Here is a 111,984-nt window from a genome sequence, read left to right on the forward strand (position 1 = left end):
CGGTCAGGGTGGCTCCGGCGCCGGCCGAGAGGCGGCGCTCGACGGTGTCCACGTCGCCGACCGCGCGCAGCCGTTCGGTCGACAGCAACACGTCGTCGTGCTCGGGGACGGTCCCGGCCACCAGCGAGGTCCGTCCGCCCTGCACCGTCACGTGCGCCCCCGAGTCGCGGCACACCCGTAGCGCCTCGGCGACCTCCTCAGCCGTCCCCGGCCGCACCAGCGCGCTGGCGCGCCCGCGGTAGCGCCCGGTGTGATCGACGCTGTGGCCGGCCAGCACGTCAGGGTCGGTGACGACGTGAGACGAACCAACCACACCCGCCAAACTGCGCAGCATGCTCGCGGTTATAGCACCTAGAACTCTTTGTGGTTCACGTCGGTTATCAGCCCACCGTCCATGACGAATTCGCTCCCCGTCGAGTAAGACGACTCGTCGCTGGCCAGGAACAGCACGAACGTTGCGACCTCGCGGACTTCACCCGGACGGCCGAGCGGGATGGTGACCATGTCTTCGGGCAGGTGCGCGGTCATCGGAGTGCGGATGAAGCCGGGGTGGATCGAATTCACCCGGATGTTCAACGGCGCCAACTCCAACGCCGCCGACTTGGCCAGCCCGCGCACGCCCCACTTGGACGCGACGTACGGGTGGACCATCGGCGCGCCGCGCAGCCCCTCGATCGACGAGACGTTGATGATGGAGCCGCCCCCGGCCGCGGTCATCGGCTCGACCGCCGCCCGCATGCCCAGGAAGGTGCCGGTCAGGTTGACGTCGATCACCTTCTGCCACTTGTCCAGCTTGAAGTCCTTCAACGGCCCGAGCGCGACCGTGCCCGCGTTGTTGACCAGCACGTTCAGCTTGCCGAATTCGCCGACGGCGGTCGCGACCGCGGCGTCCCACTGGTCGGGCTGGGTGACGTCGAGGTGGACGTAGCGCACGGAGTCGCCGAGCTCGTCGGCCAGCGCTTTGCCCTGGTCGTCCAGGATGTCGCCGATAACCACCTTGGCGCCTTCCTCGACCAGCAGCCGCGCATCTTCGGCGCCCATGCCGCCGGCGGCGCCACTGATCAGCGCTACCTTGCCGTCAACCCGTCCCATTTACAGTCCTTTCGAATTTACTGAACTACCAAGTCTTTTGGCGCATAAAGGCCCTTGCCGGTCACCAGCGGCAGATCCAGCGTCGTCCGGATCCCCGGCGGCGCGGCGATCACCGCGGGGATCGCGTTGACGATGCGGCCGGCGGCCCCCGCGATCGCGGCGTGATTGTGGTCGCCCTTGCGGCTGCTGGGAATGATGTCCACGGCGTAGGAAGGTTCGCCGGTGATCTCGACGCGATACGAGCCGTCGCCGGAGGCCGGTTGGGGCAGGTCGGGGCGCAGGTCGGGCCGCAGCCGGGTGACGTGCTCGATGACGATCGCGGGGTGGCCCTTGACCATGCCGCGGATCTCGAACTGCAGCACCGCCAGCGTGCCCTTGGCAACATGCCCCACAGCGATGTCGAAGTCCTCGGGTGCCGGCTCACGTTGGTAGGACTCGGTGATCTCGTCGATCTCGATGCCGAGGCCGGCCGCGAGCTGTCGGATCACCGTGCCCCACGCGATGCTCAGAACGCCCGGTTGCAGCAGCATCGGGATGTAGTCCAGGGGCTGGGCGAAGCCCATGTAGCTCATCACCTCGACGCCGTTGTACGACGCATAATCGTGAATCTCCATGCAGCGCACCTGTTCGATGCGCTGACAGGTTCCGGCGAGCGCGAACGGGATCAGGTCGTTGGCGAATCCCGGATCCACGCCGCTGATGAAGATGCTCGAATTCCCTTGTTGGGCAGCATCTTCCACCCGGGCGATGTATTTGTCGGGCATGACCCCCCACGGGTACTGCAGCAAGCCCGGTGACGATCCGACGACGTTGATGCCGGCGGCGAGGATGCGCATGACGTCCGCCATCGCGTCGGGCAGCCGGGTGTCGCCCATGGCGCAATAGACGACGCACTCGGGCTTGGCGGCCAGGATGGTGTCGAGGTCCGAAACGGCGGCGACGCCCGTCACGGTGTCGGCGTCCAGCCCGACGCCGCACAGTTGCCCGGCGTCCTTGCCCACCTTCTCCGGCGTGGACACGCACACGCCCGTCAGCTCGAACGCGGGGTTGGTGATCAGCTCGGCCAGGGCCAAACCCCCGACGTTTCCGGTACCGACGTGTGCGACGCGGATGGCCATGAGAGTCTCCGTCCCTCGAACGCTCGAAACGTTTCTAGACAGTAGTCCACAACTTCTGCGACGCCTACGGCGCCGGGGCACAATGGAAACGCTCATGGCGCAACGCGAGGACGTTCAATTCCGGTCCGGTGCCGACCGGATCAGCGCGTGGCTCTACCGGCCGGAGGGCGGTGGCGCCGCGCCGCTGCTGGTGATGGCGCACGGCCTGGGTGCGGTGCGGACCATGCGGCTGGACGCCTATGCCGAACGATTCAGCGCAGCCGGCTACGCCTGCCTGGTGTTCGACTACCGCAACTTCGGCGACAGCGAAGGCCGGCCGCGACAACTGCTCGACATCGGGATGCAGCTCGCGGACTGGGCGGCCGCGGTCGCCCACGCCCACACTCTTGATGGCGTCGATCACGATCGAATCGGCGTGTGGGGCACCTCTTTTGGCGGCGGACACGTGATCGCGACGGCGGCCAGGGTGCCGGGCATCAAGGCCGCCGTGGCCCAGTGCCCGTTTACTGACGGCATCGCATCCGCGCGCACGCTGAGCCCGGTGATTTTCGGCCGCCTCGGCGTACTGGCCACGCGGGACCTCATCGCGGCCGGGCTCGGCAGGTCGCCGGTGATGGTTCCCGCCGCTGGCAGGCCGGGCGAAGTCGCCCTGATGAACGCGCCCGACGTCTACCCCGGCTACATGAGGCTGGTCCCCGAGGGCCAGACCGTGCCCAACGAGGTCGCCGCCCGGTTCGCGTTGAAGGTCGCCGCCTACCGACCCGGCCGGCTGGCCGCGAAGGTCGCCTGCCCGATCCTGTTCTGCGTCTGCGAGGCCGACTCGGTGGCTCCCCCGGTGCCGACGCTGCGCTACGCGGCGAAGGCACCGCGCGGGGAGGTCCGGATGTATCCCGAGGGGCATTTCGAGATCTATGTCGGCGACGCCTTCGAGCGCGTCGTCGCGGATCAGCTCGCCTTTCTCGACAGGCACCTCAAACGTGTGAACGCTTAGAACTTGCGCAAAACGCCAAACTTACTGGCGGGACAGATCTACCCTCGGTCAATACCTAATACCCACGGTCGCGGATAACTCCTCTTGGGCCGGGATGGCGTCGGTGGGGAAAGGACGGGGAGATGTCGGATTTAATTACTGTCCCTGAGACCTTGGCTTCCACGGCCGCCGATGTGCACAACATCGGTTCGGCGATCAACGCGGCCGGGACGAATGCCGCGGCACGGACGACCGGTTTGCTGGCGGCGGCGGAGGACGAGGTTTCGGCGGCGATCGCGAACCTATTCGGTGCGTACGGCGCGGAATACCAGGCGCTCCTCGCGCAGGCCGCGGGCTTTCACAGCCAATTCACCCAGGCATTGACGGCGGCGGCGGCCGCCTACGCGCAAGCCGAGGTCGCCAACGCGGCGCTCGTCTCCGGAGTCTCGTCTACCGGCACCCCGCTGTCGGTCGTGCAGCTGGCCTCCCCCGGCGACCCACTGTTCGCGTTGATCATGGGCGGCACCAACAACCCACAACCGGACCCGAAATATGTGACGAGCGTCTTCAACGCGTACATAAAGCCTCTCTACCCATCGGTCTCATCGCCGCCGCTACCCGTCTTCACGCCCGAGCAGTTCTGGCCGGTGACGCCGAACCTCGGAAACATGACGTTCGGCCAGTCCGTGGCCAAGGGCGTCACGTTGCTGAACAACGCGATCAATTCGACACTCTTCAACCAGCCGAACAACAGCGCCGTGGTATTCGGCTACTCGCAGAGCGCGACGATCGCGACGAACGAAATACGGAACCTCATGGCCGCGGGGTCCCCATATCAGGGCCAATTGAACTTCGTGCTGATCGGCGATCCCAACAACCCCGTCGGCGGCATCCTCGAACGCTTCCCCGGCTTCTACATCCCACTCCTGGATGTGGCGTTCAACGGCGCGACACCGCAATCCCCGTACCCGACTTCGATTTACACCTACCAATACGACGGCATCGCCGACGCCCCGCAATACCCACTGAATCTTGTCTCAGACCTCAACGCGTTCATGGGCTATTTCTTCGTCCACGGCCAGTATCCCCTCTTGACGGCCACTCAGGTGGGCACCGCCGTTCCGTTGCCGACGAACGGCGGAAACACCAACTACTACATGTTCATGACCCAGAACCTGCCGCTGCTGGAGCCGATCCGCGCTATCCCGTATGCCGGCCCCCCGATCGCCGACATCTTCCAGCCCGATCTGCGGGTGCTCGTCGACTTGGGCTACGGCGACTACGGCCCCGGCGCCAACTATGCGAACATCCCGACCCCGGCCGGACTGTTCGACCTACCGAATCCGTTCACGGTCATCCCCGACCTCGCCCTGGGCGCGGTCCAGGGTCCCTATGGCGCCGCCGTTGAGATCGGGGTGGAGGCCGGATTGCTGTCGCCGTCGTACTTCCCGAACACCTACCCGTGGGTCCCGTCCATCAACCCGGGCCTGAACGTCTCGTTCGGCCAGTCCAGCACGACGCTACTATCCGTGCTGAGCGGGGCGACCGGCAACGTGCTGCACCTCATCCCGCCGCCCAACTTCGGCTGACGCGCCGGCTTACGGGCCCAGCGGCGAATGCTGCCGGATCGACTCGTCGCGGATCAAACCCCGCAGCAGCGCGGTGCTGAACTCCGCGGCGATCTCCTTGGCGGTGCGCCGCCCGCTCGGCCGCAGCCAGCGGTAGCTGCCCAGCGTCATCCCGATGTAGCCCAGCGCCACCACGTGCGAGTCGCATTCGTAGAACTCGCCGCTGGCGATCCCGCGGTCGATGAGCCCGTGCACGTGCTCGTAGACCTGGGCCTCCTTCTCGCGGACCTCGGCGACCTGCTCGGAGGTGAACCACTCGGTGATGTACGGCTGCTCCTGGAAGTACACGGCGGCGCGCTCGGGATTGGCCGCGATCCCGGTCAGCAGCCGCACGGTGTACTGGTAGAGCGCCTCGCGGGCCGTCCACGACGGATCGTCGTGCACCGCGGCCAGCGTGCCCTCGGCGGCCTGGCGATAGATGTCGAACAGGATCAGCGACTTGCTGGCGTAGTAGTGGTAGACGGTCGCCTTGTTCAGCCCGATCACGTCAGCGACGTCGTCCATCCGGGTGCCGTGATAGCCGCGCGCGGCGAACAGCTTGGTGGCGACGGCCAGCAACTCCTCGCGGCGGGTCAGCCCGTTCTCGGATGGCATCTGTCTCTGAGTGCTCTCTATCGTTCACTGCTATCAATCAACTGGTTGGACAGTTTAAGGGCACCGCCGCCTGTCGCACCGGCGGCTCTGCGACTACGATGGTGTGTCGAACTGGTCGCGAGTCGAGAGGTGGGGACATGGATCCGAGTCCGGACTATGACATGAGCGACGAGATCGAGTTCTTCTTCAAGTACGTGCCGTGGGGTCTGCGCGGCGTAGTCGACGGCAACGGATACCCGCCGCCGGCCTACCCGCCCGTCTAGAGCGCCTTTAGTTCTTCGGCGACCTCGGTCACCGACTTCTTCGCGTCCCCGAACAGCATCGTCGTGCCGTCGGCGTAGAACAGCGGGTTGTCGATGCCCGCGAATCCGGAGTTCATCGACCGCTTCAACACGATCACCGACTTCGCCTTGTCCACGTTGAGGATCGGCATGCCATAGATCGGGCTGGACGCCTCGTTGCGCGCCGCCGGGTTGGTGACGTCGTTGGCGCCGATGACGATCGCGACGTCGGTGCGCGCGAACTCGTCGTTGATGTCGTCCATGTCCTTCATGGCGTCGTAGTCCACCTCGGCCTCGGCCAGCAGCACGTTCATGTGCCCGGGCATGCGGCCGGCGACCGGGTGGATCGCGTACTTCACCGCGACACCCTTGTCCTCCAGCAGCGAGGCCATGTCCTTGACGGCGTGCTGGGCCTGCGCCACGGCCAGGCCGTAGCCGGGCACCACGATCACCTGGTTGGCGTAGGCCATCTGGATGGCGGCGTCGGCGGCCGACGTCGCCTTGACGTGCTTGTCGCCGCCGCCGTCGCCACTGGGGGCCACGCCGCCGCCGCCGAAACCGCCCGCGACGATCGCGGGAATGGAGCGGTTCATGGCCTTGGCCATCAGGTTGGTCAGGATCGAGCCGGACGCGCCGACGATCATGCCGGCGACGATCATCGCGGTGTTGTTCAGCGCCAGACCGGCCGCGGCGGCCGACAGCCCGGTCATCGCGTTGAGCAGGGAGATGACCACCGGCATGTCGGCGCCGCCGATGGGCAGCACGACCATCAGGCCGAGCACCCCGGCCGCGGCCAGCAGGCCGATCATCCACCAGAGCGGCGCGCCGCCGGTGCCGGGATGCGCGTGCAGGCCGATCACCACGGCCGCGGCGACCGCGGCGACCAGCAGCAGCAGGTTGATCGGCTGCTGGGCCTTGCCGAAGCCGATCGGCGAGCCGGAGATGATTTCCTGCAGCTTGCCGAACGCGATGATGGATCCCCAGAACGAGATCGAGCCGATGATCGCGGCGAACAGCGACGCGACCACGATGTGCACGGTCGGCGACTCGCCGTGCTGAAAGGCCGAAAAGCCTTTGGTCTCAATGAATTCCGAGAGCGCGATGAGCGCGACGGTGCCGCCGCCGACGCCGTTGAAGAACGCCACCAGCTGCGGCATGGCGGTCATCTTGGTGTAGCGGGCCGGCGGGACGCCGAGCGCGACGCCCACCACCAGGCCGAGGATGATCAGCACCCATTGGTCGGTGTGCCGGATCTTGATGAGCGTCGCCGTCACGGCCAGCGCCATGCCCACCGCGGCGATCAGGTTGCCGCGCACCGCGGTCTTGGGCCCGGTCAGGCCCATCAGCCCGTAGATGAACAGCGAGAACGAGATGATGTAGAGGACGGTCACCAGGTAGTTCATTTGGCGACCACTGCGCCTTCGTCGGCCTTCTGGGCCGACGGCTTCTTCTTGCCCTTGAACATGCCCAGCATCCGGTCGGTGACGATGAAGCCGCCGATCACGTTGAGCGTTCCGAACACCACCGCGACGAACAGGATGATCTGCACCGCGAGCGACGGGTGCTCCACCTCCCCGAACACCACCAGCGCGCCGAGCACCACGATGCCGTGGATGGCGTTGGTGCCCGACATCAGCGGCGTGTGCAGCGTGTTGGGCACCTTGGAGATCACCGCGAACCCGACGAATCCGGACAGCACCAGGATCGCCAGGTTGGCCAACAGCTCGTCGTACATCTAATCCTCCCCGCCGGGCTGGCGCGTCACACACGAGTCCGCGATGACCTCGTCGTCGAAGTCCGGCGCCAACTTCCCGTCCTTGATCAGCAGGTCCAGCAGCGCCGTGATGTTCTTGCTGTACAGCTCGCTCGCGTGCTCCGGCATGGTCGCGGGCAGGTTCAGCGGCGACGCGATGGTGACGTCGTGCTTGACCACGGTGCGGCCCGGCTCGGTCAGCTCGCAGTTGCCGCCGGTCTCACCGGCGAGGTCGACGATCACGCTGCCGGGTTTCATCGCCTCCACCGCGGCCGCGGTTACCAGCCGCGGCGCCGGGCGACCCGGCACCAGCGCGGTGGTGATCACCACGTCGAATCCGGCGATCGCATCTTCCAGCGCCTTCTGCTGCTGGGCGCGCTCCTCGTCGGTCAGCTCGCGGGCGTAGCCGCCCTCACCGGCCGCGTCGATCCCGACGTCGAGCCACTGCGCCCCCACCGACCGCACCTGGTCGGCCACCTCCGGACGCACGTCGTAGCCGGTGGTGCGCGCGCCGAGCCGCTTGGCCGTCGCCAGCGCCTGCAGGCCGGCCACCCCGACGCCGAGCACCAGCACGGTGGCCGGCTTCACGGTTCCCGCCGCGGTGGTCAGCATGGGGAAGAACCGGGTCGATTCCGAGGCCGCCAGCAGGACGGCCTTGTAGCCGGCCACGTTGGCCTGCGACGACAGGGCGTCCATCACCTGGGCGCGCGAGATGCGCGGGATCGCCTCGAGCGCGAACGCCTGCACCCCGGCCTGCTTGAGCGCTCCGATCGCGTTGTCGGCGTTGCGCGGCGCCAGGAAGCCGATCAGGGTCTGGCCGCTGTGCAGCCGGGCAACCTCCTCGGCCGTCGGCGGCGCGACCTTGACGACGACGTCGGCCGCCCAGGCGTCCCCGATGCTGGCCCCCGCCTCGGTGTAGAGCGCGTCGGGCAGGAGCGCGCGTTCGCCCGCACCGGACTCGACCACCACCGCCAAACCGCTACTGACCAGCGACGCGACCGCCTTCGGTACCAGCGCGACGCGCCGCTCGTCGGTCCCCGACTCGGCGACCACCCCCACCGTCGTCTGCGCATCTGTCATGGCGCGTACATCTACTTCCCTTATGTCTTCGGCTTGCCGCAGCACACCCTATCCGCAGTCACCACAGCGGAATATCTTGCCCGTGCTCCGACGCCGGGCGGGGCCCGAAGTACCGGCGCTCGGACTCCCGGATCGGCACGTCGTTGATGCTGGCCTCGCGACGCGCCATCAGACCGGACGGGCTGAACTCCCACAGCTCGTTGCCGTAGCTGCGGTACCACTGGCCGGTGTGGTCGTGACACTCGTACTGGAACCGCACGGCGATGCGGTTGTCATGGAAGTCCCACAGGCTCTTGCGCAGCGAGTAGTCGAGTTCGCGCTGCCACTTGCGGGTCAAAAACGCCACGATCTCGGCCCGGCCGACGACGTGCTCGTCGCGGTTTCGCCACTGCGAGTCGGGCGTGTACGCCAGGCTCACCTTCTGCGGGTCGCGGGTGTTCCAGGCGTCCTCGGCCGCCTGGACCTTCTGCAGTGCCGTCTCGAGGGTGAACGGCGGGAACGGGGGGCGTGATTCGGTCATGGCGTCCATCGTGCGCCCTCGCGAGCGCTGACAGTTCCTCGAGACTGACGCCACGCACACCCGCGGCGGGACCCGCAACCAGAGCCGCCGGAACTCTGCTCGCGCCGCCTGGCGACACGTGTCCTATCGTGACGGTCATGGACTTCGCGATGTCGGCCAAAGCCAGCGATTACCACAAGCGATTGTCCGACTTCATGATCGAGTACGTCTTCCCGGCCGAGGCCGAATACGACAAATACCGTCACGAGGCCGGCCCGAATGACCACACGGTTCCGCCGGTCATCGAGGAACTCAAGCTCAAGGCCAAACAGCAGGGCCTGTGGAACCTGTTCCTGCCGGCCGAGTCCGGGTTGACCAACGTGGAGTACGCGCCGCTGGCCGAGCTGACCGGCTGGAGCCTCGAGATCGCACCCGAGTCGCTCAACTGCGCGGCGCCCGACACCGGCAACATGGAGACCCTGCACCTGTTCGCCACCGAGGAGCAGCGCAAGCGGTGGCTGGAACCCTTGCTGGCCGGGGAGATCCGCAGCGCCTTCTCGATGACCGAGCCCGCGGTCGCCAGCAGCGACGCCCGCAACATCGAAACGTCCATCGAGCGCGACGGCGGCGACTACGTCATCAACGGCCGCAAGTGGTGGACGTCCGGGGCGGCCGACCCGCGCTGCAAGATCCTCATCGTGATGGGCCGGACCAACCCGGATGCGGCCAGCCACCAGCAGCAGTCGATGGTGCTGGTGCCCATCGATACGCCCGGTGTGACCGTCGTTCGCTCCACGACGGTCTTCGGTTATCAGGACCAGCCCGGGCACTGCGAGATCAGCTACGACAACGTCCGGGTGCCGGTCACCAACCTGCTCGGCGAAGAGGGCGCCGGCTTCGCGATAGCCCAGGCTCGGCTGGGGCCGGGCCGCATCCACCACTGCATGCGCGCGCTGGGCGGCGCCGAACGCGCCCTGGCGCTGATGGCCGACCGCGCGCGCAACCGGGTGGCGTTCGGCCGCCCGCTGGCCGAGCAGGGCGTGGTGCGGGAGGCAATTGCCAAGTCCCGCAACGAGATCGACCAGGCGCGACTGCTGTGCGAGAAGGCGGCCTGGACCATCGATCAGCACGGCAACAAGGCCGCCCACCTGCTGGTCTCACAGATCAAGGCGGTCGCGCCGCAGGTGGCCTGCAACGTGATCGACCGCGCCATCCAGGTGCACGGGGCCGCCGGCGTCAGCGACGACACAGTGCTGGCCCGGATGTATGCCTGGCATCGCGCGATGCGGATCTTCGACGGACCCGATGAGGTGCACATGCGGACCATCGCGCGCACCGAGCTCGGCGGGGAGCAATCCGCGCTCGCCGCGGCGGTTACCCGGCATGGCTGAGGCGGCGGTCCGAGAACTGCCGGGCGCGTGGAATTTCCGTGACGTCGCCGACGGCGTGAGCGGCCTGCGTCCCGGCCGGGTGTTCCGCTCCAGCGAGCTGAGCCGCCTCGACGACGAAGGCCGGGCGACGCTGCGCCGGCTGGGCATCACCGACGTCGCCGACCTGCGCGCGACCCGCGAGGTCGCCCGGCGCGGCCCGGGCCAGGTCCCCGACAGCGTCGAGGTCCACCTGCTGCCGTTCCCCGACCTGGCCGACTCAGAGGCCGAAGCGGCGGCGCCGCACGAGGAGGCGTTCCAGCGGCTGTTGAGGGGCGAAGCCGACGGCTCGGAAGAGTCGGTGAACGAGACCGCCGTCCGATTCATGACCGACGAGTACCGGCAATTCCCGACGCGCAATGGGGCGCAGCGCGCGGTGCGCCGCGTCGTCACGCTGCTGGCCGCCGGTCGCCCGGTGCTGACCCACTGCTTCGCGGGCAAGGACCGGACCGGCTTCGTGATCGCCACCGTGCTGGAAGCGATCGGGGTCGACCAAGACACCATCGTCGCCGACTTTTTGCGCAGCAATGACGCCGTGCCCGAGCTTCGGTCGCGGATCTTCGAGATGATCCAGCAGCGCGGGGATACCGAACTGACCCCGGAGGTGGTGACCTTCACCGAGGCCCGGCTGTCCGACGGTGTCCTCGGGGTGCGTCCGGAATACCTGGCCGCCGCCCGCCAAACCATCGACGCCGAATTCGGTTCGCTCGGCGGCTATCTGAGCGACGCGGGCATCACCGACGCCGATCTGGATCGACTGCGCGGCGCGCTGCTCGCCTGATCCCGGCGCCGGCGGCGCAAATCCCGGACAGGATCGCGAGATCGCCCTAGGCTGACGGGGTCCGCTGCAGCGGTCGAGTCGCGCCTTTGTCGGGGAAAGGATTCGGGCCGATGACGTATGTGATTGCCGAGCCGCAGATGATGGCGTCGGTCGCAGCGGAAATCGAGGGAATCGGGTCGGCCTTCAGCGCCGCCACCGCCGCCGCGGCGGCGCCGACGTCGGGTGTGGCGGCGGCGGCGGGCGACGAGGTGTCGGCGGCCATCGCCGATGTGTTCGGCACATTCGGCCAGGACTATCAGGCACTCGTCGCGCGGTTCGAGGCGTTTCACAACCAGTTCCAGCAGACGCTGGCCTCCGCCGGGTTCGCCTATGCCGAGACCGAGGCGGCCGTCGCCGCGACCCTCGGCCTCGCAGCGCCCGGCGCGCCAATCCCCGCGGCCACGCAACCCCCATTCATACCAACGGATTTGACGGTCTTCATCGGCGGCACCGGGACCCCCATACCGTCGTCGTCATTCGTTACCCGTGCCAACAACCTCTATGTCCGCTTGGCGAACGCCATGCAGGCGTTGGTCACGCCCGAGCAGTTGTACCCACTGACTGGCGTCAAAAGCATGACCCTGGATGCGTCGGTCCAAGAGGGTGTGACCATTCTCGACAACCAGCTGTACAACTCAATCCATAACCAAGGGCAAACGGTAACCGTCTTCGGCATTTCCCAGAGCGCCATCATCTCCTCGCTGGAAATGCAGAACCTCGCCAACGGCACGTCCCTCTTCGGCGCGAACCCTCCGAACGTCAACCAGCTCAACTTCGTGCTGACCGGGAACGAAGTGAACCCCAACGGCGGCCTGCTTTCGCGTTTCCCGAATCTCTCTCTGCCCGCCCTGGGCCTGAATTTCTATCCCGCGATGAACGCGAACACGCCCTACCACGTAGCCAACTACACGCTGGAATACGACGGGTTCGCCGACTTCCCGCGGTACCCGATCAACATCATTTCCGACCTGAATGCGGTAGCGGGCATCGTCTACGTGCACACCACCTATCTCGATCTCACGCCCACCCAGATCAATAACGCGATTCCATTGCCGACGTCTCCGGGCTACACCGGCAATACGCAGTACTTCATGATTCCCACCGCGGAGCTGCCGCTGCTGAGACCGTTGGATGCCATACCGGTGATCGGCAAGCCGCTGGTCGATTTGATCCAACCCGACATGAAGGTATTGGTGAATTTGGGCTACGGTCCCGATCCCACCCTCGGGTATTCGACCAGCCCCGCGGACCTGCCGACGCCGTTCGGCTTGTTCCCGGATGCCAACCCCGCCACCGTGTTCAACGCGTTGGCGACCGGAACCCAGCAGGGAATCCACGACTTCTCGCTCGACCTGCAGCAGATCGCGTCGCAGCCGCCCCCCGTCGTGCCGCAGCTCGCCCTGCCAAGTTCGCCGCCGGGCCCGACGACGACGCCGGCGAACTTCCCGTCACCGCAACAGGTCTTCAACACCATCAACAAGATCGTGACGACCGACTACGCCGTCGCGCTTCCGACGGCCGATATCGGCTACTCCCTCGTCACCGAGGTGCCCTTCTACGACACCGAGCTTTTCCTGAGTCAGCTCGGTCAGGGCAACTTCGTCAACGCGATCGGTTATCCGATCGCGGCCGACGTCGGGTTGGGGACGGTGGCGGGCGGGGTCGAATTGCTGACCATCGTTTCGGCGCTCGCTAGCAACGTCAAGGACATCCAGAGCCTCATTCCTTAACGCGCACAATGGGTCCTGCCCCACTTCGGGAACGAATGCTTTAGAAGCAAAAACACCGGTGCAAAACGCCAACAAGAACAGGCTGTCGCTCCTAAGCTAGCTGGGTGCCGGTTCCAGCGATGCGCCTGGTCATCGGGTTGGCCGCGTCGTCGGGACCCTTGTGTCCGGAAGGGAAGAGGCGATGACGAGCTTGATCACACAGCCCCAGATCTTGTCGAGTGCCGCAGCGGATGCTTCGGCAATCGGTTCGGCGATCGACGAAGCCAAGGCGGCCGCCGCCGGTCCCACCACGAGTCTGGCCGCCGCGGCCCAGGACGAGGTGTCGGCCATCACCGCCCAGTTCTTCGGCTCGTTCGGTCAGGAATATCAGGCGCTGCTGCAGCAGGCGTCGGCGTTCCACGGGCAGTTCGTCGCGGCGTTGGCCGGCGCGGGAAACGCTTACGCGCAGACCGAAGCGCAGATCGCCGCATCGCTCGGCCTCACTGGGGCGTCGACCGGGCCGGCGGTCGGAACGTTCACGCCTACGGATCCGACGATCAACGTAGTTGCGAACTTGATCATGACGGGCAGCGGCACAGCGACACCCTCGACGACCTATCTGAATAATGTCTTTAGCCGGTACTTGAACGGCGCCTTCGGCCCCCTCATTCATTTCAGCGGTCCTCTCCAAGCCGTGTCGACGGCCGAGGGGCTGTATCCGTATACCGGCGTGAAGGACCTGACGCTGGACATATCGCTGGCCCGCGGCGTCACCGAGCTGGACAACGCGATCAAACTGGCGATCGCGCCCGGCAGCGGTAACGCCGTGTCCGTTCTGGGCTACTCGCAGAGCTCGATTATCGCCTCGCTGGAAATGCCGAAACTTCTCGCCGAGGGCTTTACGAATGGGACGCTCGGCAATCCGAACCAGGTGTACTTCACACTGCTCGGTGACCCCGCCAACCCGAACGGCGGCCTGCTTGCGCGATTCCCGGGGCTAAGCCTTCCCAGCCTGGGAATCACGTTCGGGACCTCGACGCCCGCCAACGATTTCCCGACGACCATTTACTCGCTCGAATACGACGGCTTCGCGGACTTCCCGCGCTATCCGATCGACATCTTCTCCGACCTCAACGCGCTTGCGGGCATCGTCTTCGTGCACGGCACCTACCCAACCTTGACGAACGCTCAGCTAGCGTCGGCCTTCCTGTTGCCCGGGTCAGCCGCTCTCGATCCCACCAACGGCATGACCGATTACTACATGATTCCGACCAACAACCTCCCGCTATTGACGCCGCTACGGGCCCTCCCCCTTATTGGCAATCCGCTCGCCGACCTGATCCAGCCGGACCTGAAGCTCCTCGTCAACTGGGGATACGGCGATCCCAACTTCGGCTACTCGACCAGCCCGTCAAATGTACAGACCCCGTTCGGGTTCCTGCCGCCGTTGAGCGCAACCACGGAACTGGCGGCCCTCCTGCCCGGCGCCACCGCACAGGGCGTCGGCGCCTTCGCCAACGACCTGTCGCACCTGGCGGCTTCGGCCGCATCGACGGGCGGCGCGGGGCTGCCGCCGCTGACCCTGCCTTCGACGGCGTCGATGCCGACGACGATCACCGGCGTCATCCAGGCCATCCAGTCGGCAAACAGCAACATCGCCGGCACCATCGCGGGCGATGTCTCGACCGCTTATGCGACGCTGCTTCCGACGGCAGACATCGCTACGGCACTTGCGGTGTCGGTGCCTTCCTACGACTTCAATTTGTTCCTGGACGGGATCAACGAAGCGATCACTGTCGACCCCGTTCAGGGCCTCATGGACGCCTTCGGCCGACCGATCGCCGCCGATGTGGGTCTGTTTACCCTCGCGGGCGGCTTCGAGTTCCTGAGCATCGTGAATGCCGCCGACACAATCTTCACCGGAACGCCGATCCCCGGCCCCTTCTGATCGGCTAGGGCTCCAGTACCACCTTGCCGAGCACGCCCCCGTCGGCCAGGCACTGTAGCGCGGCCTGCCCCTCCGACAGCGGATAGCGTTGCGGCGGAGGGGGTTTCAGCCCGAGGAAAACCAATTGGCTCAGTCCCCAGGCGAACAGGGCGGCCGAACCGGGGACCCGGTTGAGGTACTCGCCCCACGCGACGCCGACCACGCTGACGTTGCGCAGCAGCAACCGGTTCACCTTCACCGTCGGAATGCCGCCCGCGGCGAAACCGATCACCAGCAGCTTGCCGTCGATCGCCAGGACCCGGATCGCGTCGTCGAAGGCCGGGCCGCCGATCGGGTCGACGACGATGTCGACGCCGCGGCCCTGGGTGTAGTCACGTATCCGGTCCGCCCAGCCGTCGGCCAGCGGCACGACCAGGTCGGCGCCCAGCGATCCGACATAGTCGGTCGCGGCCTCGCGGTGCACCACGGCCAGCACCTTTTTCGCGCCCATCGCCCGCGCCACCTGGATGGCCGCCGTGCCCACCCCACCGGCGGCACCCAACACCAGGACGGTGTCGCCCGGCCGCATGGCGGCGCGGCGGGACAGCGCGAAGTACATGGTGTTGTAGTTCACCAGCAGCGAAACCGCTTCGGCGTCATCGAGTTCCGCGGGGCTGCGCATCACGTTGGGCACCGGGACGGCCACCTGTTCCGCGTAGGAACCCAGGATGCCGAAGGCCGAGACCCGCTCGCCCGGCCGGAAGCCGGAGCCTTCCGGCGCGGAACGCACCACTCCGGCGGCTTCCATGCCGGGGACGAACGGCGGGGGCAGCTTCAGCTGGTACTCGCCCTTGGTCAGCAGCAGGTCCGGAAAGCACACCCCGGCGGCGCGAACGTCGATGACGACGTGGTTGCCGTCGGCGCTGACGTCGTCGATATCGGTGAAGACCATGCCGTCCGGGCCGGACAGCTCTTGCACCACACAGGCTTTCATGGCCTTAGAGCTTGAATCCGGCCTTTTGCGCTGCCGAGAGGTCGGTGATCTCGGCCCAGTGCGCGGCGACGTCCTGCACCGACGGCGGCTGATCGAAAGTGACGCCCTCGTTCTGGAACAGCGCGGTGCGCTGCACCTTGCCGCCACCGACGATGAAAACCGACCCGTTGTCGGCGCATTCCTCGGTGCACAGGTAAGCCATCACCGGCGCAACGAAATCCGGCGTGAGCTTCTCGAACACCTCGGGCGGCAGGATGTCCTGAGTCATCCTGGTGGCCGCGATCGGGGCGAGCGCGTTGGCGTGGATGTTGTACTTGGCCCCTTCCTGCGCCAGCGTGTTGATCAGGCCGACCAGGCCGAGCTTGGCCGCCCCATAGTTGGTCTGGCCGAAGTTGCCGAACAGCCCGCTGGTGGAGGTGGCGACGACGACGCGGCCGTAGCTCTGCTCGCGGAAGTGCGGCCAGGCGGCGCGAATGACGTTGTAGCCGCCGTACAGATGTACCTTGAGCACGGCATCCCAATTTTCGAATGTCATCTTGTGGAACGTGCCGTCGCGCAGGATCCCGGCGTTGCTCACGACACCGTGGATGGCGCCGAATTCGTCGAGCGCGGTCTTGATGATGTTCTCGGCGCCCTCGGGCTCGGCGACGCTGTCGTAGTTGGCTGCCGCCCGGCCCCCCGCGTCCTTGATCTCCTTGACCACCTCGTCGGCCATGTTGTGGCCGGCGCCGGTGCCGTCACGTGCCCCGCCGAGGTCATTGACGATGACGCTGGCGCCCTCCTTGGCGAGGGTCAGGGCGTATTCACGCCCCAATCCGCCACCGGCTCCGGTGACGACGATGACGCGATCCTGCACTCCGGGCATAAGGTTCCTCTCTGGTGTGAAACATTGGATCTAGCAAGCGATTTGGCGCGGCGGCGCCGTCAGAAGATCCTGCGAGCCATCTTGAAGGCCCGCTCGGTGTACGGCGGGTAGATGAAGCTGGACAGGTCCGGCCGGGTCGGCTTGGTCAACACCGACTTGCGGTGGCTGAACTCCTCGAAGCCGTACCGGCCGTGGTAGGCGCCCATGCCCGAGGCGCCGACGCCGCCGAACGGCAGCTTGGCCGTCGACACCTGGAACGCCAGGTGGTTGACCAGCATGCCGCCGGCGGGCACCTCCTTGATCACCCGCTCGCGGATGTCCTTCGCCTTGGTGAACAGGTACGCGGACAACGGCTTTGGCCGCGAGTTGACGAAACGTATTGCCTCGTCCAGGGATTGGACCGTGATCACCGGCAGGATCGGCCCGAAGATCTCGTTCTGCATCAGCGGGCCGTCCGGGTCGGGATCGACGACGACCGTCGGCTGGATCCGCAGGGTCGACGCGTCGCAGGCTCCCCCGACGGTGACCTTGCCGTCGCCGTCCGAGAGGTAACCGCTGATCCGGTCGAATTGGCGCTGGTTGACGATGCGAATTCCCTGCTGCTCCTTGGAGCGCATCTTGGTGATGGCCGCACCGATCTTGTCGACGAGTTCGTCGCGGATCTTCGCGTCGGCCAACACGTAGTCGGGTGCGACGCATGTCTGCCCGCCGTTCAGCAGCTTGATCCACGCGATCCGCTTGGCCGCGACGTCCAAGTCGGCGTCGGCGGCCACGATCACGGGGCTCTTGCCGCCGAGCTCGAGCGTGCACGGGGTCAGGTGGGGCGCCGCGCCCTCGTAGACCTTGCGGCCGATCTCGGTGCCGCCGGTGAACATCAAGCGGTCCAGGCCCTGCGCGATGAGTTCCTGGCTCACCGCACCGTCACCCTCCACGACCGCGATCGCGTCGTTGTCGAGATAGCGCGGCACCAGCTCGGCCATCAACCGCGACGACGCGGCCGCGATTTCCGACGGCTTCAGGATGACGGCGTTGCCGGCGGCGATCGCCCCGACGGCCGGACCCAGCGTCAGGTAGAAGGGGTAGTTCCAGGCGCCGATGATCAGCACGGTGCCGTAGGGCTCGTACTCGATCCAGCCGCGCCCGGGCCGCTGCGGCAGCTCCAGCCGTTGGTAGCGGCGGCGCGTCCACTTCCGCAGGTGCTTGGCCGCGTACTTCGCTTCACCGGCGGTCGTCCCGATGTCGGCGATGAACGACTCGAATTTGTTGCGGTCCAGGTCCGCGGCGAGGGCGGCGCTGATCGCCTCCTCGTTCTCCTCCATCAGCTTTTGCAGTTGCAGCAATTGCTGCCTGCGCCACTCGACGTCGCGGGTGCGCCCAGAGGCGAATGTCTTGCGGAGCCGGGCCACCGTGGCGGGGATGTCGACTGTCTGAGCGGGCGCGCCGTTCGTGGATTCCTTCGATTCCGACGCTTTCTGTGCAACCGATTCGGTGGTCATCATTGTCCTTCCCGAGCAGAGTCGCCCGCTGCAGTGCGGGTGGCCGCTCATCGGTGATAACCGCGATCCTAACCATCCGGTTGGGGGAGCAGTTAGGAAGGATCCGCCCTAGCTCAAGGTTTGCTTGCCGTCACGAAGCTGTTGGTGAACGGCCGCTCCTCCGACTGCGGCGCGCGGCCCAGCCGCAGCCCCTCGTCGCGCGCGCTCACCGCGCGGGTCGTCCAGCCGTGTGCGGCGAACCAGTCGGCGGGCTCGGGACGTCCCTCGTCGTCGAACCAGAGGTCGAAGGGGTTGAACGAGATGTCCTGGCCGCGCGCCGCGCGCCTGTCCCGCAACTCCTGCCACCTTTGCTCGGCCTCGCGCCGCTTCTCCCGGTCGACGCCGAAGATTTCGACCGCCACCCGGCTGCCCGGTCCGCTCAGCTCGTCGATGGAGGCGAACATGGCTTCCTGCGCGGTCGCCGGCAAAAACGGCAGCAACCCCTCGGCGAGCCAGGCCGTCGGACGGGTCGCGTCGAACCCGGCGTCGCGAAGCGCCGGGGGCCAATCGTGGCGCAGGTCGACGGGCACCGGCCGCCGGTCGACGACCGGGGCGGCCCCGTGCGCGGCGAGCGTCTCGGCCTTGTACTCGAGCACCTTGGGCAGGTCGATCTCGTAGACGACGGTGCCGTCCGGCCAGTCGAGCCGGTAGGCCCGCGAGTCCAGACCGGCCGCGAGGATCACCACTTGGCGGATCCCGGCCGTCACCGCTTCGGCGAAGTACTCGTCGAAGAAGTGGGTGCGCACCGCCTGGTAATTGATCATGTGCCGGGAGTCGACCGTGAAATCCGCGGCCTCGTCGTCGGGATCCGCCGTCCACCAGGCGGCGACCTGCTCCCGAACCCCCTCGAGTTCGGGAGTAGACACCAGCACCTCGGCGAACCGGTCGGAGATCAGCGGCTCGGCGCTTGCGGTCTCGGCGGCACGGGCCAGCGCGACCATCACCGCGGTCGCCCCGACGCTGGTGGCGATGTCCCAGGAGTCGTCCGCCGTGCGCGGCATTTACATCCTTTCGGCGATCACGAAGTCGGAGAACGCGTCCTTGTCGTCGGTCATCGGGACGTTCTCGATCAGGCGGCCCAGCCGGCGCATCGCGTCGATCGAGTGCTCGGCCGTCGCGCGCCAGCCGTGTTCGTTGAGCCACTCCGCGACGTCCGCGCGGTGGTCGTCGCGGTACATCAACTCCCCGACGTCGACGGTCTCCTCCAGGCCGATCTCGTCGGCCACCTTCCTGAACCGTTCGCGCATCTGCTGCCGCCGCTCGTCGGCGTGGTTGGGCGCGGTTTCGGCCGAAACCCGGCTGCCGGCCGGGCTCAGCTCACCGATCAGGGTGAAGAGCCGGTCCTGGGCCTCGGCGGGCAGGTACATCAGCAGCCCCTCCGCCAGCCACGCCGTGCGCTGCGTCGGGTCGAAGCCGGCGGCACGCAGCGCGGCCGGCCAGTCCTGACGCAGGTCGATGGCCACCTCGCGGCGATCCGCGGCGGGGGTCACGCCGTTTTCGGCCAGGGTGGTGGATTTGTAGGCCAGGACCTCGGGCTGGTCGAGCTCGTACACCGTGGTGCCGGCTGGCCAGTCCAGCCGGTAGGCGCGCGAGTCCAGCCCCGACGCCAGGATGACGATCTGGCGAATCCCGGCGGCGACGGCGTCGGCGAAGAAGGTGTCGAAGAAGTGCGTCCGCACCGCTTGGTAGCCCCGCATGTGGTGCAGGTGGGCGGCGGAATCCTCATCGAGGGCCTCGACCTTGGCGGCGATCTCCGGGTCGAGCATGGCCTCCCACAAGACGCCGGCGCCGGCGCCTTCGACCAGCAGCCGGGCGTACGGGTCGCGGATCAGTGGGTCGGGCCGTTCGGTTTCGACGGCGCGGGCGGCGGCCACCATGACCGCGGTGCTGCCGACGCTGGTCTTGATGTCCCAGGTGTCGTCGTGAGTGCGCAGTGAGCTCATCGCGTTGCTTGCTCCTTCATCAGCTGTTCGATCCGCCAAGACGCGCGCGCAGCAGCGTGCTGCGGACGGCCTCGTCGTCCAGGTCGTCGGGAACGGGGCGGCCCAATCGGGCCATCTCGTCGCGGTTGTTCACGGCGTCCACCTGCCAGCCGTGGTCGGTCAGCCAGGCGACGGGGTCGGTGCGGTCGGGCTCGTGGAAGGTCAGCGCCTGGACGTTGACGTCCAGGCCGAGCCGCTCCCGCATCCGCAGCCAGCGCTGCGAATTGCTTCGCGAGTTCATGCCGAACGCCTCGATGGCGACCTGGCTGCCCGGCGCGCTGAGCGCGGTGAACATCTCGAACAGCCGGTCCTGGGCGTCGCTCGGCAGGTAGGGCAGCAAGCCCTCGGCGAGCCACGCGGTGGGCCGGGTGCGGTCGAACCCGGCGGCGGTCAGGGCCGCGGGCCAGTCGTCGCGCAGATCCACCGGAACGGGACGCCGGGTCGCGGTCGGCACCGCGCCGTGCTCCTCCAGCGTCCGGGTCTTGTACTCGAGGACCTTGGGCTGGTCGATCTCGTACACCGCGGTGCCCGGTGGCCAGTTCAACCGGAAGGCCCGCGAGTCCAGCCCGGCGGCCAGGATCACGACCTGCCGAATCCCGGCGTTGGCGGCCTCGCCGAAGTATTCGTCGAAGAAGTGGGTGCGCACCGCCTGGTAGTCGATGCCGAGCCGGTGCGCGCGTTGCCCCTGCGGATCGCCGTCGAGCCAGGCCAGCTCGGCGTCGGCCAGCCGCGCCCAGGCGTCACCCGCGGACGACACCAAGAGGCGGGCGAACTCGTCACGGATCAGCGGGTCGGGTCCGGCCGTTTCCGCAGCGCGCGCCGCGGCCACCCCGAGCGCGGTGGCGCCGACGAGTTCGGTGATGGCCCAGCTGTCACCGGCGGTCCGAAGGGAAGGCGGTAGGGAGGCGTCCACATCAGTCATGGCGAGACCATGCTACCGAATAAGTTAGTTAGCCTATGCGCTTTGTGCGCAACTTCACTGCGCCCGGCCGGTCAGGCCTCCGGCCGCCAGAGCGCGCCTTCCAAGAGCCGGCGCAGCACGTCGCTGATCGCGAGGATCTCTTCATAGCTGCGGATATAGCCGGCGTAAAACCCGACGCCGCAGAGCACGACTATTAGTGTCTCGACCAATGCGGACGCATCGATATCGGGGGCGACCTCTCGGCGCTCGATTGCATCGTTGACCGCCGACGCCAGAAATTCGCGGCTAATTTTGACCGAATCAATTTCAGCTCCGCTTAATTCCGGATGCCGTTGCGACTCGAGCACCGCGGCAATCAGAAATGCCGAGACGGCGGGATTGTCGGAGTTTGCCCGCACCGCGGCGGTGATGAACGCCGTGAGCCGACCCGTCAGCGTGGCCTCGCTCTCCGCCTGGCGTATGCCCGCCCCGATGACGAGGGCGTTCGTCTGCTTGAGCACCTCGCGGTACAGGAGCCGCTTGGTAGAAAAGTAATGGTTGATCGCCGGTCGGGTCAGGTCGGCGCGGGTCGCGATCGCCTGGAACGTCGCGCCGTCGTAGCCCCGCTCCGCAAATACCAGGCGAGCCGCCTGCATGATCCGCTGTCGCGTCTCGTCCGCCTTTGCGGCGGGGGGACGTCCCGGCCGGCGACTCGCCGTTTGCGGCATTTCTAGAGTGTGCCACCGCCACGGTGGGGCATTAGCGCATTTGGCGGAATGGTGCCGAATTTTCCGGCCTGGTAGTCCTCTAGCGCCTCGACCAATTCGGCGCGGGTGTTCATCACGAAAGGCCCGTAGTGGAATACCGGCTCACGAATCGGCTGACCGCCCAGCAGCAGCACATCGATCGCCTGTCGGTCGGCCCCCACGGTGATCCGGTCGCCCGGCCCGAGCACCGCCAGTTGCCCCGAACGGATCGGGTGGCGCACCGGACCGACGTATCCGTCGCCGGACAGCACGTAGACCAGCGCGTTGAAATCGCGCCGCCACGGAATGTTGAGCCGGGCGCCGCTTTGGACCGTCGCGTGCGCCAGCGTGATCGGAGTGTGGGTGATCCCGGGGCCGCGCTGACCGCCGATCTCACCGGCGATGATGCGGACCAGGGCCCCGCCGTCGTCCGACGCCACCAACCCGGCGTCGCCGCCCTCGATGGCCTGATACCGGGGTGCGGCGAACTTGTCCCTCTTCGGCAGGTTCACCCACAGCTGGACGCCGTGGAAGAACCCGCCGCTTTCGACCAGTTCGGCTGGCGGCGTCTCGATGTGCAGGATTCCCGAACCCGCCGTCATCCACTGGGTCGCGCCGTCGGTGATCAGCCCGCCTCCGCCGTGCGAATCCTGGTGCGCGAACTTGCCGTCGATCATGTACGTGACGGTTTCGAACCCGCGGTGCGGATGCCAATCGGTGCCCCTGGGTTCACCCGGCTGGTACTCCACCGCGCCCATCTGGTCCATGTGCACGAAGGGATCCAGGTCGGCGGTGCTGACCCCGGCGAACGCGCGGACCACCGGGAAGCCCTCGCCCTCGTAGCCGCGTGGTCCGGTGGTGATCGACCGGACGGGCCGTTCGGTGTCGGCGGGACCTGGTGCGCCGACGCGCGGCAGCGTCAGGGTGTCGGCGGTTATAGCCGGCATATCTACCTCCTCGATAACGGATACCGGCTATAACCGGACTCTGGTCCGGTTATTCCCCGGCGTGCGGCCGGTGGGGCTGCATAAGATGACGTGATGCCCGGGGTCAGGCGCGCGCTGTGAGCGAACCGGCGGAGGCCCCGGCCGGGGCCGCGGGTGGCCGCTTCGGGGCATCGATCCGCAAGTCGGGCTACGTGCAGAAGTGGCTGCTGCTGGGCGTCACGATCGGCGTCATCGCCGGCCTGGGCGCCGTCGTCTTCTACTTCGCGCTGAAGTACACCGCCGAGTTTCTGCTCGGCTACCTGGCCGGTTACCACATCCCGACGCCGGTCGGGGAGGGTGGCGCCCACGGGTCGACGGGCTTCAGCCGGGCGTGGGCCATCCCGCTGGTGACGACGGGCGGCGCGCTGTTGTCCGCGTTGATCGTGGCGAAGCTGGCCCCGGAGGCCACCGGCCACGGCACGGACGAGGCCATCCAGGCCGTCCACGGCGATCCCCGCGCCATCCGCTTTCGTGCCGTGCTGGTGAAGATGGTGGCCAGCGCGCTGACCATCGGCTCGGGCGGCTCGGCCGGCCGCGAGGGCCCGACCGCGCAAATCTCGGCGGGCTTCTCCTCGCTGCTCGCCCGGCGGCTGAACCTGTCCGACGAGGACGGCCGGACGGCGGTGGCGCTGGGCATCGGCGCCGGCATCGGCGCAATCTTCGCGGCACCCCTGGGTGGGGCGGTGCTGGCCGCGTCGATCCCCTACCGCGACGACTTCGACTACCGCTACCTGCTCCCCGGCTTCATCACCTCGGGCACGGCCTACGCGGTGCTCGGGGCATTCCTGGGCTTCGATCCGCTGTTCGGCTACATCGATGCCGAGTACCGCTTCGAGAAGGCGTGGCCGCTGCTGTGGTTCGTCGTGATCGGTCTGGTCGCGGCGGCGGTCGGCTACCTGTACGCCCGCACCTTCCATGCCACCGTGCGGCTGACCCAGCGGCTGCCCGGCGGCGCGGTGCTCAAGCCGGCGCTGGGCGGTCTGCTCGTCGGGCTGCTGGGACTGCTGCTCCCGCAGATCCTGAGCAGTGGCTACGGCTGGGCCCAACTGGCGGCGGACCGCACGTCGCTGTTGGCGATCCCGCTGTGGGTCGTCGTCGTCCTGCCGATCGCCAAGATCGTGGCCACGTCGCTGTCGATCGGTACCGGCGGATCCGGCGGCCTGTTCGGACCGGGGATCGTGATCGGCGCCTTCGTGGGGGCCGCGGTGTGGCGGCTGGGCGAGCTGTCCGGGCTGCCCGGGGTGCCGCACCAACCCGGCATCTTCGTGGTGGTCGGGATGATGGCGTGCTTCGGCAGCGTCGCGCGCGCACCGCTGGCGATCATGATCATGGTCGCCGAGATGACCGGCTCGTTTTCGGTGGTGCCGGGCGCGATCCTCGCCGTCGGGATTGCGGCCCTGGTGCTGTCGCGCAGCAACGTCACCATCTACGAGGCGCAGCGGCTGAACCGGGAAACCGGCGAGGCCGAGCGCGCGCGCCCGCCCTCGACGGTCGCCGAAGGCGAATCAGCTACGGATAGCTAGGACTCGCGCCGCGCGCTGCTCGCTGCGTCCTTTTCGGTGCTCGCGCCCTCGTGGGCCAGCGCGCCGCCCGCGCTTTCCAGATGCGCCCGGACAAACCATTGGAACTTCTCTAGTTGTCCCGCCTGCCCGATCAGCAAATCCTGGGTCACCGGGTCGAGTTCGTCCGTCTCGTCGATCGATTGGCGGATGTCCTCGACGACGCCGTTGTAGACCAGGTCCAGCGCGGCCAGATGCGCCTGGACCGTGTCGCGGCCGACGGAATAGTCGTCCCACGAGCGATCCCTGATGATCGCGCCCGGCGTGCCCTGCGGCGAAGCCCCAAGCGCCGCAATGCGTTCGGCGACGTCGTCGGCGAAGTTTCGCACCGCGTCCACCTGGGGATCGATCATCTCATGCACGCCAATGAAGTTCGGGCCCACCACGTTCCAGTGGATGTGCTTCAACGTGAGATGCAGATCGTTGTAGGTGCTCAGTTGCTTTTGCAGCAGTTCGGTGAGTCGGGCCGCCTGTTTGTCGGTCAATCCCGGAATTGTGAACTGTGTCATTACTTTTCCCTAGCTTCCTTCCCCGCGGTTGGCACACGGTACTGCCCTGCTGGGTACCCGATGGCCCGCCCGGAAAACACCGTGGGTCAGAGCGTGTGAATTTGCTGCACCGGCAGCCTGGCGCCGCGCCGCGGCTCGTACGCCAGCCCGCTGGCCTCCAGCAACCGGACCACTCGGTGGCGGTGTGGGCGCATCGGCTCGAGCAGCTCGAGCATCACGGCGTCGTCGACGGGGCGGCCCAGCAGCGTCCAGCCGATCATCTTGGGAATGTGATAGTCACCCACCGAGACGGCATCGGCGTCACCGAACGCGCGCTGCGCGGTTTCGGCCGCGGTCCACTCACCCACTCCCGGCAGGGAGGTCAAAGCCCGGCGGACCTCCTCCGCCGGCCGCGACACCAGCCGCTCCAGCGAGGCCGCCCGCCGCGCACAACCCACCACCGTCTGCGCCCGCCGCGGGTCGACGTTGGCGCGATGGAACTCCCACGACGGGATGTGCCGCCACGCCTCGGCCGACGGCGGCACCCGCATCCCGGCCGGCGCCGGCCCGGGCGCGGGGGTCCCGTGTTTGGACACCAGGACACGCCAGGACCGGAACGCGTCGGCGCCCGGCACCCGCTGCTCGATGATCGCCGGGATCAGGGCCTCCAGCACCCGTGCGGTGCGGCCCAGTCGCAGGTGCGGCACGCGTTGGTGGGCGGCGGCCACGATCGGGTCGCGCGGCTCGAAGTCAGACGCGTCGTCGTCGGCGCCCAGCATCGCGGGCAGCATCTCAATGAACTCCTGAGCACCGCCGCCCCAGGCCTCGCAATGGGCCGCGTTGGCGGCGGCGCGGCTGATCCGCGCCGTGACGGGCCCGCTGGCCAGCAGGCTGGTCCGCCAGATGGTGCCGTCGCCGGGCACCCGGAAGCACGGATCGCGCGGACCGCGGCGCAGCGGCGCCAGGGTGTGCCCGAAGCTGGCCGCTCCGGGGAAGGTGACCGTCCGCGCGCTCTTCACCCGTTCACTCTGCAATCTGGGGTCACCGCGAGCTCCAAGGACCATGCTGTTTGACCGGCAACGATGTCCCACGACAATATTGCGATGTGATGACGCCATTCGATGGCCCGCACACGGAGCTCGCCTGGATGTTCTTGCAGAGCCTGACCGAGGGTGCCGACCTGGACGAGGGCTTTTCGCTGCTGAGCGACGACTTCACCTATTGGAGCCTTTACACCCGGATATCGTTCGACAAGGCGACATTGCGGCAATCGGTCGAGTGGCGCAAGCGGACCTTGGATCTCACCGTCGAGCTGCGCAGTTGCTTCGCCGACGGTGACACGGTGGTGGTGGAGGCCCAGGCGTTCGGCACCAACACCGACGGAGTCGAATACGACAGCCCCTTCGCCTGCATCTTCGAGATACGCGACGGGCTGATCGTTTCGATGCGCGAATACAGCGACACGCGCGCGCAGGAGCGCGCGCTGCCCAGATCACCCAGTGGGGGCTACTGAGATCTCGGCCTTGTTCGGGTAGAAGGCGACGTGCCCCGCGATCGCCGCGACGGCGGGGTAGGGCTGCTCGTACGTCCAGATCGCGTCGGCGACGGTCTCGCCCGCGGAGGTGGTCACGCTGTAGTAGCTGGCGTCACCCTTGAACGGGCAGTGGGTGCTGGTGTCCGTGCGGGTGAGCCGGTCGGAGACCACGTCGCCTATCGGAATGTATTGCACCGCAGGCAAACTCGCTTCGCGCAGCTCCAGCGCCGCGGTGGTGTCGGCGACGAGTTCGCCGTTGACGCGCACCTGCACCCGGCCTTTCGTCGGCTCGATGGTGATCGGATGCCCGGCGCTCGGTTCTTTGATTTCCGGGTGGGTCATGGGTTCCTCCTCAGACGCTGATGCACGTTGCAACACCAGGCCGGGCCCAAGACTTCCCGCCTGCTCTGCTTAGGTCGAACGTCCCGGGGTATGCGCTCGCTATGCGACTCGGAGTGCTCGACGTGGGCTCGAATTCGGCGCAGCTGCAGGTGGTCGACGCGATGGCGGGCAGTCCGCCGCTCCCGGTCCGCGCCGTCAAGAAGCACACCCACCTCGGTGAGGAGCTGGGCGAGGACGGCGCGATCTCGAAATCGGGAATCGCCCATGTGACTTCGGCCGTGGAGCAAGCGATTTCCGCGGCGCGCGACTTCGATGTCGAATGGCTGTACCCGTTCGCGACGGCTGCGATTCGCGATGCTTCTAATCGGGACGCGGTGCTGGACCACATCGAAGATCAGTGCGGGATTCGGTTGCAGGTGCTTTCCGGGGAGCAAGAGGCTCGCCTGACCTATGGCGCCGTCCGCCGCTGGTACGGATGGCAGGCCGGGCGGATGCTCATCATCGATATCGGCGGGGGCTCGATGGAACTGGCCTTCGGTCGTGACCAGGCGCCCGACTTCGCCTTCTCGTTTCCGCTGGGGGCCGGCCGCGCCACCCGCGAGTTCTTCGGCTCCGCGCCCGTGCCCTCCGGCAAGCAACTCAAGGCGCTGCGGAAACGCGTCGAGAGCGAGCTCGGTGACGTCGCCGACCGGATCATCTGGGAGGGTAAACCGGGCCAGGTGGTCGTGACGTCGAAGACGTTCCGGCAATTGGCGCGGTTGTGCGGCGCCCCCAAGATGCGCGAGGGCCCGTTCGTTCGCCGCACCCTGGCGACGGCGGACCTGGCTCGCTGCCTGCCCCGGCTCAAACGGCTGACCCCGGCCGAACGCGCAAGGCTGCGTGGCGTGTCGACGGCGCGGGCGGGACAGATCCTGGCCGGGGCGATCGTGGCCCTCGAGACGCTGCGCTACCTGCAGATTCCCACCGTGCAAGTGAGCCCATGGGCGCTGCGTGAGGGCATCATCCTGCAACACCAGGCCGCGTTGACGCAGACGAGCGAACTGCCGCTGCATCCGCTGCATCTCTCCTCGTCCACCGGGGCCGGCGACGCGGTCGTCACGACCTTGCCGCCGCGGCCCGGCAACTGAACCGACGAGGAGCGCAGGCTAGTCGGCCTGGGCGGCGGTGCTGTCCTTCGCCTCGGATCGAGCGGACTGCGCGCCCTTCAGGGCGACCCAGAACCGGGCCGCCTCGCGGATCGATTCCTCGACCGGGCGCGGCTGCCAGCCCAATTCGCGCATCGCCTTGCTGCTGTCGACGGGGGCTTCCGCGCGCATCATCCGCACCGACTTGAGGCTGAGTTCGGAGTCCTTGCCGGTCAGTCGCGCCCTCAGGGTGCCCATCGCGGCCAGGGCGTAGAGCACCGGCACCGAAATCGCGCGTCGCGGCGGTGGTACGCCCGCCTCGTCCGCCGCGATTCGCACGACGTCGTTCAGCGCAAACATCCGCTCGGAGACCAGGTATCGCTCCCCGATGCGGCCGCGCTCGGCGGCCAGGATCATGGCCCGCGCGGCGTCGTCGACGCCGACGACCTCCAGCTGGATGCCGTTCATCAGGAAGGGCAGCTTGCCGAAGACCGCGCCGGCGATGAACGCGCCGTGCGGGGTGCCGCCCCAGTCCCCGCTGCCGTACGTCGTCGAGACGCACATCGCGACGGCGGGCAGCCCGGCCTCGGCCACGTAGCGCATCACCAAATCTTCGGCCTGGACCCGGGATTGGACATACGGAGTCAGGCCGCGTGGGTCGATCACGTCCTGTTCGGTCGCCACGTGCCCGTGTCGCCGGCCCACCGTCGCGTAGGTGCTGGTGAAGACGAACCTGCGCAGGCCCGGTTCCTTGACGGCGACGTCGAGAACGTTGCGCAGGCCGTCCACGTTGGTGCGGAACAACGGCGACGGGTCACGCAGCCAGGCGCGCGTGTCGACGACGCAGTAGTAGACGTCGTCGACGCCGTCCATCGCCTCGCGCACCGTGTCGGTGTCGAAGACGCCGCCCTGAAAGCGGGTGACCTGCAGGTCGTCGATGCTGCGGGTGTTGGCTTTCGGGCGCACCATGACCCGCACTTCGGCGCCGTCGGCGACGAGTTGGCGGGTCACATGCGAACCCAGAAAGCCGTTGGCGCCGATGACGAGCTTGGGTTTCGCGCTCACTGCTGCCCACCGTTCTGTTCCATCCAACGCGCGGCGTCGTCGTCGAGGGTGCCCAGCTGCTGCGCCTTGCGGCACCACTTCAGCCCCGCCCGCAGGAAACGCAGCGGGTTGTAGATGTCTTCTTCACGGCTCCACAGGCCGTCGCCGGCATACGTGATGATCGTGATGTTGGTGGCGCTGATGACGCTGCCGTCGCCGGGGTCGCGCATCGGGTTGTCCAGTTCGAGGATGACCCGCCCGGTGGGCGCATCGATGACCGACCACAGCGTGGGGAACGCGACCATATGGCTGCCGGGGAAGGTCGTCATCGTTTGCTTGATCCACTCGCGCACCTCGTCGCGACCGTGCATGGTGCCCGCCGCGTGCTCGATGTATTCGACGTCCGGCGTGTACTGCTCGACCCAGGCGTCCCAGTCCCGGGTCTCGGCGGCCCGGGCGACCGTTTCCTCGAATTTCTCGAAGGCGGTGGCGAGTTCGCTGTGCGAGAACGTGGCGGTAGTCATGCCAAAACTAGAACACGTTCTATTGACGTTTGTCGAGCATCGCCGACCGTCGCCGGCGACGGCGGCGATGCGGAATAATCGGAGGAGCGCTTCGGGTTGCAGGCGACTACGGGTAGCGAGACGGCAAGGAGGGGCGATCATGGCAGATCCTCAAAAGGCGATTCTCGCCGGCGGCTGCTTCTGGGGCATGCAGGAGCTGATCCGCAAGCAACCCGGCGTGATCTCGACCCGGGTCGGCTACACGGGCGGCGACGTCCGCAACGCGACCTACCGCAATCACGGCACGCACGCCGAAGCCATCGAAATCGTCTACGACCCGGCGGTCACCGATTACCGCACGCTGCTGGAGTTCTTCTTCCAGATCCACGATCCGACGACGAAGAACCGCCAGGGCAACGACATTGGGACCAGCTACCGCTCGGCCATCTTCTACGTCGACGACGAGCAGAAGCGGGTCGCGCTGGACACCATCGCCGACGTCGAGGCGTCGGGCCTGTGGCCGGGCAAGGTCGTGACCGAGGTCAGCCCCGCGGGCGATTTCTGGGAAGCCGAGCCCGAGCATCAGGATTACCTGCAGCACTACCCCAACGGGTACACCTGCCACTTCGTGCGTCCCGGCTGGAAGCTGGCGCGCCGAGCAGCCGCCGGCCAATAGCCAACGGATAAACACCTTCCCGCAGGCGGTTCCGCCGGAAGAATGTCGACAACCACTGTGGTCGGGGCGAGATGCTGTCGGCCAGAACATCGACAACGAGTCCCCACGAACCCGACAATCTAAGGCACAGGGATCGAGCGCCCGCACCGGCGGGCGCTCGCTCTATTCACCGAAAGTGCACCGCGAAGGGGATCTTGGGCTCATGCCGTCTCAAGCCACCGTCTGGGATGTTACGTACGATCTGCTGCGCAGCTTGGGATTGACGACGGTTTTCGGCAACCCCGGCTCAACCGAGCAGACGTTCTTGAAGAATTTCCCCGCCGACTTCACGTACGTGCTCGGCCTGCAGGAGGCGTCGGTGCTGGCCATGGCCGACGGCTTCGCGCAGGCGACCGGCAAACCGTCACTGGTGAATTTGCACACCGCGGCGGGCACCGGAAACGCGATGGGCAGCTTGATCGCGGCCTATAAGAGCAACACCCCGATGATCGTCACCGCCGGACAGCAGACCCGCGAAATGGTTTTGTCCGAGCCGTATTTGACCAATACGAGCGAAACGCTGCTCCCGCTGCCATGGGTCAAGTGGGCCTACCAGCCGGCCCGCGCCGAGGACGTGCCGGCGGCGTTCATGCGCGCCTACGCGGTCGCGGTGCAGCCGCCCGCCGGCCCGGTGTACCTGTCAATACCCCTTGACGATTGGGACAAGCCGGCCCTCGGGCCGGCGGTGCTCCGAACGGCCAGCCTCCGCAGCGCGCCCGACGCGGCGCGTCTTGGTGACTTCGCCGAGCGCATCAACCGGGCGCAACGGCCGCTGCTAGTCTTCGGCCCCGAAGTCGACCGGGCCGGCGGATGGGATGCCGCCGTGGCGTTCGCCGAGCAGGTGCACGCGCCGGTGTATTCCGGTCCCCTGCCCGACCGCATCTCGTTCCCCGAAGACCATCCCCTGTACCAGGGCATGCTGCCGATGACGATCGCGGAAGTGAACGCCGCGCTGCGCGGCCACGATCTGGTCGTGGTCGTCGGCGCTCAGGTCTTCCGCTACTACCCCTACGTGGCGGGCGATTTCTTGCCCGACGGCACCGATTTGCTGCACATCACCGCGGACCCATGGCTGACGGCGGCAGCGCCGGTGGGGGACAGCCTGCTGGGGGACACGTTGCTTGCCCTGCAGCAACTGACCCCGCTGATCGAGGCCAAGTCGGACCGGCCCACGCCCACACCGCTTGACCGCAGCCCGGGCACCGTTGAGCCGGCCAGCGAACCGCTGACCCCGGCACAGGTGTACTCCGCGCTGAACACGGTGAAGCCGCCGGAAGCCGCACTGGTCAACGAGTCGACGTCGACGATGGCCGAGCAGGCCCGCTGGCTGCCGACCGTGCGTTCGCACTCCTTCTTCGCCACCGGCAGCGGAGGAATCGGCTGGGGAGTGCCCGGTGCGGTCGGCGTCGCGCTCGGTGACCGCGCGGCTGGTCGCGAGCGCGCGGTGGTGGCGACCATCGGCGACGGCTCCTTCCAGTATTCGATTCAGGCGATCTGGACCGCCGCGCAGCACAAGCTGCCGATCGTGTTCGTCGTAATGCGCAACGGCGAGTATTCCGTCTTGAAATCCTTTGCGCTGCTTGAAAAGACACCGGGCGTGCCGGGTCTGGATCTGCCCGGCCTCGATATCGAATCCCTGGCGACGGGCTTCGGGTGCCGCGCCGTCACCGTGACCCACACCGAGCAGCTGGTGAAGGAATTCGAGGCCGCGGTCGCCGCGGAGGGGCCCACGGTGATCGTGGTGCCGACCAAACCCCAACTCGCGCACCTGGGCTGATCCGCGGTGTGGGCCGTGGAGATCACCACAACCGGTGGTCCCGAGGTACTCCACTGCATTGATCGGCCGGTGCCCAGCCCTGGGCCGGGGCAGGTGTTGATCGAGTCCGAGGCGATCGGGGTCAACTTCATCGACACCTATTTCCGGACCGGATTGTATCCGCGCCCGCTGCCGCGCACCCTGGGGAGCGAGGTCTGCGGCACCGTGGCCGCCGTCGGCGAGCTGGTGGACAGGATCCGTGTCGGTGATCGGGTGGCGACCTCCGACGCCCTCGGAGCGTATGCCGAATACAGCTTGGCCCCAGGCGATTTGGTCACCTGGGTACCCGGGGGGATCACGCCGGAGGTGGCGGCCTCGGCGCTGCTGAAGGGGCACACCCACCGCGACCTGGAGAGCCGCAGGACACACGGCCCAACGGTGCTGATCCCCTGAGGCGGATTAGGCTGCCGCTATGGCAGCCGATCCCGTGGATGCGCAACTCGCCGAACTCGGATCGGCCCTGCTGTCGCGCGCCGACCAACTGGCCGACGCCATGCTTGGCCTTCTGCGCCGCGATGTCGACTTTCACCGGACCGTCGCGTTGGTGACCGACGACCAACTGCGCGGCACGGTGCGGAACCATCTCGACTTCATCCTGGGAGTATTCGGCGAACCCCAGCGCAACTATGACACGAGTGCGGCCGCGGCCACCGGCCGCAACCGGGCGGCGGCCGGCGTGCCATTGCCCGCGGTGATGGACTCCTATCGGAAGTGCGCACGCTTTCTGTGGGACGAGCTTCGCGCCGAAGCGACGCGGTCTGCGACCGTAAGCGACAGCGGATTGGTGCATGCCGCCTCGGCGATGTGGCTGGCGCTCGACGAGTTCACCACCGCGATGGTGAGTGGCTACCAGGAAGAAATGACGCGGCAGCTCGTCGGCCGCCAACGGGAGCGTTCGGCGATGGTCCAGGCGCTCATCGACGGCAGGCTGCCCGACAACCTGGACCTCTGGAATGCGGCCGACACACTGAGGATTTCGCTACGCGGGCCCTATGTCGTCGTTTGCGCCGAGTTGCCGGACGTCGGACGCAGTGTGCTGCCGGACATCGAGACCCGGTTATTTGCAAGAGGAATCGCCTCCGCCTGGCTGTTGCAACCCGACATCGAGATCGGCGTCCTGCAGCTCGGTCCGCAGCCGATGCTCGAACTTGTGGTCAAGGAACTCGGTGGGTATCCGGCGACCCGGATCGGCGTCAGTCCGCTGATCGGCGATCTCGCGGAGACCGCGAGGGCGTTGCGCTATGCGCGAATCGCGATGACCGCGTGCCGTCCCGACCGGGCATCCGTCACCGTCTTCGACCGTGATGTGATGGCGGTTACCTCCGTGGCCGACCCCGACGTGATGGGCCGCATTTCAGCGACGGTCCTTGGTCCCCTGGACGACTTGGCCGACCATGAGCGCGAAGTGTTACTCGACACCCTGGAGGCGTGGCTCGACAACGGCGGCTCCGCCGAGCGCGCGGCGCACATCCTCTATGTGCACCCCAACACGGTGCGCCAACGACTTCGAAAACTCGAGCACCAGACGGGCCGAGTGCTGACAGATCCCCGGGCCGCGGCGGAACTGTGCATCGCGCTGGAAACCGCCCGTCGTGCACCGAAGCCGGCGGCGGGACCTCGCAACCAGGGCTGAGTCGCAGCGCGCTCAGCGCCGGTGGACGACGATGCGCCCGCCGTTCTTGGGGGTATAGGCGACACCGCGGGAGTGCCAACGCTCCCCCGGCGCCGTTGTGGTCTCGATCGTGAAGTCGCGCAGCACCGTTCGTAACACCACGTCCATCTCCATGTTGGCGAACGCGGCTCCCACGCAGCGGCGGGTGCCCCCGCCGAACGGGATCCACGCGAACGTGGACGGCTTGCCCCCGATGTAGCGCTGCGGGTCGAAGCGCTCCGGGTCGGGATAGACATCGGGATCTTCGTGGATCTGCGAGATGCTCACGATTATCGAATCCCCTTGGGGAAGAACCCATTCGCCGAGCTGGAAGGTTGGCGGAAAGACGCGGCGGGCGCAGAAAAGGATGACCGTCCGGGCCCGTTGGACCTCCAGGATCGTCGCCTGACGCAGCTCATTCCCGCCGTTGTCGGCTTCCTCCACCAGAGCGGCCAGCACGCCGGGGTGGCGGGTCACCCGCTCGAATGCCCACGCCAGCGTGGCCGCCGTCGTTTCATGCCCGGCGGCCAGGAGCGCGAGCAATTCGTCACCAATGTCCTTGTGCGACATAGGGGAACCGTCGTCGTAGGTGCTGCGCAGCATGAGCGCGAGCACGTCGGTCCGTTCGGCGAAGTTCGGATCGGCAAGTTCGTCGGCGATGAGCTTGTCGATGATGACGTCATATTGGCGCCGCCACCAGTCCAGCCGGCCCCACGGGGTGAACCGGCCATATGTCCGTTCGGGTTTCGGCAATACGGCTAAGCGTGAGCCCAGGGTGACCCATGGCGGGATGAGACGGCGCAGCTCGTCCAGTTCGGCACCGTCGGCGCCGAAGACCGCGCGCAGGATGGCGTTGAGCGTGATGCGCATCGTCGAGGGCAGGGTCGGGAAGGGCCGGCCCTCCGGCCAATTGGCCGTCTCGCGCAGGGTCTCCTCTTCGATGATGGCCTCGTAGTTCTTCATGCTCTTGCCGTGGAACGGCGGCGCCAGCAGCCGTCGCCGCTGCCGGTGCTCGTCGCGGTCCAACGCGAACACCGAACCGGTGCCGAACATCCGGCTCAGGTTGGGCTGAATGTTGCCGAGCTCCTCGGGACTGGTGGTGAACACCTGCTTCGCCAGCTGCGGGTCACACACGATCACGGCGCGACCGAAAATCGGGATGGTAAGGGTGAAGACATTGCCGTAGCGGCTCGCCAACCGCTTGATCATCCCGCGCCGCGAGATCGCGAAGGCGATGCCGGACAGCAGCTTCGGGATTCGGGCCGTCGGCGGCATCCTGACGGCGGGGGTCCCCGACGGGGCGATCACGACGTCGCTCATGGCCTTGCTGCTCCCCATATCTGCCCCCGGGTCGGGAGCGGTACCGCGGTGTACCAAAACCTTTCCCGATACGGTACTCTGTGGTACCAAGCCTGACAAGGGTGCCGTATCCACCGAAGGGGGCGTCCGTGACATCAGCGGTTGACGACGCGGTCGTGGCCGACCCTTCGTCGGATCCTTTTCGACTCCGGCTGCTCGACGGCCTCGCCACCGCGATCGGGGAGCGCGGCTACCGGACCAGCACGGTCGCCGACATCGTCCGCCACGCCCGCACGTCCAAGCGCACCTTCTACGACCAGTTCGCGAGCAAGGAAGAGTGCTTCCTGGAACTGCTGCGGGCCGACATCGAGAGGCTGGGCGAGAACATCGCCGCGGCCGTCGACCCCGAAGCCGACTGGCACCGGCAGATTCGTCAGGCCGTCGAGGCCTATGTCGGACACATCGAGGCGCGCCCGGCCATCACCTTGAGCTGGATTCGTGAGCTGCCGTCACTCGGTGCGGTCGCTCGCCCGGTCCAGCGCCGCGGGTTGCAGCTGCTGTCCAACCTGCTGATCGATCTCAGCGCCAGCCCGGGATTCCGGCGCGCGGAGCTGCCGCCGTTGACCCCTGCGCTGGCGGTGATCCTGTTGGGTGGCCTGCGCGAGCTGACTGCGCTGGCGGTCGAGGATGGCAGGCCGGTGCGCGAAATCGTCGAACCTGCGGTGGACGCGTCCATAGCCCTGCTCGGGCCGCGTGCCTAGGCTGTTCGCAGAACCCACAGACGGAGGACGCGATGCGGCTATCGACCCGGAACCAACTCAAGGGAACCATCACCGAGGTCGATCTCGGCGCCGTGATGGCGATCGTGAAGGTCAAGCTCGACGGCGGCGACCAGATCGTCACGTCGTCGGTCACCAAGGACGCGGCGGTCAACCTCGGCCGGGCGGTCGGTCAGCCCGCGACCGTGTTCATCAAGTCCACGGAAGTCACCATCGGCGTCGAGTAGTGGCGCGACACCACAACTACGCACACGGCACGCCGAAAAACGTAGCAGCAGTTTAAGTTTCGCCGCGAAGGAATGCGCGTAGCCGGTCGAGCACCAGCTCCGGTCGCTGCTCGACGATCCAATGGCCGACGCCGTCGACCAGTTCGACCTTGAAATCGCTTATCCGGTCGCCGTATCCGTCCACCAGGTCCGGTGTCAGCACCGGATCCTTCGTTCCACACAGCCAGCGGACCGGCACGTCGACGCGGGCGTCATCGTATTCGCCGCGCATCCAGCCCAGCAGCTCCTTCGTCTGAAAAGTGCGATACCACTTCGAACCGGCCACCGCGTGCCCCGGTTGGCGCATGCACTCGATGTAGAAGCGGACGTCGTCCTCGGGCACCAGGTACCCACCGCCGACCCAGGACGCCAGCAGCCGGTAGAACCTCGCCTTGGGATCGCCGATCAAACGCGGACCGATTACCGGCAGCATGATCGGGACCTGGTACCAGAACCGCCAGATGTTGCGGAGCATCGTAATGTCGCGCTTCAGGTACGGCGCAGCGGTGTTCATGCCGAAGTACCCGGTGACCTTCTCCGGGTGGCGCAGCATCATGATGAACGCGATCGGGCCACCCCAGTCATGGGCGGCGAGCGTGACCGTGGCGACCCCCAGCCGGTCCAGCACCGCGGCGAGGTCGTCGGCCATGTCGTTCTTGCGGTAGTCCGAGCGGGGCGCCGAGCTCCAGCCGGCGCCGCGCAGGTCGGGACACAGCACCCGGTATCCGTCGGCGGCGAGCGGAGGGATCAAATCGTGCCATTCCCACCAGTTTTGGGGGAAGCCGTGCACCAGCATCACCGCCGGCCCGTTTGCCGGGCCCGCGTCGGCGACGTGGATCGTCACCCCGTCGCCGAGTTCCACGTACCTGTGTTCGACACCGTTCAACGCGGGCATAGCGACCATGAGTTGAAAAGGTAGCCGACCGCCGCCTCAGCTCAGGAACCGGTCGACGTATGGCGCGAAGCGCTCCCGCAGGGCGTCCTCCGTCAGCCCGAACATCTCGTACGACGTCTCGACGTTGCCCAGCCGGCCGCGCTGATGCCCCGCCAGGTAGCCGGCGACCGCCGTGCGTGCCTGGTCGGTGAACGGTTCGCCGGCCAGCGAGTACACCCGCTCCGCCACTCCCAGTTCGTCGGCCATGAAGTCGTCGAAGCGGATGTCGACCGAGCGTTCGGGGCCGATGGTGTCGCGGTCGCGGACCAGCGCGCTCAGCATGTGATCCAGGCGGCACACCCACTGCTCCGCGATCTGCCCCACCGGCACGGGCGAGCGGTGCATGCGCGCGGAGTAGGTGATCATCGCGATCATCGACAGCGCCACCGGGACCGGATCGCGATGGGTGAACACGACGATGCTGCCCGGAAAAACCCGGTCCAGCACCGGCACCTGCTCGAGATGCTGCGGCGACTTGAGCAGCCAGCGCCGCCCGCCGCGCAGGAACTGCAAGGCCTTGAGCTGCCGGGCCAGGTAGCGGTAGTGCGGCGTCTGATCGTGCGCCTGGTAGTAGCCGCGCCAGCGCGGCGCCTCGGCGAGGGTCTCGAAGAGCATCGTCGAGAAGTCGTTGGCGAGCAACTGGATTTCCTCGTGCACGTGGTCCGTGGTCATCTCGTGCATCAGCGGGAAATAGGGCATCACCGTGTTGATGACCGAGACCCCGACGTCCATTCGGGTGCGCCGTGGATCCGGCTCGATTCCCGCCTCGGACGGCAAGGGAAACGGCTCGACGCTTTCCCAGTACGGCATGGTGCGAAACGTTGGCGCCGCGGCGAGCAGATTGTGCAGGTGGGTGGTGCCGGTGCGGGGCAGCCCGGCGATCACGATCGGCGGTTGCAGCTCGATGTCGTCGATCTCGGGATGCCGCCGCAGCAGGTCGGTGAACAACAGCCGGTTCTTCAGCAGCTGCACCAACTGCGCGAAGAAGTTGACCACCCCGGCCGGATGCAGTCCGTCGATGGACCGCAGGTCGGCGAGGTAGACGTCGAGTCGTTCTCGGTAGTCGTCCGCGCCGAAATCCTCCAGGCCGGTATCGGCGCTGGCGTGCAAGTGCAGGGCGTCGGCATCGAGCGGACAGTCCGCGGCCATGGTGGCCATCATGTCGAGGATCTGTTGGGCCTCGGCGCCGAATCGGGGCAGGGCCAGGTCGTCGAGGGGAACTGAGCGAACGGCTTCGGTCACGGCGACTTATGTTACTCTGAGTTTCGTAATGACGATAGACTTTGGCCGACCCCGTGACCCGCGTATCGACGCCGCCGTGCTGCGCGCGACCGTCGAACTTCTCGCGGAAACCGGTTACTCGGGCCTGTTGGTCTCCGCCATCGCCGAACGGGCCGGCACCAGCAAGCCCGCGATCTACCGGCGCTGGCCGAGCAAGGCGCACCTGGTGCACGAGGCGGTGTTCCCGATCGGCGCCGCGACCGCGATTCCCGACACCGGATCGCCGCCCGACGACCTGCGCGAAATGGTCCGCCGCGCAATGGCTTTCCTGACGACACCGGCAGCCCGCGCGGCGCTGCCGGGGCTGGTCGGCGAGATGGCCGCCGACCCGACCCTGCATTCGGCGCTGCTGGAGCGGTTCGCCGACGTCATCGCCGGTGGCCTGGCCGAGTGGCTGCAGGCCGCGGCCGCGCGGGGCGAGGTGCGGGCCGACGTCAGCGCCGCCGAACTCGCCGAGGCCGTCGCGGGCCTGATTCTGGTCGCCCTGCTCACCCGCGCCAAGGAACTCGACGACGCGTGGGTCGACCGCACCACCACGCTGCTACTGAAGGGAATCAGCACATGACGCACGACTCGACGGCCGCGTGGCAGGAGCTGCTCGCCACGCTCGGCACCCTCGACCGCTCCTTCCTCGAGGGGGACCGCGCCGTCACCGACGATCGCCACATCGCCGACGGCTACCGCATGCTTGCCGCCACACTGGGCGTGGCCTTCGACGCCTACCTGTTCCCCGAGCCGGGCCGCCCGCAGTTCGTCGCGGTGAACACGCCGTTTCGGCGCGACCGTCGGTGGGGCGGCGACAACACCGACGCCTACTACTTCCTGTGCCCGGTCGACCCGCAGCGTCGCTACCGCGTCAGCGGCAATCGCGGTGACAGCGTGTACTTTTCGGTGACGGCCTACAACGAACCCTCGCCCGGCGCGTGGTCGGACCGGGTCGTCGCGATCGTCCGCGACAGCGACCTCGATGTCGACGCCGACGGCAACTTCAGCTTCGAATTCCCCCCGACACCGGACGCCGCCGTGCTGATGACCCGCGACTACCAGGCCGACCCCCTGACCGGCCGCCCGGTCGTATGGAACATCGAGGCGCTCGACGAGCCGGATCCGATCCGGCACGGCGACGCCGAGACCGCGGCGAGCCTGCGGGCGGCGGCCACCTGGCTGCGCACGATGTTCGCCATCGTGCCGCTGGCCGTCGGCACTCGAGCGGACAAAGAGCACGCGCTCGGGCACGAGACCGCCCATGCGGCAAACGAATTCGCCGAGCCTTACCAGGTGCCCGACGCCAACTTCGGCTGGTCGGCGCGTGACGCGTGCTATTCCTACGGCAGTTTCGTGCTCGATGACGACGAGGCGCTGGTCATCACGCACCGACCGCCGGCCTGCCGGTTCTGGAACATGGTGGTGTGGAACCAGTTCATGGCCACCTATGGCGCGGCGGATGCCCGGTGTTCCATCAACGGCAGCAGCGCCGTGCTCAACGGCGATGGCTCGGTGACGATCGTGTTGTCCCGCGGCATGACGACCCACCCGAATTCGCTGACCACGCTGGACTATCCGCGGGGCAACCTCGCGTTCCGGTGGTTCCTGGCCGACGGCGTGCCGGCACGGCCCGAGGTGAAACTGGTGAAACTAGCCGACCTCGCGGACCAGCTCGACGGCTCGGCCCAGAGTGCCCAGCTTGGCCCCTAGCGTTTCCCCGGCGGGATACAGCCGCACGGTGTCGACGCCGGCGTCGCGCCAGACCCCGAGCCGCGCCCGGACCATCTCCTCGGTGCCGATCAGCGTGGTGGCCAGCACCATCTCATCGGTGACCAACCCGGCGGCGCCGTCGCGGTCGCCCCGCTGCCATCGCTCCCGCACCTCGGCCGCGACGTCGGCCCAGCCTTGCCGGCTGTAGGCCTGGTTGTAGAAATTCGTGCTCGACGACCCCATACCGCCGAGGCTGAAGGCGAGCTCCTTCTTGCGGCCCGCGATCATGCCGCGCAGCTCGTCCTCGTCGGCGGCGAAGGCGACCTCGGCTCCCTGGCAGATGTCGACGTCGGCGCGAGTGCGGCCCGCGGCCGCCAGCCCCTCGTCGAGGTGGGAGAAGTACGCGTCGCCGGAGCCCTCCGGAACGAAGCTGGTGCCCAGCCATCCGTCGGCGATGCGCCCGGTCAGCCGCAGCATCGCCGGTGACAGCGCCGCCAGGTAGATCGGAATGGCGTGCTCGGCGCGGGTCGACAGTCGCATCGGCACCGCCTCACCACCGGGCCGAGGAATCTGAAACTCCTTGCCGGAGTGCGAGATCTTGTCCCCCGCGAACACCTGCCGCACGATGTCGACGGTTTCGGCCATCCGCGCCAGCGGTCGGTCGAACGACACGCCGTGCAGGCCCTCGATCACCTGCGGGCCCGACGCCCCCAGCCCGAGCAGGAACCGCCCGTTCGACAGGTTCGACAGCGTGATCGCGGTCTGGGCGACCATGACGGGCGACCGGACGCCGAGCTGCAGGACGCCCGAACCGAGCAGCATCCTCTCGGTCCGCGCCGCGAGGTAGCCCAGCGCCGAGGGCGCGTCCGCGCCCCAGGCCTCGGCCACCCAGCACACGTCGAGGCCCAGCCTCTCCGCCTCGACGGCAAACTCGACGACTTCGGCTGCGGAGCGGGACAATTCGACCGTCGTCGCGGTGCGCATCAACGCACCCCGTGCTCGGCGAGCCTCTTGAGCGCGGCGAGCGTCTTGCCGATCGCGCCCTCGAACTCCCGCATGCGCACGAAGACGATCTTTTCCTCTTTGTCCGGCATCGAGTCGATGGCCACCGAGAGCCCGGACCGCCCCGGTCCCATCTGCATCCAAAAGCTCAGCAGGGTGCCGCCGTCGCGGGGCGTCAACCGGAATCGCCAGGTCGCGGAGGGATTGTCGGGTTCGCCCACGGCCCAGGCGAATACGCGTGGCGCATCGCACGCGACGATCTGCGAGGTGGTGCTCCACTGGCCGAACGCGTCGTGCTCGTTGTGTCCGACGAATCGGGCGCCGATTCGGGGCCGGTCCGAGCCGTCGGCCCACTCCACCGACTTCAGCTCGCTGCTGAACGTCGGCATCAGCTCGATGTCGGAGACCAGATCCCACACCCGCTCCGGGTCGGCGTCGATCCACGTCGAGGCTTCCACCGTGGGGGTGTCCGCGTAGCGCGCGCCGGTCCATTCCACGGACCTCATTGTCCCCCCGAACGGTCCCGAGGCAATGCCTCGGGACCGAAGCGGGACTCATACGTTATGCGGCGACCGGAAGCCGATCGGCGGGGTGGTCGCCACCGGGTTTCCGCACCCAAGAGTCCGGGAAGGTCAGCTTGACGATCTTGCGGACGACGGTGCCGAACTGCCGCGGCAGCGGGCCGCGGTTGTACGGGATGCCGTAGCGCCGGCAGATCTCCTGCACCTCGGGTGCGATCTCGGCGTACCGGCGAGCCGGCATGTCCGGGAACAGGTGGTGCTCGATCTGGTGCGACAGGTTGCCGGACAGCAGGTGAAAGAGCTTGCCCCCGGTCAGGTTTGCCGATCCCAGGACCTGGCGGAAGTACCACATGCCGCGGGATTCGTCCTTGGTCTCCTCGACGGTGAATTCCTGGGTGCCGTCCGGGAAGTGGCCGCAGAAGATGATCATGTACGACCACACGTTGCGCATCAGGTTGGCCGAGAGGTTCCCCGCGAAGACGAACGGCGCGAACGGCCCGGCGAGCAGCGGGAAGGCGACGTAGTCCTTGAGCGTCTGGCGCCGGGTCTTCTTCCAGATCTCCTGGAGCACCTCACGCTTGTCGCGCAGCCGGATCTCACCGGAGCGGATGCGTTCGGTTTCCAGCTCGTGCAGCGCGACGCCGTACTGGAACAGCACCATCAGCAGGAACGCGTAGACCGGGTTGCCCAGGTAGTAAGGGTGCCAACGCTGGTCTTCGCTCATCCGCAGGATGCCGTAGCCGATGTCGCGGTCCATCCCCACGATGTTGGTGTGGGTGTGGTGCATGTAGTTGTGCGAGTGCCGCCACTGATCGGCGGGGCACGCCGTGTCCCACTCGAACGTGCGGCCCGAGATCGTGGGGTCGCGCATCCAGTCGTACTGGCCGTGCATGATGTTGTGCCCGATCTCCATGTTGTCGAGGATTTTCGACACGCCCAGCATCGCGGTGCCCAGCGGCCACGCCGGCGGCAGGAACAGCAGCGCGCGTCCGCCGACTTCCAGCGCGCGCTGGGTCTTGATGACGCGGCGGATGTAGTCGGCGTCCTCTTCGCCCAATTCCGCCATCACGCGTTCCTTGATGGCGTCGAGTTCGCGGCCGAATGCCTCGGCCTGCTCGGGTGTCAGGGTGATCGTGTTCTGTGTCATGGCTCTTCCTTTCAAGGCTCGGAACCTAGAGAGACAGGTCGACGTCACCGACGGGCACGGACACGCAGATCTGCACGTCCTCGTCGGGTTGGGTCGACACCGCGCCGGTGATCAGGTTGCGCACCGTTCCGCCGGTCTTGCGCCGCGTGCAGGTGTGGCAGATGCCCATCCGGCAACCGTTCTGCGGCGTCAGGCCGGCCGCTTCGGCCTGCTCCAGCAGCGAGCGACCGTCGTCGACGGCGTCGATCCCGCTGTCCGCGAACGTGATTCGCCCGCCCGACGGGTTCGCCGGTGCGTCGAAGACGGGCGGCACGAAGCTCTCGGTGTACACGTTGTCACAGTGCTCCCGCACCGCCTCGACCAAAGCCGTTGGCCCGCAGACGAACACCACATCGGGGTTGGGCATCGCGGCGGCCAGGTGCTCCGGCCCGAAGCGCCCGGCGAGGTCGCCGGCGCCGGAGCGGGTGTAGCCGTGCAGCACGCGCACACCGGGCCGATCGTTGTGGGCGGCGAGTTCCTCGCGGTAGCACGCCTCCGCGGGGGTGCGGGCGTAGTGCACGAACGCGACCTCGCCCCGATGGTGCTCGGCGATCAGCGTGCGCAGCATCGCCATCACCGGCGTGATGCCGCTCCCGCCGGAGACGAACAGGATCCGCTGCGGGCGCGCCTCGGGCAAGGCAAAGTCACCGCCGATCCCGGCCAGGCCGACCACCATGCCGCGGCGGGCCCGTTCGTACAGATAGCTCGACACCACCCCGCCGTCGTGGTGACCGATCGTCAGCTCGAGGTTGGCGCTGCCTTCGGCGTTGGCCGGCGAGTAGCAGCGGGTGTGGCGCCGACCGTCGATGTCGACGGCGAGGTTGACGTACTGGCCCGCCTTGAGGGTGTGGATCGACGCGAAGGCCTCGTTAGGGTCGAGCGTGAGGGTGACGCTGCGCGGCGTGGTGCGGCGCACATCGACGACCTTGGCGCGGGCCTCGCCCAGCGTCCAGGTCGGCGCCACCAGCTCGGTGTAGCGGTCCACACCGTGCGGACCCGTGAGGAGGTCTAACAGGTCTGAGCCCAGGACGCGCTTGCGCAGGGTTTGCGCGACGTTCCGGGTCAAAGTTTGAGTGAACATATGTACACCGTGCGTCCGGCCCCCGCAGGTAGTCAAGGGTTTAGTGCCCGTTTGTGGTAGGGTTCACATAGTGAACAGCCGTACTCCTAGCTCACGCCCGCATCGTTCGGGTCGCGAGCGCTCACGCGAGAACCCCTCGCGCGAGGAGCGCAAGGAGGCCACGCGCCGCGCCATCATCGCCGCGGCCCTCAAGCTGCTGCAGGACCGCAGCTTTTCCAGCCTGAGCCTGCGCGAGGTGACCCGCGAGGTCGGGATCGTGCCCGCGGCCTTCTACCGCCACTTCGAGTCGATGGAGGCCCTCGGGCTGGTGCTGATCGACGAGTCGTTTCGCACCCTGCGCGACACCCTGCGCGGCGCGCGTGCCGGTCGGCTGGATCCGAACCGGGTAATCGAGTCCTCGGTCGAGACCGTCATCGCCAGCATCACCGATCGCCGCGAGCACTGGCGGTTCATCTACCGGGAACGCTCGGGCGGGGTCACCGTGCTGCGCTACGCCATCCGCACCGAGCTGCGGCTGATCACCTCCGAACTGGCGACCGACCTGGCCCGCTTCAACAGGCTCAACGAGTGGAGCACCGAGGATCTCAACGTCCTGGCGACCCTGTTCGTGAACTCGATGATCGTCATCGCCGAAGCGATCGAGGACGCCCAGACCACCGAGGCGCTGGAGGACATCCGGCGGCTCGCCGTCAAGCAGCTGCGGATGATCACCATCGGCATCGCCGGCTGGCGCAGCACTCCCTAGCGACAGTCACTTCGTCATCGGAGTGAACAACCGAGCACTAAATTTCGGTCTGTTCGTCGACCACCTCATACAGCGATTCGCCGTCTTCGGGGGCGCCGTCGACTTGGGCCCGGTGGGCGCGCCCGGGGCCGCCGTCGTCGGTCGTATCGGTCGCCGCGGTCGCGCCGGTGAATACGTCCGGCTCCTCTTCGGCCAGCCGCTGATCGAGGGATTCGCCCTCCCGCTCCTCGCGGGCCGTCACCCCGAAGCGGTCGGCTTCGCTCCAGCCCTCGGGCGGGTCGACGACGATGTCGCCGTCGTCGTTGCGCAGCTCGTCGGAGTCGGTGCCTTCGCTCGGGTTGAGGGTGTCGCCAGGACCGCCCTCCTCGGGAAAGTCGCCGTTGTCGATAGCCATACGGCTTCGATTGCCCCCGCGCCCGGCGATTAAACTTTCGCGATTCCCGACGTGACCAACCCCGCAGGCGCATACGCTGCGAGTCCGGGCAACTTCACTGAGCGAGAGAGTCTCGGCACATGTTCTTCCGCGCATCTCCGGTCGCAGCGGCCGTCCTGGCGGCCGGGTCGGTGGTCGGCGGGATCGGGCTTGCCGCGCCGGCCCTGGCCGACGCCGCGGACGACTCCTTCCTCCAGGCCCTCGATGGCAACGGCATCCAATACGGCAGCGTCGACAACGCGATGTTCGTGGCCAGGGCTTACGTGTGCGACCAGCTCGCCGCCAACCCGGGCGAACCGATGAACGATGTCGTGGCCGGCGTGGCCGGTTATACCAACTGGTCCAACGCCGACAGCGCGTCGTTCACCGCGTCGGCCATCACCGCCTACTGCCCGCAGTACCAATACATGGCCAGTGGGCCGACCAACGTGCCGATTTCTTAGGCACCGTTCTACCGCGGGTTCCGCCACATCGCCCACAGCGTCGGGCCGCCATCGGGCAACTCGATCTCGCGGGTGACGGTGAACCCGAAACGCTCGTAGTACGGCACGTTTTCGGGCTTGCTCGACTCGAGATAGGCCGGGCAGTATTCCGCATCGCAGCGGTCCAGCCGGGACCGCATCAGGGCCTGGCCGAAACCCTGCCCGCGGACCGCCGGGTCGCTCCCGATCACGGCGAGGTACCAGTGCGGTTCCTCGGGATGTTCCCGCTTCATCAGTTCCTGCACAGTGCGCGCCCTCGCCGAATCCGAACCGAAGACCCGGATAAAGCTCGGCAGCATCGCCAGCTCTTCCCAGCGCGACTGCCGCCAGCGACCCGGCGGATCCCACAGGGACGCGGCGCCGACGCCCGGCCCGTCGCAGGCCACCTCCACGCCGCCTCCGGCCAGATGATGGCGGCGCGTCAACGTCCCGAACAACCGGATCAGCTGCGCGGGCCGCGCGTCGTCGTCGGGCAGCATCCAGGTGGTGACGGGGTCGTCGTAGAACGCGCGAGCCAGGGTGCGTGACAGTTCGCGGATGTCGGCTTTGCGCGCCGGGCGCGCCTGCGGGGCCACCCACGCCACGTTAGTGGGTGTGGCGAGCAGCATGAGGGGTATGCCGGTCCGGTGACCGGCATCTCGCGGCGAAAACTCGGGCGGATGGCCGCCGGCGTGGGCGCGCTCGGCGCTGTCGGGCTAGCGCAGGCCTGCGGGAAGCCGGGATCCGACCGCGGCAAACCGACCGCGCCGCCGGCGGGCGGCAAGGGCGTGGGGGTGGTGCTCTCGCACGAGCAGTTCCGCACCGACCAGCTGGTCGCGCACGCCCGGGCGGCCGAGCAAGCCGGCTTTCAGTACGTGTGGGCCAGCGATCACATCCAGCCGTGGCAGGACGACGAGGGCCACGCGATGTTTCCCTGGTTGACCCTGGCCCTGGTCGGCAATGCGACCAGCCGAATCTCGTTCGGCAGCGGGGTGACCTGCCCGACCTATCGCTATCACCCGGCCACCGTGGCACAGGCGTTCGCCTCGCTGGCGATCCTCAACCCGGGACGGGTGTTCCTGGGATTGGGCACCGGCGAACGGCTCAACGAACAGGCCACCACGAATGCGTTCGGCAAGTACGCCGAGCGTCACGACCGACTTATCGAGGCGATCGGACTGATCCGCCAGCTGTGGAGTGGTTCGCGAATCTCCTTTGCCGGCCGCTACTTTCAGACGAACGCTTTGAAGCTTTACGACACACCACCGACGCCGCCCCCGATCTTCGTCGCCGCCGGCGGGCCCAAGAGCGCGAAGCTGGCCGGTCAGTACGGTGACGGCTGGATCACCCAGGCCCACGACGTGACGAACTCGACGTTGCTCGCCGCGTTCGGCGCGGGTGCGCAGGCCTCCGGGCGGGACCCCGCCAATTTGGGTAAGCGCGCCGAACTTTTCGCGGTCGTCGGCAACAACGACGTGGCCGCCCGCGCCGCGACGCTGTGGCGCTTCACCGCCGGCGCCGTCGACCAACCGAACCCCGTCGAGATCCAACGCGCCGCCGAGGCCAATCCCATCGACAAGGTGCTGGCGAACTGGGCGGTCGGCACCGATCCCGCGGCGCACATCGGCGCCGTGCAAAGGGTTCTCGACGCCGGAGCAATCCCCTTTCTGCACTTTCCCCAGGACGACCCCGTCACTGCGATCAACTTCTACGGCGGCAACGTCTTGCCCAGGCTCCGCTAGTCGTTGCTAGTCGTTTGATGGTCCCAATCCCGGGTATTCGCAGGCCACTTCGAGTGACAAGCCCAACTGGAAGGGCAAGGCATGGACGCGATCACTTTTCTCCGTCAGGACCACCAGAGCGTGCTCGGGTTGTTGGAAACGCTCGACGGCGCACCCTCGGGCTCGGGCGCCCAGAGCAGCGGCCTCGAGACCATGGTGAACAACCTCATCATCGCCGAGTCGCAGCACGAAGCGATCGAGGAACAGTTCTTCTGGCCGGCGGTGCGCCGCGCGATCGGTGACTCGCTCGCGGACAAGGCGATCGAGCAGGAGCAGGCCGGAAAGAAGCTGCTGCAGCGACTGGAGGACGGCAAGCCGGGAGACGCCGACTACCACGAGGCGCTGCAGGAATTCGTCAAAGCCGGCCGCGAACACATCGCTTATGAGCAAGAGCAGGTCTGGCCGCAGGTCGAGGTGGCGATCAGCCGGGAAGAGTTGGAGAAGATCGGCGAAAAGCTAGAGGCCGCAAAGAAAATGGCGCCCACCCGCCCGCATCCGGACACTCCGCCCAACCCGGCCGTGTTGAAGACGGTCGGCATGGGCGCGGCGGTCGTCGACCACGTCCGCGATGCCGTCACCGGTCGCGGCGAGGACAACCCGCCTGATCCACAGGTCCATTAGGGCATGTATTCGAAGGCCGGGCGTCGAATGGATCGGCGCCCGGCGTTCGTCGGTTCAATTAGCTTGTCGGAGTGCGCTGTTCGTGGGTGAACGGCTTCTCGGCATTGACGGCAGGTGAGCCCGACGGGTTCTGCTCGGCGCCCTTGTTCTGCCGGCCGGTGCCCCCCAGCCATTGCTGTTCGGGCTTTTCCACGTACTCCCATTCCATGCCCTCGGGCCACGGTCCCTGCCCCTGGTTCCACGGCCCGCGGATCGACTCGCCCCCACCGTTGGACATGTTGAAAGCCACGTTCTGGAAGCGGGGATCTGCCGGCAGCTGTCCCGGTGGGAAGTTCACCGGCAGCTCGTTGAGCGCCGCGGTGAACTGCTGATAGTGGGTGACCTCGCGGGTCATCAAAAACGTCAAGGTGTCTTGCACGCCGGGATCGTCGGTGAACTGCTTGAGGTACTCGTAGACGATCTTCGCCCGGGACTCCGCGGCCAGGTTACTGCGCAGGTCCACCGTCGGATCGCCGTTGGCGTTGACGTAGGAGCCCATCCAGGGCACTCCCTGCGAGTTGCTCACGTCGGGCGTGCCACCGTTCAGCGCGAAATACAGCGGGTTGACCGCCACCTGGTGGATGATCTGGTCGCGGCCGTCGCCGCTGGCCACCGCGGGCATCCAATCGCATTTCTCGTTGGCGATTTTCAAGTTGTCGTTGAGCCCGTCGAGCAGCATCGTGATCATCGAGCCGACCATCTCCAGGTGGCTGAGTTCCTCCGTGGCGATGTCCATGAACAGGTCGTACATCTTGGGGTTCTTGCCCCGCAGGGCAAACGCCTGGGTGAAGTACTGCATTGCGGCTTTGAGCTCGCCATTGGCGCCGCCGAACTGCTCCTGCAGGAGCGTGGCGAACCGGGGATCCGGCTCGCTGACTCGCACCTCGAATTGAAGATCTTTGTTATGCACGAACATTGGGCCTCCCCGGGGAATTTGCGATAGTCCTGGTCGACGCCGGGTACCCCTGGGCCATGTGACGAAACGCTGGCGACAGCAAATCTCGTAACCGTTCATGGCCGCGCCTGGCGGACGAAGGTAGGACCCGATCAATGAATGATTCGAACTCGAGCGTCAAACACGAGCTGGCCGAGCGCATGGCGCAGCTGTCCCGCGAGATGGCCGCGCCTCGAGCGCTCGAGCACGTACTCGCCGATGTGACGGCGGCGGCGGTGCAGTTGATACCGGCGGCGGACATCGCCGGCGTCTTACTTGTGCAAAAGGGCGGGGATTTCGCGTCTCTCGCCGACACCGACAGCCTGGTCGCCCAGCTTGACAAGCTGCAGCACGACTTCGGCGAGGGGCCGTGTGCCGACGCCGCCCTCAAACAAACGGTGGTTCGGGCCGACGATATGCGCAACGAGCCCCGGTGGCCCCGGTACGCGCCGGCGGCCGTGGCGCACGGTGTGCTCGGCAGCCTGTCGTTCAAGCTGTACACCGCCGACCGCACGGCGGGCGCGCTGAACTTGTTCAGCTTCGGCGCCGGCGTGTGGGACACCGAAGCCGAGACCATCGGATCGGTGTTCGCCGCACACGCCGCCGCCGCGATCATGGCCGGGCGCCACGGCGAGCACATGGAATCGGCGCTGTCGAGCCGAGACCGCATCGGTCAGGCCAAGGGCATCATCATGGAACGCTACGGCGTGGACGACGTGCGCGCCTTCGAGATGCTGCGGGCCCTTTCGCAGGAAAGCCAGGAGAAGCTCGTCGACATCGCGCAGCGCGTCATCGAGACCCGCCGCGACCGCTGATTCCCCGCCACCGCCATCTAGGATGGGGTGGCTTCATCAACGAGTCCGGTGCGGCGCTGCGCCGGGGAACGGTTGGCCACGGTGTGGGACTTCGAAACTGACCCGGAATACCAGGCGAAGCTGGACTGGGTCGAAAAGTTCATGGTCGACGAGCTGGAACCGCTCGATCTGGTCGCGCTCGACCCGTATGACAAGAAGAACGCCGAGATGATGGCGATCCTGAGGCCGCTGCAGCAGCAGGTCAAGGACCAGGGCCTGTGGGCCGCGCATCTGCGGCCCGAGCTCGGCGGTCAGGGCTTCGGCCAGGTCAAGCTGGCGCTGCTCAACGAGATCCTCGGCCGCTCCCGATGGGCACCTTCGGTCTTCGGCTGCCAGGCGCCCGACTCGGGCAACGCCGAGATCCTCGCGCTGTTCGGCACCGACGAGCAGAAGGCCCGCTACCTGCAGCCGCTGCTCGACGGCGAGATCACCTCGTGCTACTCGATGACCGAGCCGCAGGGCGGTTCGGATCCGGGGATGTTCGTGACGGCCGCAGAGCGAGATGGTGACGACTGGGTCATCAACGGGGAGAAGTGGTTCTCCAGCAACGCCAAACACGCGTCGTTCTTCATCGTGATGGCGGTCACCAAACCCGACGCCCGCACGTACGACAAGATGTCGCTGTTCATCGTTCCGGGCGAGACGCCGGGTATCGAGATCATCCGCAACGTCGGCGTGGGCGGCGAGTCGGGAAAGCACGGCTCACACGGCTACGTCCGCTACAACGACGTGCGGGTGCCGGCCGATCACGTGTTGGGCGGCGAGGGCCAGGCGTTCATGATCGCGCAGACCCGGCTCGGCGGTGGCCGCATCCACCACGCGATGCGCACGATCGCCTTGGCGCGCAAGGCATTCGACATGATGTGCGAGCGGGCGGTGTCACGCAAGACCCGGCACGGCCACCTGTCCGACTTCCAGATGACGCAGGAGAAGATCGCCGACAGCTGGATCCAGATCGAGCAGTTCCGGCTGCTGGTGCTGCGCACCGCGTGGCTGATCGACAAGCACCACGACTACCAGAAGGTGCGCCGCGACATCGCGGCGGTGAAGGTCGCCATGCCGCAGGTGCTGCACGACGTCGCGCAGCGGGCGATGCACCTGCACGGCGCGCTCGGCGTCTCCGACGAGATGCCGTTCGTCAAGATGCTGGTCGCGGCCGAGTCGCTGGGCATCGCCGACGGCGCCACCGAGCTGCACAAGATGACGGTCGCCCGACGGACGCTGCGCGAATACCAGCCCGTGACAACGCCTTTCCCGTCTGCGCACATACCGACCCGACGGGCCGAGGCGGAGGCCAGGCTGGCGGAGCGCCTGGAACACTCGATCGCCGAGTTTTAACCGCGAGCAGACGCAAAATCGCACTCTCCCAGCGATTCTGGTGCGATTTTGCGTCTGCTCGCGCGTTCAGGAGATGTAGCGGACGATGCTTTCGGCCACGCACGCCGGCTTGGGCGCACCCTCGATCTCGATGGTCGTCGACACCGTCGCCTGCACGGCACCGTCACCCAGGTCATCGACGCTGACCAGCGAGCTCTGCGCGCGAACGCGCGAGCCGACCGGCACCGGGGCGGGGAAGCGAACCTTGTTGAGGCCGTAGTTGATTGCGAGCTTGATCCCTTTCACGGTGTACATCTCGTGCTGCAGCCGCGGCAGCAGCGAGAGGGTCATGAAACCGTGGGCGATGGTCTTGCCGAACGGACCGGCCGCCGCCCGTTCCGGGTCTACGTGGATCCACTGGTGATCCCCGGTGGCGTCGGCGAACAGGTTGACGTCTTCCTGGGTGATGGTCACCCAGTCGCTCTGCCCGATCGTCTCGCCCGCCGCCGCGGCGAGGTCCGCTACTGATTCGAAGGTGCGCATTGGTCCTCCTCGGGATGCTGTCGATGCCCGCATGCACCCTATCGGAGCCGATCATCGCCGTTTCGCGCGCCGCTGCGCGGGAAACCTGGATCCCATGCCGGAAAACAAGGGCCACAGGGCCGAGGAAGACGTCGAGCCCGAAGTGCACGAGGCTCGATCACGGGCCGCCGAAGGCGACGACGGGTCATACGTGGGCGCGGCCGGTTCCGACGACACCTTCGACGCGGGCGAGACGGGCGCCGAGGCGCGCAGCCAGGACGGCTAGCGGTAGCGCAAGATGGCGGCGTGAGGCTGCTGCTGATTGCCGACACCCACGTCCCGCGGCGCGCCCGCGACCTGCCCGCGCGGGTATGGGACGAGGTCGCCGCGGCCGATGTGGTGGTGCACGCCGGCGACTGGGTATCGACCGACTTGCTCGACGCGCTGGAAACCCGGGCCGCGCGGCTGGTCGCGTGCTGGGGCAACAACGACGGGCCGGCGTTGCGGGCCCGGCTGCCCGAGCGTGCCGATGCCACGCTGGACGGGCTGCGCCTGACCGTGGTCCACGAGACCGGCGCCGCGGCCGGCCGGGACGCGCGCATGTCGCGGCTCTACCCGGACCGCGACGTGCTGGTGTTCGGCCACAGCCACATTCCGTGGGACACGACGACGCACACCGGACTGCGCCTGCTCAATCCGGGTTCACCCACGGATCGTCGCCGCCAACCGTTCTGCAGCTACATGACCGCCGGCGTCGACAACGGGACGTTGACCGACGTGGTCCTGCATTCGCTCGAAAAGTAGCTGGGAGCTAGCCCCCACACAGCTCGTACCCATATTTAGCTCGTAAACAGAGGTATATGGGGGCAGTGAAGTCCGGCACTGATGTAGTCGCCGAGCTGTTCGGCGTGGTCGGCAGGTTTCGCCGGCAACTTCGCCGGTCGGCCGGCCGCGGGTTCGATTCTGCGCGGCTGTCCGAGGCCCAGGCGGAGCTGCTGTGGTTGGTCGGACGGCGACCGGGGATCTCGGTCAGCGCCGCCGCGGCGGAGCTCGGCCTGGTGCCCAACACCGCATCGACCTTGGTCTCCAAGCTGGCCGGCAATGGATTGCTGATCCGGACCGTCGGCGAATCGGACCGCCGCGTCGGCCAGTTGCGGCTCGCCGAACCCACCCAGCAGCTCGTCGACGCGTCTCGGGCCGCGCGGCGGGCACTGGTCGCCGAGGTGCTCGGCGAGCTCGATGACGATCAAATCGAGTCCCTGACAAAGGGATTGGAGGTTCTTGACACCATGACCCGACTACTGCAGGAGCGGCGATCATGAGCGAACGACTGCCGATGGCCATCGACGGCCGGAACCTGACCTACCGGTACGGCCAGTTCACCGCGGTCGATGACGTGACGTTGCAGGTGCGCCCAGGCGAGACGATGGGCCTGCTGGGACCCAACGGCGCCGGAAAGACGACGCTGGTCCGCATGCTCACCACCTTGACGCCGGTGCAGCGCGGCGAGTTGCGCATCTTCGGCATGGACGCCCGCCGCCAGACCATCGACATTCGCAGCAACATCGGCTATGTGCCCCAACAACTTTCGGTCGAGCCCGCGTTGACCGGACGGCAGAACGTGCAGTGGTTCGCGCGGCTCTACGGGGTGCCGCGGGCCTGCCGGGCCGAACGGGTGGAACAGGCGCTGGCCGCCATGGAACTTCTCGACGTGGCCGACCGGCGGGCCGGGGCGTATTCCGGCGGCATGGTGCGCCGCCTGGAGGTGGCGCAGGCGCTGGTCAACCGCCCGTCGCTGCTGGTGCTCGACGAGCCGACGGTGGGGCTGGACCCGATCGCCCGCGACGGTGTCTGGCAGCAGGTGCGGAGCATGCAGGCCCAGTTCGGCATGACGGTGCTGCTCACCACCCACTACATGGAGGAGGCCGACGCGCTGTGCGATCGGGTCGCACTGATGCACCGTGGCCGGCTGCGCGCCGTCGGCACGCCCGCGAAGCTGAAGGCCACGGTGTCGCCCGGCGCCACGCTCGAGGACGTGTTCCGCCACTACGCGGCGGAGGACCTGTCCGGCCAGACGGATTCGTCCGGCTCCTTCCGTGAGATCCGTTCCAGCAGAAAGGTTGCCAGCCGTGCCAGTTGACATCGCACCCCAAGCCCCGGCGGCCACCCTGGTTCGCGCCCCGCGCGGGTGGCAACGGGCCCAGGCGACGCTGGCGCGGGTCGCGGCGTTCGCGATCGTGGAACTGCAGAAGCTGCAGCACGACCGGACCGAACTCGTCACCCGAATGGTGCAGCCCGCGCTGTGGCTGCTGATCTTCGGCACGACGTTTTCCAAGTTGCACCTCATCCACACCGGGTCGGTGTCCTACCTCGCGTTCCTGGCGCCCGGGATCATCGCGCAGTCGGCGCTGTTCATCTCGATCTTCTATGGCATACAGATCATTTGGGACCGCGACGCCGGCGTGCTGGCCAAGCTGATGGTGACGCCCGCGCCCGCGTCGGCGCTGATCACCGGTAAGGCGTTCGCGGCCGGAGTGCGGTCGGTCGCCCAGGTGGTCGGGGTGATGGCGCTGGCGTACCTGATGAACATCGGCCTGACCATCAATCCGCTGCGGATCCTGGCGGCGATGGCCGTGGTGATGCTCGGCGCGGCGTTCTTCGCCTGCCTGTCGATGACGCTGGCCGGCCTGGTCCTTAGCCGCGACCGCCTGATGGGAATCGGCCAGGCCATCACGATGCCGTTATTCTTCGCGTCCAACGCGCTCTACCCCGTCGACGTGATGCCCGCCTGGTTGCACGCGCTGAGCAAGGTCAACCCGCTCAGCTACGAGGTGGACGCGCTGCGGGCGCTGTTGATCGGCACCCCGTTCAACCCGGCCGACTTCATCGTGCTGGTGGTGGCGGCGCTGATCGGAATCGCCACGGCTTCAACGCTTTTGCGCCGCCTCGTCGCGTAGGGGCGCCACCGGCACGGTTTCGTGAGCCATTCGTGACCCGAACGTGACGATTCCCGGCTGACTCCCAATCGTTAGCCAACCGCGATCTCCGATCGCGGCCGCGACAGACGAATTACGCCCTCCCCCTGTGTTTCACTGCGCAGGCGAACAGATTCGACCGTAGTCGTGCGGCATCGAACAAACGATGAAAGTTGGGATGGGTAGGGAGCTATGTCGTTCATCGAAGAGGTGCGGAAGGTGCGTGGCGCCGCGGCGGGGATGCCGCGCCGGCTGGCCATCGCTGCCGTGGGGGCTGCCCTGTTGTCGGGTCTGGTCGGCGCCGTCGGCGGCTCGGCTACCGCGGGGGCGTTCTCGAAGCCGGGACTTCCGGTCGAATACCTGCAGGTGCCATCGCCGTCGATGGGCCGCAACATCAAGGTGCAGTTCCAGCCCGGTGGACAGCACGCGGTGTACTTGCTCGACGGCCTTCGGGCACAGGACGATTACAACGGCTGGGACATCAACACCCCGGCCTTCGAGGAGTTCTACCAGTCCGGGTTGTCGGTGATCATGCCCGTCGGCGGGCAGTCCAGCTTCTACAGCAACTGGTACCAGCCGTCGTCCGGCAACGGCCAGAACTACACCTACAAGTGGGAGACGTTCCTGACCCAGGAGATGCCCGGGTGGCTGCAGGCCAACAAGCAGGTGTCGCCGTTCGGCAACGCCGCGGTGGGCCTGTCGATGTCGGGCGGTTCGGCCCTGATCATGGCCGCCTACTACCCGCAGCAATTCCCCTATGCCGCTTCGCTATCCGGCTTCCTCAATCCGTCCGAGGGCTGGTGGCCCACCCTGATCGGTCTGGCGATGAACGACTCCGGTGGCTACAACGCCAACAGCATGTGGGGTCCGTCCAGCGACCCGGCGTGGAAGCGCAACGACCCGATGGTCCAGATTCCGCGGCTGGTCGCCAACAACACGCGGGTCTGGGTGTACTGCGGTAACGGCACCCCCAGCGACCTCGGCGGCGACAACATGCCGGCGAAGTTCCTGGAAGGCCTCACGCTGCGCACCAACGAAACCTTCCAGAACAACTACGTGGCCGCGGGCGGACGCAACGGGGTGTTCAACTTCCCGGCCAACGGGACGCACTCGTGGCCCTACTGGAACCAGCAGTTGGTTGCCATGAAGCCGGACATCATCCAGGTGCTCAACGCCGTCAACACGACCGCGCAACCGGCACAACCGGCGCAACCAGCACAACCAGCCGCCTGACACCCCCAAAGCCGGCATCGGCAGTAGCGCACCGGTCAGCGCTGCTGCCGATGCTGTTTTTCTGACCGGTCATTCAACAGCGCCCGGCGATCCTGGTGGAAGTAGGTGTATCCGGTCGTCAGCGCGCACACGGAGGTGGCGACCACCAGCATCCACGTGCCGTTGACGACGAGGCCGATGCAGCCGCCCACCACGGCGCCCAGGGCGAAGCTGCTGAACAGCAGGAAGTAACCGAGCCAGTCGGCCGCGGTTCCGCCGGCGATGTGGCGTTCGATGCCCTGGCCCATCTTGACCAGCGTCCCGGTCACGTAGCTCAGCGGCACGGACACCTCGCCGTCCTTGACGAACGACGTGTTCAGCGCGCCAATAGCAAAGGCGACCAACATGATTGGCGCGAAATCGAGGAGGTTTTCCTCCCAGCCCTCGTCGAGCACGTCGACAATGGTGGCGGCCAGCAGGCTGAAGGTCGTCAGGACGGTGGGGCCGTGCGGATGCGCGACCCAGAAATGCCGGCGGCATACCGACGCGATCACCACGCCGGCCACGAAGCACACGATCAGCAGTGCCGCCGACACCGAGAGCACCACGTCGCCGCGGAAAAAGCCCAGCGCGGCGCGCTGGGCATTACCGGTCATGAAGGTGACGAAATATCCCGCCGAATGGGTGAATGCCGTCGCTCCGAGCACGCCGGCCAGCCCGGCCAGCAGCCACGACAACCTCGCCTCGCTGTTGAAAGTTTCACTCGCCACACAAACATGCTGTCAGATGCACACCCAAATCGCAGGCGGCACATAGGTAATACCTATGTTTGCGCTACGCCGCGGTCAGCCGGGCGATGGACCGCAGCGGGATCGGCAGCCAGCCCGGGCGGTGGCGCGCCTCGTAGCCGGCCTCGTACACCGCCTTGTCGAGCTCGTAGGCGGCCAGCAGCTGCGCCGAATCGCGCGGGTCGGTGCCGGACACCGCCGCGTAGCCGTCGCAGAACGCGGCGCAGTTGCGCTCGACCCATTCGCGGGCGCGCGCGGCCAGTTGCTTGTCCGCACCCTGGTCGATCAGCGGCCCGTAGGCGGCGTACTCGAACGACCGCAACACCCCGGCCACGTCGCGCAACGGCGAATCCGGCGCGCGCCGCTCGTCGAGCGGCTGTCCCGGTTCGCCTTCGAAGTCGATCAGCAGCCAGCTCTCCGGTGTGCGCAGCACCTGCCCCAGGTGCAGGTCGCCGTGCACCCGCTGGATGGTGATCGTCTCGCCCGCGAGCTTTTGGAATCGCTCCTCGATCGTCGCGGCGTATTCCTCGAGTTCGGGCACCTTCGCGACGGTTGACGACAGCCGCGCCAGCACGGTGTCGACCGGGAACGTGGCGTCGGCCGTGCCGAGGCACTCGGCCAGGGTGGCGTGCACGGACGCCACGGCTTCGCCCAGCCGGTTGGATTCGGCGGCGAAGTCACCGCCGACCTCGTAGGCGTACAGGTCGCCCTCCGCGAACAGGTCGCGCACGCTGGCGGTGGCCATGGCCCAGCCCTCGGCGGCGTTCGACGCGAATTCGGTCACCATGCCCAGGGGCCGCGGGTCACCGTCCGGCGGGACCATCTCGTAGGTGCCGAGCAACCGCGCCACGTGCGGGTTGCCGGCGCGGGCGAGCACCCGGTTGAGCTCGATGTCGGGGTTGATGCCGCTGCTGACCCGCCGAAAGACCTTGAACATGGCGTCTCGATCGAAGATCACGCTGGTATTGCTCTGCTCGGCGTCGGAGACGTGCGGCAACGCCTCCAGCGGCAGCTCGGCGTCGGGCTCTTTGGTGAACGCCACCTGGTCACCGGACGAGCCGCGCACGGCGGCCGCGTCGATGAGCGAGAGCAGAAACCGCGGCGCGTCGCCGTCGTACAGCGCATCGAAACCGGTGCGGTCGTCAGCGGCGCCGATGGTGGCGACGGTGCTGTACTCGGACACCGGCGCGGAGTCCCAACGGACGATCACCTGGTAACGCTCCGAGGAGCCGTCGGTGTACCGGGCGTCGACGAGGACCAGGTCGAGGTCCTCGCGCAGCGGCACGACGACGCCGGGCTCGGCGCTCGACAGCTCGCGGTTGCGTCCGGCGTACCACCGTTGCTGCGGAAGCCACTCAGACCAGGGCAGCTTGACTGGCTGAGTCGTCATGCGTTCTCCTCACATCCGGTCAACTGGAACCAGTAGAACCCGTGTCCCGGCAGTGTCAGCAGGTAGGGCAGGTGACCGATGCGCGGAAACTCCACATGACCCGTCAGCTCCACTGGTGTGCAGCCGCTCCATTGCTGGAGGTTCAGTTCGATCGGCTGGGGGAACCGGGACAGGTTGTTCACGCACAGCACGGTGTCCCCGTCGTCCGCCGCGTGGCGCACGAACGCCAGGACCGACGGGTTCGACCCGCCCAGTTCCTCGAATCTTCCGATCGCAAAAGCCTTGTGCCGCCCTCGCACCGCCAGCATCACCCGGGTGAAGTTGAGCAGCGACGTCGAGGTGTCGCGTTGCGCCTCCACGTTGACCGCCTGATACCCGTACACCGAGTCCTGGCTGGGCGGGAGGTACAGCCGCCCCGGGTTGGCCTTCGAGAAGCCGGCGTTGCGGTCCGGTGTCCACTGCATCGGCGTGCGCACCCCGTCGCGGTCCCCCAACCAGATCACGTCGCCCATGCCGATCTCGTCACCGTAGTAGAGGACCGGCGAGCCGGGCAGCGACATCAGCAGCGCGGTGAACAGCTCGATCTGGTTGCGGTCGTTGTCCAGCAGCGGTGCGAGCCGCCGGCGGATCCCGACGTTGGCCTTCATCCGCGGGTCCTTGGCGTACTCCGCGTACATGTAGTCCCGCTCTTCGTCGGTGACCATCTCCAACGTCAGCTCGTCGTGGTTGCGCAGGAAGATCCCCCATTGGGCCATGTCCGGGATCGCCGGCGTCTGCGCCAGGATCTCGGAGATCGGGAACCGCGATTCGCGCCGGACCGCCATGAAGATGCGCGGCATCAGCGGGAAGTGGAACGCCATGTGGCACTCGTCGCCGCCGGTGCTGGCGTCCCCGAAGTACTCGACGACGTCACCCGGCCACTGGTTGGCCTCGGCCAGCAGCACCCGGCCGGGGAACTCGTCGTCGACGACCTTGCGGACCCGCTTGAGGAACGCGTGCGTCTCGGGGAGGTTCTCGCAGTTGGTGCCCTCGCGTTCGAACAGGTAGGGCACCGCGTCCAGGCGGAACCCGTCGATCCCCAGTCCCAGCCAGAAGCGGATGACGTCGATCATCGCCTCCTGAACGGCCGGGTTCTCGTAGTTCAGGTCGGGCTGGTGGGAGAAGAACCGGTGCCAGTAGAACTGGCGGCGGACCGGGTCGAAGGTCCAGTTCGATTCCTCGGTGTCGACGAAGATGATGCGGGCGTCGGTGTACTTGTCGCTGGTGTCGCTCCACACGTAGTAATCGCCGTATGGCCCGTCGGGGTCGTGCCGGGACTCCTGAAACCACGGGTGGGACTCCGATGTGTGATTCATCACCAGGTCGGTGATCACCCGGATGCCCCGCTCGTGGGCGGCATCCAGCAGCGCCACGAAGTCGTCGACCGTCCCGAACTCGGGCAGCACCTTGTAGAAGTCCCGGATGTCGTAGCCGCCGTCACGCAGCGGGGAATCGTAGAAAGGGGGCAACCAGATGCAGTCGATGCCGAGCCACTGCAGGTAGTCGAGGCGCTCCATCAGCCCCCGCAGGTCACCCGACCCGTCGGCGTTGGCGTCGAAGAACGCCCGGACCAGGACCTCGTAGAAGACCGCGTGCTTGAACCAGGTCGGATCGGCGGGCAGCGCGGCAGCATTGTCGAAATCTTCGGCGTTCGGATGCTCGACCACGCCGCCCTCGACGTGACTGCCCCCCGCGGGATCGTGCTCGACTGCGTCTCTTGCGTCGTTCATCAATTCCACGATGCCACGTGTACCCGACACGGCAACTCGGGAATCACGACCGCAACCGGGCGACCAATCCCGATGTGCCGCAAGCGAATCCGGCGGGAGGCGGTCATTATCCGCGCGGCCTCAGGCGGGAGGCCCGTCCGCCAGCGTCACCGGTCCGCTGCGATCGCCGTCCCCCTTGGCGCGCCAGTGCAGGGTCACGGTGTCGCCGGGATGATGAGGGACGAGCACATCCGTCATCGAGGTGGCCCCGGTGATCGGGATGTTGTCGAACCCGGTGATGACGTCGCCGGCCGAGATTCCGGCCGCCGCCGCGGGACCGCTGCCGACGACGCGTTCGACCCGGGCGCCGTTGCCGCCGTTGTCCGTCACGCCCAGGCCCAGGAAGGCCGTCGGCCCGATGTGCACTGTGTTCGACGCGGCGCCGGACCGGATCTGTCCGGCGACCCCCATCGCCGTGCCGATCGGGATGGCGAAACCCTGCCCGCCGGACATCTTGTAGCTGTCGGTGGCGGCGGTGTTCATCCCGATCACCTGGCCGGCCTCGTTGACCATCGGACCGCCGGAGTCACCCGGCCTGATCGCCGCGTCGGCCTGGATCAACCCACCCAGGTTCTCCTCCGCGCCGGTGAGGGTGTCGGTCGCGGACACGCTCTGGTTGAGCCCGACGACCTTACCGGCCACCGCGCTCGGCGTGCCGCCCTGACCGCCCGCGTTGCCCAGCGCGACAACCGGCTCGCCGATCGCGACACCGCCGCCGATGTTGGCGGCGGGCAGGCCGCCGCCGCCACGGAGCTGCAGGACGGCGACGTCCGCGGTCCGGTCGTAGCCGATGACGTCGACGGCGTAGGTCTGGCCGTTGCCGACGGCGAACGCGTTGATGTCGGTGGCCCCCGAGATCACGTGGTTGTTGGTGAGAATCACGCCGCCCGGATCGATGACGATGCCGGTCCCGGCTCCGACGGCGTTGTTGTAGCCGAACTTGGTGCTGATGTCGACGACCTGGGGCCCGACCCTGCCGACGATGCCCGACGGGTCCAGCGGCGCGAGGGGCCCGTCGTGGGTCGGCGACGCGGACGCCGGCGCCGCGGCCATGGCCAGGCCCAGCCCCACCACGGCCAGCACGCTGACCAGCCATGACCACCAGACGGAGCGGTGGTGCCATTTGCTCATACCGTCACCTCCTGCGACGCAGTAAGAACCAGAATTTGGCCCAGCCTCCCGGTCTGGGTAACACGACTCGATGGGTATAACCGTAATGCAGATAGCTATTCGCAACAGTGGTCAGGCCCCTTGGGCCGGCGCGATGGGGTGGGCCAGGTGCCGGCTGACGTCGCCGACCATGTCGATGAGCGTGAGATCGCGATAGCAAAACCGCCACCGGCCGTCGACGCGTTCGAATCGGTCGTGATAGCGGCCGGTGACTATGGTCTGCAGGGGTAGCTCGTCGGTCTGCTGCAGCACCGTGTAGTAGCTGCGGCAACTCGCGGTGCCGGCCCCCTCATCGATCTCGATGATCGGATTGGTCGTGACGTGCTTGGTTCGCGGCGTCCCGTCCGGATGAAGCACGATCAGCGATTTCCAGATCCCCAACAGCCGGGCCGCGTCGACGGTGTCCGGTTCGGCGTCCGAGCCGCCGATCCTGATGCGGGCGTGTTCGAACAGCGTGGCCGCGCCCGCCAGGTCACCGGCGTCGATGCATTCGGCGTAGCGGTACAGGAGGTTGGTGATCTGGGTCTCGGCCAGCATGCGGTTAACCTAGCGCGGCGACGATGCCGACCGGAACGGCCGGAGGAGGAGGCGCGCAATTCGGCCCAGCGCGGCGACGATGCCGACCGGAACGGTCGGAGGAGGAGGCGCGCAATTCGGCCCAACGCGGTGCCGGCCCTAATCTGAGGCAGTGGGCGAATTCGACCCGAAGGCCCGATTCACACAGTCCCCGATAGCCCGGCTGGCCACCGCCGCGCCCGACGGCGCGCCGCACCTGGTGCCGGTGGTCTTCGCCGTCGACGGGTCCGCGGTCGGCGGGCAAGACGTGATCTACACGGCCGTCGACGCGAAACCCAAGACGACGCGACGGCTGCGGCGCCTGGCCAACATCGAAAGCAACCCACAGGTCAGCCTGCTCGTCGACCACTACGCCGACGACTGGGCGCGGTTGTGGTGGGTCCGCGCCGACGGTCTCGCCTCCATCCACAGCGACGGCGCGGCGATGGACACCGGCTTGCGGCTGCTGCGCGCCAAATACCCCCAGTATCAATCGGTTTCGTTGGACGGCCCGGTCATCGCGGTCACGGTGCGGCGCTGGTCGGGCTGGCACGCCTGACCCGACGGCCGGCGCCACCCAACTGAGGGGAAACCCCGCCCCCAATTGTGGCTGGGCGGTGGCCTTGTGTTGGGCGGCAGTTGGGGGAAAAGTTGCCTACAGGCGTCCTGTGGTCTGCACCACACCGCGCTGCGGGACGCCTCGGCGCTGCGGAACTGGAGGAAAGTCATGGCGGACAAGGCGAACACTTCCCTGGGCGTGGCGGCCGCTCCCACGGCGAACGGTCCGGGCGATGTTCGCAACGTGGTCCTGGTCGGGCCCTCCGGCGCCGGCAAGACCACCCTGGTCGAGGCGCTGCTGGTCGCCGCCGGCGTGCTGACCCGGCCGGGATCGGTCACCGAGGGCAGCACCATCTGCGACTACGACGACGCCGAGATCCGGCAACAGCGCTCCGTCGGCGTCGCCGTGGCGTCCCTGTCGCACGGCGGCATCAAGATCAACCTGGTCGACACGCCCGGGTACGCCGACTTCGTCGGCGAGTTGCGCGCCGGGTTGCGCGCCGCGGACTGCGCCCTGTTCGTGATCGCCGCGAACGAGGGCGTCGACGAGCCGACCAAGTCGCTCTGGCAGGAGTGCAGCCAGGTCGGCATGCCACGCGCCGTGGTGATCACCAAGCTCGACCACGCCCGGGCAAACTATTCCGAGGCGCTGGACGCGGCGCAAAACGCCTTCGGCGACAAGGTGTTACCGCTTTACCTGCCGATCGGCTCACCGTCCTGCGAAGGCCTGATCGGCCTGCTGTCGCAGACGCGCTACCTGTATTCGGGCGGCAAACGCACCACGCAGCCGCCCGACCCCGCCGACGCCGACCGGATCGAGGAGGCGCGCGGCAGCCTTATCGAGGGCATCATCGAGGAATCCGAGGACGAGTCCCTGATGGAGCGCTATCTCGGCGGCGAATCGATCGACGAGTCGGTGCTCATCGAGGACCTGGAGAAGGCCGTCGCCCGGGGTTCGTTCTTCCCGGTGATCCCGGTCTGCAGCGGCACCGGCGTCGGCACCCTCGAACTGCTGGAGGTCGCCACCCGCGGCTTCCCGTCCCCGATGGAACACCCGCTTCCGGAGGTCTTCACGCCGAACGGTGCGACGCACGCAAGCCTGGCCTGTGATGTCGACGCGCCCTTGCTCGCGGAGGTGGTGAAGACGACGTCGGACCCCTACGTCGGCCGGGTGAGCCTGGTCCGGGTGTTCTCCGGGACCATCAGGCCCGACACGACGGTTCATGTGTCGGGCCATTTTGCGTCGTTCTTCGGCGCTGCTAATGGGAACGGGCATTCGCACCCCGATCACGACGAGGACGAACGCATCGGGGTCCTGTCCTTCCCGCTCGGCAAGCAGCAGCGCCCCGCGGCCGCCGTGGTGGCGGGCGACATCTGCGCGATCGGCAAGCTGAGCCGCGCCGAGACCGGCGACACCCTCTCGGACAAGTCGGAGCCGCTGGTCCTGCGGCCGTGGACGATGCCCGAACCGCTGCTGCCGGTGGCCATTCAGGCGCACGCCAAGACCGACGAGGACAAACTGTCCGTGGGGCTGGGGCGCCTCGCCGCCGAAGACCCGACGCTGCGCATCGAACAGAACCAGGAAACGCACCAGATCGTGCTGTGGTGCATGGGCGAGGCACACGCCGGAGTCGTGCTGGACGCGCTGGCCAACCGCTACGGCGTCACGGTGGACACGGTCGACCTGCGCGTCCCGCTGCGAGAGACCTTCAGCGGCAAGGCGAAAGGGCACGGCCGCCACATCAAGCAGTCCGGCGGGCACGGACAGTACGCGGTGTGCGACATCGAGGTGGAACCGCTGCCCGAGGGCTCCGGGTTCGAGTTCGTCGACAAGGTGGTCGGCGGGGCGGTGCCGCGCAACTTCATCCCGAGTGTGGAGAAGGGGGTGCGCGCGCAGATGGAAAAGGGCGTCCACGCGGGTTACCCCGTGGTCGACATCCGCGTCACCTTGTTCGACGGCAAGGCGCACAGCGTCGACTCCTCGGACTTCGCGTTTCAGGCGGCCGGCGCGCTGGCGTTGCGCGAGGCTGCGGCGGCGACCAAGGTGACCCTGCTCGAGCCGATCGACGAGATCTCGGTGCTGGTGCCCGACGATTTCGTCGGCGCGGTGATGGGCGACCTGTCCGGGCGCCGCGGACGGGTGCTCGGCACCGAGGCCGCGGGAAACGAACGCACGCTGGTCAGGGCCGAGGTGCCTCAGGTGGAGCTGACGCGGTACGCGATCGACCTGCGTTCGCTGGCGCACGGGGCCGCGTCGTTCACCCGTTCTTTCGCCCGCTACGAACCCATGCCCGAGTCCGCGGCAGCCCGGGTGAAAACCACGGCGTGAGCGCCCCTCAGGTCTAGTTCCCGCGGCCGAATTGGTCGGCCACGGCGCGGCGGTCCAGCGAGCCCTTCGCGGTGTGCGGCAGGGCGGCGGCTTCGGCGACGGTGGCGGGAATCTCGAAGACCGCCAGCCGCTCGTGGCAGAACTCCGCCAGCTCGGCGGATGTCGGCGCGGGCGATTCCCGGGGCACGATCACCGCGGCCACCGTCTCCCCGTACATCTTGTCCGGCACACCGAAGACGGCCACCTCGAGGACGTTGGGATGGGTGGCCAGGACGCCCTCGACGCGCTCCGGCGAAATCTTCTCGCCGCCGCGGTTGATGAGCTCCTTGATCCGGCCCCGGATCGTCAAATCGCCCGCGGCCGACAATGATCCCAGGTCGCCGGTGCGCAGCCATCCGTCGGTGAAGTTCGCGGCGGTGATCGCCGGGTCGCCGAGGTAGCCGCGCACCACGGTGGTGCCGCGCAGCCAGACCTCCCCGACGGACCCCGTCGGCTGCGGCCGACCGTCCGGCCCGGTGATCCGGATTTCGGGCCCGGTGGACCGGCCGACGAGACCCGGTGTGGCGGCGGGGTTTTCGCTCTGTCCGGCGCCGGTCGAGGCCACCTGGTGGGTGGCCTCGGTCATGCCGAAGGCGCACACCACCGGCGCCGAAAACGTCTCCTGCAGCGCCTGGGCCGTCTCCGCGGTGAGCGGGGCGCTGCAGCTGCGGATGAAGCGCAGCGCGGCCGGCTTGTTGCTCGGCTGTTCGGTCTTGTTGCGCTCCAACAGGATCTGGTGAATCGTCGGGACGGCGGTGTACCAGGTGGCCCGGACGGCGCCGATGTCGTCCCAGAACGTGTGCGCGGAGAACCGCCCCCGCGCCGGCAGCAGCACGGTGCCCCCGGACGCCAGCGTCGACAGCAACGCGGCGATCAGCCCGTGACCGTGGTAGAGCGGCATGACCGCGACCGTGGCGTCCTGCGGGCCCAGCCCGTAGCCGGCGATGATCGCCTGCACCGATGCGGCGATGTTCTCCTGCGTCCAGGGCACCATCTTCGGCATGCCCGTGGTTCCGCCGGTGAACATGATCATCGCGTCGTCCTCGGAGAGCCCCTGCGGCGTCGAAACGTCTTGCGCCGGCGGCGTCGCGGCGTCGAGATGCACCGCCGCCGCGCCGGCCTCGACGGTCACCGCGATCGGCCACCGCCGCAGCCCCAGCTCCCCCTCGTCGCCGGGGCCGACGCCGTCGACCAGCACCGCCCGCGCCCCGACCGCCTCGCTTCGGGTGCGCTGCTCGCCGACGGGCAGGGCCGGGTCCAGCGGAACCACGACCAGCCCGGCACGCGACGCCGCCAACAACCCGACGACGAACTCGGCGTTGCTGCCGGCACGGAGCGCGACCCGATCTCCCGCGGACAGCCCGCCCCGATTCAGTTGTCCGGCCAGGTCGTCGACCAGACGAACCAGGTCGCGGTAGCTGACCGGGGTGCGCCCGGCGGTGACGACGAGGGCCGGTGCGTCCGGTCGCCGGCTCGCCGCCACCTCGACCAGATCGGCGACGGTGTGAGTGCCTGTCTTCATCGCCAAGCCCCTTTCGGTAGATGGGAAAGCTCCTGCTCGAACCATGCCGCGCGACCGGTGTGTCCGTCCAATACCGATCCGCTCACTATCGATAACCGCCGACTATCGATAGACGGCGTGAATCGCTGCATAGCGGCTTAGTCTTGGACACCTGCGCGCACCGGGACGACAGTGATAACTGACCGTAGGTAGCTCACCAGGAGGCCGCCACCATGACAGGTTTGACCGACGGCTTTCACCTCGTCGTCGACGCCCTGAAGGCGAACGACGTCGACACCATCTATGGGATCGTCGGCATCCCGATCACCGACCTCGCCCGCACCGCCCAGGCGTCGGGCATCCGCTACATCGGCTTCCGACAGGAGGCCTCGGCCGGCAATGCCGCCGCCGCCGCGGGGTTCCTGACCCGCCGCCCGGGCGTGTGCCTGACGACGTCGGGTCCGGGATTTCTCAACGCCCTACCCGCGCTGGCCAACGCCACCACGAACTGTTTCCCGATGATCCAGATCTCGGGTTCCAGCAATCGCGCGATGGTGGACCTGCAGCGCGGTGACTACCAGGACCTCGACCAGCTCGAGGCCGCAAGGCCTTTCACCAAGGCCGCCTATCGGATCGGCCGGATCGAGGACATCGGGCGCGGCGTGGCGCGCGCGATTCGCACGGCGGTCTCCGGTCGGCCGGGCGGCGTCTACCTCGACATCCCCGCCGACGTCCTGGGTCAGACCCTGGAGGCGTCCGCGGCGGCGGCGACCGTGTGGCGGGTTGTCGACCCGGCTCCGCGGCAGCTGCCGGCACCGGAGTCGGTAGATCGCGCGCTGCAAGTGCTGAGGCGGGCGCGCCGACCGCTGATCGTCCTCGGCAAGGGCGCCGCATACGCGCGGGCCGACGATGCGATCCGGAAGTTCGTGGAGGACACCGGGATTCCGTTCCTGCCGATGTCGATGGCCAAAGGGCTGCTGCCCGACTCGCACCCGCAGTCGGCGGCGGCCGCGCGTTCGCTGGCGATCGCGCGCGCCGACGCCGTCTTGCTGGTCGGCGCCCGGCTGAATTGGCTGCTCGGCCACGGGGAGTCGCCGCAATGGTCCCGCGACGCCAAGTTCGTCCAGATCGACATCGCGCCTTCGGAATTCGACAGCAACCGGCCGATCGAGGCGCCGCTGACCGGTGACATCGGCTCGGTGATGTCGGCCCTGTGCGACGCGGTGGCCGCGGATCCCGTCGTCGCGCCCGCCGAATGGGTCGACGAGCTGGCCGAGCGCAAAGCCCGCAATGAGGCCAAGATGGTTCAGCGACTCGCCGAAGACCCGCATCCCATGCGGTTTTACAACGCGCTCGGCGCCATTCGCTCTGTGCTACAGGAAAACCCGGGCGTCTACGTGGTCAACGAGGGCGCCAACGCGCTGGACCTGGCCCGCAACGTCATCGACATGGAGGCGCCGCGGCACCGGCTCGACACCGGCACGTGGGGGGTGATGGGCATCGGCATGGGATACGCCATCGCCGCGGCGGTGGAGACCGGCGACCCCGTCGTCGCGATCGAGGGTGACAGCGCGTTCGGGTTTTCCGGCATGGAAGTCGAGACGATCTGCCGCTACCGGCTGCCGGTGACCGTTGTCATCCTCAACAACGGCGGCGTCTACCGCGGCGACGAGGCGCCGGCCGGCTCGGCCGCAACGGGGCCGGATCCCGCGCCGACCGTGCTGAACGCGCGGGCGCGTCACGAGCTGATCGCAGAGGCGTTCGGCGGCAAGGGATATCACGTCACCACCCCCACCGAGCTGCGCGCGGCGCTGGCCGAGGCGATCGCCGGCGGGGGGCCGTCGGTCATCGACTGCGAACTCGACCCGACGGCCGGCGTGGAAAGCGGGCATCTGGCAAGCCTGAACCCGAGCAGCGCGGCCACCTCGCCGGCGGTGGTCAGCGCCGGCGTGTGATGCCCAACAGTTGCGCGTCGAAGAACTCGCCCAGCTGCAACTGTTGCGCGGACGCGATGAGCGCACGCGCGACGGGTGAGCCCGGCCCGGAAGCGTTGGTGGCCAGCGCGATCTCGGCCTTGAGCGCCGGCTCGACCATCTCGACCGCGCGGATGTCCCGGGTTTCCGTACCCAGCTGGGACGTCCACAGCCAGGTGTGCGGCACGATGCAGGCCCAGTTGCCGGTGGCCACCTGCGCCAATAGCGAAGCGACGGAGTCGGTTTCGACCTGCGGGGTAACGGTGATCCCCTGGCCGGCGAAGGCTTCGTCGATGATCTGGCGATCACGCATGTCGGCGGTGAGCAGCGCCAGTGGCAGCTGCGCCGCCTCGGGCCACGTCAGCGTCGACGCCCCGGCGGGCAGCATGCTGGCCGTCGAGAGCAGCACGTAGTGCTCCTCGTAGAGCGGCACCAGGTTCACATCGTGGGCGTCGTCGGTGGCGGAGTGCACTATTGCGGCGTCCAAGTCGAACTCGCGCAGGCGCCGGTACAGCTCGGTGGCGGCAAGCCGGGACAGGATCTGCACTTTCGCCAGCGGATGCGCCGAACAGAACGCCGAGAGAACCAGGGACGCCGTCGTCGAGGCGGTGGGCACCGTGCCCAGCCGAAGTGTTCCCGCGATGCCGGACCGGACGGCGTGCACCTCGGCCTTGAACGCGTCGTGTTCGGCGAGAATCCGTTTGGCCCACACGACCAATCGCTCACCCTCGGGCGTGAGGCCCTCGAAGCTGTGGCCACGGTTGATCAGCGTGACGTTGAGCTCGCGTTCGAGCTTGCCGATCGCGGCGGACAGCGCGGGTTGCGACACGTAGCACTTCTCGGCCGCCCTGGCGAAGTGGCGCTCCTGGGCGACCGCAACGAAGTACTCCAGCTGACGGAAAAGCACCCGCACTCCTCGGTGTTCGCGCTCGGTGTTCGGGCGCCGACCTCCGCTGAGGCTAACGCGTCACCCGCGCGCCAGCCAAGCGAGTGTCTCTGACAACCCCACGACATCCACCCCGATGGCGCGGCATTCGTCTGCACCCCTCTCGTAGAGGCCCGAGATCGCGTCGGACACCAGGACGATCCGGAAGTCGCGTTCGGACGCCTCGTAGATCGACGTGCGAGGACAGTTTGGGAAGTTGCATCCCGCGAAAACCAATGTGTCGGTGTCACTTTCGCGCAGGTGGCGCTCGAGGGCGGTGCCGTAGAACGCGCCCCACCTCGGCTTGTACATCACGTGCTCGGCGGCTCCGATCTGTTGGAAACCGCCGGACAGCAGCAATTCGTGGTCCAGCTCAATGACATTGGGCAACAGTTCGGCGGCGATCTGCGAGCCGTAGCTGCCCGGTACTGCGATTCTCGCGCCCTGCTCGATCGATTGCCGCCGCACTAGGTCGACGTTCGACCCATCCGGCCGGTAGAGGCGGATCGCATGCACGATTGGCAGCCCGCTTTCGCGGAAGGCGGTCGCCAGCTTTGCCATTGCCGGGATCGCCGCGTAGGTGCCCGCGACCGGCATCGGCGTGTCTCCGCCCGGCATGTCCAGAAAATCGCGCTGTACATCGACCAGTACCAGCGCCGCCGAAGGCGCCAACGGGCGCGTATAGCGATCCTTTGCTGTCATGCCCGCTCCTCACCGCCCCCCGTGACGGGATCGAACCCAACCGGTGATCCGATCGCTGTTGTGACGAGTGGGCGAAGCTGGAATTGTTTGCTGAAAACCGTAATGGGTAGACAGCCAGTAGAATATCGTTGTGTTGACTGCACAATCGCAAAGGGTGGGCGCCATGCGTCGAGCGGTTCGTTATCTATTCGTTATGGTGGCGTGCACGACCATGGGCGTGTTGGGGAGCGGCGCCCGCAGCGTGGCCGCGGTCCCGGTTCCCGATCCCGTGCCCGTAGTCGCGTCGGTTGCGCCGGCCGACGGCGCGGTGGTAGGCGTAGCGCACCCGGTCGTGGTGAAGTTCACCGCGCCCGTCGCCGATCACGCCGCGGCCGAACGGTCGATTCGTGTCACATCGCCGAGCGGCATGCCGGGGCATTTCGAGTGGGTCGAAAATAACGTCGTGCAGTGGGTTCCGAACCACTACTGGCCCGCCCACACCCACGTCTCGGTGGGTGTGCAGGCGCTTACGACGGGCTTTGAAACCGGTGATGCGCTCCTCGGTGTTGCCAGCATCTCCGAGCACACATTCACCGTCAGCCGAAACGGAGAGGTGCTTCGCACGATGCCGGCGTCGATGGGCAAGCCCTCCCGTCCGACGCCGATCGGCAGCTTCACCGCCCTGGAGAAGGACCGCACCGTGCGGATGGACTCGCGGACCATCGGCATCCCGCTGAGTTCGCCCGAGGGATACGACATCATCGCTTCGTACGCGGTGCGGATCACCAACAGCGGGGTGTACGTGCACTCGGCCCCGTGGTCGGTTGACTCGCAGGGCCACGCCAACGTCAGTCACGGATGCATCAACCTGAGCCCGGACAATGCGGCGTGGTATTTCAACCAGGTGAGCGTCGGCGATCCCGTCCAGGTCGTGGCCTGACCCCTCGCGGACCGTGGCAAGGGCCTTGCCGGACAAGCAGCGCCAGCAATCCGTAAGCCGGAGAAACCGCTGCGCGGTGCGCCGGCGCCGACGGAGGTCTTCCGCGCGGCGGTGCAGGAGGCCAAGATCGGTGGGGGCAAAGACATTCCGCACCTCTCGGCGGCCCTGATCGACAAGTCCGTGTCGGACCTGCGCTGAGTGGCCCAGGCTAGCTGGGCAACCCGCTCTTGACCGCCGCGTCCTGCTTGCGGCCGACATCGGTCGCGACGCCCGGGTCGATGGGATCGTTGGGCGCGCTGTCGAATTCGAGGTTGACGAGTGCCTTGCCCTCGTTGAAGAGCAGCACCGTGATGGCCTGGGAATTGCCCGGAGCGGTGCCGGAGATCATCGCGCCGTTGGAGCCGATATCGATCGGCTGCCACGTTCCGCTGACCTTGCCCGCGTAGTTGGCCTTGGTGTTCTCGACTCCCGCCGCGGCCACCTTCGGATCGGCGACGATCAGGATCGTGTCACCGATCCGGCGGCTGTTGTCGGCATTGGCGAAGAGTTGCGCGACGCCCGCGGCGTTGTTCGGATTGAGCACCGGCGGCTGGGGAGTGGTGAAGTCGCCACCGATGTCGCTGGCCTTGATCAGCAAGTTGCTGTAATCGGTCTGCTGCCCGGGCGACGGGCTGGTCACCGCGCTCGAACCGGTCGCGCCACTGCCCGGTAGCGATGTGGAGGGCGAACTGTGGTGGTAGTCGCCGCAGCCGGTGGTGGCGCCGCCGACTGCCGCGGCGACCGCCCAGCCGGCGACGGTGATCCGAGCGAGCTCCATGGGGTTCCCTCCCTGTCCAATCCGCGGCGCCTGACGCTACTGCGAAATGCAGGAGGGAACAAGAGCAGGCCACGCGCCTATGCTGGCGGGGCGAGGCCTGTTCGCGGCGTGAGGGGGAAAGATGACGGCAGGAACGGCGCGAGCCGTACGGTTCGACCGTTATGGGGACCGCGACGTCCTCTACGTGGCGGACGTGGACATGCCGTCGCCCGGCCCGGACGAGGTGGTGGTGGAGGTTCGCGCCGCCGGCATCAATCCCGGCGAGGCCGCCATCCGAAGCGGTGCGATGCATGACATGTTCCCCGCCACTTTTCCGTCCGGCGAGGGCAGCGACCTTGCGGGGGTGGTGACCGCCGTGGGGCCGGGAGTGACGGCGTTTTCCGTCGGCGACGAAGTCCTGGGGTTCAGCTTCCGCCGCTCCAGCCACGCCACGCATACCGCCGTCCCGGTTGATCAACTGATTCGCAAGCCTCCCGAATTGAGTTGGGAGGTAGCGGGTTCGCTGTATGTGGTCGGCGTGACGGCCTACGCCGCCGTTCGCGCCGTCGACCCCAAACCGGGCGAGACGGTCGCCGTTTCGGCGGCGGCGGGCGGGGTCGGCAGCCTCGTCGTGCAGCTGTTGGTCCTGCGCAAGGCGGTGGTGCTGGGCATCGCCGGGCCGGGCAACGCCGACTGGCTGCGCGCCCACGGCGTCACCCCGGTCGAGTACGGGGACGGCCTGGCCGACCGGCTGCGAGAGGCGGCGCCCGGCGGGATCGACGCGTTCATCGATCTGTTCGGCCCCGAGTATGTCCAGCTCGCCGTGGATCTCGGCGTCGCGCCCGATCGGATCGAGACCATCATCTCGTTCCAGAAGGCCGGCGAGGTGGGCGCCAAGACCGAGGGCAGTGTGGACGCGTCGACGCCGGAAGTGCTCGCCGAGATGGCCGACCTGATCGCTACCGGCGCCATCGATTTCGAGGTCGCCGGCACCTACCCGCTGGACCACGTCGCCGACGCCTTCGAGGAACTCGAAAAGCGGCACACCCGCGGCAAAATCGTGCTGCTGCCGAACGGTTGATTCAGAGCGACGTGGCCGGCCCGACTATGCCGGCCTGCACGATCTTGATGATCACGAACACGACGGCCACGACCAGATAGCCCCGCAGGGTCAACAGCCCGGCCCGCCGGATCGGCGACATGACCGGCCGGTCCAGCATGGCGAGGTTGGGGGTCTGCCAACGCGCCCGGTCCTGCCGGCGCACGGCCCGCCGCTCGGCGCGCGTGAGGAGCGGCGCGTCGTCGAGTTCGTCCACCTCTTCGGGATCCACGCCACCGCCGAGCGTCCCCGCGACGGCTTCCGCGTCCCGCCGGTCGCGGTGCCGCCGGCCGGTGACGATCGCGACGGCCCCGCCCACGATCCCGATCGCCGCACCGACCGCGAGACCGGCCTCGATGGTGCCCGTGGACAGGCCCGGGAAGAAGGTCGTCGCCGTCAGCGCAAGCGACAAGACCACCAGACACCACACGACGGCCCACGCGATGATGTTCTGCCGCACCGTGTTTACCCACGGCCCCAGCACCGCCCGGTCGTTGCAGAGCAGGACCAGGAACACCGTCGCCGAGGGCAGCAGGACGCCCGCGAGGGCCTGCACGCCCTGGGTCACCAGGCCCAGGACGTGGTCCGGGCTGAACGCGACCGCGGCGGACACCGCCAGCAACACGGCGTACCCGCCATAAAACAGCGGAGCCTCGCTGACCTTCCAATGCAGCGAGTGCCGCTTGCCCAACGCGTCACCGACGGCATACGTGGTGGCCAGCCCGATCGCGTTGGCGCCGATCAAGGACGCATCCAGCAGGATGATCGCGAACAGCGCGCCCACCGTCCCGCCGAGGTGCCGGGCCAGGCCGGCGGCCACCGCACCTGCGTCGGTGAAGCCGCCGACGTCGGCGGTGCCGGCCAACCCGAACGCGGTCACCGCCATCAGGGCCGTCGCGCCGACCATGACGACGACGATCCCGATGATCAGATCGGCTCGGGCATAAGCGATCCAGCGGGTCGTGATGCGCTTGTCCACCACATTGGACTGCTGAAAGAACAGCTGCCACGGTGCGACCGTGGTGCCCACGATCGCGACGACGAGCAGCAGCACGGTGGAGTTGAGCCCGCCCGGGAACTGCGGCACCAGCCCGCCCGCCGTTCCTTTCAGCGTGGGATGCGCCATCAACACCATCGGAATGATGAGCACGTTCACCGCGATCAGCAGGAACATCAGGCCCTCCCAGCGGCGGAACGACCCCCCGGCCACCACGGCGAACAGCAACACCGCGGCGGCCGGGATCGCGATCGCCTTGGGGCAGCCCAAGAACCCGAGTGCCAGTGATACTCCGATGAATTCGGTGACGATCGTCAACGCGTTGAGGATCAGCAGATCACCGACGCTGAAGGCGCCCCAGAACTTGCCGAACCGCTCGAAGATCAGCCGCGCGTGGCCGACCCGGGTGACCGCGCCCAGCCGCAGCACCATCTCCTGGTTCACGTACAGCACGGGGATCAGCAGTGCCAGCGTCCACAGCAGCCCCATCCCGTAGTTCTGCCCCGCCTGCGCGTACGTCGCGACGCCGCCGGCATCGTTGTCCCCGACCATCACGATCAGTCCGGGACCGGTGATGACCATCAGGGTCCGCAGCCGCCGCCAGCGGCCACCGGTAGCCGGGTGTGCGGCGTCCCGGTTGATGCGACCGAACGCGCCGACGATGTCGCCGGCGTGCGCCGAATCCAGCACGGCTTGGCTTGGCGCCTCGGACGTACTCAGGTCGCCGCGGGGCTCGGTCGAGATCGACGTCATCGAATCCTCGCTATCTCCGAACAGGTTCGGGGTCGGGTTAGCGAATCATCGCCGGTTGTTGTCCGGCGGATGCCCGCCCAGCGAGGCCGAGATGACCGCGATCGGCATCCGCGACACGTAGAGGTTGGCCCGCTCCTGCGGAGTCAGCGTGCTGCGCGCGTGCAGCTTGCCGACCAAGAGTCGGCCGATTCGCAGCATCGACCGGCCGCGTCCCCGCTGCAGACCGGTAAGGCGGTGTGCAACAACAAAAGCCATGATCGTCTCCTGTCGGGAGGTCCGATCGGCTCCTGGCATGGCCCTAGGCGCCCGCAATGCGCTTGCTGCGCAGCGGTATAGGGGACCCGAGGAAATCAGGCGGCGAATAGGACGCCGGAACCGGATCGGGACAAGACGGAATTGGGATACGGACTGTCGCCGGGACTCATCTCGCCCTCACCTCCTCACGGCCGGGACACACGCGGGTGTCGTCACATTCACCTGAACGGAAGAGGCGAAATGACCGGCGGAAAACCACCGGTCGCACCCCTCTCGTCGGAGCTTCGGCACTGCACGGCGTATCCGATGGTTCCGGAAGCCACTTGGGCTCAACCCTTGGGTCCGGGAAGAGCTGTCCTGACCCGGGGCGTCTCTCGACGTTCGGGGTCAGTGGCCTGTATCCGTGCAGACGCCTCACCTACCGAGGTGCTTGCCCGTCCATCTTGCACCGCGACCCAATGGGCGTCAAATTACTTTACGCAACCATCACGTTGGTTTCTGTTAACCCAAGACCCATCGACCGTCGCGACTACGCTCGAAACCATGGCTAATACTTTGCAGGCGCCCAAGGTCGCGACGGTGCTCGACCGGATGTACACCGAAACGAAAAATCAAATGTCGCGGTTGCGGGAAAGGGTCGGCGATTTCGACCGGCCGATGAGCGCGCAGGAGCGCGCCGACGCGATGAGCGAGTTTTACATCCCGGTCACACCGGAATCCGGCCGCCTGCTCTACGCGCTGGTGCGGGCGACCCGGCCGGCCACGGTCGTCGAGTTCGGCATGTCCTTCGGAATCTCCGCGGTTCACCTGGCCGCGGCGGTACGCGACAACGGCACCGGCCGGGTGGTGACCACCGAGCTCAGCGCCAGCAAGATCGCCGCCGCCAAGCAGACCTTCGCCGAGACCGGCCTGGACGACGTGATCACCATTCTCGAGGGAGACGCGCTGACCACGCTGGACAAGCTCGACAGTTCGGTCGATTTCGTCCTGCTGGACGGGTGGAAGGACCTCTACCTCCCGGTGATCGAGCTACTCGAACCGCGCCTGTCCACCGGCGCGCTGATCGTCGCCGACAACGCCAGCGCCGCGGACACCCAGCCCTACCTCGACCGGGTGCGGGACCCGGACAACGGCTACGTCAGCTTCAACTTCCTGGTCCGGGAAAGCGACAGCATGGAAATCAGCTGCCGCACCGGCGATTAAGGGCCTAGCGCAGGGATTCCTCTAACCAGGGCGTCAGCCATTTCACCCCTTCGGGGGTGAGATGGACGCCGTCGCTGCGCACCTTGATGCCGTCGACCTTGGTCGTGTAAACGCCGTCCGGGCACAGCTTTTTGTTGAGGTCGAGGATTTGGACGCCGGTGTGCTGGGCGATCGTCTTGCGCAGCATGGCATTCCAGAGGTTGACCCGGTCGGGCTGGTCCTCCGGATACAGCCGGCCGTCCGGCTTCTCACCGCCCCGGCTGTAGGGCACGGTCGCCACCACCACACGAACACCGTTGGCACTCAGGATGTTCAGCGCTCGCTGCAACTCACCGTTGAGGTAGGCGTCGAAGGTCGGATCGCCGATATGCGTCCATTGCCCCTCGTTGACCCGATCGACCGTCTCCCACCGGCCGATGATCAAGAGCGCGACGTCGGGCTGATCCTGGCCGAGCTGCGCCGACCACCTGATGGGCCAGCCGTCGCATTCGGGCCGCTGCTCAAGGGTTTGGCCGATGTACCGATACGGCGTGCCGCGCACCAGGCTGCAGCCGATGACGGTGTGGTCGAGGAACGCGAAGCCGGGTGTCGGCGGCAGGTAGTGCATCCAGGTCCACCCGATCGAGTCGCCGAACACCGAAACGGTGAAGGGCCGGTGGGGATCGCGGGGCGCGGGGCGGCCACCGCCCGGCGGGGACGGCGAGACCGCGGCCACCGCCGAGACCCCCGGGGGCAGGCCCTCGCGCAGGCCGGGCCCGGTGCCCACCGGGACCACCAACAGCGTCACCGCGGCGGCGCTGGCCACGGTCGCCGCCGCGAGCGGCAACAGCGGCACCCGCGCCGGCCGCCACCGGCGGATCGGTTGTTCGATCAGCCACCACGACGCCGCGGCGACCACCACCGTGGCGGCGCACCGCGCGCCGAACAGCGGCAGGCCGGACCATCCGGTGCGTTCACCGTTGAGGGCCAGGAAGATTGGCCAGTGCCACAGGTACACGCCGTAGGAGATGGCGCCCAGCCACACCAGGGGACGCAGGGCCAGGATGCGGGCGATGGCGCCGCGCTGCTCCATCGCCACCGGGGCGACCACGAGGACGGACGCGACCGCGACCCCGATCAGCAGACCGTGGCGAAACTCACCGGCGCGGCCCGACGCGAAGTGGGTCGCCGCCGCCAGCCCGGCCACGCCGAGCAGCGGCAAGAAGCGGGCGACCCGCCGTCCCCACCGGCTGCGGATCAGGCACCAGCCGCGGTTCATCGACGGCCAATCCCGCACCAGCAGTGCCGCCGCGGCGGCGCCGGTGAGCAACGCCTCCGCACGGGTGTCGGTGCCGAAATAGATTCGGTCCCTCGTCGAATCGGAGGCCAGGACGATGGCGAGGGCCGCGGAGGCCAGCGCGCCGGTGGTGGCGATCAGGAAGGTGGCGAACCGCACCCCGCCGACGGTGGCCCGCCGAAAGTACCGCCGGGCGCGCGCGGCCAACAGCAGGGTCACCGCGATGAGCAGGACCGGCCAGATGAAGTAGTACTGCTCCTCCACCCCGAGCGACCAGGTGTGCTGCAGCGGCGACGGCGGGGCGCCCTGGGTGAAGTAGTCGGTGTTCTGGGCCACGAACCGCCAATTCGCGACCCACAGGAACGCGGCGATCGCGTCGTCGCGTAATCCGGTGAGCGACTGGCTCGGCAGGAGCTCGCGGGCCGCGCCCACGGTGAGCACCATCAGCACCAAGGCAGGCAGCAGCCGTCGTGCCCGCCGAATCCAGAAGCCGGTCAGCTCAATTCGGCCGGTGCGCTGGAGCTCGTCGAGCAGCAGCGAGGTGATCAGGAAGCCGCTGAGGACGAAGAAGATGTCGACGCCGATGAACCCGCCCGCGACACCGGGGATGCCGCCGTGCCCGACGAGCACCAGCGTGACCGCGATCGCGCGAAGCCCGTCCAACGCCGGAATGCCGCTGCGCCGTTCGGGTTGATCCCAGATCGCGATCCGGCCGGCGCGGCGCACCGGGGCGACCCATCGCGGCCGACGAGCAGAACGCGCCGGTGCGGGGTTCTTCCCGCCCGGTTCAGTGTCCGCCGTTAACGCGCCCTGGCCCATGCCGATACGTCGCTGCCCCTCCTCGTGATCGCAGCCAGCCTAGTTGCGCAGGAGCCCGGATAGCCGGAAAGACACGCGCGTGCGAGGGCGCGTCAGAGGGGAAATCGGTTACGGATCCCGTTGAAGCGCTCCCACATCAACGCGGTTCGTTCGGCGCCGGTGACACGCGCGGTTTCCGGCGGTAACGCGCGCGCGAGGTCGGCATGTTTGACGAGCCGGGTCGTCAGCGTCGCGGGCTGACCCGCGAGCATGTGCCGGTAGGTGAGGTTCCCACGCTCGAATCCCTGGGTGTCGATCCAGTTGTGCAGGCCCGGGTCCCGGTGGGCCAGAATCAGTCTGACCTTGCCGTCGTCGTCGACCGATGCGCGGCTCGGGGTGTAGCTGACCGGCCGGTAGAGGAAGTCCATGCTGGTGAAGTAGGCCCCCATGTTCGTGATCATCCACAATCCCTCGTGGGCGTCGAACTCGACGATGAGGGCGTCGTCGGGGCCCAGTTCCCAGTACATGTTGGCGGCGGCGCGGCCGCGCTTGGCGTCCGCGTCGGACGCGTCCGGGCGAGGGAACCGGTTCGGATGTTCACCGTCGACGCCGCCGTGGGTGAACGGGAACTCGGGCCAGTCGCTCATCAGCCCGGTGACGAAATCACCCGCCCAGCGCATGGCCGCGACCATGGTGGCGGGTGTGGGCAGCGGCTTCGGCGAGGTCATGTCGACGCGCTCGATCCGCATCCGGGCCGGACGCTCGTCCCAGCGGTCGAAACCCTGGCGGATGAACAGCTTGCGCGACTGCGCGGTGGTCGGCAGCCAGTTCGGGCCGCGCTCCGGGCCGCCGATATACAGCTCGAAGGTGCCGTCCGGCTCGACTCGGAGCTGGTGGCCGAGCAGGTTGACCTCCGGCACGTCGCCGAACGGCTCGTGCAGGACGTGCGGGCCGTCCGGGCGCGCCCCCTGCACGGTGATGTTGAAAAAGGGCGCGGTGCCGCGGGTTCCGGTGATCCGGTACGTCGATTCGCCGTCGATCCAGGCCTGCTGGTAGGTGAAATCGGCGCAGTCCCCGCCCAGTTTCCGGGTCGGGTTGCAGAAGGCGTGCAGCACCGGATAGCGGGTGTCGCGGGTTTCCAGGGCCAGATCGAACGCCTGCCCCAGGTTCTGGGTGAGGAAGCGAAACGCGTCGGCGCGCTGCACGCCGGAGGTCGCGTTGAAGTCTTTGAACGCCTGCTTGCCGGCGGCCTTCAATCGCTCGCAGAATTCGTCCCACGCGCGGTCGAGCGCCGCGTCGTCCGCCCCGTCGCCGAAAGCCACCGCACCCCTTCCTTTCTCGGCTGCTCAGCCGTCGAGCCTGTCGAGCATCGCGCGCACCGTCGCGCACGCCCGCCCGGCCGCTGCCAACCTGCCCTCCGCGTCGATGCGGGGGCCGAGCAACTCCAGGTCGAAACCGAACCGGTAGCCCCCGGCCAACGCCTGGGCCACGAACGATTCGACCGGAATGGCACCGTCGCCGGGTACCGCGCGGGCCGGTAGGGCGCGGTCGCCGAGCACGTAGTCGCTCAGCTGGATCAGTTGCGTGCGGGGCAGCGCCCGCCGCAGCAGGCCCGCGAGATCGGCTTCGGCCCAGCAGTGAAACAGGTCGATGCAGATGCCGAGCCCCGCCAGCTCGGCGAGGGTGATCGTGTCACGCAGGCTGTGCGCGAAATGGATGTCGGCGTACAGGCTCGACGCGTTTTCGACGGCCAGGCCGACGCCGGCCTGCCCGGCCTCTTGCACGCACGGCTCGATCGCGCCGCAAAACCGCTCGGCCGCCTGCTCCCAGGTGAGCCCGTCTCGGCCGCCGGTGAGCAGGTAGATGCACCGCGCACCCGTCGCGGCGGCGGCATCGATCAGCCGGGACAGGTCCGCGCCGGCGCGGAACAGATGGTAGACCGCCTCGACCGCGTACCCTTCGGCGCCGATCAGGCGGACGAAGCCGGGGTCGAGGAGTTGAGTGTCGAGGATGCTGAGGTGCCGCAGGCCAAGGACCGTCCAATTCTGGTGCAGCTCACCGGTATCCGCCCCGAGGAACGTCACGTTGTGGACCGATAACGCGCGCACGGGAGGCTCAATCCCGCTTTTCGATGCTGACCCCGAACCGCTCCCGGAAGGGCGCGAACTCGGCGTGCAGGTCGTCGAGGTCTTCGCCGATGTCGGTCAGCAACCGGGTGGAGTAACGGAACTTCCCGTAGCGATCACCGCGGTTGTAGGCCAGGTAATCGCGCATCGACGCCTCGGCCTCGCCGGTGAGGGCCCGCCCGCAGTAGGCGTAGTAGCGCCGGACGGTCGCCACCGGGTCGGCGATGAAGTCGGCGTAGGGGATGTGCAGGATTCGCGGGTCATCGACCAGCGGGTTCGTCATGGTGTTGGCGATGCTGGCCCGGGTCATCTCGAGGTGCTTCTTGGCCTCGACCGCGAGATCGATCGGGCCGACGATGCCGTCGAGGATGTCGGCCATCATCATGGTACGCGACGCCGCTACCTGGACGGGGTCGCGATGCAGCCACAGCAGGTTCGCGTCGGGATAGGTATCGAAGAGCTCCTTGAGCCGAAAGCCGTGAAACCCCTTCAGCACCCAGTACTTCCGGGGCCGGTTGTATTGAAACTGCTGCAGCATCGCCTTGTGCAGGCGGTACTGCGCGGCCGGGTCCGTCGGCAGGCCACCGACGAGGGTCTGCATCGGCACCCGCCACCACGCCGTCGGGGTCATCACCCGGAAGTCGAAGGCCCAGGTGCGCTCGTCTTCGGGCAGACCGTCGCCCAGCATGTCGTTGTAGGGGTGGCTGAGCAGCCACTTGGGCATCTTCGCGTTGATCTCGCGCCAGTCGGCGTCGGCCCGGGCGCGGCGGGGGTCGTCGGGGCGGGTGGTGCCGGGCGGGGGCGACGGGTACATCACCTCCCAGAACCGCAGCGCGCGTGCGTGCGGGTCCACCGCCATCAGGGCGTGCACGAGCGTGGTTCCCGAGCGCGGCTCCCCCGTGACGAACATCGGGTGATCGATCACCTCGGCACCGATCGGATAGCGGTTGCGGTCCTCGATGAGTTCCAGTCGCGACGTCAGCAGCCAATGGCAGACCCCTTCGGCCTGTTCAATGCCGTTGGCGTCCATGCCGATACCGTTCAAGTGGTCGACGGCCAGGCGGAACCGCTGTGGCAGTGTCGGATCGCCATAGTCGTCCCGCCCCGCATCGGCCTGCGCGCGGGCAAGCATCGCGTCCGCGTCGAGTCCCGCCGTCACGGTTGCCCGCCACACAAGGTCAACAATTCGTCCTCCGTCTTGCGCACGTTGGCCGCCGACGCGGCGCTGAACTCCAGTCCGGCCATCGCGCCGTAATCCAGGATCTTGGGAACCCGAAGCCCGGCATCCACATACGACTTGATGATTCGGGCGACCTGCCGGGGCGTGCCGTGCGGCACGACCGCCCGGATCGCTTCGGGCTTGACGCGGCCGAGGAAGTCGAGGATCCGTTCCCGCGTCAGCGTCGTCGGGTCGATGTCATGAAAGCCGCCCCAGTCGTCGCCCATCGGATGGTCAAAGCCGAAGCGGCGCAGCACTTCTGCCGAGACCTGCAGCAGGAACGCGGCCACCAGCGGGGCGCGCAGGATCCTTTCGATCGCGTCGTCGTCCTCGCCGATCAGGCACACCTGCACGTAGCACGGCGTGATCGCCATCGGGTCGCGGCCGGCCCGTTCGGCCGATTGCCTTACCGCGCCGAGCATTTCGGCGTAGTGCTCGGGGGTCCACGCACCGGCCGGCCACCAGCCGTCGGCGTAGCGCCCGACGATGTCGAGCATTCGTGGCCCGCTGGCGCCGATCCAGATCGGCGGGAAGCGCCCGTCGTACGGCTCGGTCTCCAGGCGGGCGCGATGCAGCCGGTAGAACCGCCCCTCGAAGTCCACCGGACCGTCGCTGTCCCACAGCAGCCGGATGACCTGCAACGCCTCCTCGAAGCGGCCGACGGGCCGGGCGAAGTCGAATCCGTAGGGCAGGATGTTTTCGCTCTCACCGCTGCCCAGGCCCAGGATGAATCGCCCCCGGGAGAGATGGTCGATGGTCAGCGCGCTTTGGGCCAGCATCGCGGGGTGGCGGCGCACCGTGTCCACGACGCTGGTGGCCAGCGGCACCCGTTCGGTCAGCACGGCCGCCGCCGCGGCGACCGCCATGCCGTCGAGGTGGCGATGCGGCGACGGCGACGACGTTGCCAGGTCGGTGAACTCGGGCGTCCACAGCGCGTCGGGCCAAAAGCTCACCATGTGATCCGGCAGCCAGATCGAGTGGTACCGACCGGTATCCAGCTCCGCCAGGCCCGACAGGTTCAGCGGAAGGGTGGTGCGCACGAACGCGGCGGGCGAAACCTTCACCTGGCGACCCACTCCGAGTTCAGGGCGAAGTCCGACATGTACCTGGTCGAGCTCCAGCCGCCGTCGACGACGATCGTCTGCCCGTTGATGAAACTCCCACCGGGCGAGCACAGGAACGCGACGGTGCTGGCGATGTCGTCGACGGTGCCCAGCCGCTGATGGGGCGTCAGCTCGGTGTTGATCTTGCGGAATCGCTCGTCCTGCAAGCGCTTCTCGACCATGGGTGTCACCGTGACGCCGGGCGCGACGGCGTTGCAGCGGATGCCGGCGGGTCCGTACTGGCAGGCGATGTGGGTGGTCAGGGCGGTCAGGCCGCCCTTGGCGGCGGAGTAGGCGCCGCCCCGCAGCCCGCCGACGACCGCGAAGGTCGACGTGATGTTGATGATCGCCGACCCGGGCCCCATGTGCGGCAGCACCTCGCGCGCCAGTCGAAACGGCGCCCGCAGCATCAAACCCAGGAAGTAGTCCAGTGTTTCGTCGTCGGTTTCGTGTACCGGTTTGGGGTTGCCGACCCCGGCGTTGTTGATCAGGAAGTCGACGTGGCCCCAACGGTCGACGGCGGCCTCGACGATGCGCCTCGGCGCGTCGTCCTGGGTCAGGTCGACGGCCAGGGTCGCGACCCGAGCCGGGTCGGCGATGGAGGCCTGCAGCTCGGCCAGTCGGTCCTCGTCGCGGCCGGTGCCGAGGACCGCCATTCCCATCTCGGCGAGTCTCTTTGCGCATCCCAAACCGATGCCGCTGGTTGCGCCCGTGACGATAGCGACCTGCATCTCACCCATCCTGTGTTAACGCGGCCCTGATCTGGTGTTTGAGGATCTTGCCCGCGTCGTTCTTGGGCAGCGCATCCCAAATGACCACCTGCTCAGGCGCCTTGAACTTCGCGACACCCTTGCTTTGCAGCAGGGCGAGCAGGTCGGCGACGCCCGGCTCTGACTCGCCCCGCTCCGCCGCGGGCACGATCACCGCGCACGCCCGTTCCCCGGTGCGCTCGTCGGGCAGCCCGACGACCGCGATTTCGGCGATGCCGGGGTGCTCGGCGAGCAGGTCCTCGACTTCCTTGGCCGAGATGTTCTCGCCGTTGCGGATGATGACGTCCTTGGCCCGCCCGGTCACGAGGAGGTATTCTCCATCGACCCAGCGACCGAGGTCCCCCGTGTGGAAAAACCCTGCGGCATCGAATGACTCGGCATCGTCGTGCGAATGCCGGTACCCGATCAGCATCTGCGGGCCGCGGACGCAGATCTCGCCGTCACCGTCGGATGCCCAGTCGTGGGCGGCGAGCTTGATCTCGGCGATGCCGGGCCGTCCGTCGGTGTCGGCGGCTCGGTCGGCTTCGTCCGGCCGGGGCGCGCCGACGGTCGCGACGGGCACCTCGGTGCAGCCGTACACCCGGGTGACGACCGCTCGGTCGAAATAGTCCGCCGCGCGCCGGATCAGCGCCGGCGACACCGAGGCGCCGCCGCAGATGAACACCTTCAGGTCGGGCAGGCGGCTGCCGGCGCGTTCGGCGGCGGACAACAGCTGCTGCAGAAACGGTGTGGCGCCGGCCATGTGGGTGCAGCGTTCACGGTTCATCAGCGCTATGGCCGCCGCCGGATCCCACCGGTCCATCAGCACCGCGGTCGTGCCCAGCAGCAGCGGACATTCGAACGCGTAGATCGACCCGCCGATGTGGGCGATGGGCGACGGGACCAGGAACGTATCGCCCGGTTCGACGTTCCACTGGTCACCGATCTGACTGATCAGCGCGTGTATCGAATTATGGCTGTGCAGCACGCCTTTCGGGCGCCCGGTGGTGCCCGACGTGTACAGGACCATGCGTGCGGCGTCGGGATCCAACGGCGGCAACCGCGCGGGATCCGGCGGGCCCTCCAGCAGCGCCGGATACGGCGTATGCGCACCGGATTCGCCACGCAGCACCACCACCTCGGGGGCGCGGCCCAGCGCGGCCGTGACGCGTCCGAGCATCGAGGCGTAGTCGTGACCGCCGAACCGGTGCGGGATGAAGATCATCGCGGATTCGACGTCTTCGAGGATGAAGCGCAAATCGTGGTCCCGCAACGACGGCAGGATCGGGTTCACCACCATCCCGGCCAGCGTCGCGGCCAGGTAGACGACGGCCGCCTCGTGCCAGTTCGGCAGCATGAACGACACCACGCTGCCGGTCGGCATGCGCGCCAACAGGGCGTTGGCCAACCGGGTCGCCTCGGTGTACAGCGCGCCGCAATCCAGCCGAGTCTCCGCGTCCACCAACGCCGTTCGCCGTGGCGAGGTCTCCGCGGCCGCGCGCAGTGAGTCCGCCAGCGTGGTGGTGACCCACAGTCCGCGCCGGTACGCCTCCGCCGCGAGTGTCGCGTCTTGATGCGCCCGGGCTGTCACGTCAGTCGGCCTGGTCATTCACGCGGCGCATGGTCATCGCGTAGCGAAAGCTCGACGACAGGTGGGTGTTGACCGTTACCTGGGCGACCTCGCCGTCGGACGTCCTATAGGTGCGCCGCATCTCCAGCGCCGCCGTGCCCGCCGCGACTCCGAGTCCGTCGGCCAGCTCGGGGGGCAGCAGCACCGCGGCGATTTCCTGGCGCAGCTCGGCGATGCTCACCCCGAACAGGTCCTCGATCAGCGGAAAGATCGGGCCGGTGTGGCGTCGCAGCAGCCTGCCCACCGCGGCGAAATCACGATTGATGTAGTACTCCGTTCGGCACAGGGGCACCGAGGCGCCCTCGGCTCGCCGGTAGCCGCGCACGGACAGCCACTGCGTGCCGGCCGGCAGGCCGGTCCGGGCGGCGAGTTCGTCGTCGATCTCCACCATCTCGTTGGTATCGATGGTCAGCTGCGCGCCGGACGCGAACGCGAGCAGGTCGTCGATCGACATCGTGTCCTGCGCATAGGAACTGGTCGCCGGCCGGGGGACCACCCGGGTGCCCGCGCGGGGGCGCGACGCGACCAGGTTGTCCTCGCGGAGCCGGCGCAGCGCTTCGCGCACGGTGTAGCGGCTGACCGCGAATCGCTCGCACAATTGGTGCTCGGTCGGCAGCTGCGAACCCACCGGGTACACGCCGTCGACGATCTCTTTGCGCAGCGTTCGCGCGATCTGCAGATAACGGTGCTCGCTCGAAACCGCTTGGGACATCAGCGGCCGCCCGGCGATCGGCGCACCGCCAGCACGCTGCCGTCCCCGTCGGCCGAGACGTAGAGCGTCCCGTCGGCCGCGGCGGCGATGCCGGCGAAGGGGCCCTGCGGGCCGGAGAACGGCGGCATGCCTTTCAGCGGCTTGGGCACCACCCCCGCCGGGGGTCCGACCGGTAATCCCGACGCGATGGTCCGCCGATCCTTGGTGCTCATGTCGAACGCGACCAACTCCTTGGCGCCGGCGTCGACGATGTAGAGCACGTCGTCGTGCAGGCAAATGCCCTGCGGGCGTTGCAGATCCGCGACGACGGTGTCGATGGTCGAGCCGTTCAGTCGGATCACCCGTCCGGCGCCGGCCTCCGCGACCAGGCACGCCCCGTCGGCGCCCATCGCGACGCCGACCGGCTCGCGCAGGCCGGTGGCCAGCGCGTCGACGCCACCCGCGCGGACCGACAGCACCCGCCCGGTGCCCAACTCGGCGACGACGGGCCCGCCCGGCCCGACCGCGACGCCGTAGAGCTGGTCGAAACCGTCTGCCAGCACCTCGGTTTCGTTCGCCGTGGGCCGGTAACGGCCGACCTGGCCGCCCGAGGTGGTGACGGCGAACTCGCCCGGTCCGCTGGACGCGACGCCCCGCAGGAAGCCGGGATAGCCGGGGCTGAACAACATCCCGACTGTCCGCAACGACCCGTCGGGCAGGGCGACATAGAAGTACGTGCCGTCGGCGACGTAGAGCCGGCCGTCGTGGCCAACGGTCAGATCCAGCGGCCAGTTCAGCCCGCCGGGCAGCACCGTTCGCGTCGAACCGTCCGGCGATATCTCGGTGATCTCGCCCGTGAAATTGGACGCCAGCACCCGATCGCCGACCAGAGTGCAGTTGTCCAGCCCCGGACTCAGCTGGGCCAGCAGCCGTTGCTGGCCGCTGCGCGGGTCGATGCGCAGCACCTGGCCGCTGGCCACCTGGGTCGAGACGATGTAGCCCTGGGGGTCGAACTTGACCGAGTCGGGCACACCGAGATCGCCCGCGACGCATTGTGGTTCGCCGCCGTCGGGATGCACGCGCCAGATCTCGTTGGCGCCCATCACCGGGAAGTACAGCCTTCCGTCCGGGCCGACCTCCATCGCGTTGGGTGAGGGCACGCCGTCCAGCAGCACCCGCGGCGGCCCGCCGTTCAGGTCCAGCTCCAGCAGCCGCCCACCCTCGCGGCATTCGCCGATGAACAACCGGTCGCCGTGAAAGGTGATCCCGTTGGCCGACGGGACGTCGTCGCGCAGCACCCGGGTCCGGCCGGCGGTGTCGCGCACGCTGACCCTCCCGTCCATCACCTCGGTCGCGTACAGGTTGCCGCGCGCGTCGAACGCGACGTCGTCGGGGGCGACGATCTCGCCGCCCTTGGCGCTGATGACACCCAGTTCCCCGGTGCGTGGATCCAGCGCGCTGATCTGGCTGCCGGTCACCTGCGCGATGTACACGCGCCCGTCCGGGCCGGTGCGCAGGCCGTTGGCGCCGAACAAGCGGCTGGGAGCGGTGACCCGGTCGAGTCGCCAGCCGTCCGCGACGCCGATCGACGGCGGTACCGCATACCGGGATGGCTGCGTCGCGATGGCCATATCCTGCCGAGGTCCTTCCGTCAGCCGTGTGAGCTGGACGCTATCAACTTGTTCTAGTCCAGACAATAGCTTCCAAAGGTGGGCCGGCTTGGCCTTGACAGCCAACTCTGTCGATGGGAATAGTGTTCTCCAAAGGACAGAACGCTGTATCTTGTCCGGACAAAGCGACGCAGCGGATTGCAGGTCATGGACGATCTTCTCGGGCCCCTCCCAGGGCTGGACGGGCGCGTCGTCGTGGTTTCCGGCGCCGGCGGCGGCGGCATCGGCACCACCGTCACGGCCATGACCGCCCGCGCCGGGGCAACGGTGATCGCGGTGAGCCGGTCGAAGGAAAACCTGGACGAGCACGTCGCCCCGCTGGCGCAACAGGGTCTGGCGGTGGTTCCCGTCGCGGCCGACGCGTCGACGGACGAGGGCATCGCCACGGTGATCGATCAGGCGCGGCGCGCCGACGGCAGCCTCTACGGTCTCGTTAACGTCGCCGGCGGCGCCGAGCCGTCGACGTGGATGCCGTCGACGCGGGTGGCGCGCGGCGACTGGCGCAAGATCTTCACCGACAACCTCGAAACGGCGTTCTTCATGAGCCAGGCGGTGGCGGCCGAACTCGTCGCGCAGCAGCGGCCCGGGTCGATCGTGTCGATCTCGTCGATCAGCGGCATGAACACCGCGCCGTTCCACATCGCCTACGGGACCGCCAAGGCCGCGATCGCGGCGATGACCCGGACGATGGCGCTCGAGCTGGCGATGTCCGGGATCCGGGTGAACGCCGTGGCGCCCGGCGTCACCGAGACCGCGGCCTCGCGCACCTACGTCGACGAGGACCCGGACCGGGATCGGCAGGCGATCGCGATGGGCCGGCGCGGCCGGCCGGAGGAGCAGGCCGGCGCCATCCTGTTCCTGCTCTCGGACCTGTCGAGCTACATCACCGGCCAGACGCTGCTCGTCGACGGTGGCCTCGACCTCAAGTGGAGCCACCTGGGCGCCGACAACACCTCGCTGTTCCTCAAGGACGAATCCTTCCGCGCGGCCATTAGGAGGATGTCGTGACTGACACGGAAGTCCAAGCGACCGAAGAACTTTCGAAACCCATGACGATCGGGGTCGAGGCCTACATCAGCGCGGACTACGCCCGCGCCGAGCGCGACAAGCTGTGGCGCAAGGTGTGGCAGCAGGTCGGCCGTGTCGAAGAGCTGCCCGAGGTGGGCAGCTACCTGACCTACGACATCCTCGACGACTCGATCATCGTGGTGCGCACCGGCAGCAACGAATTCCGCGCCCACCACAACGTGTGCATGCACCGCGGCCGAAGGCTGATCGACACACCGCAGGGCGCGAAGAACGCCTGCGGCCGCGCCCGCAAGTCGTTCGTGTGCGGATTCCACGGCTGGACCTACGGTTTGGACGGGGCATGCACGCACATCCGCGAGCAACAGGACTGGCAGGAGGCGCTCACCCCGGAGAACACCCACCTTCGGCCGGTCAGGGTCGACACGTGGGGCGGCTGGTTGTGGATCAACATGGACCCTGACTGCGAGCCGCTGGCCGACTACCTGTTCCCAGCCGCCAAGATCCTCGACCCGTTCGGCTTGGAGAATTTGCGCTACAAATGGCGCAAATGGCTTTACTTCGACTGCAATTGGAAGGTGGCGCTGGAGGCCTTCAACGAGACCTACCACGTCTGCACGACCCATCCGGAGTTCAACAAGTTCGGCGAATTCAAGGGGTGGGCCAAGGCGCAGGGCAAGCACAGCAACATCGGCTACGACGCCCCGGACGACCTCGCCGCGACCAAGTCCAAGATCCGCCTCGGCACCGGCGCCGATCCCCGCGTGTCGACCGCGGAGATGCAGATCTACACGATGGAGGAAACCAACACCTCCACCACCGACACGCTGGTGAACGCCGCCAAACGACTCGTCGACGAGCTGCCCGAGGGCACCCCGGCGGACAAGGTCCTCGAGCACTGGCTGGCATCGGCGCGCCGCGACGACGAGGCCCGCGGCGTGATCTGGCCGACGATCCCGCCCGACATCCTCGGGCAGGCCGGCACGGCGTGGCAGATCTTCCCGAACTTCCAGATCGGTCAGGGCCTGACGGTTGCGCTGTGCTACGGCGCCCGGCCGGACCCCGGCTACAACCCCGACAAGTGCATCTTCGAGGTGTCGGTGTTCGAACTGTTTCCGAAAGGCGAAGAGCCGCAAACGGAGTGGGAATACACGCCCGTCGGTGACCCGCGGTGGCGCTCGGTGTTGCCGCAGGACTTCTCCAACATGGCCGCCGTGCAGCAGGGCATGAAATCGCTGGGCTTTCCAGGCACCAAGCCCAATCCCTACCGGGAGCGCAGCACCGTCAACCTGCACTACCAACTGTCGAAGTACATGGGCACCGGTGCGCCGAAAGAGATTCAATGACGAGTTTCGACACCTGCGGGCCGACCGACACCCCGCAAGACATCGACATCGACGCGCTCCGCGAGAAGTATCTGCACGAGCGCGACAAGCGGTTGCGCCCCGAAGGATCTAAGCAATATCTGGAACTCAAGGGCGATTTCGCCGAGTTCTCGGAGGTCGATCCGCACACGCCGGTGACTCCGCGCACGCCGATCGCCGAAGATATCGAGGTAGCGGTTCTCGGAGGGGGCATCGCCGGGCTGCTGGCGGGCGCCTACCTGAAGAAGTCCGGCGTCGACGATGTTCACGTCATCGAGATGGGCGGCGACTTCGGCGGCGTCTGGTATTGGAACCGTTTCCCCGGCATCCAGTGTGACAACGACGCGTACTGCTACATCCCGATGCTCGAAGAACTCGACTTCATGCCGAGCAAGAAGTTCGCCGACGGTGCGGAGATCTACGAACACTGTCGCCGCATCGCCAAGCACTTCGGACTGTACGACGGGGCGATCTTCTCTACCCAGGTGCGCACGCTGCGCTGGGATGACGAGATCAAACGCTGGCGGCTGCGGACGAATCGTGGCGACGACATCCGCCCCCGATTCGTGGTGATGACACAGGGCTCCTACAACCGGCCCAAGTTGCCCGGGATCCCCGGCCTCAAGGACTACTTGGACGCCGGAGGCCACGCCTTCCACTCGGCGCGCTGGGACTACGACTACACCGGCGGCGACGCCAACGGCGGACTGCACAAGCTTGCCGACAAGCGGGTCGCCCTCGTCGGCACCGGGGCGACGGGTGTTCAGTTGGTTCCCCACCTGGGTCGGGACGCCCAGCATTTGTACGTATTCCAACGGACACCCTCATCGGTGGACGAGCGCGGAAACGAGCCCACGAATCCGCAATGGGTGGAATCGCTGCAGCCCGGATGGCAGGCGGAGCGGAAGCGCAATTTCCATCGCTGGTCGCCGTTCGAGGGCGTGGTGTTCGATGCGGCCGATCTGGTGTGCGACTTCTGGACCGAGCTGGGACGCAACATGACTGCGCGCATCGCCGCCAGTGACGACCCCGCGTCGCTGGGAATCGAACAGATCATGGCGATCCGCGAGGAAGAGGACTACAAGATCATGGAGCGGCTGCGCCGCCGGATCGCCGACATCGTCGATGACCCCGATACCGCCGAAGCGCTCAAGCCCTACTACCGGTTCCTGTGCAAGCGACCGTGCTCGAGCGACGAGTACCTGCCGACCTTCAACAATCCCAACGTCACGTTGATCGACGTGTCGGAGTCCAAGGGCGTGGAACGGCTCACGGAGAACGGCATCGTCGCCAACGGCGTTGAGTACGAGGTCGATTGCGTGATCTTTGCCAGCGGCTTCGAGATCTCCACCGAGATCAGCCGCCGCTACGCGATGGATGCGATCGAAGGCCGCGACGGGGCGTCGCTCTTCGATCACTGGCGCGACGGCTACAAGACCTTGCACGGCATGACCACTCGCGGCTTCCCGAACCAGTTCCACACCGGCTTCCTCCAGGGGGGCGTTTCGGCCAACACCACGGCGATGTTCGAGCAGCAGGCCGAACACATCGCCTACATCATTTCCGAAGCCATCAGGCGCGGCGTGACTACCGTCGAACCGAGTCAGGAGGGTCAGGACAACTGGGTCGCCACGATCCGGGAACTTGCGATCGACAACTCCGCGTTCGAAATGACCTGCACGCCCGGCTATTACAACAATGAGGGCGGCGGAGGCGGCGAGGGCATCCGCTCGTTTCTCGGGGACCCCTATTCGCCCGGCTTCTACGCGTTCGACGACCTGCTCAAACAATGGCGTGCCAAAGGCGACCTCGACGGTCTGGTGCTCGGAACATAGATGGCCGATTTGAGATTTGACGGCAGGGTGGCGGTTGTCACCGGGGGTGGCCGCGGGCTGGGCCGCTCCTACGCCGTGCTGCTGGCGTCGCGCGGCGCGAAGGTCGTCGTCAACGACCCCGGGGGCGGACTCTCCGGGGATGGCACCGACGCCGGTCCGGCCGACGACGTGGTGCGTGAAATCGTCGCCGCCGGAGGGCAAGCCGTCGCGAGCACCGATTCGGTGGCCACCGCGGAAGGCGGCAAGGCGATCATCGACGCGGCGCTGGAACGCTACGGTCGCCTCGACATCCTGATCCACAACGCCGGCAACGTCCGTCGCGGCTCGCTGAAGGAGATGAGTTACGAGGATTTCGACGCAGTACTCGACGTGCACCTACGGGGCGCGTTCCACGTTGTGCGGCCGGCGTTCCCGGTGATGTGCGAGGCCGGCTACGGGCGCATCGTGCTGACGTCCTCGATCGGCGGCCTATACGGAAACCACGGCGTGGCCAACTACGCGGCCGCGAAGGCCGGCGTGCTCGGGCTGTCGAACGTCGCCGCGCTCGAAGGCGCCGCCGAGGGCGTGAGGTGCAACGTGATCGTCCCGGCCGCGGTGACCAGGATGGCCGACGGCATCGACACCTCGGCCTACCCGCCGATGGGCCCGGAGCTCGTCGCGCCCGTGGTGGCCTGGCTCGCCCACGAAACCTGTTCGGTGACCGGGGAGATGTTCATCGCGCTGGCGGGTAGGGTCGCGCGGGCGGTGATCGCCGAGAGTCCCGGCGTCCACCGGCCGGCGTGGACGGTCGAGGACGTCGGCGCGCACCTCGACGCGATCCGAAACGTCGAGGCGCCGCTGATCTTTCCGGTGGTGCCCGACGGTCACGGCCAGCACATCCGGTACAGCTTCGACCTCGCGCGCCGTTCCAGCGATCGAGGCGTGCTGCATGGCTAGCCGGGCGGGCGCGGGACCGCTGGCCGGCGTTCGGGTGATCGACCTCACCGCGATGGTGATGGGACCGTACTGCACCCAGATCATGGCCGACATGGGCGCCGACGTGATCAAAGTCGAACCGCCCCAGGGCGATAACACCCGCTACATCTCGGTCGGTCCGGCGCCGGGCATGAGCGGGGTGTTCGTCAACGTGAACCGCGGCAAGCGCAGCATCGTGCTGGACCTGCGCACCGACGAGGGGACGCGAGCGCTGCGCAGCCTCGTCGAGACCGCGGACGTGTTCATCCACTCGATGCGCGCCAAGGCGATCGCCAAGCTCGGCTTCGCCTACGACGACGTCGCCGCGATCAACCCGGCGATTGTCTACACCAACTGCTACGGGTACGGGCGGCGCGGACCCGAACGGGACCGGCCCGCCTACGACGACACCATCCAGGCCGAATGCGGCCTGCCCGCGGTGCAACAGCAGCTCACCGGCGAGGCCGACTACGTCGGCACCATCATGGCCGACAAGGTCGCCGGGCTGACCGCGCTGTACGCGACGACCATGGCGCTGTTCCACCGCGAGCGCACCGGCGAGGGGCAGGAGGTCGAGGTCGCCATGTTCGAAACCATGGCCTCGTTCATGCTCGTCGAACACGCGAACGGCGCCCTGTTCGACCCGCCCCTTGGCCCGGCCGTCTATCCGCGCACGGTGGCGCCCAACCGCCGTCCCTACCGCACCAGCGACGGCTACATCGCCGCGCTCATTTACAACGACAAGCACTGGAACGCATTCGTCGACGCCGTGCGCCCACCGTGGGCCAGCGAGCTGTATTCGACGTTGGAAGAGCGCGCGCGCCACATCGACACCGTGTACGGGCTGGTGGCCGAGACGATGAAACAGCGCTCGACCGGGGAGTGGCTCACGCTGTTCGGCGAGCTCGAGATACCGGCCGCGCCGCTGAACACGCCGAGCGCGTTGTTCGACGATCCACACCTCAACGCCGTCGGCATGTTCCAGACCGTCGACACCCCGCACGGGCCGGTGCGGTTTCCCGGCGTGCCCACCTGGTTCTCCCGGACACCGGGTCGCGTCGCCGGGCCGGCGCCCGAACTCGGCGCCGACACCGCCGAAGTGCTCGCCGAAATCGGCACGAGCAGCCACAGAATCGCACGAAACAGCTTGCCGGAGGGCGATTTTGCGTCTGCTCGCGAGGGAACGGAGTTTTAAACATGGCTGTGCCCGTCTATAAGCGCATCCTCGACCTGTTCGAGGTCGAGGGCGTGAACACGCTGTTCGGCATCCCGGATCCGAACTTCGTGCACATTTTCACCGAGGCCGACGCCCGCGGATGGTCCGTGGTCGCACCGCATCACGAGCTGAGCGCGGGCTTCATGGCCGAGGCGGCGTCACGGATGACGGGCAAGCCCGGCCTGTGCATCGGCACGCTCGGACCCGGCATGGCCAACATCGCCGGCGCGATCCAGTGCGCGAAGGTCGAGAACTCGCCGGTGATCTTCATCGGCGGCCAGCGCGCCCGCATCACCGAGCGCCGGGTCCGGCGCGGCCGCATCCAGTTCGTCCGGCAGGAACCGCTGTTCGCGCCCTCGGTCAAGTACAGCGCCTCGATCGAGTACGCCGACCAGACCGACGAGATCATTCACGAGGCGATCCGCCGGGCCATGTCGGGAACACCCGGGCCCGCCTACATCGAGTACCCGTCGCACGTCATCCTCGAAGAGCTCGACGTGCCGGATCCGCTGCCACCCAACAGGTATCGGCTCGTCAACCAGACCGCGGGTGAGCGCGAGATCGCCGAAGCGGCGAAGCTGATCCGGGCGGCCGAGAGCCCGATCCTGCTGGTCGGGCACGGGGTCCACACCTCGCGCACCGGTGCGGCGGTCCGGGAGCTGGCCGAGCTGATGGCCTGCCCGGTGATCCAGACCTCGGGCGGCACGTCGTTCATCGACGGTCTACAGGACCGCACCTTCGCCTACGGGTTCTCGCCGGCGGCCGTCGAGGCGGTGGTGAAGTCGGATCTGTGCGTCGCGCTCGGCACGGAGCTCGGCGAACCGAGTCATTACGGCCGAACCCGCCACTGGGCCCCGAACGACGCGAAACGCAAATGGATTCTGGTCGAACAGGATCCGGTGGCCATCGGCGTCAACCGGCCCATCGACATCCCCCTGGTCGGCGACCTTCGCGGTGTGGTGCCCCAGCTGGTGAACGCGCTCCGCGACAAGCCGAGAGAAGCGTCAATCGACCTCGACCGCTGGATCTCCGAGGACGCGGCGGAGCTGGCGCAGCTTGCGGAGAACGCGCCTACCGGCCGCACCCCAATACACCCGGCGCGGTTCGTCGTGGAGGCCACCCGAGCGTTCCCGAAGGACGGCATCCTGGTCCGCGACGGCGGCGCGACCGTCATCTTTCAGTGGACCTACTCGCAGGCCAAGCCGCGCGATGTCATCTGGAACCAGAACTTCGGGCATCTGGGCACCGGTCTGCCGTACGCGATCGGGGCGTCGGTCGCGGAGGGCGGCAAGCGCCCGGTGATGCTGCTGACCAGCGATTCGGCGTTCCTGTTCCACATCGCCGAGTTGGAAACCGCTGCGCGGCAACAGCTTCCGCTGGTGTGCGTGGTGGGCGTCGACCACCAATGGGGCCTCGAGGTTGGCGTCTACAAGCGCACCTTTCCCCAGCCGTCACCCCAGCCCGGCGTGCACTGGAGCAAAGACGTCCGTCTGGACAAGGTCGCCGAGGGCTTCGGCTGCCACGGCGAGTACGTCGAAAAGGAGGACGAGATCGGCCCGGCGATCGAGCGGGCCTACGCTAGCGGCAAGGCGGCCGTGGTCCACGTCTGCATCGATCCGAAGGCCAATTCCGAGGAGATGCCCAAGTACGACGAATTCCGCACCTGGTACGCAGAAGGCACCCAGTAGGTAGTAAGGAGTAGTCATGCGCGAGTACTTGAAGTTCTACATCGACGGCCGCTGGGTCGACCCGGTGCGGCCCAACACCTTCGACGTCGAGAACCCGGCCACCGAACAGGTCGCGGGAAAGATCTCGCTCGGCTCGGCCGCCGACGTCGACGTGGCGGTCAACGCCGCCCGGCGCGCCTTCGACGGCTGGTCGCAAAGCACCCGGGAGCAGCGCCTCGAACTGCTGGAGGCGATCCTCGCCGAATACGGCAAACGGGCGGGCGATCTGGCCGACGCCGTCACCGAGGAAATGGGCGCGCCGCCGTCGCTGGCCGCCGGCCCGCAGGTGCAGCTCGGGCTAGGTCACCTGGTGACGGCGATCGACGTGCTGAAAAACTTCCAGTTCTCCGAACAGCACGGGGCAACGCTGATCGCCAAGGAGCCGATCGGCGTGTGCGGGCTGATCACGCCGTGGAACTGGCCGCTCAACCAGATCGCGGTCAAGGTCTACCCGGCGTTGGCGACCGGGTGCACGATGATCCTGAAGCCGTCCGAGGTGGCGCCCTTCTCCGCCTACATCTTCACCGAGATCCTCGATGCGGCGGGCGTCCCCGCCGGGGTCTACAACCTGGTCAACGGCGACGGCCCCGGCGTCGGCGTCGCGCTGGCCAGCCACCCCGACATCGACATGGTGTCGTTCACCGGGTCCACGCGCGCCGGTGTCGAGGTGGCCAGGAACGCCGCGACGACGGTGAAGCGGGTGACCCAGGAACTCGGCGGCAAGAGCCCCAACATCGTCCTCGACGACGCGGGCTTCGCCGACAGCGTCCGCGCCGGCGTGGCCAACATGATGCCGAATACCGGGCAGAGCTGTAACGCCCCGTCGCGCATGCTGGTCCCGAATTCGCGGATGGCCGAGGCCATCGACATCGCACGCGAGGTCGCCGAGCAGGTGAAAGTCGGAAATCCCGAGGACAAGAGGGCGATCGGACCGGTGGCCTCACAGGCGCAATTCGAAAAGGTCCAGGGCCTGATCCAGAAGGGCATCGACGAGGGCGCGACCATCGTGGCCGGCGGCCCGGGCCGGCCGGACGGGCTGGACAACGGTTACTACGTCAGGCCGACCGTCTTCGCCAACGTCACCAACGACATGACGATCGCGCGCGAGGAGATCTTCGGCCCGGTGCTGTGCATCCTCGGCTACGACGACCTCGACCAGGCCGTGCAGATCGCCAACGACACCGACTACGGCCTGGCCGGCTATGTCTCCGGGGCCGACCTCGACAAGGCCCGGAAGGTGGCCCGCAAGATCCGCGCCGGCTGGGTGACGATCAACCACGCCTTCGACATGAACTCGGCGTTCGGCGGCTACAAGCACAGCGGCAACGGTCGCGAGTGGAGTGAGTTCGGGTTCCACGAGTATCTGGAGGTCAAGAGCACCCTGGGCTACGCGCCCCAGAAGGGATGAAGCACGGATGTTTTCAGCAGTCTTAATCGACAAGGGTGACGCGGGACAGACCGTCGGGGTCACCGAGCTGGACGAGGCCCAGCTGCCCGACGGTGACGTCAGCGTCGACGTCGAGTACTCCACGCTGAACTACAAGGACGGCCTGGCCATCACGGGCAAATCGCCCGTCGTGCGCAAGTTTCCGATGGTGCCCGGCATCGACCTCGCCGGCGTGGTGACCGAGAGCAGCCACGCCGACTGGAGCAAGGGCGACCGCGTGGTGCTCAACGGCTGGGGCGTCGGCGAGACCCATTGGGGCGGGCTGGCTCAGCGAGCCCGCCTCAACGGTGACTGGCTGGTGCCCCTGCCCGCCGCCTTCACCACCCGCCAGGCGATGGCGATCGGCACCGCCGGCTACACCGCCAGCCTTTGCGTCGAAGCACTCCTGCAACACGAGGTCTCCCCCGATCAGGGCGAGGTCCTGGTGACCGGCGCGACCGGCGGCGTGGGCACCGTCGCGATCGCGCTGTTGACCGCGGCCGGGTTCAAAGTGGCCGCAGCGACAGGCAAGTCGTCAGAAGAGCAGTTCCTCCAGCAACTCGGGGCCGTGACGGTGCTGGACCGCGCCGAGTTGAGCGAGGCGGGCAAGCCGCTGCAGAAGGAGCGTTGGGCCGGCGTCGTCGACACCGTCGGCAGCCACACCCTGGCCAACGCCTGCGCGCAGACCCGGTACGGCGGCGCGGTCACCGCGTGCGGCCTGGCCGGCGGCATGGACTTCCCGGCGACCGTCGCGCCGTTCATCCTGCGCGGTGTCTCGCTGCTCGGCATCGACAGCGTGATGGCGCCCAAGCAGCGGCGGCTGACCGCCTGGGAACGCCTGGCACGCGACCTGGATGCCGGCGCGCTCGATGCGATCGCCCGGGAGATCGGGCTGGGCGAAGCCATCGCCTCGGCCGGCGAACTCATGGATGGCAAGGTCCGCGGCCGGATCGTCGTCGACGTCAACCGCTGACGGGAGCGCCGGTGACAAAGAAGACGACCAAGCCCGCGGGCGGCGCCCAGCTCGACCTGTCCGACGTCGATCACCGGGTCGGCAAGCCGATCGGCGGCGGTCAGTTGTGGGATCCATGCAGCTCCTCGGACATTCGGCGCTGGGTGATGGCGATGGACTACCCCAATCCGCTGCACTGGGACGAGCAATTCGCGCGCGGGTCGAAGTTTGGTGGCATCGTCGCGCCGCAGTCCATCGCGGTAGCGCTGGACTACGGGCACGGCGCGGCGCCGGCATGTGTCGGCCACATCCCGAACAGCCACCTGATCTTCGGCGGCGAGGAGTGGTGGTTCTACGGCTGTCCGGTTCGGCCCGGGGACAAGTTGTTCCAGGAGCGCCGGTTCCACGACTACAAGGTGACCGAGACGAAATTCGCCGGGCCCACGATGTTTTCGCGCGGCGACACCGTCCACAAGAACCAGCACGGCGCCCTGGTGGCGCGCGAGCGTTCCACCGCGATCCGCTATCTGTACGAGGAAGCCACCAAGCGTGGCATGTTCGAAAACCAGCTCGGCGAGATCAAGCGCTGGACGCAAACCGAACTCGAGGCCGTCGAGAGGCTGCGGCGCGAGTGGCTCGAGTCCAACCGACTGGGTGTTTCGCCCCGCTTCGACGAGGTCAAGGTCGGCGACACGCTGCCGCGTCGGGTGATCGGCCCGCACAGCATCGCCAGCTTCACCACCGAATACCGGGCATTCCTGTTCAACATCTGGGGCACCTTCGAGTGGGTGGCGCCAGCGGGCATCGAGGATCCCTGGGTCTATCAGGATCCCGGCTGGGGCAAGGACTTTGCCTTCGACGAAGAAGACGCGAAGATCGATCCGCGCAAGCGCGACGGGCTTTACGTCGGTCCGTCGCGTGGACACATCGACGCCGAGCGAGCCAGTGAGGTCGGCATGGCGCGCGCCTACGGCTACGGCGCAACCATGGGCGCGTGGTGCACCGACTATCTCGCGTACTGGGCCGGCCACGACGGCTTGGTACGTCACTCCAAGGCCGACTTCCGCACGCCCGCCTTCGAGGGTGACGTCACGTATTTCGATGCCGAGATCGTCGACAAGCAAACGGAGTCGGCCTGGGGTGTGCCGCTGGTCCAGGTGAAGCTGCGACTGACCAACCAGAACGGGGAAATGCTGGTCGGCTGCACGGCCGAGCTGGAACTCCCGCTGTAGCCATGGCCGACGAGACGGATCCGCAAGCGGCACAGGTTCTTTCGATCGTTTCCGGGCCACCGCTGTCGGATGAGCCCGGTCTCGGGTCGCTCACGCTGCCGGGCTTCCTGCACGACGTGACGCGGACGTACGGCCCGCGCGAAGCGTTGGTGTGGCGCACCGCCGACAGCGTCACCCGGTGGACGTACGCCGAACTCTGGGACCGTGCGATCGAGGTGGCGCGCGCGTTGCGCGCGTCCGGCGTGGGCAAGGGCACCCGCGTCGGGGTGTTGATGACAAACCGGCCGGAATGGCTTGCCGCAGTGTTCGGCACCTCCTTGGCCGGGGGCATCGCCGTCCCGCTGAGCACGTTCTCGACGCCGCCCGAACTGGACTACCTGATCCGGGCCTCCGCCATCGCGGTGCTGTTGTTCGAACGCAGGGTGCTGACGAAGGACTTCGCGGCCGTGCTGGCCGAGCTGGACCCGGCGACGTACCCGTACTTGCGCAAACTCGCGCTCGTCGGTGACCCGGCGCCGGGCATCGAATCGTGGCCCGAATTCCTGTCGTCCGGGCACCACGAGCCGCGCGAGCTGGTCGAGGCGACAGCCGCGGCGGTGTATCCCAGCGATGCCGCCGTGCTGTTCTTCTCGTCCGGCTCGACCAGCAAGCCGAAGGGCATCCTCGGCGCGCACCGCGGGGTGTGCATACAGCTGTGGCGGTTCCGGCGCATGTACGGGTTCAGCCCGGACGACCACATCCGCGGCTGGACCGCCAACGGCTTCTTCTGGTCCGGCAATTTCACGATGGTGCTCGGATCCACGCTGGCCAGTGGCGGGGCGCTGGTCCTGCAATCGACGTTTGACGCGGCCGAGGCGCTCGAGCTCATGCAGGCCGAGCGGGTGAACTTCCCGTTCGCGTGGCCCCACCAGTGGGCCCAGTTGGAGGGCGCGCCCAACTGGAGCACGGTGGACCTGAGCAGCGTGCGGTTCGCGGATTTCAAGACCCCCATTGCCCACCATCCGACGGTGTCGGGCGAGTGGCACGAGCCGGGCCACGCCTACGGCAACACCGAAACATTCACGATCACAACGGGTTATCCCGCCAACACCCCACCCGAGGTCCACGCGGACAGCTTCGGGGTGGCGCTGCCCGGTGTGACGTTGAAGATCGCCGATCCGCTTACCGGCGGCCCCGTTGCGCGCGGCCAGGCGGGCGAGATCTGCGTCAAGGGGCCGACACTCATGCTGGGCTATGTCGGCACGCCGCTCGACGAGACGCTCGATTCCGAGGGCTTCTTCCCGACCGGCGACGGCGGCTACCTCGACGACGAGGGGCGGCTCTACTGGCAGGGCCGGCTGACCGACATCATCAAGACCGGCGGCGCCAACGTCTCCCCCCGCGAGGTCGACGAGGCCCTCATGGCGCAGCCGGGCGTCAAGGTTGCCCAGACCGTCGGCGTTCCGCACCACACGCTCGGGGAGGTCGTTGTCTCCTGCGTGGTGCCGCATGACGGCGTAACCATCGACACCACAGAGCTTTTGGCGTGCCTGCGGCAACGGCTGGCGAGTTACAAGGTGCCGCGCCACGTGCTGTTCTTCCGCGAGGACGAAGTGGCGGTGACGGGTAACGCCAAGATCAAGGCCGGTGAGCTTCGGGAACTGGCCGTCAAGCGGCTGGCCGAAGATGGAGGTGTGCCATGAAGTGTCGTGCCGCCGTGTTGCGCGGCGTCGGCGAGGACTGGGAGGTCCGCGAGATCACTCTCGATCCGCCACGCGGCGGCGAGGTCCTGGTGCGGATGGCCGTGGCCGGAATCTGCCATTCCGATGACCATGTGTTTACCGGCGACGTGGTGCCGACCCCGGAGGTGCTGGCCGCGAGCGGTCAGCCCGCGCCGGACTGGTTCCCGCTGCTGGGTGGCCACGAGGGCGCCGGCGTCGTCGCGGAAGTCGGGCCGGGCGTGACGACGGTGCGGCCCGGGAACCACGTGGCGCTCTCGTTCATCCCCGCGTGCGGCAGCTGCCGGTTCTGCGTCAACGGTCAAAGCTACATTTGCGATATCGGCGCGAGCCTGTTCGTGCGGGAGATGCCCACCGACGGAACGTGCCGCCGGCACCTCGGCGACGAAAACCTGTTGGCCTATGGACAACTGGGGACTTTCGCGGAATACGCGGTGCTGTCCGAGAGGTCCGTCATCAAGATCGACGACGCGATACCCTTTCACGCCGCCTCACTGGTCTCCTGCGGTGTCAGCACCGGCTGGGGGTCCGCGACAATCTCGGCGGGGACCGAACCGGGCGACACCGTCGTCGTCATCGGCGCCGGCGGCGTCGGGATGAACGCCCTGCAGGGCGCGCGCGCCGTCGGCGCAAAATATGTCGTCGCGGTGGATCCCGTTGAGTCCAAGCGGGATTCGGCCAAGATCTTCGGCGCCACGCACACCGCCGCCTCCGCGCAGGACGCGATACCTTTGGTCAGAGAGATCACCGCCGGCCTGATGGCCGACCGCGTCGTCGTCTGCCCCGGCGTGGTGCACGTGGACCTGATCCCGTTGGCGATGACGCTGCTTCGCAAGGGCGGGGTCTGCGTGCTCACCGGCATCACCCCGTACACCGAGCCCCCGACGCCGTTGGTCCTGCAGGAGATGACGCTGTCGGCAAAACAACTCCGGGGAGCCCTCTACGGCGGGATGAACCCGCGCACCAGCGTGCCGCTGCTGCTGTCGTTGTACCAGGCGGGCGCGTTGAAACTGGACGAGCTGGTCACCCGCCACTATGGGCTCGACCAGATCAACGAGGCGTTCGCGGACCTGCGCGAAGGGCGCAACATTCGCGGGATCATCGATTTCGCCGGCGCCTGAAACGCCGCCCGTTCAACCGGATTCGAAGTGGCGCCGGATGCCGGCCAGCATCTCGGTATGCGCCTTGACGGCCTCCCGCGTCGTCATCGCGGCGAGCGGTCGGGGCGCGGCGATCCGGATCCGCTCGGTGACGCGGGTTCCGCCGTCGATCGGCGCGAAGCTGACCATTCCGCGCAGGCGCACCCCCGGCGACTGATCGGCCTCGGTCGTCACCTCGCCGTCCGTGCGGACGTGCAGGCGCGCGCGATAGGTGATCCGCATGGTGAACGGCCCCAACGGAATCCGGTCCACCACCCGGTAGCTCTGCAGGTAGCCTTCCGGCGTTTCGGCGCGCGACGTCGACTGCACCGACACGATCAGCGGATGCACGAGTTTGATGTTGTCCAGATCCACGTAGAAATCGCGGACGTCGTCGGGCGGTGCGGGGACATCTTCGGACAGCTCGGTTTCGGCGTGCGCCGTCCACCAGCTCACAGGTACAGCTCCGCCGCGAGAACGCCCGTGCGCCACCAGATCAACGCCGCGAACAGAACCGATACCAGGACGGTCACCGAGGCCTGGATCAGGTTGCGGCGTTCCCTCGGCGCGTAAACGTAAGCCGCGGCGACCAATCCGCCGGTCACCAGCCCGCCCACGTGGCCCTGCCAGCTGATCCGTTCGGAACTCACGGCCGGAGCCACGAACGTGTAAAGCAAATTGATCACGATGACCGCGACGACCCAGCGCATGTCGAGGTTGAGCCGCTTCGCCACCACGAACGTGGCCCCGAAAAGGCCGAACACCGCTCCCGACGCGCCTGCCGTCGCCGTGTTCAGCGTGATCAGGTAAACCAGCACCGACCCGCCCAGCAGGCTCAGTGCGTACAGCGCGCCGAACCGCAACCGGCCGAGCAGCATCTCGAGGGGCGGGCCCACGACGTACAACGCCCACATGTTCAGCAGCAGATGCGCAGCGCCGTAGTGCACGAACGCCGAGGTCACCAAGCGGTACAGCTGGCCGTCGGCGACGGCGGGTGGCCACAGCACGAGCTGACTTTGCAAGCCCCGCACCGACATCTGCAGCCCGAACACCAGCACGTTGATCGCGATCAGCGCGTAGGTGATCACCGGCGTGCCCGTCCGTTCCCGCCCGCCGAATTGCGTGCGGGGCTGACGAATGCTTCGGGCACCCGCCTGTACGCATTCCACGCATTGGTGACCGACCGCGGCCGCGCGCATGCAGTCCGGGCAGATGTAGCGCTCGCAGCGGTTGCAGCGCAGATAGGTCTGGCGACCGGGATGCCGGTAGCACGTCGGCGCTTCGGCCTCCGGTGGCCCAGGTGCAGTCATCGCACTATTCTCACCGTTTCCCAGGTTGCCGCGGTGCCTTACTGTGTTTTCCGTGAGGTCACCGAATGTGACTGAGGTCGGTTTCGGCGTCGTGGAGCGCTACCTGGAATGCCTCGCCGCCCACGATTGGGACGGCCTCGCCACCACCATCGCCGACGACGGACTGACCCGGGAGGGCCCGTTCTGCGATGTCGTCGAGGGCAAGCAGCACTACGTCGCCTACCTGCGCAAGGTGTGTACGACCCTCAAGGGTCACCGGCTGGAGGTGCAGCGGGTCTCGCACGTGAACGATCGCCTTTCCTACGTCGAGTTGACCGAGGCGTTCGAGATCGACGGCGTCAGCGCGACGTGGCCCGAATGCATTCTTTTCGAGCGGAGCGACGACGGGCTGATCTCTCGCGTCAGCGTGTTCTTCAAGCAACGCTCGCCCGACACCGGGTAGCGGTCTATTCCCTCACCCGCGTAATTGACCTACCGTGTTGGGATGGAGGAAGCAGGAACCCCGGAGTCGGTGCCGGTCGAGAAATTGCACTCGGGCGACCCGATCACCGATTGTGGTCAGCGGTACATAGTTCTCGAGTCGAAATCTCTCGGCGATAGTTGTGTGGTTCTCGAGCTGGAGTCCCGGGTGAACCATCAGTTGCAGGTCATCGAGAAGTCCTTCCCGGCCGGGTACCAGGTCGGCAGGGCGAATCACCGGATCTTGTAGACCTTTATCCAAGCCGAATGCGCGAGTAGCCGTCCGACGGCTACCGCGCATTTGTGTTTTCTGCCCGGCTGGTGATTCGGCAATTCCCGAAACACCTTCTCCGCCAACGGGTTCGGTGCGCGACGCCGCGACCGCATGTTCCGACGACGTCTCCCGAGATTTCTCCGCCTCCACGTGTTCTCCCAGGTTTGGTCTGCCGCCAACCCGGTAACCTTTTGCCAGGAAGCAATTGCAGCCCTGGCAACCGAGCGAGTCCGACGCGCCCCACTCGCTGGTGTAATCGCACGGCCGGCCCACCTGTGGACAGGCCGGTGACACGCCAGGATCATTAGGCGCGGGTAGACGGGTTTGAAGGGTGACGGAATGAGGGTTCCGGGTGTAGCCAGCGTCGTTGCTGGCGTGACCGGCGGAGCTGCGCAGGTGGTACGAGCCGGCGTCTCCACCGCGGCCGGCGCCGCGGGCGCGGTGCAGATGTTCGCCAGCCCGGTGATGGAGTTGGCCAGCCCGGTGGTTTCGTCGATGGCTCACACGACCGGCCGGGCGATCGGCATCGGCGCCGCGTCCAACGGCTCCTCCCCCGACGGTGTCGCCCCGCCGGTGCGCTGGCACAGCGGGCGCCGAGTGCATCTGGACCTGGATCCACTGCTGCCCTTTCCCAGCTGGCACGAACACGCGGCGGTGGTGGAGGAACCGGTTCGCAGGATTCCGGGCGTGGCCACGGCCCACGTCGAGGGCGCGCTGGGCCGGCTCGTGGTCGAACTCGACAGCGACGCCAACGCCGATGATGTGCTGGACCAGGTCCGGGACACGGTGTGCGGCGTAGCCGCCGACCTGGCTTTCACCGGACCCAAGGCGATAAGCCGCACCGCGCCATTCGCCGACCCCGGCAACCCGTTGGCGATTCTGGTGCCATTCACCGCGGCGGCCATGGACGTCGCGGCCATCGGCGCCGCGGTGACCGGGTGGCTGGGGCGCCTGCCCGTCGCGCCGCGCAGCGCGCGCGCCGCCGCCGCACTGCTCAATCACCAGCCCCGGGTGGTGGCCGTCCTGGAGTCGCGGCTGGGTCGCGTCGGCACCGACATCGCGCTGAGCGCCTCGACGGCCCTGGCCAACGGGCTGACCCAGGCGGTGGGCACGCCGATGCTGGACCTGGCGCAACGCGGCCTGCAGATCTCGGAAGCGTCGGCTCATCGTCAGCGCTGGCGGGAGCGGGAGCCACAGCTGGCCTCGCCGGATCGGCCCCAGGCGCCGGTGGTGCCCGTCATCTCGTCGGCCGGCCCCTGTTCGCAGGCCCCGCGGCACAACTGGGCCGCGGCGGCCGCCGGCGAGGTCTCGCACGTGATGGTCGGCGGGGCGATCGACGCCGCCATCGACACCGCGAAGGGTTCCATGGCCGGCCCGGTCGAGGAGTACGCCGACCAGGCCGCGAACGCCTCGCTGATCGCCGCGGCCGGCGCGCTGCTGGCCGGCGGTGGCACCGAAGACGCCGCCGGGGCGCTGCTGGCCGGCGTGCCGCGGGCCGCGCACGTGGGCCGTCAGACCTTCGCCGCGGTGCTGGGGCGCGGCCTGGCCAACGCCGGGCAACTGATCCTGGATCCGGGCGCGCTGCGCCGGCTGGATCGGGTCAAGGTGGTCGTCATCGACGGCGCCGCGCTGCGCGGCGACAACCGCGCGGTGCTGCAGGCCAGAGGAGACGTACCCGGCTGGGACGAGGACCGGGTCTACGAGGTCGCCGACGCGCTGCTGCACGGTGAAGAGGCGCCCGACCCCGACCCCGACGAATTGCCGGCTACCGGGGCGCGCCTGCGCTGGCTTCGCGCCCAGGAGCCGTCGGCGACGCCCGCCCAGGGCCTCGAGCACGCCGACCTCATCGTCGACGGTGAACGCGTCGGCGGCGTCGACGTGGGATGGGAGGTCGACCCGTTCGCGATCCCGCTGTTGCAGACGGCCCACCGGACCGGGGCGCGGGTGGTGTTGCGCCACGTCGCCGGCACCGAGGACCTGACCGCCAGCGTCGCGGTGAGCCACCCGGCGGGCACGCCGCTGCTCCAGCTGGTCCGCGATCTGCGGACGGACCGCGGACCGGTGCTGCTGATCACCGCCGTGCACCGGGACTTCGCGTCCACCGATACGTTGGCGGCCCTGGCCGTCGCCGACGTCGGCGTGGCGCTGGACGATCCGCAGGCCGCGACGCCGTGGACCGCCGACATCATCACCGGCACCGACCTCGCCGCGGCGGTGCGGATCCTCTCGACGCTGCCGGTGGCCCGGGAGGCCACCGAATCGTCGGTGCGCCTGGCCAAGGGCGGCAGCACGCTGGCCGGGTTGTTGCTGGTCACGGGCGAGCCCGGGACCGCCAACCCGTTGGCCGTGCAGCGCTGGCTCAACCCGGTCAACGCCGCCGCCGCGGCCGCGTTGGTGTCGGGCGTCTTCTCGGCCACCCGGGCGCTCCGGTTGCCGGACCCCACGCCGCAGCCGCTGACCGCGTGGCACGCCCTGGACCCCGAAATCGTCTACTCGCGGCTGGCCAGCCGCACGCGGCCGCTGGCCGTCGAGCCCGGGGAGGCGCCCTGGCGGCAGGTCCTCGACGACCTCTCCTACAACCCGCTCGTCGCGCCGCTGCGTGGCCCGGCCACCCGGGTCGGGCGGCTGCTGTCCGCGACGCGGGCCGAGCTAGCCGATCCGCTCACGCCGATCCTGGCGGTGGGCGCGGCGGCCTCGGCGATCGTCGGCAGCAACGTCGACGCGCTGTTGGTCGCCGGCGTGATGACGGCCAACGCGATCGCGGGCGGCGTGCAGCGGCTGCGGGCCGAGGCGGCGGTCGCCGAGCTGTTCGCCGAGCAGGACCGGCACGCGCGCCGCGTCGTCCTCCCGACCGTGGCGACGGCGCGCCGCCGGCTCGAGGCGGCCCGTTCGACCGAACGGACCGTGACGGTGAGCGCCAAGTCGCTGCGCCCGGGCGACATCATCGACCTGGCCGCCCCGGAGGTGGTGCCCGCGGACGCACGCCTGTTGGTGGCCGAGGACCTGGAGGTCGACGAGTCCTTCCTCACCGGTGAGTCGCTGCCGGTGGACAAGCAGGTCGATCCCGTCGCGGTCACGGACTCCGACCGGGCCAGCATGCTTTTCGAGGGCAGCACCATCGTCGCCGGCCGCGCCCGGGCGATCGTGGTGGCCACCGGCGCCGGCACCGCCGCGCAGCGGGCGATGTCGGCGATCGCCGATGTCGAGTCCGCCGCCGGGGTGCAGGCGCGGTTGCGGGAGTTGACCAGCAAGGTGCTTCCGCTGACGCTTGCCGGCGGCGCGGCGGTGACCGGTTTGGCCCTGGCGCACCAGGGTTCGCTGCGCCAGGCGGTCGCCGACGGCGTCGCGATCGCGGTGGCCGCCGTCCCGGAGGGCCTCCCGCTGGTGGCCACCCTGTCCCAGCTGGCCGCGGCCCAGCGGTTGTCGCGGCGCGGCGTGCTGGTCCGCACCCCACGCGCCGTCGAAGCGCTGGGCCGCGTCCAGACGGTGTGCTTCGACAAGACCGGCACCCTCACCGAGAACCGCCTGCGCCTCGTCCGGGTGGTGCCGCAGGAGACGAGCGCGGACGGCCCCTTCCCGGATCCCGCCGAGCCGCGCGCCGCCGAGGTGCTGCGCATCGCCGCGCGCGCGTGCACCCAGCCGCACAACGGGCAGGGGCACGCGCACGCTACCGACGAGGCCATCCTGACGGCCGCCAATTCCCTTGATGGTCAAGCAGATTCGGACTGGACCGTGCTCGCCGAGGTGCCGTTCGAGTCCAGTCGCGGCTACTCTGCCTCCATCGTCACCGCCACCACCGCGACGGCGGAGCCGATGCTGATGGTCAAGGGCGCCCCCGAGGAGATCCTGCCGCGATGCCGGTTCGCCGAAGGCAACGGGGACCAAGACCATGCCGAGTCGTTGGTGTTGGGCCTCGCCGGGGAAGGCCTGCGCGTGCTGGCGGTGGCCCGGCGCAACTGGGACCGCGGGACCGCCGAGGAGGACACCGACGCCGACAGCGTCGACGCCGCCGCGCACGACCTGGAGCTCGTCGGCTTTGTGGGATTGGCCGACACCGCGCGCCCGTCGGCGCGGCCGCTGATCGAGGCGCTGGTGCAGGCCGGACGCCGGGTCGTGCTGATCACCGGCGACCATCCCATCACCGCCAGGGCGATCGCGCGTCAGCTGGGGCTGCCGTCGGATGCGCGTGAGGCCACCGGGGCCGAACTGGCCGCGCTCGACGAGGACGCCCGGGCCAGACTCGCCGCCGACGTGCAGGTGTTCGCCCGGGTCAGCCCCGAGCAGAAGGTGCAGATCGTCGCCGCGTTGCAGCACAGCGGGCAGGCGGTCGCGATGGTCGGCGACGGGGCCAACGACGCCGCCGCGATCCGGATGGCCGACGTCGGCGTCGGGGTCAGCGGTCGCGGGTCGTCGGCCGCCCGCGGGGCCGCCGACATCGTCTTGACCGACGACGACCTCGGCGTCCTGCTCGACGCGCTGGTCGAAGGCCGCGGCATGTGGGGCGGGGTGCGCGACGCCGTCAGCATCCTGGTCGGCGGCAACGTGGGCGAGGTGCTCTTCACCATCATCGGGACCGCGTTGGGCACCGGCCGGGCGCCGGTGGGCACGCGTCAACTGCTGCTGGTGAACCTGCTCACCGACATGTTTCCGGCGCTCGCCGTGGCCGTCACGCCGCAGTACCCGCAACCAGAAGACGACGAGGACGGCGCCGACCGCGACGCCGAGGAAATGCAGCGTGCCTTCCAGCTGGCGGCGCTGTCCGAACCCTCGCCGTCGCTCGACGCACCGCTCATGCGCCAGATCGTCACCCGCGGCGCCGTCACGGCCGCCGGCGCGACGGCGGCCTGGGCCATCGGGCGGTGGACTCCGGGCACCGAACGGCGCACGTCGACAATGGGTCTCACGGCGCTGGTGAGCACGCAGCTCGCGCAGACCCTGCTGACCCGGCGCCACAGCCCGCTGGTCCTGGCCACCGCGCTGGGCAGCGCGGGTGTGCTGGTCGCCATCGTGCAGACGCCCGGCGTCAGCCAGTTCTTCGGCTGCACGCCCCTGGGGCCGGTCGCCTGGTCCGGCGTGATCGGTTCGACGGCGGGTGCCACCGCCGTGTCGGTGCTGGCGCCCAATTGGCTGGCCAACCGGGTCGCCGCGCTGGAGCCCAAGAAGGACTGAACATTCGCGGTGCTCGCCGTTCGCTTATCAAGCGGTGGTTGCGTAGCCGGCCAAACGTGCGGGAGGGATAGGTCACTCGTGAATCCGATAGCGCCTGCGCTATCACATTTGCGGGTCGGGTGATGGTCGGCAGACCGCGCCTCAGGTCGACAACTCCTTGCGCACCACCTTGCCCGCCGGGTTGCGCGGGATGCTCTCGACGATGTTGATGTCGCGCGGCTGCTCGAAGCGGGAAACCCTGCCCTTCAAGTAATCTCGTAGCCCCTCCGGGTCGAGGCTGCGCCCGGGCTGCGGGACCACGAAGGCGGCCAGCCGATGACCGAACTGTTCGTCGGGAACGCCGATGACCGCGTTGTCGGCGATGTCGGGGTGCTCGGCGAGCGCGTTCTCGACCGCGCGCGGGTAGACGTTTTCGCCGCCGGAGATGATCATGTCGTCCTCGCGGCCGACGATGTAGAGCCGGCCCGAGTTGTCGAGGTAGCCCATGTCGCCGGTGCTGGTCATGGTGCCGACGACGGCTTTGGCACCACCGTCGGTGTAGCCCTCGCTCGCCAGCTCGCCGCCGACGAAGATGCGGCCCGTGACGCGCGGGCCGACGGGTCGGTCGTTCTTGTCGAAGATGCGCACCGGGCAGCCGGCGACGGGTTTTCCGACCGTCTCGGGGGCCTCGCGCAGGTCGGCCGGCGTGGCCAGCGCGCCGATGCCGACTTCGGTTGAGCCGTAGCCGTTGTAAAGGATGTCGCCGTAGGCGTCCATGAACCGCTGCCCGAGGTTGGGATCCAGCCGGTCCCCACTGGACAGCACCACACGCAGATAGGGCAACGGGTTTCGCGCCCGCACCCGCTGCGGCAGGTCCAGGATGCGCGCCAGCACGACCGGCACCGCGGTGAAGGCGTCGGCGCGATGCAGCGATGCCTGCGCGAGCGCGGCCTCGGCGTCGAAGTGTCGATTCGTCAGGACCGTCCCGCCGAGGGCCACGGTCAGCATCAGCATGCCGAGCCCCAACCCGTGAAACATCGGCATCGCCACCGAGATCCGCGACCCGGTCCGCAACCCGGTGCGATCCAGGATCGTCACCCAGACGCCCACCGCCGAACGCAGCTGCGGTGTGCGCGGCACACCCTTGGGCGTGCCCGTCGTACCCGACGTCAGCAGGATGATCCGGCCGGGCGCGGCCACGTCGGGTCTCGAAGGCCGTCCTTCGTCGCGCGCACCGACGGCCGCCGGGTCGACCACGGCAACCGACTGATCGGCGGCGCGCACCCGTTCCACGAACTCGTCGTCGGCGACCATCATCGTGATCCTGTGCCCGCTCAGCGCGGCGGCCAGCGCGTCGGTGCGGAAGTCCGTGTTGACCAGCACGACGTCGGCGCCGATCAGCGCGGCGGCGAAGAAGCCCTTGACGAAGCCCTGCCCGTTGCGGCACATCAGCCCGACGGCCTGTCCGGGTCCAGCCCCCGCGCCGGACAACTCGCGGGCGAGGGATTCCGTTTCCGAGCGCAACTCGCGGTAGGTGAGGGCACCTGGAACGCCGCAGTCGTCGATGATCGCGGCGCGGTCGGGCCAGCGAGCCGCCGTGACCGCCAGCAGCGTGTAGGGATTGGTGCCGCCGCGGCGCGCCTCGCGAATCAGCCGCACCGTCGCGACCGGCGACGGCAGGCTGAGCAGTCGGGAGCGCAGCAGCGCGCGGAGCGCGGTGGCGACCACGCCGTCGGTCATCGTCCGGCCTCTTGGTCGTCGGCGTCGGCGAAGAACCGCCGGTGCCACAGCCGGGCCGCGCGATCGGCGGGCCCGGCCAGCAGCACCGAGGCCAGCTCGGCCGGCCACACCCACGGTGGTTCGTTGGTGCGGGGCCGCTCGATCACCGCCTTGGCGATCGCGTCGGCGGCCTCGTCCGGGGACAGGCCGGGAAGGCGGCCCAGGATCGGTGTGGGCGCGATCATCCGGGTACGGACCAGCGCGAAGTAGACCGCCGTGACGTCCACGCCGTCGACGTGCAATTCCGGGGCGACGCTGCGCAGCCACCGGTCGAACGCGCCCTTGGAGGCCTGGTAGGCGCCCCACTGCGGGCCGGGCACGACGCGCACCCCGACGCTCGACACGTTCACGATGTGCCCGCCGCCGCGCTCGCGCATGGCCGGCAGCAGGCCCAGCAGCAGCCAGATCGGTCCGAGGTAGTTGATGCCGATGGTGCGCTGGAAATCATGGGGGCGGTCGTACTGATCATGCAGGCTGCGACGCAACGACTTGCCCGCGTTGCTCACCACGATGTCCACCGCGCCGTACTCCTCGGTGACCCGCTTCGTCAGCTCGCTGACCGCGGACTCGTCGGTGAGGTCGGTCGGGTAGGCGACCGCCCGGCCGCCGCCGGCGTTGATGGCCGCCGCGATGTCGTCGAGCCTTTCCGCGGACCGCGCGACGATCAGGACCGTGGCTCCCGCTGCGGCCATCTTGCGGGCCGTCGCCTCGCCGATGCCATACGACGCGCCGGTCACCAGTACCGTCTTGCCGGAAACGGCACCGCGTAGCCGGTCGGGGTCGGAGACCCGCGCCGGATTTGCCAATCGATCAGTGGCTCGCGCCAGGGTCGCTTCGAAGGCCTTCGCAAGGGGCTTTACAAGGGGCTTTACAAGAGGCTGAGGTATCACGTTCACGTTCACTGCCGCATTCACTCCGAATTGCGCGCGAGGCGCGGCGCTGGCTCGACCGTGTGCCTCGACTCGGACTACAGCAAGCAGACCACACCGAGGTACGGGCCCGCGCCCCGGCCCGGCGATCGGTCGCGGTCGCGAATCGCGCGTCGGCGCGCCGTCGCGCGTCCGCCGGAGTTTTTACGGATCTGAAATATTTCGCCGGATGATCACTGTTTAGGCAGGCGTTCAGTTGGGCACAATGGCGGCATGATCGCACGTCACCTCCCTCGTTTCCTTGGTCCAGCCGTCGTCGCGGCGGCCGGCGTGAGCGCCTCGGTCCTCTCCGGCGCGCTCCCAGCCGCCTCCGCCCAATGTCCCGACGTGCAGGTGGTGTTCGCCCGCGGGACCGGTGAGCCGCCCGGCCTTGGCGCGACCGGCCAGGCGTTCGCCGACACCCTCCGCTCGCGAGTCGGCGCAAGGTCCTTCGACATCTATCCGGTCAACTATCCCGCCAGCCAGGAGTGGGCGACGGGTCTCGACGGCATCAGGGACGCGGGCGCGCACGTGGTTTCGATGGCGCACGACTGCCCCAACACCAAGATGGTGCTCGGCGGCTTTTCCCAGGGCGCGGCAGTGATGGGGTTCGTCACCTCGTCCTCCGTGCCGGACGGGGTGGATCCCGCGACCGTGCCGAAACCGCTGGGTCCCGACGTGGCCAACCACGTCTCCTCCGTGGTGCTGTTCGGAATGCCGAACGTCCGGGCGATGAACTTCCTCAACCAGCCCCCGGTCTCGATTGGTCCGCTGTATCAGGGCAAGACGATCAAGGTGTGCGCCCCCGAGGACCCGGTGTGCTCCGACGGCATGAACTTCGCCGCCCACGATGCCTACGCCGACGACGGGGCGA

Annotated in this window: 107 protein-coding genes, 2 pseudogenes and 1 riboswitch (2 of these 110 only partly in view); of the genes and pseudogenes, 52 read left to right on the plus strand and 57 right to left on the minus strand. The window is 68.0% G+C overall.

Annotation, left to right across the window (positions count from 1 at the left end; all coding sequences use genetic code 11):
* The 3 genes in view from AC5Y4S_RS16535 to AC5Y4S_RS16545 are tightly spaced (at most 17 nt apart) and all read right to left on the minus strand, a layout consistent with a single transcriptional unit that may run on beyond the window.
* A protein-coding gene (locus tag AC5Y4S_RS16535; protein WP_500033769.1) for an FAD-binding oxidoreductase crosses the window boundary here: on the minus strand, positions 1-334 show its 5' portion. Its footprint begins 1,007 nt before the window's first position; the window shows 334 of its 1,341 coding nt (coding positions 1-334); its start codon is at positions 332-334; its stop codon lies beyond the left edge, outside the window.
* Between the two features lie 17 nt (positions 335-351).
* Positions 352-1,092 carry a glucose 1-dehydrogenase gene (locus AC5Y4S_RS16540; RefSeq protein WP_500033770.1) on the minus strand — a complete coding sequence of 247 codons (741 nt, stop codon included), beginning with the start codon at positions 1,090-1,092 and terminating at the stop codon, positions 352-354.
* A 17-nt stretch (positions 1,093-1,109) separates the two neighbouring features.
* Positions 1,110-2,210 (minus strand): NAD(P)H-dependent amine dehydrogenase family protein, encoded by a 1,101-nt coding sequence (locus AC5Y4S_RS16545; protein ID WP_500033771.1) that lies wholly within the window; start codon positions 2,208-2,210, stop codon positions 1,110-1,112.
* 94 nt (positions 2,211-2,304) lie between these two features.
* On the opposite strand from AC5Y4S_RS16545, the gene AC5Y4S_RS16550 reads away from it, so the two are divergent.
* Together AC5Y4S_RS16550 and AC5Y4S_RS16555 are read left to right on the plus strand one after the other, a co-directional pair.
* Positions 2,305-3,201 (plus strand): alpha/beta hydrolase, encoded by an 897-nt coding sequence (locus AC5Y4S_RS16550; RefSeq protein WP_500033772.1) that lies wholly within the window; start codon positions 2,305-2,307, stop codon positions 3,199-3,201.
* Positions 3,202-3,323: 122 nt separating this feature from the next.
* Positions 3,324-4,769 carry a PE family protein gene (locus tag AC5Y4S_RS16555; RefSeq protein ID WP_500033773.1) on the plus strand — a complete coding sequence of 482 codons (1,446 nt, stop codon included), beginning with the start codon at positions 3,324-3,326 and terminating at the stop codon, positions 4,767-4,769.
* 9 nt (positions 4,770-4,778) lie between these two features.
* On the opposite strand, the gene AC5Y4S_RS16560 is transcribed toward AC5Y4S_RS16555, so the two are convergent.
* Positions 4,779-5,402: a TetR/AcrR family transcriptional regulator gene (locus AC5Y4S_RS16560; protein WP_068127543.1), complete on the minus strand. Its 624-nt coding sequence runs from the start codon at positions 5,400-5,402 to the stop codon at positions 4,779-4,781.
* Between the two features lie 137 nt (positions 5,403-5,539).
* On the opposite strand from AC5Y4S_RS16560, the gene AC5Y4S_RS16565 reads away from it, so the two are divergent.
* On the plus strand, positions 5,540-5,665 hold the full coding sequence (locus AC5Y4S_RS16565; RefSeq protein ID WP_108637325.1) for a hypothetical protein: 126 nt from the start codon (positions 5,540-5,542) through the stop codon (positions 5,663-5,665).
* On the opposite strand, the gene AC5Y4S_RS16570 is transcribed toward AC5Y4S_RS16565, so the two are convergent.
* Genes AC5Y4S_RS16570 through AC5Y4S_RS16585 form a run of 4 tightly spaced genes read right to left on the minus strand, consistent with a single transcriptional unit; the run spans position 5,662 to position 9,036 of the window.
* Positions 5,662-7,086: an NAD(P)(+) transhydrogenase (Re/Si-specific) subunit beta gene (locus AC5Y4S_RS16570; protein ID WP_500033774.1), complete on the minus strand. Its 1,425-nt coding sequence runs from the start codon at positions 7,084-7,086 to the stop codon at positions 5,662-5,664. The genes AC5Y4S_RS16565 and AC5Y4S_RS16570 overlap by 4 nt on opposite strands.
* Positions 7,083-7,418, minus strand: a complete 336-nt coding sequence (locus AC5Y4S_RS16575) for an NAD(P) transhydrogenase subunit alpha part 2 (RefSeq protein ID WP_500033775.1) — start codon at positions 7,416-7,418, stop codon at positions 7,083-7,085. The genes AC5Y4S_RS16570 and AC5Y4S_RS16575 overlap by 4 nt, the downstream gene beginning before the upstream one ends.
* Positions 7,419-8,516: a Re/Si-specific NAD(P)(+) transhydrogenase subunit alpha gene (locus tag AC5Y4S_RS16580; RefSeq protein ID WP_500033776.1), complete on the minus strand. Its 1,098-nt coding sequence runs from the start codon at positions 8,514-8,516 to the stop codon at positions 7,419-7,421.
* A 58-nt stretch (positions 8,517-8,574) separates the two neighbouring features.
* Positions 8,575-9,036, minus strand: a complete 462-nt coding sequence (locus AC5Y4S_RS16585; RefSeq protein WP_500033777.1) for a nuclear transport factor 2 family protein — start codon at positions 9,034-9,036, stop codon at positions 8,575-8,577.
* Between the two features lie 149 nt (positions 9,037-9,185).
* Here AC5Y4S_RS16585 and AC5Y4S_RS16590 point away from each other — a divergent pair, with 149 nt between their 5' ends.
* From AC5Y4S_RS16590 to AC5Y4S_RS16600, 3 genes are all read left to right on the plus strand, one after another.
* On the plus strand, positions 9,186-10,406 hold the full coding sequence (locus tag AC5Y4S_RS16590; RefSeq protein WP_500034038.1) for an acyl-CoA dehydrogenase family protein: 1,221 nt from the start codon (positions 9,186-9,188) through the stop codon (positions 10,404-10,406).
* On the plus strand, positions 10,399-11,223 hold the full coding sequence (locus AC5Y4S_RS16595) for a tyrosine-protein phosphatase (protein WP_500033778.1): 825 nt from the start codon (positions 10,399-10,401) through the stop codon (positions 11,221-11,223). Before AC5Y4S_RS16590 ends, AC5Y4S_RS16595 begins: the two co-directional genes overlap by 8 nt.
* 110 nt (positions 11,224-11,333) lie before the next feature.
* Positions 11,334-12,992: a PE family protein gene (locus tag AC5Y4S_RS16600; protein ID WP_500033779.1), complete on the plus strand. Its 1,659-nt coding sequence runs from the start codon at positions 11,334-11,336 to the stop codon at positions 12,990-12,992.
* A gap of 129 nt (positions 12,993-13,121) precedes the next feature.
* On the opposite strand, the gene AC5Y4S_RS16605 is transcribed toward AC5Y4S_RS16600, so the two are convergent.
* On the minus strand, positions 13,122-13,322 hold the full coding sequence (locus tag AC5Y4S_RS16605; protein WP_500034060.1) for a hypothetical protein: 201 nt from the start codon (positions 13,320-13,322) through the stop codon (positions 13,122-13,124).
* Between AC5Y4S_RS16605 and AC5Y4S_RS16610 the strand changes: the two genes are divergently transcribed.
* Entirely contained in the window at positions 13,234-14,919 is a 1,686-nt protein-coding gene (locus AC5Y4S_RS16610; protein ID WP_500034039.1) for a PE family protein, read from the plus strand. The two genes, AC5Y4S_RS16605 and AC5Y4S_RS16610, sit on opposite strands and share 89 nt — an antisense overlap.
* A 4-nt stretch (positions 14,920-14,923) precedes the next feature.
* Here the strand turns inward: AC5Y4S_RS16610 and AC5Y4S_RS16615 are convergent, their stop codons facing one another.
* The 8 genes from AC5Y4S_RS16615 to AC5Y4S_RS16650 form a co-directional block, all read right to left on the minus strand.
* The gene (locus AC5Y4S_RS16615; RefSeq protein WP_500033780.1) at positions 14,924-15,892 is read right to left on the minus strand and encodes an NADPH:quinone oxidoreductase family protein; all 969 of its coding nucleotides are present in this window, start codon (positions 15,890-15,892) and stop codon (positions 14,924-14,926) included.
* Between the two features lie 4 nt (positions 15,893-15,896).
* On the minus strand, positions 15,897-16,757 hold the full coding sequence (locus AC5Y4S_RS16620) for an SDR family oxidoreductase (RefSeq protein ID WP_068113210.1): 861 nt from the start codon (positions 16,755-16,757) through the stop codon (positions 15,897-15,899).
* A 59-nt stretch (positions 16,758-16,816) separates the two neighbouring features.
* Complete coding sequence (locus tag AC5Y4S_RS16625) at positions 16,817-18,256, minus strand: aldehyde dehydrogenase family protein (protein ID WP_500033781.1); 1,440 nt, start codon at positions 18,254-18,256, stop codon at positions 16,817-16,819.
* 110 nt (positions 18,257-18,366) lie between these two features.
* Positions 18,367-19,293, minus strand: coding sequence for a class I SAM-dependent methyltransferase (locus AC5Y4S_RS16630; RefSeq protein ID WP_500033782.1), 927 nt, complete (start codon positions 19,291-19,293; stop codon positions 18,367-18,369).
* Positions 19,294-20,235, minus strand: a complete 942-nt coding sequence (locus AC5Y4S_RS16635; protein ID WP_500033783.1) for a class I SAM-dependent methyltransferase — start codon at positions 20,233-20,235, stop codon at positions 19,294-19,296.
* 19 nt (positions 20,236-20,254) lie between these two features.
* Entirely contained in the window at positions 20,255-21,196 is a 942-nt protein-coding gene (locus AC5Y4S_RS16640; RefSeq protein WP_500033784.1) for a class I SAM-dependent methyltransferase, read from the minus strand.
* 71 nt (positions 21,197-21,267) lie between these two features.
* Complete coding sequence (locus AC5Y4S_RS16645) at positions 21,268-21,903, minus strand: TetR/AcrR family transcriptional regulator (RefSeq protein WP_500033785.1); 636 nt, start codon at positions 21,901-21,903, stop codon at positions 21,268-21,270.
* Positions 21,904-21,905: 2 nt separating this feature from the next.
* The gene (locus tag AC5Y4S_RS16650) at positions 21,906-22,868 is read right to left on the minus strand and encodes a pirin family protein (protein WP_500033786.1); all 963 of its coding nucleotides are present in this window, start codon (positions 22,866-22,868) and stop codon (positions 21,906-21,908) included.
* A gap of 116 nt (positions 22,869-22,984) precedes the next feature.
* On the opposite strand from AC5Y4S_RS16650, the gene AC5Y4S_RS16655 reads away from it, so the two are divergent.
* On the plus strand, positions 22,985-24,430 hold the full coding sequence (locus AC5Y4S_RS16655) for a chloride channel protein (RefSeq protein WP_500033787.1): 1,446 nt from the start codon (positions 22,985-22,987) through the stop codon (positions 24,428-24,430).
* On the opposite strand, the gene AC5Y4S_RS16660 is transcribed toward AC5Y4S_RS16655, so the two are convergent.
* A complete protein-coding gene (locus AC5Y4S_RS16660) occupies positions 24,427-24,975 on the minus strand; it encodes a Dps family protein (protein WP_068113194.1) in 549 nt (182 codons plus the stop codon). The genes AC5Y4S_RS16655 and AC5Y4S_RS16660 overlap by 4 nt on opposite strands.
* An 86-nt stretch (positions 24,976-25,061) precedes the next feature.
* Positions 25,062-25,973: a DNA-3-methyladenine glycosylase family protein gene (locus AC5Y4S_RS16665; RefSeq protein ID WP_500033788.1), complete on the minus strand. Its 912-nt coding sequence runs from the start codon at positions 25,971-25,973 to the stop codon at positions 25,062-25,064.
* An 86-nt stretch (positions 25,974-26,059) separates the two neighbouring features.
* On the opposite strand from AC5Y4S_RS16665, the gene AC5Y4S_RS16670 reads away from it, so the two are divergent.
* Complete coding sequence (locus AC5Y4S_RS16670) at positions 26,060-26,467, plus strand: nuclear transport factor 2 family protein (RefSeq protein WP_500033789.1); 408 nt, start codon at positions 26,060-26,062, stop codon at positions 26,465-26,467.
* On the opposite strand, the gene AC5Y4S_RS16675 is transcribed toward AC5Y4S_RS16670, so the two are convergent.
* Positions 26,447-26,830 carry a DUF427 domain-containing protein gene (locus tag AC5Y4S_RS16675; RefSeq protein ID WP_500033790.1) on the minus strand — a complete coding sequence of 128 codons (384 nt, stop codon included), beginning with the start codon at positions 26,828-26,830 and terminating at the stop codon, positions 26,447-26,449. The two genes, AC5Y4S_RS16670 and AC5Y4S_RS16675, sit on opposite strands and share 21 nt — an antisense overlap.
* 101 nt (positions 26,831-26,931) lie before the next feature.
* Between AC5Y4S_RS16675 and AC5Y4S_RS16680 the strand changes: the two genes are divergently transcribed.
* Positions 26,932-27,957, plus strand: a complete 1,026-nt coding sequence (locus AC5Y4S_RS16680; RefSeq protein WP_500033791.1) for a Ppx/GppA family phosphatase — start codon at positions 26,932-26,934, stop codon at positions 27,955-27,957.
* 18 nt (positions 27,958-27,975) lie between these two features.
* On the opposite strand, the gene AC5Y4S_RS16685 is transcribed toward AC5Y4S_RS16680, so the two are convergent.
* Positions 27,976-29,019, minus strand: coding sequence for an NAD-dependent epimerase/dehydratase family protein (locus AC5Y4S_RS16685; RefSeq protein WP_500033792.1), 1,044 nt, complete (start codon positions 29,017-29,019; stop codon positions 27,976-27,978).
* A complete protein-coding gene (locus AC5Y4S_RS16690) occupies positions 29,016-29,522 on the minus strand; it encodes a nuclear transport factor 2 family protein (protein ID WP_500033793.1) in 507 nt (168 codons plus the stop codon). Before AC5Y4S_RS16690 ends, AC5Y4S_RS16685 begins: the two co-directional genes overlap by 4 nt.
* A 139-nt stretch (positions 29,523-29,661) precedes the next feature.
* On the opposite strand from AC5Y4S_RS16690, the gene msrA reads away from it, so the two are divergent.
* From msrA to AC5Y4S_RS16710, 4 genes and pseudogenes are all read left to right on the plus strand, one after another.
* A complete protein-coding gene (gene msrA / locus AC5Y4S_RS16695; protein ID WP_500033794.1) occupies positions 29,662-30,177 on the plus strand; it encodes a peptide-methionine (S)-S-oxide reductase MsrA in 516 nt (171 codons plus the stop codon).
* Between the two features lie 202 nt (positions 30,178-30,379).
* Positions 30,380-31,993, plus strand: coding sequence for a benzoylformate decarboxylase (mdlC, locus tag AC5Y4S_RS16700; RefSeq protein ID WP_500033795.1), 1,614 nt, complete (start codon positions 30,380-30,382; stop codon positions 31,991-31,993).
* 6 nt (positions 31,994-31,999) lie between these two features.
* Positions 32,000-32,371: pseudogene (locus tag AC5Y4S_RS16705) on the plus strand (alcohol dehydrogenase catalytic domain-containing protein); the annotation flags it as partial.
* 73 nt (positions 32,372-32,444) lie between these two features.
* Complete coding sequence (locus tag AC5Y4S_RS16710) at positions 32,445-33,665, plus strand: PucR family transcriptional regulator (protein WP_500033796.1); 1,221 nt, start codon at positions 32,445-32,447, stop codon at positions 33,663-33,665.
* Between the two features lie 12 nt (positions 33,666-33,677).
* Here the strand turns inward: AC5Y4S_RS16710 and AC5Y4S_RS16715 are convergent, their stop codons facing one another.
* Positions 33,678-35,003, minus strand: coding sequence for a cytochrome P450 (locus tag AC5Y4S_RS16715; RefSeq protein WP_500033797.1), 1,326 nt, complete (start codon positions 35,001-35,003; stop codon positions 33,678-33,680).
* A 155-nt stretch (positions 35,004-35,158) separates the two neighbouring features.
* Here AC5Y4S_RS16715 and AC5Y4S_RS16720 point away from each other — a divergent pair, with 155 nt between their 5' ends.
* Both AC5Y4S_RS16720 and AC5Y4S_RS16725 read left to right on the plus strand, forming a co-directional pair.
* Positions 35,159-35,743: a TetR/AcrR family transcriptional regulator gene (locus AC5Y4S_RS16720; protein WP_500034040.1), complete on the plus strand. Its 585-nt coding sequence runs from the start codon at positions 35,159-35,161 to the stop codon at positions 35,741-35,743.
* A gap of 32 nt (positions 35,744-35,775) precedes the next feature.
* Positions 35,776-35,988: a TOBE domain-containing protein gene (locus AC5Y4S_RS16725; protein WP_500033798.1), complete on the plus strand. Its 213-nt coding sequence runs from the start codon at positions 35,776-35,778 to the stop codon at positions 35,986-35,988.
* Positions 35,989-36,040: 52 nt separating this feature from the next.
* On the opposite strand, the gene AC5Y4S_RS16730 is transcribed toward AC5Y4S_RS16725, so the two are convergent.
* Positions 36,041-36,931 (minus strand): alpha/beta fold hydrolase, encoded by an 891-nt coding sequence (locus tag AC5Y4S_RS16730; RefSeq protein WP_500033799.1) that lies wholly within the window; start codon positions 36,929-36,931, stop codon positions 36,041-36,043.
* Positions 36,932-36,958: 27 nt separating this feature from the next.
* Positions 36,959-38,203, minus strand: coding sequence for a sulfotransferase family protein (locus AC5Y4S_RS16735; protein ID WP_500033800.1), 1,245 nt, complete (start codon positions 38,201-38,203; stop codon positions 36,959-36,961).
* A gap of 28 nt (positions 38,204-38,231) precedes the next feature.
* Between AC5Y4S_RS16735 and AC5Y4S_RS16740 the strand changes: the two genes are divergently transcribed.
* Entirely contained in the window at positions 38,232-38,807 is a 576-nt protein-coding gene (locus tag AC5Y4S_RS16740; RefSeq protein WP_500033801.1) for a TetR/AcrR family transcriptional regulator, read from the plus strand.
* On the plus strand, positions 38,804-39,937 hold the full coding sequence (locus tag AC5Y4S_RS16745) for a DUF1214 domain-containing protein (RefSeq protein WP_500033802.1): 1,134 nt from the start codon (positions 38,804-38,806) through the stop codon (positions 39,935-39,937). The genes AC5Y4S_RS16740 and AC5Y4S_RS16745 overlap by 4 nt, the downstream gene beginning before the upstream one ends.
* On the opposite strand, the gene AC5Y4S_RS16750 is transcribed toward AC5Y4S_RS16745, so the two are convergent.
* Genes AC5Y4S_RS16750 through AC5Y4S_RS16765 form a run of 4 tightly spaced genes read right to left on the minus strand, consistent with a single transcriptional unit; the run spans position 39,878 to position 43,727 of the window.
* Positions 39,878-40,921, minus strand: coding sequence for an LLM class flavin-dependent oxidoreductase (locus tag AC5Y4S_RS16750; RefSeq protein ID WP_500033803.1), 1,044 nt, complete (start codon positions 40,919-40,921; stop codon positions 39,878-39,880). The two genes, AC5Y4S_RS16745 and AC5Y4S_RS16750, sit on opposite strands and share 60 nt — an antisense overlap.
* The gene (locus tag AC5Y4S_RS16755; RefSeq protein WP_500033804.1) at positions 40,921-41,445 is read right to left on the minus strand and encodes an SRPBCC family protein; all 525 of its coding nucleotides are present in this window, start codon (positions 41,443-41,445) and stop codon (positions 40,921-40,923) included. Before AC5Y4S_RS16755 ends, AC5Y4S_RS16750 begins: the two co-directional genes overlap by 1 nt.
* Before the next feature lie 55 nt (positions 41,446-41,500).
* Positions 41,501-42,607, minus strand: a complete 1,107-nt coding sequence (locus AC5Y4S_RS16760; RefSeq protein WP_500033805.1) for a fatty acid desaturase family protein — start codon at positions 42,605-42,607, stop codon at positions 41,501-41,503.
* Between the two features lie 25 nt (positions 42,608-42,632).
* On the minus strand, positions 42,633-43,727 hold the full coding sequence (locus tag AC5Y4S_RS16765) for a ferredoxin reductase (RefSeq protein ID WP_500033806.1): 1,095 nt from the start codon (positions 43,725-43,727) through the stop codon (positions 42,633-42,635).
* Between the two features lie 70 nt (positions 43,728-43,797).
* Between AC5Y4S_RS16765 and AC5Y4S_RS16770 the strand changes: the two genes are divergently transcribed.
* A complete protein-coding gene (locus AC5Y4S_RS16770; protein WP_500033807.1) occupies positions 43,798-44,472 on the plus strand; it encodes a TetR family transcriptional regulator in 675 nt (224 codons plus the stop codon).
* Between the two features lie 37 nt (positions 44,473-44,509).
* Here AC5Y4S_RS16770 and AC5Y4S_RS16775 read toward each other — a convergent pair whose 3' ends face one another.
* Positions 44,510-44,866, minus strand: coding sequence for a hypothetical protein (locus AC5Y4S_RS16775; protein WP_500033808.1), 357 nt, complete (start codon positions 44,864-44,866; stop codon positions 44,510-44,512).
* A 119-nt stretch (positions 44,867-44,985) separates the two neighbouring features.
* Between AC5Y4S_RS16775 and AC5Y4S_RS16780 the strand changes: the two genes are divergently transcribed.
* On the plus strand, positions 44,986-45,348 hold the full coding sequence (locus AC5Y4S_RS16780) for a DUF732 domain-containing protein (RefSeq protein ID WP_500033809.1): 363 nt from the start codon (positions 44,986-44,988) through the stop codon (positions 45,346-45,348).
* Between the two features lie 8 nt (positions 45,349-45,356).
* Here AC5Y4S_RS16780 and AC5Y4S_RS16785 read toward each other — a convergent pair whose 3' ends face one another.
* Positions 45,357-45,962, minus strand: a complete 606-nt coding sequence (locus AC5Y4S_RS16785) for a GNAT family N-acetyltransferase (protein WP_500033810.1) — start codon at positions 45,960-45,962, stop codon at positions 45,357-45,359.
* 51 nt (positions 45,963-46,013) lie between these two features.
* Between AC5Y4S_RS16785 and AC5Y4S_RS16790 the strand changes: the two genes are divergently transcribed.
* Positions 46,014-47,108, plus strand: coding sequence for a F420-dependent hydroxymycolic acid dehydrogenase (locus AC5Y4S_RS16790; RefSeq protein WP_500033811.1), 1,095 nt, complete (start codon positions 46,014-46,016; stop codon positions 47,106-47,108).
* Positions 47,109-47,189: 81 nt separating this feature from the next.
* Complete coding sequence (locus AC5Y4S_RS16795; protein ID WP_500033812.1) at positions 47,190-47,768, plus strand: hemerythrin domain-containing protein; 579 nt, start codon at positions 47,190-47,192, stop codon at positions 47,766-47,768.
* A gap of 58 nt (positions 47,769-47,826) precedes the next feature.
* On the opposite strand, the gene AC5Y4S_RS16800 is transcribed toward AC5Y4S_RS16795, so the two are convergent.
* Positions 47,827-48,723, minus strand: a complete 897-nt coding sequence (locus AC5Y4S_RS16800; protein WP_068113126.1) for a manganese catalase family protein — start codon at positions 48,721-48,723, stop codon at positions 47,827-47,829.
* Between the two features lie 134 nt (positions 48,724-48,857).
* On the opposite strand from AC5Y4S_RS16800, the gene AC5Y4S_RS16805 reads away from it, so the two are divergent.
* Both AC5Y4S_RS16805 and AC5Y4S_RS16810 read left to right on the plus strand, forming a co-directional pair.
* Positions 48,858-49,556 carry a GAF and ANTAR domain-containing protein gene (locus tag AC5Y4S_RS16805; protein ID WP_500033813.1) on the plus strand — a complete coding sequence of 233 codons (699 nt, stop codon included), beginning with the start codon at positions 48,858-48,860 and terminating at the stop codon, positions 49,554-49,556.
* 81 nt (positions 49,557-49,637) lie between these two features.
* Complete coding sequence (locus tag AC5Y4S_RS16810) at positions 49,638-50,933, plus strand: acyl-CoA dehydrogenase family protein (RefSeq protein WP_500034041.1); 1,296 nt, start codon at positions 49,638-49,640, stop codon at positions 50,931-50,933.
* Between the two features lie 66 nt (positions 50,934-50,999).
* On the opposite strand, the gene AC5Y4S_RS16815 is transcribed toward AC5Y4S_RS16810, so the two are convergent.
* Positions 51,000-51,455, minus strand: coding sequence for a MaoC family dehydratase (locus AC5Y4S_RS16815; protein ID WP_068127921.1), 456 nt, complete (start codon positions 51,453-51,455; stop codon positions 51,000-51,002).
* Between the two features lie 94 nt (positions 51,456-51,549).
* Between AC5Y4S_RS16815 and AC5Y4S_RS16820 the strand changes: the two genes are divergently transcribed.
* From AC5Y4S_RS16820 to ag85C, 6 genes are all read left to right on the plus strand, one after another.
* The gene (locus AC5Y4S_RS16820) at positions 51,550-51,720 is read left to right on the plus strand and encodes a hypothetical protein (RefSeq protein ID WP_173817371.1); all 171 of its coding nucleotides are present in this window, start codon (positions 51,550-51,552) and stop codon (positions 51,718-51,720) included.
* Between the two features lie 20 nt (positions 51,721-51,740).
* Positions 51,741-52,238: a metallophosphoesterase family protein gene (locus AC5Y4S_RS16825; RefSeq protein WP_500033814.1), complete on the plus strand. Its 498-nt coding sequence runs from the start codon at positions 51,741-51,743 to the stop codon at positions 52,236-52,238.
* A 56-nt stretch (positions 52,239-52,294) separates the two neighbouring features.
* Positions 52,295-52,756 (plus strand): MarR family winged helix-turn-helix transcriptional regulator, encoded by a 462-nt coding sequence (locus tag AC5Y4S_RS16830; protein ID WP_500033815.1) that lies wholly within the window; start codon positions 52,295-52,297, stop codon positions 52,754-52,756.
* Entirely contained in the window at positions 52,753-53,574 is an 822-nt protein-coding gene (locus tag AC5Y4S_RS16835; RefSeq protein WP_500033816.1) for an ATP-binding cassette domain-containing protein, read from the plus strand. The genes AC5Y4S_RS16830 and AC5Y4S_RS16835 overlap by 4 nt, the downstream gene beginning before the upstream one ends.
* Entirely contained in the window at positions 53,564-54,391 is an 828-nt protein-coding gene (locus AC5Y4S_RS16840; RefSeq protein WP_500033817.1) for an ABC transporter permease, read from the plus strand. Before AC5Y4S_RS16835 ends, AC5Y4S_RS16840 begins: the two co-directional genes overlap by 11 nt.
* 210 nt (positions 54,392-54,601) lie before the next feature.
* The gene (gene ag85C, locus AC5Y4S_RS16845) at positions 54,602-55,642 is read left to right on the plus strand and encodes a diacylglycerol acyltransferase/mycolyltransferase Ag85C (protein ID WP_500033818.1); all 1,041 of its coding nucleotides are present in this window, start codon (positions 54,602-54,604) and stop codon (positions 55,640-55,642) included.
* Positions 55,643-55,677: 35 nt separating this feature from the next.
* Here the strand turns inward: ag85C and AC5Y4S_RS16850 are convergent, their stop codons facing one another.
* The 5 genes from AC5Y4S_RS16850 to AC5Y4S_RS16870 form a co-directional block, all read right to left on the minus strand.
* Positions 55,678-56,391, minus strand: coding sequence for a YoaK family protein (locus tag AC5Y4S_RS16850; protein ID WP_500033819.1), 714 nt, complete (start codon positions 56,389-56,391; stop codon positions 55,678-55,680).
* Positions 56,392-56,455: 64 nt separating this feature from the next.
* On the minus strand, positions 56,456-57,799 hold the full coding sequence (locus tag AC5Y4S_RS16855; RefSeq protein ID WP_500033820.1) for a maltokinase N-terminal cap-like domain-containing protein: 1,344 nt from the start codon (positions 57,797-57,799) through the stop codon (positions 56,456-56,458).
* Positions 57,796-59,568 (minus strand): maltose alpha-D-glucosyltransferase, encoded by a 1,773-nt coding sequence (treS, locus tag AC5Y4S_RS16860; RefSeq protein WP_085184826.1) that lies wholly within the window; start codon positions 59,566-59,568, stop codon positions 57,796-57,798. The genes AC5Y4S_RS16855 and treS overlap by 4 nt, the downstream gene beginning before the upstream one ends.
* A gap of 120 nt (positions 59,569-59,688) precedes the next feature.
* Complete coding sequence (locus AC5Y4S_RS16865; RefSeq protein WP_500033821.1) at positions 59,689-60,738, minus strand: S1C family serine protease; 1,050 nt, start codon at positions 60,736-60,738, stop codon at positions 59,689-59,691.
* A gap of 111 nt (positions 60,739-60,849) precedes the next feature.
* Complete coding sequence (locus AC5Y4S_RS16870; RefSeq protein ID WP_068113093.1) at positions 60,850-61,314, minus strand: nuclear transport factor 2 family protein; 465 nt, start codon at positions 61,312-61,314, stop codon at positions 60,850-60,852.
* A gap of 151 nt (positions 61,315-61,465) precedes the next feature.
* Between AC5Y4S_RS16870 and AC5Y4S_RS16875 the strand changes: the two genes are divergently transcribed.
* On the plus strand, positions 61,466-61,891 hold the full coding sequence (locus AC5Y4S_RS16875; RefSeq protein WP_500033822.1) for a TIGR03668 family PPOX class F420-dependent oxidoreductase: 426 nt from the start codon (positions 61,466-61,468) through the stop codon (positions 61,889-61,891).
* Between the two features lie 168 nt (positions 61,892-62,059).
* Positions 62,060-64,219 carry an elongation factor G-like protein EF-G2 gene (locus AC5Y4S_RS16880; RefSeq protein ID WP_500033823.1) on the plus strand — a complete coding sequence of 720 codons (2,160 nt, stop codon included), beginning with the start codon at positions 62,060-62,062 and terminating at the stop codon, positions 64,217-64,219.
* A 13-nt stretch (positions 64,220-64,232) separates the two neighbouring features.
* Here AC5Y4S_RS16880 and AC5Y4S_RS16885 read toward each other — a convergent pair whose 3' ends face one another.
* Positions 64,233-65,780 carry a FadD7 family fatty acid--CoA ligase gene (locus AC5Y4S_RS16885; protein ID WP_500033824.1) on the minus strand — a complete coding sequence of 516 codons (1,548 nt, stop codon included), beginning with the start codon at positions 65,778-65,780 and terminating at the stop codon, positions 64,233-64,235.
* 212 nt (positions 65,781-65,992) lie between these two features.
* On the opposite strand from AC5Y4S_RS16885, the gene oxc reads away from it, so the two are divergent.
* Positions 65,993-67,714, plus strand: coding sequence for an oxalyl-CoA decarboxylase (gene oxc / locus AC5Y4S_RS16890; RefSeq protein ID WP_500033825.1), 1,722 nt, complete (start codon positions 65,993-65,995; stop codon positions 67,712-67,714).
* Here oxc and AC5Y4S_RS16895 read toward each other — a convergent pair.
* Together AC5Y4S_RS16895 and AC5Y4S_RS16900 are read right to left on the minus strand one after the other, a co-directional pair.
* Complete coding sequence (locus AC5Y4S_RS16895) at positions 67,698-68,639, minus strand: LysR family transcriptional regulator (protein WP_500033826.1); 942 nt, start codon at positions 68,637-68,639, stop codon at positions 67,698-67,700. The genes oxc and AC5Y4S_RS16895 overlap by 17 nt on opposite strands.
* 60 nt (positions 68,640-68,699) lie before the next feature.
* Positions 68,700-69,359 (minus strand): cysteine hydrolase family protein, encoded by a 660-nt coding sequence (locus AC5Y4S_RS16900; protein WP_500033827.1) that lies wholly within the window; start codon positions 69,357-69,359, stop codon positions 68,700-68,702.
* A 163-nt stretch (positions 69,360-69,522) separates the two neighbouring features.
* On the opposite strand from AC5Y4S_RS16900, the gene AC5Y4S_RS16905 reads away from it, so the two are divergent.
* Positions 69,523-70,278, plus strand: a complete 756-nt coding sequence (locus AC5Y4S_RS16905; RefSeq protein WP_500033828.1) for a L,D-transpeptidase — start codon at positions 69,523-69,525, stop codon at positions 70,276-70,278.
* A pseudogene (locus AC5Y4S_RS16910) lies at positions 70,271-70,476 on the plus strand (hypothetical protein); the annotation flags it as partial. The gene AC5Y4S_RS16905 and the pseudogene AC5Y4S_RS16910, both read left to right, overlap by 8 nt.
* Before the next feature lie 10 nt (positions 70,477-70,486).
* Here the strand turns inward: AC5Y4S_RS16910 and AC5Y4S_RS16915 are convergent.
* Positions 70,487-71,095 carry a hypothetical protein gene (locus AC5Y4S_RS16915; RefSeq protein WP_500033829.1) on the minus strand — a complete coding sequence of 203 codons (609 nt, stop codon included), beginning with the start codon at positions 71,093-71,095 and terminating at the stop codon, positions 70,487-70,489.
* A gap of 121 nt (positions 71,096-71,216) precedes the next feature.
* Here AC5Y4S_RS16915 and AC5Y4S_RS16920 point away from each other — a divergent pair, with 121 nt between their 5' ends.
* Positions 71,217-72,155: an NADP-dependent oxidoreductase gene (locus AC5Y4S_RS16920; RefSeq protein WP_500033830.1), complete on the plus strand. Its 939-nt coding sequence runs from the start codon at positions 71,217-71,219 to the stop codon at positions 72,153-72,155.
* Between the two features lies 1 nt (position 72,156).
* Here AC5Y4S_RS16920 and AC5Y4S_RS16925 read toward each other — a convergent pair whose 3' ends face one another.
* Positions 72,157-73,923 (minus strand): NRAMP family divalent metal transporter, encoded by a 1,767-nt coding sequence (locus AC5Y4S_RS16925; RefSeq protein WP_500033831.1) that lies wholly within the window; start codon positions 73,921-73,923, stop codon positions 72,157-72,159.
* Positions 73,924-73,968: 45 nt separating this feature from the next.
* A complete protein-coding gene (locus AC5Y4S_RS16930; protein ID WP_500034061.1) occupies positions 73,969-74,178 on the minus strand; it encodes a hypothetical protein in 210 nt (69 codons plus the stop codon).
* A 261-nt stretch (positions 74,179-74,439) separates the two neighbouring features.
* A riboswitch (M-box (ykoK) riboswitch) is annotated at positions 74,440-74,611 on the minus strand.
* A gap of 110 nt (positions 74,612-74,721) precedes the next feature.
* Here AC5Y4S_RS16930 and AC5Y4S_RS16935 point away from each other — a divergent pair.
* Positions 74,722-75,381, plus strand: coding sequence for an O-methyltransferase (locus AC5Y4S_RS16935; protein WP_500033832.1), 660 nt, complete (start codon positions 74,722-74,724; stop codon positions 75,379-75,381).
* Between the two features lie 4 nt (positions 75,382-75,385).
* Here AC5Y4S_RS16935 and AC5Y4S_RS16940 read toward each other — a convergent pair whose 3' ends face one another.
* The 9 genes from AC5Y4S_RS16940 to AC5Y4S_RS16980 all read right to left on the minus strand — a co-directional run bounded on the left by AC5Y4S_RS16940 (position 75,386) and on the right by AC5Y4S_RS16980 (position 86,604).
* A complete protein-coding gene (locus AC5Y4S_RS16940) occupies positions 75,386-77,476 on the minus strand; it encodes an acyltransferase family protein (RefSeq protein WP_500033833.1) in 2,091 nt (696 codons plus the stop codon).
* Positions 77,477-77,568: 92 nt separating this feature from the next.
* A complete protein-coding gene (locus AC5Y4S_RS16945; protein WP_500033834.1) occupies positions 77,569-78,777 on the minus strand; it encodes a DUF1214 domain-containing protein in 1,209 nt (402 codons plus the stop codon).
* Positions 78,778-78,801: 24 nt separating this feature from the next.
* Positions 78,802-79,563 (minus strand): sugar phosphate isomerase/epimerase family protein, encoded by a 762-nt coding sequence (locus AC5Y4S_RS16950; RefSeq protein ID WP_500033835.1) that lies wholly within the window; start codon positions 79,561-79,563, stop codon positions 78,802-78,804.
* Between the two features lie 7 nt (positions 79,564-79,570).
* Positions 79,571-80,740, minus strand: a complete 1,170-nt coding sequence (locus AC5Y4S_RS16955; protein WP_500033836.1) for a sulfotransferase family protein — start codon at positions 80,738-80,740, stop codon at positions 79,571-79,573.
* The gene (locus AC5Y4S_RS16960) at positions 80,737-81,864 is read right to left on the minus strand and encodes an LLM class flavin-dependent oxidoreductase (protein WP_500033837.1); all 1,128 of its coding nucleotides are present in this window, start codon (positions 81,862-81,864) and stop codon (positions 80,737-80,739) included. Before AC5Y4S_RS16960 ends, AC5Y4S_RS16955 begins: the two co-directional genes overlap by 4 nt.
* Complete coding sequence (locus AC5Y4S_RS16965) at positions 81,861-82,643, minus strand: SDR family NAD(P)-dependent oxidoreductase (protein WP_500033838.1); 783 nt, start codon at positions 82,641-82,643, stop codon at positions 81,861-81,863. The genes AC5Y4S_RS16960 and AC5Y4S_RS16965 overlap by 4 nt, the downstream gene beginning before the upstream one ends.
* Positions 82,636-84,243 (minus strand): AMP-binding protein, encoded by a 1,608-nt coding sequence (locus AC5Y4S_RS16970; protein WP_500034042.1) that lies wholly within the window; start codon positions 84,241-84,243, stop codon positions 82,636-82,638. The genes AC5Y4S_RS16965 and AC5Y4S_RS16970 overlap by 8 nt, the downstream gene beginning before the upstream one ends.
* Position 84,244: 1 nt before the next feature.
* On the minus strand, positions 84,245-84,994 hold the full coding sequence (locus AC5Y4S_RS16975; protein ID WP_500033839.1) for a GntR family transcriptional regulator: 750 nt from the start codon (positions 84,992-84,994) through the stop codon (positions 84,245-84,247).
* Complete coding sequence (locus AC5Y4S_RS16980; protein WP_500033840.1) at positions 84,994-86,604, minus strand: Vgb family protein; 1,611 nt, start codon at positions 86,602-86,604, stop codon at positions 84,994-84,996. The genes AC5Y4S_RS16975 and AC5Y4S_RS16980 overlap by 1 nt, the downstream gene beginning before the upstream one ends.
* A gap of 186 nt (positions 86,605-86,790) precedes the next feature.
* Here AC5Y4S_RS16980 and AC5Y4S_RS16985 point away from each other — a divergent pair, with 186 nt between their 5' ends.
* Genes AC5Y4S_RS16985 through AC5Y4S_RS17035 form a run of 11 tightly spaced genes read left to right on the plus strand, consistent with a single transcriptional unit; the run spans position 86,791 to position 101,214 of the window.
* Positions 86,791-87,651: an SDR family NAD(P)-dependent oxidoreductase gene (locus AC5Y4S_RS16985; RefSeq protein WP_500033841.1), complete on the plus strand. Its 861-nt coding sequence runs from the start codon at positions 86,791-86,793 to the stop codon at positions 87,649-87,651.
* 41 nt (positions 87,652-87,692) lie between these two features.
* Positions 87,693-89,015, plus strand: coding sequence for an aromatic ring-hydroxylating oxygenase subunit alpha (locus tag AC5Y4S_RS16990; RefSeq protein ID WP_500034043.1), 1,323 nt, complete (start codon positions 87,693-87,695; stop codon positions 89,013-89,015).
* Positions 89,012-90,868: a flavin-containing monooxygenase gene (locus AC5Y4S_RS16995; RefSeq protein ID WP_500034044.1), complete on the plus strand. Its 1,857-nt coding sequence runs from the start codon at positions 89,012-89,014 to the stop codon at positions 90,866-90,868. The genes AC5Y4S_RS16990 and AC5Y4S_RS16995 overlap by 4 nt, the downstream gene beginning before the upstream one ends.
* Positions 90,869-91,804 (plus strand): SDR family NAD(P)-dependent oxidoreductase, encoded by a 936-nt coding sequence (locus AC5Y4S_RS17000; protein ID WP_500033842.1) that lies wholly within the window; start codon positions 90,869-90,871, stop codon positions 91,802-91,804.
* A gap of 19 nt (positions 91,805-91,823) precedes the next feature.
* Positions 91,824-93,017, plus strand: a complete 1,194-nt coding sequence (locus AC5Y4S_RS17005; RefSeq protein WP_500034045.1) for a CaiB/BaiF CoA transferase family protein — start codon at positions 91,824-91,826, stop codon at positions 93,015-93,017.
* Positions 93,018-93,019: 2 nt separating this feature from the next.
* Positions 93,020-94,726 carry a thiamine pyrophosphate-binding protein gene (locus AC5Y4S_RS17010; protein WP_500033843.1) on the plus strand — a complete coding sequence of 569 codons (1,707 nt, stop codon included), beginning with the start codon at positions 93,020-93,022 and terminating at the stop codon, positions 94,724-94,726.
* Positions 94,727-94,742: 16 nt separating this feature from the next.
* On the plus strand, positions 94,743-96,173 hold the full coding sequence (locus AC5Y4S_RS17015; RefSeq protein WP_500033844.1) for an aldehyde dehydrogenase family protein: 1,431 nt from the start codon (positions 94,743-94,745) through the stop codon (positions 96,171-96,173).
* 7 nt (positions 96,174-96,180) lie between these two features.
* Positions 96,181-97,164: an acrylyl-CoA reductase (NADPH) gene (gene acuI / locus AC5Y4S_RS17020; protein WP_500033845.1), complete on the plus strand. Its 984-nt coding sequence runs from the start codon at positions 96,181-96,183 to the stop codon at positions 97,162-97,164.
* 11 nt (positions 97,165-97,175) lie between these two features.
* Positions 97,176-98,375: an FAS1-like dehydratase domain-containing protein gene (locus AC5Y4S_RS17025; RefSeq protein ID WP_500033846.1), complete on the plus strand. Its 1,200-nt coding sequence runs from the start codon at positions 97,176-97,178 to the stop codon at positions 98,373-98,375.
* Between the two features lie 2 nt (positions 98,376-98,377).
* Positions 98,378-100,057 carry a class I adenylate-forming enzyme family protein gene (locus AC5Y4S_RS17030; RefSeq protein WP_500033847.1) on the plus strand — a complete coding sequence of 560 codons (1,680 nt, stop codon included), beginning with the start codon at positions 98,378-98,380 and terminating at the stop codon, positions 100,055-100,057.
* A 14-nt stretch (positions 100,058-100,071) separates the two neighbouring features.
* Positions 100,072-101,214: an NDMA-dependent alcohol dehydrogenase gene (locus AC5Y4S_RS17035; RefSeq protein WP_500034046.1), complete on the plus strand. Its 1,143-nt coding sequence runs from the start codon at positions 100,072-100,074 to the stop codon at positions 101,212-101,214.
* A 12-nt stretch (positions 101,215-101,226) separates the two neighbouring features.
* Here the strand turns inward: AC5Y4S_RS17035 and AC5Y4S_RS17040 are convergent, their stop codons facing one another.
* Together AC5Y4S_RS17040 and AC5Y4S_RS17045 are read right to left on the minus strand one after the other, a co-directional pair.
* On the minus strand, positions 101,227-101,688 hold the full coding sequence (locus AC5Y4S_RS17040; protein ID WP_500033848.1) for an SRPBCC family protein: 462 nt from the start codon (positions 101,686-101,688) through the stop codon (positions 101,227-101,229).
* Positions 101,685-102,542 carry a rhomboid family intramembrane serine protease gene (locus AC5Y4S_RS17045; RefSeq protein WP_500033849.1) on the minus strand — a complete coding sequence of 286 codons (858 nt, stop codon included), beginning with the start codon at positions 102,540-102,542 and terminating at the stop codon, positions 101,685-101,687. The genes AC5Y4S_RS17040 and AC5Y4S_RS17045 overlap by 4 nt, the downstream gene beginning before the upstream one ends.
* A 67-nt stretch (positions 102,543-102,609) precedes the next feature.
* Between AC5Y4S_RS17045 and AC5Y4S_RS17050 the strand changes: the two genes are divergently transcribed.
* The 3 genes from AC5Y4S_RS17050 (at position 102,610) to AC5Y4S_RS17060 (ending at position 108,444) form a co-directional block, all read left to right on the plus strand.
* A complete protein-coding gene (locus AC5Y4S_RS17050) occupies positions 102,610-102,984 on the plus strand; it encodes a nuclear transport factor 2 family protein (RefSeq protein ID WP_500033850.1) in 375 nt (124 codons plus the stop codon).
* 42 nt (positions 102,985-103,026) lie between these two features.
* Positions 103,027-103,251, plus strand: coding sequence for a hypothetical protein (locus AC5Y4S_RS17055; protein WP_068130514.1), 225 nt, complete (start codon positions 103,027-103,029; stop codon positions 103,249-103,251).
* A gap of 363 nt (positions 103,252-103,614) precedes the next feature.
* Positions 103,615-108,444: a cation-translocating P-type ATPase gene (locus tag AC5Y4S_RS17060; RefSeq protein WP_500033851.1), complete on the plus strand. Its 4,830-nt coding sequence runs from the start codon at positions 103,615-103,617 to the stop codon at positions 108,442-108,444.
* A gap of 141 nt (positions 108,445-108,585) precedes the next feature.
* On the opposite strand, the gene AC5Y4S_RS17065 is transcribed toward AC5Y4S_RS17060, so the two are convergent.
* Entirely contained in the window at positions 108,586-110,163 is a 1,578-nt protein-coding gene (locus tag AC5Y4S_RS17065) for an AMP-binding protein (protein WP_500033852.1), read from the minus strand.
* Complete coding sequence (locus AC5Y4S_RS17070; RefSeq protein WP_500034047.1) at positions 110,160-111,029, minus strand: SDR family NAD(P)-dependent oxidoreductase; 870 nt, start codon at positions 111,027-111,029, stop codon at positions 110,160-110,162. The genes AC5Y4S_RS17065 and AC5Y4S_RS17070 overlap by 4 nt, the downstream gene beginning before the upstream one ends.
* 315 nt (positions 111,030-111,344) lie before the next feature.
* Here AC5Y4S_RS17070 and AC5Y4S_RS17075 point away from each other — a divergent pair, with 315 nt between their 5' ends.
* Positions 111,345-111,984, plus strand: the 5' portion of a protein-coding gene (locus AC5Y4S_RS17075; protein WP_085184704.1) for a cutinase family protein. It continues 122 nt past the right edge of the window; only the first 640 of its 762 coding nucleotides appear in the window; it begins with the start codon at positions 111,345-111,347; its stop codon lies beyond the right edge, outside the window.

The sequence above is a fragment of the Mycobacterium sp. NGS64 genome (assembly GCF_059812245.1).

Excerpts from the sequence above, each read along its gene's own strand:
- AC5Y4S_RS16540 (WP_500033770.1), bottom strand. The coding sequence starts at position 1,092 with ATGGGACGGGTTGACGGCAAGGTAGCGCTGATCAGTGGCGCCGCCGGC.
- AC5Y4S_RS16545 (WP_500033771.1), bottom strand. The coding sequence starts at position 2,210 with ATGGCCATCCGCGTCGCACACGTCGGTACCGGAAACGTCGGGGGTTTG.
- AC5Y4S_RS16550 (WP_500033772.1), top strand. The coding sequence starts at position 2,305 with ATGGCGCAACGCGAGGACGTTCAATTCCGGTCCGGTGCCGACCGGATC.
- AC5Y4S_RS16555 (WP_500033773.1), top strand. The coding sequence starts at position 3,324 with ATGTCGGATTTAATTACTGTCCCTGAGACCTTGGCTTCCACGGCCGCC.
- AC5Y4S_RS16560 (WP_068127543.1), bottom strand. The coding sequence starts at position 5,402 with ATGCCATCCGAGAACGGGCTGACCCGCCGCGAGGAGTTGCTGGCCGTC.
- AC5Y4S_RS16565 (WP_108637325.1), top strand. The coding sequence starts at position 5,540 with ATGGATCCGAGTCCGGACTATGACATGAGCGACGAGATCGAGTTCTTC.
- AC5Y4S_RS16570 (WP_500033774.1), bottom strand. The coding sequence starts at position 7,086 with ATGAACTACCTGGTGACCGTCCTCTACATCATCTCGTTCTCGCTGTTC.
- AC5Y4S_RS16575 (WP_500033775.1), bottom strand. The coding sequence starts at position 7,418 with ATGTACGACGAGCTGTTGGCCAACCTGGCGATCCTGGTGCTGTCCGGA.
- AC5Y4S_RS16580 (WP_500033776.1), bottom strand. The coding sequence starts at position 8,516 with ATGACAGATGCGCAGACGACGGTGGGGGTGGTCGCCGAGTCGGGGACC.
- AC5Y4S_RS16585 (WP_500033777.1), bottom strand. The coding sequence starts at position 9,036 with ATGACCGAATCACGCCCCCCGTTCCCGCCGTTCACCCTCGAGACGGCA.
- AC5Y4S_RS16590 (WP_500034038.1), top strand. The coding sequence starts at position 9,186 with ATGTCGGCCAAAGCCAGCGATTACCACAAGCGATTGTCCGACTTCATG.
- AC5Y4S_RS16595 (WP_500033778.1), top strand. The coding sequence starts at position 10,399 with ATGGCTGAGGCGGCGGTCCGAGAACTGCCGGGCGCGTGGAATTTCCGT.
- AC5Y4S_RS16600 (WP_500033779.1), top strand. The coding sequence starts at position 11,334 with ATGACGTATGTGATTGCCGAGCCGCAGATGATGGCGTCGGTCGCAGCG.
- AC5Y4S_RS16605 (WP_500034060.1), bottom strand. The coding sequence starts at position 13,322 with ATGGCCGACACCTCGTCCTGGGCCGCGGCGGCCAGACTCGTGGTGGGA.
- AC5Y4S_RS16615 (WP_500033780.1), bottom strand. The coding sequence starts at position 15,892 with ATGAAAGCCTGTGTGGTGCAAGAGCTGTCCGGCCCGGACGGCATGGTC.
- AC5Y4S_RS16620 (WP_068113210.1), bottom strand. The coding sequence starts at position 16,757 with ATGCCCGGAGTGCAGGATCGCGTCATCGTCGTCACCGGAGCCGGTGGC.
- AC5Y4S_RS16625 (WP_500033781.1), bottom strand. The coding sequence starts at position 18,256 with ATGATGACCACCGAATCGGTTGCACAGAAAGCGTCGGAATCGAAGGAA.
- AC5Y4S_RS16630 (WP_500033782.1), bottom strand. The coding sequence starts at position 19,293 with ATGCCGCGCACGGCGGACGACTCCTGGGACATCGCCACCAGCGTCGGG.
- AC5Y4S_RS16635 (WP_500033783.1), bottom strand. The coding sequence starts at position 20,235 with ATGAGCTCACTGCGCACTCACGACGACACCTGGGACATCAAGACCAGC.
- AC5Y4S_RS16640 (WP_500033784.1), bottom strand. The coding sequence starts at position 21,196 with ATGACTGATGTGGACGCCTCCCTACCGCCTTCCCTTCGGACCGCCGGT.
- AC5Y4S_RS16645 (WP_500033785.1), bottom strand. The coding sequence starts at position 21,903 with ATGCCGCAAACGGCGAGTCGCCGGCCGGGACGTCCCCCCGCCGCAAAG.
- AC5Y4S_RS16650 (WP_500033786.1), bottom strand. The coding sequence starts at position 22,868 with ATGCCGGCTATAACCGCCGACACCCTGACGCTGCCGCGCGTCGGCGCA.
- AC5Y4S_RS16660 (WP_068113194.1), bottom strand. The coding sequence starts at position 24,975 with ATGACACAGTTCACAATTCCGGGATTGACCGACAAACAGGCGGCCCGA.
- AC5Y4S_RS16675 (WP_500033790.1), bottom strand. The coding sequence starts at position 26,830 with ATGACCCACCCGGAAATCAAAGAACCGAGCGCCGGGCATCCGATCACC.
- AC5Y4S_RS16680 (WP_500033791.1), top strand. The coding sequence starts at position 26,932 with ATGCGACTCGGAGTGCTCGACGTGGGCTCGAATTCGGCGCAGCTGCAG.
- AC5Y4S_RS16690 (WP_500033793.1), bottom strand. The coding sequence starts at position 29,522 with ATGACTACCGCCACGTTCTCGCACAGCGAACTCGCCACCGCCTTCGAG.
- msrA (WP_500033794.1), top strand. The coding sequence starts at position 29,662 with ATGGCAGATCCTCAAAAGGCGATTCTCGCCGGCGGCTGCTTCTGGGGC.
- mdlC (WP_500033795.1), top strand. The coding sequence starts at position 30,380 with ATGCCGTCTCAAGCCACCGTCTGGGATGTTACGTACGATCTGCTGCGC.
- AC5Y4S_RS16710 (WP_500033796.1), top strand. The coding sequence starts at position 32,445 with ATGGCAGCCGATCCCGTGGATGCGCAACTCGCCGAACTCGGATCGGCC.
- AC5Y4S_RS16715 (WP_500033797.1), bottom strand. The coding sequence starts at position 35,003 with ATGAGCGACGTCGTGATCGCCCCGTCGGGGACCCCCGCCGTCAGGATG.
- AC5Y4S_RS16725 (WP_500033798.1), top strand. The coding sequence starts at position 35,776 with ATGCGGCTATCGACCCGGAACCAACTCAAGGGAACCATCACCGAGGTC.
- AC5Y4S_RS16730 (WP_500033799.1), bottom strand. The coding sequence starts at position 36,931 with ATGGTCGCTATGCCCGCGTTGAACGGTGTCGAACACAGGTACGTGGAA.
- AC5Y4S_RS16740 (WP_500033801.1), top strand. The coding sequence starts at position 38,232 with ATGACGATAGACTTTGGCCGACCCCGTGACCCGCGTATCGACGCCGCC.
- AC5Y4S_RS16745 (WP_500033802.1), top strand. The coding sequence starts at position 38,804 with ATGACGCACGACTCGACGGCCGCGTGGCAGGAGCTGCTCGCCACGCTC.
- AC5Y4S_RS16750 (WP_500033803.1), bottom strand. The coding sequence starts at position 40,921 with ATGCGCACCGCGACGACGGTCGAATTGTCCCGCTCCGCAGCCGAAGTC.
- AC5Y4S_RS16755 (WP_500033804.1), bottom strand. The coding sequence starts at position 41,445 with ATGAGGTCCGTGGAATGGACCGGCGCGCGCTACGCGGACACCCCCACG.
- AC5Y4S_RS16760 (WP_500033805.1), bottom strand. The coding sequence starts at position 42,607 with ATGACACAGAACACGATCACCCTGACACCCGAGCAGGCCGAGGCATTC.
- AC5Y4S_RS16765 (WP_500033806.1), bottom strand. The coding sequence starts at position 43,727 with ATGTTCACTCAAACTTTGACCCGGAACGTCGCGCAAACCCTGCGCAAG.
- AC5Y4S_RS16775 (WP_500033808.1), bottom strand. The coding sequence starts at position 44,866 with ATGGCTATCGACAACGGCGACTTTCCCGAGGAGGGCGGTCCTGGCGAC.
- AC5Y4S_RS16780 (WP_500033809.1), top strand. The coding sequence starts at position 44,986 with ATGTTCTTCCGCGCATCTCCGGTCGCAGCGGCCGTCCTGGCGGCCGGG.
- AC5Y4S_RS16795 (WP_500033812.1), top strand. The coding sequence starts at position 47,190 with ATGGACGCGATCACTTTTCTCCGTCAGGACCACCAGAGCGTGCTCGGG.
- AC5Y4S_RS16800 (WP_068113126.1), bottom strand. The coding sequence starts at position 48,723 with ATGTTCGTGCATAACAAAGATCTTCAATTCGAGGTGCGAGTCAGCGAG.
- AC5Y4S_RS16805 (WP_500033813.1), top strand. The coding sequence starts at position 48,858 with ATGAATGATTCGAACTCGAGCGTCAAACACGAGCTGGCCGAGCGCATG.
- AC5Y4S_RS16815 (WP_068127921.1), bottom strand. The coding sequence starts at position 51,455 with ATGCGCACCTTCGAATCAGTAGCGGACCTCGCCGCGGCGGCGGGCGAG.
- AC5Y4S_RS16820 (WP_173817371.1), top strand. The coding sequence starts at position 51,550 with ATGCCGGAAAACAAGGGCCACAGGGCCGAGGAAGACGTCGAGCCCGAA.
- AC5Y4S_RS16830 (WP_500033815.1), top strand. The coding sequence starts at position 52,295 with ATGGGGGCAGTGAAGTCCGGCACTGATGTAGTCGCCGAGCTGTTCGGC.
- AC5Y4S_RS16835 (WP_500033816.1), top strand. The coding sequence starts at position 52,753 with ATGAGCGAACGACTGCCGATGGCCATCGACGGCCGGAACCTGACCTAC.
- ag85C (WP_500033818.1), top strand. The coding sequence starts at position 54,602 with ATGTCGTTCATCGAAGAGGTGCGGAAGGTGCGTGGCGCCGCGGCGGGG.
- AC5Y4S_RS16855 (WP_500033820.1), bottom strand. The coding sequence starts at position 57,799 with ATGACGACTCAGCCAGTCAAGCTGCCCTGGTCTGAGTGGCTTCCGCAG.
- treS (WP_085184826.1), bottom strand. The coding sequence starts at position 59,568 with ATGAACGACGCAAGAGACGCAGTCGAGCACGATCCCGCGGGGGGCAGT.
- AC5Y4S_RS16865 (WP_500033821.1), bottom strand. The coding sequence starts at position 60,738 with ATGAGCAAATGGCACCACCGCTCCGTCTGGTGGTCATGGCTGGTCAGC.
- AC5Y4S_RS16870 (WP_068113093.1), bottom strand. The coding sequence starts at position 61,314 with ATGCTGGCCGAGACCCAGATCACCAACCTCCTGTACCGCTACGCCGAA.
- AC5Y4S_RS16880 (WP_500033823.1), top strand. The coding sequence starts at position 62,060 with ATGGCGGACAAGGCGAACACTTCCCTGGGCGTGGCGGCCGCTCCCACG.
- AC5Y4S_RS16885 (WP_500033824.1), bottom strand. The coding sequence starts at position 65,780 with ATGAAGACAGGCACTCACACCGTCGCCGATCTGGTCGAGGTGGCGGCG.
- oxc (WP_500033825.1), top strand. The coding sequence starts at position 65,993 with ATGACAGGTTTGACCGACGGCTTTCACCTCGTCGTCGACGCCCTGAAG.
- AC5Y4S_RS16900 (WP_500033827.1), bottom strand. The coding sequence starts at position 69,359 with ATGACAGCAAAGGATCGCTATACGCGCCCGTTGGCGCCTTCGGCGGCG.
- AC5Y4S_RS16905 (WP_500033828.1), top strand. The coding sequence starts at position 69,523 with ATGCGTCGAGCGGTTCGTTATCTATTCGTTATGGTGGCGTGCACGACC.
- AC5Y4S_RS16915 (WP_500033829.1), bottom strand. The coding sequence starts at position 71,095 with ATGGAGCTCGCTCGGATCACCGTCGCCGGCTGGGCGGTCGCCGCGGCA.
- AC5Y4S_RS16920 (WP_500033830.1), top strand. The coding sequence starts at position 71,217 with ATGACGGCAGGAACGGCGCGAGCCGTACGGTTCGACCGTTATGGGGAC.
- AC5Y4S_RS16925 (WP_500033831.1), bottom strand. The coding sequence starts at position 73,923 with ATGACGTCGATCTCGACCGAGCCCCGCGGCGACCTGAGTACGTCCGAG.
- AC5Y4S_RS16930 (WP_500034061.1), bottom strand. The coding sequence starts at position 74,178 with ATGGCTTTTGTTGTTGCACACCGCCTTACCGGTCTGCAGCGGGGACGC.
- AC5Y4S_RS16935 (WP_500033832.1), top strand. The coding sequence starts at position 74,722 with ATGGCTAATACTTTGCAGGCGCCCAAGGTCGCGACGGTGCTCGACCGG.
- AC5Y4S_RS16940 (WP_500033833.1), bottom strand. The coding sequence starts at position 77,476 with ATGGGCCAGGGCGCGTTAACGGCGGACACTGAACCGGGCGGGAAGAAC.
- AC5Y4S_RS16965 (WP_500033838.1), bottom strand. The coding sequence starts at position 82,643 with ATGGGTGAGATGCAGGTCGCTATCGTCACGGGCGCAACCAGCGGCATC.
- AC5Y4S_RS16975 (WP_500033839.1), bottom strand. The coding sequence starts at position 84,994 with ATGTCCCAAGCGGTTTCGAGCGAGCACCGTTATCTGCAGATCGCGCGA.
- AC5Y4S_RS16980 (WP_500033840.1), bottom strand. The coding sequence starts at position 86,604 with ATGGCCATCGCGACGCAGCCATCCCGGTATGCGGTACCGCCGTCGATC.
- AC5Y4S_RS16985 (WP_500033841.1), top strand. The coding sequence starts at position 86,791 with ATGGACGATCTTCTCGGGCCCCTCCCAGGGCTGGACGGGCGCGTCGTC.
- AC5Y4S_RS16990 (WP_500034043.1), top strand. The coding sequence starts at position 87,693 with ATGACGATCGGGGTCGAGGCCTACATCAGCGCGGACTACGCCCGCGCC.
- AC5Y4S_RS16995 (WP_500034044.1), top strand. The coding sequence starts at position 89,012 with ATGACGAGTTTCGACACCTGCGGGCCGACCGACACCCCGCAAGACATC.
- AC5Y4S_RS17000 (WP_500033842.1), top strand. The coding sequence starts at position 90,869 with ATGGCCGATTTGAGATTTGACGGCAGGGTGGCGGTTGTCACCGGGGGT.
- AC5Y4S_RS17010 (WP_500033843.1), top strand. The coding sequence starts at position 93,020 with ATGGCTGTGCCCGTCTATAAGCGCATCCTCGACCTGTTCGAGGTCGAG.
- AC5Y4S_RS17015 (WP_500033844.1), top strand. The coding sequence starts at position 94,743 with ATGCGCGAGTACTTGAAGTTCTACATCGACGGCCGCTGGGTCGACCCG.
- acuI (WP_500033845.1), top strand. The coding sequence starts at position 96,181 with ATGTTTTCAGCAGTCTTAATCGACAAGGGTGACGCGGGACAGACCGTC.
- AC5Y4S_RS17030 (WP_500033847.1), top strand. The coding sequence starts at position 98,378 with ATGGCCGACGAGACGGATCCGCAAGCGGCACAGGTTCTTTCGATCGTT.
- AC5Y4S_RS17045 (WP_500033849.1), bottom strand. The coding sequence starts at position 102,542 with ATGACTGCACCTGGGCCACCGGAGGCCGAAGCGCCGACGTGCTACCGG.
- AC5Y4S_RS17055 (WP_068130514.1), top strand. The coding sequence starts at position 103,027 with ATGGAGGAAGCAGGAACCCCGGAGTCGGTGCCGGTCGAGAAATTGCAC.
- AC5Y4S_RS17060 (WP_500033851.1), top strand. The coding sequence starts at position 103,615 with ATGAGGGTTCCGGGTGTAGCCAGCGTCGTTGCTGGCGTGACCGGCGGA.
- AC5Y4S_RS17065 (WP_500033852.1), bottom strand. The coding sequence starts at position 110,163 with ATGACCGACGGCGTGGTCGCCACCGCGCTCCGCGCGCTGCTGCGCTCC.